Genomic DNA, 115,343 nt, shown 5'->3' on the forward strand with positions numbered 1-115,343 from the left:
TGATGTCGGCAAGGTAGGCGTTTAGCCTGCCGCTTGTAAGAAGATTGGTGTATGTAACTTTACGGTACTGTTTTAGATAATCTAAATGCCGTTGCCCCCAGATGCCTATTGCCTGTTCTTCTTCGGCGGGTACAGTTAAGCACGGTATCAAATAATCCCCTTGCCTTTCGTATTTGCCGCCCAGTTCCTCAAATAATGATTTTGCCATTGTCTGTTACCTCCACATTCTTTTTTATTTTGAATGTCCGCAAAATCCGTCCTACATCTATGGGATTACTTGGAAGATTCCAGTGCATAATCACACGACAATAATTATGAAAATCCAATCCTTCCTGTCCGATTGATGTTGTAGCGAGCACAAATGGACGCATTGGTGAGTTAAAGGCATTTCTGATATTTTCTTTACGCATGACTACCTTGGAATTATCTCCTGCATCCTTTGTAAATCCAACTGCATAACTCGACCTTATTCGACATCCATCACTCTTCCTGTCAGCTCCGTTAATACGTTTTTTGAAATCAGGATAAGTATCAGCGATATAGGTGGCTGTATGTATCTTCAATGAATCCATCATCATGTCATGCACAATCTGATACTGATTTCCATCCGACTGAAAACCTGCTGTTTCTTTCAGCATATGGATATATTCATCAATCATTGCCTGAAAACAGCCATCTTTACAGTATTTAAGTACATTCTGCCAATGGGAATTATCATCCCTGCATCTGCCATAAGCAAGATCAATGATAGCTGTTGACTCCGGCAAATTGAAATTATTGACAAATACCTTTGCAAGCGATGTTGCTCTGGCTGTGCTTCTTCCATTAGAACGATAAATGCATATTGCTGGCGAACCCAGTACCATATTTACCAATGTTTCCAGAAGATCCTCCGGCTTTCTTCCAAGATGAATCTCCTCCGGGGCATCCAAATAACTTCTTAGCTTATCAATATGAGCAATAAAGCCCTTATTTCTCTTATCCTTTGAACTGCTTCTGACCTCAGATGTTGTATCCTCTTCGTCTGTATTCATTTCCCACACAATATCCTCTATCCAATGCTTTGCATAGATGACTCCATCCATGAGCATCGGTGCAAGATAATACCACCTGGCATCTTCCTTATTGTTACCCGAATCACCATACTTTTCTTCGATTATCGCAAGCTTCTCTTTCAGTTTCAGCCGTACAGATTTCTCTATTACTTCTAATGATTCATGATTATTCAATGACTCAATCGGTAAATACATATCAGAAAGTGTCTTTGAAGGATAAAGCAGTGCAAACAGGCTCATGCCTCTTACTTTTCCATTTGAAACATTAAACCTGAGCCTTGCCACCGGGTATCGTCTCGAACCATCCGCAAAATACCCCGTATTCTTCTTATCCTGATTCTTTATCTGATGTACCAGTTTTCCAACTGTAAGTCTTTCCGCCTCATAGGAAACAAGCGCACCTATCATTCGTGGAACCATCTCCCATGCAGAAAATACAAGTATTTTTGAAAAGCCTTTGCTGTTTTTATATGCTCCCTGCATCTCATAATATGGCAGTGATGGAGGAATCCACAGATATTTTTCTGCACCGCCGGTAAATGCTTTTTCTTTCAGTGCCTCAAGCCTTGCATTGGTTTTCGGCAGTTCATCATATTTATTGATTTTATTGCGATTCAGCCACAAGAGACATTGTTCTCTTTCACTTCCAAATTCATCTGGATGTTTTATATAATATTTTTCAATCTGCTCTTTAATCTTATATTTCTTCATAAAGGACATAAGATACGGACAGCTCTTTGCATAATCTACCGGTAAAGAATGATTTGAATCCGTTTTTGACAACAATCGTGACATCTGTATATAGGAGTTTATGTCATTTTCATCTATCTGCAAATGATGCTTCACGCTGCTGTCATCCGTATAATCACCGGAATCCATGACAGATATACGCTCTGTCCTGCTGACTCCCTGATACATGGCATTTTCTGCCAGCTCCTTCATACGGATAATTGCACTGTCCCCTGCCTTCAACTCACTTAGAGCATGGGAATAATTCTTCCACACTTCCTTAAATTTAATGTCTTTGACTTCATCATCAAAAAGAAAGTTCATAACCTGAAAAAACTCTGCATAATGCTCATCAAGCTGATTTTCATCTATCTCTTCAAGGGTAGAATACAATTTATATGGTGTAGCCGACAACAGAAGTACCCTTGTATCATGTCCACTAAGGAAACTGTGTGCAAGAATACCAAGCTCACTGTCATCGGATGACAAAAGAAACTTAAATCTCTGAAACTCATCCATGATTACCAGATCCGGCTCAAGCATAGATACACTGATTCTCGCAAACATCACACGAAGCTTATTCATCACATAGTAATTGGAATATGTAAGCTGTTTATTGTATCTTCTTTCATGCAAATGATTAAGCAGCATGTCCCTTATACTTTCATACTCCTGATAATTAAGGATTTTTTCTATCACATTTTGTGGATAGACACCCTTCGTCATCTTTTCGCATTCTGCCACACGATTTTCAAAGTTCCATTTTGCCCATCCATCCCATGCTTTTACAGCATCCATTATCATAAATTTTTCAAGAGAAGTTACATGTCCTTTAAAGTCCGGCATTCTCCTTAAAATGGCATACATAAGTGCTCTTTCCTGCACACTTCCACCTCCGGTGGTCATGCGGAAAGATGTTTCCGGTGTAAGTGGGATAAGCTGTATAAAACCTTCCTTTATCTGCGGATCATTTTCCTGCTCAGTAATCTTTAAATGCTGCATAGACAGTCTGGTATCTGATACTGAGCCGATGGCATTCTTTCCTGTTACATCAAGTTTTCTGATATTCTGATTTGCTATGTTCTGATTAGAGCAGATATAAATTACCTTAAACAGATCATCTTTCTCTTCGATTCTAAGTCTTGCTGTCTTTACAATTGCTCCTCTGGCAATAAGAGTTTTTCCCATACCCACTTCATCTGCTACAAGCACACGATTCTGATTATGCCGGAACAGATAATCCACTCTCTCCACAGTCGCTCTTTGAAAATCCTTCAGACCGGAAAGGGTACGCTTTTCAATTTCATCTATATTAAATTGTGACATGACATCACCTCGTTATCTTCTGATTTTCAAAGTATTACAAAAAGTCTCATACAGTTCACGGAATTCATCCGGTATAATATCCTTATCTGTAACCATCTTAAGCACATATCCAATGTCTTTTATTCTTTCCGGCCCTTCTACAGATGTCTTTAACATCTTTTCATAGAGTGCCGGCATTGCATCACTCGAATTGGCAAAAAAGCCGGATTCTCCCATCTGCTTTCCTTCAAGCATAGATGCTACATAATCATCACCAAGTACAAACGCTATGTACTCAACAAATGATGCCCTATCTTTTACCACACTGTTTACTGCAGCACTTTCTCTGTCATCCGGGAAACCACTTGTAGGGATCATAATAATTCTGCGAATTGTATCATCACCTGATCTTGCAGTAATCTCATAGAACTCTGATAACTGCAAGATCTCAAGCTCTGAAAACTCTATATGTTCTGACAATGTCTGCTCCTGCTTTGAATTAAATGGTGATACTGTAACCTCACTATCAGATTCAATACCACTGAACTCAACCTCTATCTTGTACTTTCCAGCATTCTCATTATCTTCTGAAATTACAGCCTGCCTTTTCACTCGGCACAAGTCCTTAATTTTCTGCTCCAGCAGATTTCTATTGTCACTTTCTGTTTCCAAAACAGCATCCGCTACTGTAACCTGCTCAAATGGATTCTTTGCATCTCCTACCGGTCCACAGAATATATCCTCTAAGAATTTATCCCCATTCAGATACATATTCTTTGTACCAAGCCACAGCATCATTTCAACATTTTTATTAATTGCAGAATAGGAAGCATTCATGGAACCAAGATACAGGTCAACATCTGAATATTTCCTTCTCAGATAGATTTTTGCATGAATATCCTGTTTCTTTTTATCTGCGAGTTCATCTGAAATTTCTTCCTCACCATCTATAATCTCATCCTTTAATGCATAGATGGTAAAATTATCTACATCTGATGCTTTGAGTTTTCCAAGCTCAGAACGTCTCGTAACAAGTGTTCTCTTACAGTCCGACAATGCCCTGTCTGTCAGGTTAAAATCTGCAATCACACTTTCTGATAAAAACGGAGACATCACTACAAGCTCATTAAATGTCGAATTGGCATTTCCTCTTTCCTTGCAGAATAGGATATCCTCCTGCATCCGGTAAGCATTTTTTCCAATACCAAGTGGAAGCACTTCAAAATCCTCTCCAAATATTTTACTATCAAGTGAAAAGGATACATCCTTAATGTCTGCACATAATCCACGAATCAGGTTTCTTTTCTTTCCGGCATTATTGCTGGTATTATGCACATTCATTACAAGATAATCCAGAAAATCACAGATAGGCTGAGTCTTTTTCTTCTGTCTGACATTTTTACTGCTATCCATTGCAAAGCTGATATCCCAGCTCCTGTCAAAAGTCAGATTTCTGCTCATTACCACAAAACGATATTTTTTATCTCCATCAGCGTTTACATATGCTAATACCCATGTTTTCGGATGAAATGACGGATATCGACCAAGCTGTCTATCTTTTGGCAGTGCGACCTCTACTACCATTTTCTCTAATAAAATAGATAGTGCAGTCGGTTTTGTTGGCACTTTAATCTGTCCTGCTTCACAAAACAGCACGATTTTATCTGATACCTTCTGCAATGCATTCAGCATACCAATTGGATTTTGCATAAGCTTACTATCTGTTTCTTCAGATAATCCAAGACATATCGCCACAGCTGTGAGTGCTTCCAGGTCAAGTGAATATGTAGTGCCTACTGCTCTGTCCAATCTATATCCGTCCGGAGGCATCAAAATACCGCTGTAATCCGTTCTATCTCGGTTTGAATCCGGTCTAAACATCAGCACTCACCTCCCCGGCATAGATGTCATTCACAATTCTTCTGGCATTCGAGAATCTGTAATCGAGCATTCCACCGCCTACCCATTTTGAATGATCAAATTCCTTTGTTCTGCTTAACTTCGCTCTGGCTGCTCCTTTCAGGCTCCGTTCCCTCTTGCGAATCAGTTCATCAGCCATATCAATATCTAATGTAATAAATGCTGCTTGTATCCCGCATAGAAAGCTCTTTGCTCTTGGATTTATCAGCTGCAATTCTGCAAAGACCGCATCCAGATCGACTGTTGCATTATGCCTGATATCCGGAAGTAACCTGCTCCACTCATCATTTGCATAAGTATTCTCGCCTTCTGACAGCATGACATTGTATCTTACTCTTGCCATATACACCAGATTATTAAAATCGCAGGCAAGGTTCATCATATGTGCCAGCCTTTCACTTACTTTTTCCGATAGTTCAGCCGTCAAAGAAGCAAAATCGTCATATTCATTCAGATCAATATGATTTTTCAGCACATATTCCAAAAGAGACCCTTTCGTTGACTTCTGAATCTGCTTATCCAGATAGAATGCTTCCTCCTGCGTCAACTCTATTGTAAGGTTGTCTCGCCAGTCATCATGATAAATCGGAAGATTCCAGAATCTAATATTGCCGATATCTCCTGCATCAGAATCATCCTTATCATTTTCCTCTGCATCATCATTTCTATTTCCAAATCGGCTAACCTTCTTCTCTTCTCGAAGTTTCGTTGCCAATGAAACATATTCAGAAATAGATAAACCATGATCACAAAATATTCCATAGGTGCGAATACCATTCCAGTAAATGTCGGATGGCTTTCTAGCCACCCAGCCTTTCGGCAATACACGAGTTCCGATAACTCCCTCTGCCTTTGGATCCGCATTCAACAATCTAATACCACAATCTTTTTCAGCAGAATCAATTGCTCTAAGAATCCTATTCACGTCTTTGCCGTATCTGCCATCAACAGCCTCTCTCAAGACATATGGAACAATAAGGAAATATTTTGCCCTGGTCTGGATGGTAGATGTCCCAGGGAAAAAATAATTGGCAAAAGCATCACGAACTATACCTATTCCAAGTTCATCGACTGCTCCCTGTTCACTCAGAAGGTTAATCACATCCAAGGCCTTCTGCCTGTCTTCTTTTGAAAAATCTATCCATCCTAACTGCATGTTTTCACTTCCTTATTTCTTCGTCAAATATGTATCTTCCACATAAGTCTCCGGTGTCGCCTCTTCAATTACTCCCGACTTTGGATCAAAGATATATTTCTTCTTCAATCTCTCATACAATACAGAACCTACAGTCTCCATTACCTGCCTCATCATATCAGGATCATCAAACAGTTTTCTGAAAAACTGGTCATTCTGCTCATATCTGTCTGCTGCCATATTCGGAAAATCCTTTTCAAATAACAGCATAAATGTTGCCCTGTCATTGTTCTTTGCGTAGCTCTGGTCTTAACTGTCCCTGAAGCTTTCCAAGATCACCAGCTGATCTTCCATCTCGGCATACTCTTTCAGAATTTCTTCAGTATCAGCTAATGCTCTTTTTAACTTTTTCGCTGCATCTCCGGTCTGCGAAGAATGTGCCTCATCAATAATAATCGCAAATCTTTTTTTTGCAGAATCCACTTCTTTATAGATTACCGGGAATTTCTGTAATGTAGTAATAATAATGCCTACACCATCATTGATTGCATCTCTAAGCTGTCCCGAATTTTTATCTACTTTCTTAACCACACCTTCCACATGGTCAAACTGATATACTGTAGACTGTAACTGACTGTCCAACACTCGTCTGTCAGTAACGATGATTACTGACTGGAAAATCTTATTGTCTTCATAATCATGGAGTCCGGTAAGTCTGTGTGCCAGCCATGCAATCGAATTGGACTTTCCTGAGCCTGCACTATGCTGGATCAGATAACTCTTACCTGAACCATTCTTTTTTACATCTTCCAACAGCTTTGTAACAACATCAAGCTGATGATACCTTGGGAAAATCATAGTCTCTTTCACAAGATTTCCATTTTTATCGTACTCCTGCTGCAAGTGCATATATTTCTGTAAAATTTCCATCAGACTGTCTTTGCAGAGTACTCTTTCCCAAAGATAAGCTGTATCATATCCATTTGGATTTACCGGATTACCTTTGCCACCTACTTTTCCGGCGCCATTACTTCCCTGATTAAATGGCAGGAAATAAGTGTGTGCGCCCTCAAGTCTTGTAGTCATATAAACATTGGTAAGGTCTACAGCGAAATGTACCAATACCCTTTCCTTAAAGGCAAAAATCGCATCCTTACCGGCACGATCAAACTTATACTGATTAATCGCATTTGTTGTATCCTGTCCTGTAAACTGACATTTCAATTCCATTCCTCTGCTACAGAAAGCATACCTCCGGTTCCACAGGCAGGATCATAAATCGTCTTTGCCACATTATTGCCAGAAAGGATGTCATTATCATCATAGAAGAGAATATTAACCATAAGTTGGATAACTTCTCTTGGAGTGTAATGCTGTCCTGCATCTTCATTATGAGACTCAGAGAATCTTCTTATAATTTCTTCAAAAATATATCCCATTTCAAGGTTAGAGATTTCATTCGGATGAAGATTTCCTCTGTCTGTTGTATATTCCTTTAAAACAATATACAGAATCCCCTTATTTGCCATCGTTGTGATGTGTCCATCAAACTTAAATTTTTCCAGAATATCCCGCACATTTGCTGAAAATTTATTCAGATACTCTCTAAAATTCTCCTCAATGTGGTCAGGATCATCCATAAGTCTTTCAAATGTATATTTACTTGTATTGTAAAAATCCTTTTTTGAAGCCTTACGAAGTAAAATATCTTTCATTGGAAGATTCTTTACTTCATCGTATTTCTGTAATACCGCATCCTTCGTATCTGAGAGAATACAGTCAAAACGTCTGATTACTGTAAGTGGTAATATAACATCTCCATATTCATGTGGTTTATATACACCGGTAAGCTTATCTGCTATTGCCCATATTAGGTCTGCTTTCTGATCTATTTTTGCACTTCTCGTAGCCATTTACATTTTCCTCCATAAGGTAATTTACTTTTCTTTGTTATCTGGTACATAGTCAATCAAATCTCCAAAGTTACAATCCAACTCTTTGCAGATTTTTTCCAAAACAGATAGTTTCACCGACTCGCAGTTTGTCATCTTTGCTATTGTACTGGAGCTAAGACCAGTCTTGGCACACAAATCTCCTTTTTTCATTCCGTGGTCAATTAACTGTTTCCATAATCCATTATAACTAATTGCCATCCTCTTTTCCTCCGTTTAATGTGCAATCAATATCAAAATTATTTTATCACACAAAAAACTCCTTGTACAATTCGCATTTACAAATATCACATATCTTTTTTCAAATATTGAATATCTTTTTTAATTTATTCACAAACCTTTTGAATTTATCTGCTACAGATACTCTTTTCCTAATTGATGTGGTTAGAAGAAAAACATCTCCAATCTGCTTTCATTATAACGTTCAATCCATATTTACGCATTAAAAAAGGATGCAGGGATTGACTCCCTACATCCTTCATTAGAATTATAATATTATACTTATCTCACACCCCGATCAGCCCCTCTCTCCGGCTTATCTTTTCCCTGCTTTTCTTGAATAATCCTCTTATTAATCTCAAGCCGTTCATGAATGGATAATTTCTTATCTTTTCCAACTACCGCCTGCTTCTGTTGTACCTGTTTCCTATCTGCTTTTCCTGCATCCTTGACCACTGCATTCGCTTCGGTACTTGTTCCCCGCTCATCTGCTCTTCCTTCATTTCTTTCCGTTATCTGCTGTTCTCGTCTCTCTTTCACACCTTTTTCTTCCAGATTGCAAAAGCTCTGCAGATACGGAAGCACATGATTCTGCATGTCTGTCAGATCTTCCATATATTTTTGGAACTCTTCACTTCCTTTACCTTTCTGGTAATTGATCCAATACTCATCTGTAAGCTTCATTTCATTATCATACTTCAACTGACTCACAATACCGCCATGTCCATTTCCAATATCTATTGACTTCTTGAAATGATGCAGCATCTGTTCACCTTTTTCCGCATAATATACAGTCACATATATCTTTGTGATTTTTGTAGGTTCCTCTGTCTTCGAATCACGTTTTGCATACCATTCTTTATCCATTTCTGCTGTTTTTGCATCCAGCTCGGATAACTTCTGACATCTTGGATTCATGAGAGCACTTTCTTCACAATAGTTTACATACACCATTGGTTCCAGATTCTTTGGAAACTCCGGCTCATAGACTTTCAGTCTTTCAATCAATACACCTGCACGCACAGACTGGTCACATTCTTCGTCTACAATATCCTTCAGATAAGAAATATAAGAATGTGTATTGCCACTCTGCAAATCCAACATCACCTCTTGTACCGTATTTTCTCCCGTCTCCACATTATCTCGATACTCATACGGATCAAAAGCTTCTGCAATCTCATCCAATGCCTCTGCCAACTGTTCTGTGGTCATCTTCTCTGGATACATTGCTTCCCGAACATCCCGCATTGGTACATACTTATAGTCCGGCAATGCATCATGAATTTTCTCAATCCCTTCCCGTATCAGTGCAAGTTCTCCATAAAATCGAACATCGTCCATCAGATTTCCAAGTACTGTATTTCCTTTTACGATTGCAAATTCAGCATCATCATAGTAACTGTCTTCCGGATCACGATAGATAATCCCCATACTGCATACTCGATAGGCATTCTCAGGATTCTCCCTATATTTTTCATAAACCGCAGCAATCTGATTAACATCGGTACTTTTTTCATAAGCTCCCATATCATGGAACTCATCACATTCTGCGGCAAAGTATTCCAGATACGGTTCTTTCTTCGGTGGCATATTATTGAGGACATTATCAATCATGTTATAATTTGCCTCTTCCAGTTCTTCTACCTTTGCCAATGGCTTATATTCGCCCTGGCTTTTCTGAATCTCTGCCATTACAACCTCATCCATTTCTTCTACCTTTTCCATCAACTGATCATAATCCCCACGGATGCGTTCTCCAGTCCATCCTTCGTCTTCCAAAAGTTCCTCTGCCGCTTCTTCAATAGAAATTTCACCATTTTCATAGACGCCACCATCCATCAGGCGGAAATCTTCATCGTAAAAGGAATAATCATATCCTCCTTCTGTTCTCTGAATAGCAAAGTAACGTTCTCCTACCTCATATGCCAGTTCACTAAGAACCTGTTCTTCCAGATTCAGGAAAGAATCTAGCTGTTCAAAACTGATACTGTCTACAAAATGAGCGGTTACCTTTCCCCCCTCATTCAGAACTACGATATCACTGACAGACAGGGAATGTCCTCGAAAGTCTTCTGGTCTGTCGATGTTGAATCGTTCAAATATATCATCTAGCGACATATTTCCAAATAATTCTCCCACATAGACCAGTTCATAGTCTTCTTTTTTAATCTGCATCCCGTGACTTTCAATGAAGCTCATATTCATAAACGCATAGTTTTCACCTGGCAAACCATCTCTTATTTGATAAATACCGAATGTTCGTCTTGTCCCTAATAGCAGATTTGCCTCTTTCAAAGACTGAATCTGCGGATATTTCTGCATCTCCCATTCCAAATTGCGGAATCGTTCCAGTTCTTCTGTAGACATCTGATAATGCTCCGGACCTCGTTCAATCTCCATTCGCTCTGTAACATAGATTGGTGATGAAAAATTGGTAATCAGATAGATATCTGCTCCGGCATCATATAATTTCAGAGCTTCTTCCTGTCCAATCACATTCATCGGCTCCTGAAATGCTCCAAAATCTTCATCTGCATAATCCAGATCCTGATCCCTTATCCGTTCCCACATCTGTGATTCCATGCCAAACAGCCCTTCATGTGCCTGTATCATTTCTTTACTTGCATACTCTCCCTTGCTGCCATCACTACCCAGGCAATAGATTTTAGAACCCATTCTGTGATAATCCAGGGCTGCTGCTTTTCTAAGCGGCACCATATCCTCTGCTGTATATCCATAATCCCGAAGTTCCAGCTTGCCTATGGTTGGATCTGGTAAGTCCTGAATATCCATTTGGGCATCATCCAGAAGTTCCTCTACTCTATCTTCATCTGACCGATTGACTGCATCTGCCAGATTTCTTACCAGCGTCCTTACTTTCTCTTCTTCGCCAACCAGATTTGCATATTCAAAAATCTGTTCTTTTACGTCCGCTGGAATTGCTATTCCCATGTGTTCTGCACGGTCTATTTGTTCCTGTGTATATTCCTGCATTTTCTGCGTTTCTATTCCTGTTATCATGTTTCTCGCCATATAAGTTCCTCCTGTATTCCCAAAAGTGGCATAACCGGCAGAACATTCTTTCTACCAAATTATGCCATCTTTCCTGTTTTCTTATTCCAGACCGAAGTCCCTTTTTCTATCTTCCCTGCCATTCTCGCTTTCCCGCTGGCTTTTTTCTTTATAAATCTGCAATTTCTCATGGATAGAACCACGTGCCGGTCGTTCTTCTTTCTCTTTCGATTCTGACTGCTCTGCTTCTGTGTCTTCCCGTTCATCCATATTAAGAAGGGCATTTAGTTCTGACAGTCGCTCCAGTTTCTGGTTCAGTTCCTCTTCTTTTGTGAATGGCTTTCCAACTTCCTCTTTGGCATTTGTAAGCTGCTCCTGTACCGTTTCCAATCGTTGCTCCGCTTCTGCCAGTTTCTCCGGATAGCTTTCCAGAAGATTATTGATACGGGTGATATTTCCCAGGGCATCTGCTCCCAGATGAACTTTCGATACCGATTCATGCTTCACAGACAGGATAAACTCCTTACTCCAGCTGTCGAACTGGATTCTCATGTTGAATCCCTGATAGTTTCCGATATCCATTGCTGCATCGACTGCTTTCATGTCCTTGCAGACTGCCAGTAGTGCCGCTCCTGCTTCTTTCTTTTCTGTAAATACTTTGCCGCTGATCTCCATGGAAAACTGTTCTGGATCTGTGATTTTATGCTCCTGATAATGGGCAATATCCGCTTTGTAGCTATCAATAGTCTCGGTCAATTTTGCAATCTGCTGTGGAAAATTTCTTGCAATATCATCTTCCAGACGGTACTGGTTATTCATGTGATTGGCTTTTAAAAGTTTCAGTTTTGCCACATCCACGTCCAGTGCCATCTTTTCTTTTACTGCCGGATTTCCAGTTGCCAGTGCCTTAACCTCTGCATAGGACAGTGCCGCTTCGTCCACATCTTCGCAGCTTCTGACCGGTGCTTTGCTCGTCATAATCTGGGAGATGAACTTCTGTTTATTTTCGATCAACTGCCACATGTAGCTGTCGAAGGTGGATTCTGTCACATACCGAAAGATATGAACCTTTTTATTGTGATTTCCCTGCCGGATGATACGTCCTTCCCTCTGCTCCAGATCAGACGGTTTCCAGCCAATATCCAGATGATGCAGAGCAATCAGACGATCCTGCACGTTGGTACCGGCACCCATCTTTGCTGTTGAACCAATCAAAAAACGAACCTGCCCAGATTTTACTTTTCCAAACAGCTCCGTCTTCTTTGCTTCGGTATTTGCATCATGAATGAATGCAATTTCTTTTTCCGGTACACCTTTCGCCATCAGCTTCTGTTTCAAGTCATCGTAAACATTGAAACTGCCATCGCCTTTCGGTGTGCTCAAGTCACAAAAAATGATCTGCGCCGATTTCTGTACAACTGTATCTTTCCAGATTTCATAGCTTTTTTCTGCACAGACCGACACTTTACTGCCCGGATCGTCTGGCAATAGTTCATTGACCAATCGCTGATCCAGTGCCAGTTTTCTTCCGTCATTGGTAATTTTCAGCATATTGTCTACACTAGCATCTACGCCACCGTTTCTTACCACTTCCGCACGCTCTCCTAGGCTTGCTACGATTTCTTTCTGCTGTTCTGTTGGTTTCAATACTACAGTTTCGTATTCTGCTTCCGGTACTGGAAGATTCAACTGATCCGAAGTCTTGATATCTGCAATCTCCTTGAACATATTCATCAGTTCCGGGATATTATAGAATCTGGCGAATCTGGATTTTGCTCGGTATCCGGTTCCTTCCGGTGCAAGTTCAATGCTGGTCACAACCTCTCCAAACGTGGATGCCCAGGAATCAAATAATCCCAAGCCCATATTCTGTAATTTGCTGTTCTGCAGATATCTCTGCATGACATAAAGTTCCGTCATGCTGTTGCTGATCGGTGTGCCCGTTGCAAAGGTAATGCCTTTTCCACCGGTAATCTCATCCAGATACTGACATTTATTAAACATATCTGCTGATTTCTGTGCTTCGTTCTGGGCAATTCCGGCTACATTTCTCATTTTTGTATAAAGGAACGCATTTTTATAACTGTGTGCCTCGTCTACATACAGATGATCCACTCCCAGTTCTTCAAAGGTAACTACATTATCCTTTTTCTCTTTCTGATTCAGCTTCTCCAGTCTTGTCATCAGCGTTTTTCTGGTCTTTTCAATCTGCTTTACCGTATAGCGGCCGCCATCCTGCTCATATCTTGCACTCTGGATTGCGATTTCCAGATCGTCAATCTGCTTCCGCAGCATGGCTTCCTGCCTCTCATCAGAGATTGGGATACGCTCAAACTGGGAATGACCGATGATAATCGCATCATAGTTTCCCATAGCGATTCTGGCACAGAACTTTTTCCGGTTCGCCGGTTCAAAATCTTTCTTGGTTGCCACCAGGATATTGGCTCCCGGATATAACTGCAGGAACTCGGCTCCCCACTGCTCTGTCAGATGGTTCGGCACGACAAATAGATTCTTTTGTGATAATCCCAGACGTTTGCTCTCCATTGCAGCCGCTACCATCTCGTAGGTCTTCCCAGCTCCTACTACATGAGCCAGAAGCACATTATCCCCGTAAAGCTGATGTGCGACAGCATTTTTCTGATGTGGGCGAAGTTCAATTTCCGGGTTCATTCCTGGGAAAGTCAGATGACTGCCATCGTATTCACGGGGACGGATACTGTTAAACCGTTCATTATAAACTCTTACCAGTCTTTCACGTCTCTGTTGATCTTTGAAAATCCAATCCTTAAATGCTGCTTTCATGGCATCCTGTTTCTGTGATGCCAGCATAGTTTCTTTTTTATTGAGGACACGAATCTCATCCCCATTTTCATTGACACTCTTATCATAGATACGAACATCTTTCAGATTCAGTGTATCTTCCAGAATCCGGTAAGCATTTGCCCTCTCGGTTCCATACGTTGCATAGGCAAACGCATTTCTTGGACTGTCTGCATTTTTCCCGGTAATCCGCCACTCACCATTCACCTCAGAATATTTTACCTGTATCTCCTTCTGTGCAAGATACCACGGAGTATGAAGCAGTTCCCTCATAAAGTCCTGATAATCCGATGGTTCAATCCAGGTTGCCCCAATCCTTACTTCGATTTCAGATGCTTCCAGTTCTCTTGGCTGAACTGCTTCCAATGCACGGACATTCGGTGTGAATTCCGGGTGATTCTCTGCAAAGGTTCTTGCTGTGTTTAACTTCTCCCTGACATTTCCAGATAAATACTCATCTCCACTCTCCCACTGGTCTGTCAGTGGGTTCTTAAATATAACTCCAACCAGTTCCTCCGTGATTTTTTCTTCTGTCTTTCCTGTCAGCTGTGCCATATAGGACAGATCCACCTTTGCTCTTTCATTCAATGATAATGCTAAGGCTTCTGTCGCAGTTTCCACACTGGTTACCGCCACTGCCTTTTTGATGGTTCGTTTCGTAAACATGTCTGCTTTTCGCTTCAATGTTCCATCTTCGTTCAGGTCTTCCAGAGAACACAACAGACAATAAGAAGCGTCATCAGAAAACGCCCGCTTGTTTGCATTACTTCCGATGACTCCATACTTTGCTGTGTAAGCATCATATACTTGATTCAATTTCTCCTGCTGTTTGTGAATTTCTTCATCTGTTACGGATTCTTCCATCTGCATGGCAATCAGTTCACGCACCGTGTCTCGGATCTCCACCATACCTTTTACACGTTCTGCAGTAGCGGCAGGCATCTTTACCTGATTCATCAGAGAGTTAACACGGTAATATACCTGATCATCTACAACCGCATAACTGTAATTACGAACATTCGGATCTGCCGGGATACTCTCTGGTACATCATCCAGTTCTGCATCCACATCAACTGCAGGTGCCATATTTCCATGAATATTCCTGACAGCTTCTGCAAGCTGGACTTCAAGATCAGCACCTTCTATCGGCATACAGGTTGTTTCCATACCATACGGACCGGATACCTCTTTCATCTCACCCAGAATCATTTCCGGATGGTCTGCAAAATACTGATTGACCGTAATTCCATTGGCATCACTTCCAAGATTCACCCACTCCGGCATCTCTTTTGTCATGCTGTCACGCTTCTGGAAGAATAAAATATCTGCACTGACTTCCGTTCCTGCATTTGCTTTGAATGCTGTGTTCGGCAGGCGGATGGCTCCAAGGAGATCGGCACGTTCTGCCAGATACTTTCGGACTTCCGGTGATGCTTTATCCATGGTTCCTTTTGTTGTGATCAAAGCTGCCACACCACCCGGACGCAACTGGTCGATTGTCTTTGCCAGAAAATAATCGTGAATCATAAAATTATAGCGGTCATATTGCCTGTCATTCACTTTATAAGCTCCAAATGGCACATTTCCGATTGCCACATCGAAGAAATCATTCGGATAATCTGTCTTCTCAAAACCTTTAATCTGGATATTGGCATCTGGGTAAAGCAGTTTTGCAATTCTACCGCTGATACTGTCCAGTTCCACACCATAGAGTTTTGACTGGTTCAGCTTCTCAGGAAGCATTCCAAAGAAGTTACCAACACCCATGGATGGCTCCAGGATATTTCCTTTTGTAAATCCCAGATTTTCCAACGCCTGATACATACTTTCAATCACGATTGGCTGTGTGTAATGGGCATTTAAGGTAGAAGCTCTGGCTGCTGCATATTCTTCCGGTGTAAGGACTGTCTTTAATTCCAGATATTCCGTCTCCCATGCGGATTTTGTTTCATCGAAAGCATCAGCAAGACCTCCCCAGCCTACATATCGGGATAAAATCTCCTGTTCGTCTGGTGTGGCATTGCGGTTTTCTTCCTCGCATTTCTTTAAAAGCTGGATTGCCATGATATTAGCACGGAACTTTTCCTTTGGTGTTCCCTGTCCCAGTTCATCATCTGTGATATGGAAGTTTGTTGCTGGAATATCAGACTGTTCTGGTGTTATATCTTCCTTTTTTTCTGCATCTTCTACTGCTTCCGGTTGTGTCTCAACCTCCGACGGTTCCTGATTTTCCTCTCGTATTTCCTGCTGATCAGAGCCTTCCTGCTCCACTTCCAAAGCCTGCTGAGCTCCTTCCAGATCCGCCTGTCTCTGTGCTTCCTGCCGTTCTTCATACTTTTCCAGTTCTTCCGGTGATAAGAAATCATCGGTGCGAATCAGCTGACGGACACGTTCTGCAACCTTATTCCACTTTAATAGAACTTCTACATCTGGACTGCCAATCTTCCCTTTCGCAAGTTTTAATCCTTTCGCATCATGGGAAGCATCGGATTCATACGCTCCCGGTATCCCAGGTGCTGCTCCACCTGTACCATACTCATTTTTCAGAAACTCAGCTGCATCCTTTATATCGTGATGTTCCATGAAATACTCATAGATCCGATTCCGTCCTCCGGCAGTGATCCCGCCTCTTCTAAGGACTGCATCTATCTCATCCTGTGTGATAAAGGAAAGGGCCGGACGTTCGACCGTAAATTTCTGGTCTACCCAGGAACGCTCCCTCTGGAGATCCTGAAAACGCTGGAAATATTCCGGATTATGCTGAATCTCCCACCTGCGATAATCTTCTGGATTCTCATCCATATCTTTCTGCAGCCATTCAAAGCGATGGGCAATTGCATCTGCTTCCGCTGAATCTGTCCAAGCTTCCCGCACGACATCCTGCCAATCCGAATATGATTGCTGCTCCTCCCGGTAAGATTGGTCATTTCTTCCTGCTCCTGTTCAATGGCGTTATTGGAAATCAGATTATCCACGTAACTTCTATCCTCATACATATCCTGGCGGAATCTCCCCGTCGGATACGGATACCATCATTGTCATACCAGATACTGATTTTCTGTCCATCTATGGTAAATCCTTTTCCACCTGTTTCATATTCCTCCTTCAGGAAGTTCTGCATTTCTTCATTATCCAGACCTTCAATCAGTCTTGCCGTAATATGAAACAGTGTATTTTTCTGTCCACTTCCCGTGCGGAGAATATCATCTACTACTTCATCAGAAATAAGAAAAGCGGCTGGCTGTTCTAATGCAGCTACCGCTTTCCTTATTTCTCCTAACTGTTCCTCTTCTGTCGGGAACAGACTTAATTGTAAATAATCTCCTGAATTACCAGTTCCTCTGCCTGTGCTTTGATCTGGTTCATGTGTCTGGTCCATGCCATCCCGTCTGCCATTTTGTCCGGTGCCGGGTTTTTCTCCAGAAGTTCTGACATCAGGTTGTCTACTCTCTGCCTTGCCTGGCTGTCGATTTCCATCAGATGACTGTCCAGACGGTTCTGTAAGGTCAGAATGTTGAATCTGGCTACTTTGTGGTTTCTCAGATACTCTTTCCTCATCAATCCGTACTTCCCGATCGTTCCTCTCGTCTCCTCCAGACTGATATCCGGAATCTGGTACTCTCCATTCTGGCTGTAAGTGATCTCTCTCATGCTCTGTTTCCTCCTTATTTTCTCCTCTATCTTCTGTGTTCCTTGTTTTGCTTTCACGAATTAACGTGTTAAATTCATTATAAGCTACTTCTTTTTCTTTTGCAACCGTTTTCAGATCTTTTTCCAAGTCATTCAACACATATCGTCCAATCTGCATCAATACCGGTCTGCTGATCTCATTCACAGAACTTCCAAGGTGTCCAATAACCTTTAACTGGTTAAAATCTGTAATATGACGAAAATCCTCTGCATCAAGATATTCCTGCACATCCAGTCCGCATCGGTTCAGTAACACATACCAGACACTGTTTGTCATCAGTTCCCGGAACTCCACTTTCTGATTCTGTTCATCCAGATCTTCCAGAAAAGTGCCGGCTACATCCATTTGCAGTTCGTCGAAAGCATCCGGCAACCAGGCCTGCACACTTTCTTCTGCCGCCTGGTGAAGAACCTCTGCTAATCCTCCCTCTGTTGCTTCCAGTGCCAGCCGCTCCTGCAGATAATCTGCCACCAGTTGTTCTCCTTCTGGATTAAGATTCCATAACTGCGGATCTCTGCCCAGATTTTTTACCTTATAAGTATCCTGCACATCAAAAACATATCGGAGTTTCGTTTTTGGTCCGGATGTGTTATCTATCAGGGCAATTCCTTTAGAACCCTTTTTAATCCATCGGTACATCTTCTGGTTCCAGATTTCCATGGATGCCACGGCTGTTGCTCCCGGACGCTGTGCATAGATCAAGAGCTGTTCCGGAAAAGTGTACCGGTACAGCCTGGATGCAGTATTTAGAAACCGCATCCATTCCTGCGGATTGGCAGCAACATCCTTTGCCACTTCCTCCGTCAGAAGTTCCATTGCATATAATTTATTTGCCATCTGTTACTCCCTTTCTTCTTCCCACTTTTCTTCTACAACATCGGCAATCCGTTCCATTGCCCTTGTCATAGAAGGAAAATTACTACTGTTACTTGCTTTTCCAATCTGATCAATAAGAAATTCCGGCATATCTGCAAGTGCTCCGGCAATCATAGCCTTTACCCGGATATCCTCCAGCATAAGAAGCTCTTTTACACCAAATTCTTCACCAAATACATCCTGATATCTCCGTAAGTCATCCAAAAGATATTCCGGTTTTAAATCTCTATCCATTTCCTTTCTTTTATCATCACCATATAAACACCAGTCCATATTCTTTTCTCCTCCATCTTCATAAAATTAGGGACTGCTCACACAGTCCCCTCAAAATCATCGTTATTTCTCGTTATAATACTGAGGCAAGGTCTTTCGCCCTATTCTTTGGGATTGTATCTGTCCCTTTTGCTTTGATCTCCGCCTTGGCTTTCTCCAGTTTTTCATGGATTCCACCTTTTGCTTCTGTTCTCCCAGTTGCTTTTTCTGCTGCTTTTTCTTTCTCCAGACGTGCTTCCCTGCGTTCGGCATTTTCCATAACTGCTGTCTTTCCATCACAGAACTGAACCTTATCCGAAAGCTGTTCCTGCCTCTCTACCTGCGTCTCATTGACTTCCTGTACCATGGCATTTAATTCCGGTACTTCAAACATTCCGTTATCAGGAAGAATCAGCACCTCATGAATTGAAGAGGGAAGAACAAAATAATCACTTCCCAGGCATTCACCGATCTGCTTACGAATATCTTCCTGCAGTAACAGTGATGCACCATTCATTTTTTGTGCATTTGAAAGACAGAACATTGGATTTTCCATTGCTTCAACATTCAGTTTTTCATTCAAAAGATTTTCTGCTTCTTCACCAAAAATCATGGATTTTATCATTTCATTCATGTCCATCAAAACAACACCACGATTTCTGTCTGCCGCCACTGCATCTGCCTGGATTTGTTCTGCTGTCACACCCCATTCATTCATAAGATTGACAGTAACCGGAATACTACCAATTCCTCCCTCGTTTTCTTCCACATTCACTGCGTAATATGCTGCAAAATCTCCATGTTCGGTAACAACTTTATCAGCCAGGCGTTCTTCATTCCATTCCCGGTCACAGATTCTCACCTGTAATTTGTCCTTCATTTTTTCATAATCCAAAATATCCGGAAGACCCATATTGATAAATGCCGCTTTGTCCTGCACTTCAATACGCATATCTGCCACATCACCCACACAGGAATCCAGATTTTTTCCATTGACATATTCCATATAAAGAGAATCCAGATATACCATCGGCACAGCTCTTTGATCACCCTGTGGAATTGAAATGCCAGTCAACCTTAATCCATTATTTTTTGCAACTTCTTCAATACGGATTTCTCCATTCTGATATGAATCCGGCAAATAGTCTTTTACATTATCTTTGACATATTCATAAAATTCTTTTCTGTTCATCATACGCTTTTACCCCTTTCTGATCATGTGATGGTTCATTCTTTTCCTGCTGACCATCTGCTCGGCTTTTTTCTGATAAGCCATCATTCTTTTTAAAGTTCTCTCCTGGTTCTTTCTTGCTTCCTGTCTCTTTTCCATTGTTTTCATCATATTTTTCTGTCCCTTTCTGTGAATTTTTGTATTTTAAAGGGAGCCCTGATTCAGGGCCCCCTTTACTGAGGATTACTGTTTTCTGATTTTCTTTCTGCTGATATAAAGTCCTGCCATGCCTCCGGTAGAGATAAGCAGAAGCAGAATCGGCAGCCAGATATTTGTGTTATCTCCTGTCTTCGGTGCATCTGATACCTTCGTCTCTTCATGGGACTGCGGCACATCTGGTGTGCTTGGTGTTTCCGGAACTTCCGGTTTCTCATTTGTCAGATTGGAAGTAACTTCTACAACCGGCGTACTGTCGTCTGCGTAGGCAAATGTCACTTCATGCTTGGTCTGATCCAGTGTGTATCCATCCAGTGTTTTTGTCTCCACCAGATAATACTTGATTGCTGTATCATATTTGCCGTTCTTGAATGCGGCAATCTCATACAGCTTACTCTCGGCATGACCGGCAGCATCTGTTTTTAAGGTTTCCAGGACCTTTCCTTTGCTGTCACGGAATTCAAATTCTACTCCTTTCAGCGGTTCCCCAGATGATTTATCTGTCTTATTGAGAATGACTTTTCCCTTGGCAGTATCATCTTTCATAACCACTTTCTGGATTTCTCCAGTATCCTTCACCTCAAATGTCACATCCGATGTCAGAAGATATCCTTTTGGTGCCTGTTCCTCTCGTAAGGTGTATCTACCAATTGGCAGTTTTTCAATATAGTGTGCCTCCTCTGTGGAAGTCCAGCTCTCTACTACCTGATCGTCCTTATCAAGAATCGTTATTTTTGCACCAGGAATCTCTGTATCTCCTGTGATATCTGTCTTGCTGATCTGAACCTTGGTCACATCATCTTTCATCTCATGCTTCTGAATCTCAGCTGTATTCTCAACCGTAAAGGTAATGCTCTCTGCAGTAACATATCCGTCTGCCGGTTTTGTTTCCGTCATGGTATACTCATTACCTACAACAAGTTCTTTGATCACATGAGATTCTTCTGTAGAAGTCCATTCATCCACAACATTTCCATCTGCATCCGTCACTTTCAGGTGTGCACCTGGAAGTTCTTTGCCTGTGGTCAGGTCTGTTTTTGTCAGTTCCACTGTGGTCGGCTGATTTTCAAACGTAAAATCATAGCTTACTTCTGCCTGATCTTCTCCGGCATATTCAAAGGTAAACTCCTGCACTTCTTCCGTTGTCACAAATCCGTCCGGTGCACTGTTCTCTTTTACATAATATTTTCCATCTACTGGAAGATCTGCCGCAAAAGTGATCTGTCCTTTCTCATCGGTTGCTTTCTGCTCGATGAGGGAATCTTTCTCAAGCAACACATCTCCGTTTACATTTTTGATATCTTCACTGGTATAAAGGCCGAAGACGCCGCCTGCAAGAACACGGTCTGTATCTTTTTCTTTCTTCAGAACAGTAACCTTTACTTTCTGACGGGTATTCTGCCATTTTTCATCATAAGTGATTACCGGTGTGTCCTGATCACGGTAGGAAAGATCAACATATCTCGGTTCTCCATCCAATACATAGCCATGGGCAGTTTTAACTTCTTTCACATAGTATTTGCCTGCCGGGAGATTATCCATCTGTGCAATACCATTGGAATCTGTAGTAATAGTTCCTACTTTTTCATCTGCTTTGTAATAATCTTTGCTGACACCATCTGCCGCTTTGATATCTTCCGCAGCAAATACATCGAAAGTCACATCTGTAAGGCTTCCGGTTACATATTCGAAGAGATGCTCCACAGTGCCTTTTACATTGTCCAGAAGTGTCACTTTATCCAAAAATTCTCCATTTTTGTTGATGATTAAAAGTCCTGTCGGCACTTCATCTTTCATTTCTACCTTCTGAATCTCTGCGGTATCTTCCAGTGTGAACTTCACATCCGTTGCTTTCAGATATCCATACGGTGCGATTTCTTCACGAAGGGTATATTCCTCCCCAACGGTCAGTCGTTTAATCACATGTGGCTGGTCTTTTACAGAAGTCCACTGATCTACGACATTCCCCTCTCTATCAAGAACGGTGAGTTTTGCTCCATCCAGTTCCACACCTGTTGTCACATCTGATTTTGTAATTTCAACCGTTGTCGGCTGATTCTTCTTCACTGTTTTCAGTTTTACTGTCTTCACGTCCTGTCCCTGATAAGAAGCATCCAGATTCAGAACTTCATCGGAAGAAACGAATCCTGCCGGTGCCTTTAACTCTTTTACATAATACTGTCCGAGTGGCAGATCCAGCGTACAGGAAGCAATTCCATCTTTATCAGAAGTCATTTCCTGTAACAGGGTATCAGCGTTGACAATGACTTTGCCTTCTGCTTTGATATCATCTTTGTTATAAATGCCAAAGACTGCACCTTCTACCGTTGCTCCGTTTTCTGCATCCTGTTTTTCTACCTGGATTGCAACTTTCTGTCTGTCATCACCAACAGTCACTTCCTGTTCGATCACAGGTGTATCCTGATCTGCATAGACAAATGCTACATCCGATCTGTCATGGTTCAGAACAAATCCTTCCGGTGCTGTTTTTTCTACCACAAAGTAAGAACCAAGCGGCAGGTTATCTGCAACTGCTTTTCCGTCTTCCCCGGTCGTTACCGTTGTTACCAGAGCATCTTTTGCATAAATCAGCTGTCTGTTTCCATTTTCATCTTTCTGATAATCCGGTGTGTAGATATTTTCCGCTGCATAGACGTTAAACTCTGCACCTTTCAGATATTTTTCTTCATAAACAAAATCCTTTTTGAATCCACTCAGCATCTCACCTTTTTTATAGATCGTCAGCTTTCCTTTTACCGGATGATTCTCGTAATCAACTGTGATAATGGCATCGCCGCTTTCTGAATCCATCTGATAAGCAGTGTTTGCATCAACAGCAATCTCCATATAATTCTTGTTGATTGTGTACCCTTCCGGTGCGTTGACTTCCTCAATCCGGTAATGTCCGATTTTCAGGTTCTTTGGCATGATCAGATAACCCTGACTGTCTGTAAAATAGGACTTGTGTGTGGTTGTCACAGGATAAGTAGTTACCTGCTCCACATATTTTTTGTTATCCAGGTCATATACCTTAAATTCTGTTCCTGCAATCAGGACGGATTTCTTTGTTTCATCGTCTTTTTTCACAATTTTCAATTTTGCCTTGAACTCTTTGTCCAGAAGCACACGCCAGATCTGTGGCTCATTCGGATGGTTCTCTGTGATATTCACTTCAAAATCATCGACTGGCTTGTAATTGTGTGGTGTTGTTGTTTCACGGACAATATAGCTTCCAAATGGTAATGGAATACTGCAGGCATAACCTTTTTCATCTGTAAAAATCTCAGTAGCTCCGTTTTCTCCACTCACTACTGGTTTAGCAGAATCAAAATCATAGCTTCCATCTGCTTTCTTTGTAAGGGAAGATTTCAGATAAACTGTAAATCCGGCTCCGGATAACAGATCTGCATCGGTCTTTCCATTGTTGGCTGCTTTGATAATCTGGAACGGCTGCTTGATCACCTGTTCACTGGAAATGCATTCTCTTTTTACTTCTGCAGTCATATCACCTTCATAACTACATTCAAGATCATGTTCTTCTGTATCTGCCAGGTATCCGGTCGGTGGTGTGATCTCCTTGACGTAATATTTGCCAAGATATAAGCCATCTACAGAAGCCTGTCCTTTTTCATCCGTTGTAAGAGAAGCCACCTGTTCCCCTGCTTTATAAATCACACCGGTTGCTCCATCCGGATGCACGATATCTTCACGGGCATATAATCCGTAGACTGCACCTTTCAGTGTTGCATCGCCCTGCGGAACGGCTTTTCCTGTTTCTTTATCAACTTTGAATAAATTGATTTTTGCTGTCACACGGTCATTGCTGAAGGTATGGGCGAAAGATACGGTTGCTTCTTTATCATTGGTGTAAGAGAACTTGAACGTATACACGTCTTCTGTATTTCTTACATAGCCTTCTGGTGCCTGGTCTTCTTTTACGGAATAGGAATGATTGATAGGCAGATCTGCTGTGAATTTTGCCTTTCCATCCTCACCGGTAGTGGCTTTCTCAATCAGGGTGCCTTTCTTTACAACAACTACACCATCTGCATTTTTGATATCGTCTGCCGCATACAGGGCGAAAATACCACCTTCCAGCGGTTTCTTTGTATCTTTATCCTGTTTTACTACAGTGACTTCTGCTTTCTGACGCTCATTGTTGAAGGTGACATCCGCAAATACAACTTCTTTATTCTGTCCGGCATAAGTCAGCGTCACTGTCTTTTCTTCGCCGCCATTATAGAAGTTGTCCGGTGCTTTTGCTTCTTTTACCACATAAGTTCCTAGATGGAGATTCTTCAGGGTAACAGAGCCATTCTCACCTGTTGTCAGATTTTCTTTCACCAGATCACCTTTGCTGTACACTTTTGTACCATACGCAGTCACAATATCTGCTCCGGCATACACGTTGTAAACAGCATTTTTTTGTCTGCGGTTCTCATAATGGAATACGGTTCCACTCTCACTGACTTCTGCTCCGGTAAGCACCTGACCTTCTTTATAAACAGTAAGCTCTGCAAGCTGCTCCTTATTTTCCACGGTTACAGCTGAGGTCTTACTTGCTACCAGTTTTACATTTGTTGCCGTTGCATTTACTACATATCCCTGTGGTGCTGTGATTTCTTTCAGATAAACGGTATCCTGTGTCTTGATAATCGTAACAGAGGATTTTCCATTCTTATCTGTTGCAGGCATCTGAGTGATCAGCTTTGTACAAGCCTCATCGCTGTAAACGCCAAATACTGCACCTGCAAGATTGACATTCGCTGTATCGTCTTTCTTTACGATTTCGATCGTAGCCTGTTCAATCCATGACACCTTTAAGCTTACATATTTTTCATCAGCAACACCTTCTCCAAATACAAATGCCAGATCCTGAACACTTGCATTCGTAGTCAATTTATATGCTGAATAATCTTTTGTAATACTTCCCTTCATTTTTGCAGAAAAAGTATCACTTACATCTCTTGTCTGTGTCAGAGGAGCTGAGAGATAAAACGTGGTTCCTCCTCCAATTGTTACGCTTGCACCTGCCGCACTTACGGTTCCAGTAGATACATTATGGAGCTTTACTCCTTTTGGTAAGTCCATTGTGATTTTCTGCTGGGAAGATGCGTTGAACTTAATGTTCTCCGTTCTCTGAACATTTCTATCTACATAAGCTTTTACATCCGGCTTTGAAAATGACATCGCTACATCTGGTATTTCCGGCTTATTCACACAATAATTATAGAGTTCTTTTGCCAAAGCCTCTCCTGTAGCATTGGTTCCGTAAAATGCATCACTGCTTCCGTTGGCATATGATGCAGCCATGTGAATGATGATGAATCTTTTTCCTTCTGAAAAATCCGTGTGTTTATTCGCAAAAAAGCTTTCGCTCCCTGCGGCATCTGTGCCGTAATAACACACTTTTGCTAACGCCTGATTGTCTCCAATCTTTGTAATTATATAATTTCCAGATCCAGGTCCTGGCTTAGCTGGCTGTACACAATACGCAATTGCTCTGACGTTTCCGTAGCTGATATAGTACGGCTCTGTCAGATAGGTTCCAAGATTATAATCTGCATATCTATACAGTGGTCCTTTTTCAATTGTTACCTGCTGTGTACTTCTTGCTGAATAAGCTGAAACTGCTTCAAATGTTGCAATCTCTCCCTCTTCCATAGCATCAAGATCCACACCTTCGTCTCCTGCCTGTTCCAAAACATCATGAAGCTCTAACCCTGATTCTTCATCATAGGTATCCTGATTCTGTGCCTGCTCTACTAAATCATCAAATTCATCAGCGTCAATATCGGTAATCTCCGAGTCTGCTTCTGAATCCTCCGCTTCCTCTGTCTGCTGTTCACTGCCAGCGGTTTCTGATTCGGTCACTGCTTCACTCCCTGCAGTTTCAGTCTGAGCTTCTGTTGCTTTCTCACGCACAATCAGTTTTCGGCTGATCTGGTACTTCGGATGCTCTTGATTTACCGGTTCCACATAATAGACCGCTTTGTAAGTGTCCGCATGATCTGTCGTAAAATCCTCATCCTTGTCATTCTTTGCTTCCTCAAATGTGACTTTGACCTTGTTATCATCCTTGATTTCCAGTCCCGTGTAATCTGATTTCACATCAAATACACTGCCTGTTTCAATTTCATAATCTTTGGCAGTCACCACCTCATCTTCATCCAGAAGGTCTTTCACTTCCTCATAAAGTGGAGGTTTTTCCTCTGGCTGGATCTCCGCTGCATATGCCGTCATCGGAGACAGCACTGTACTAAGCATTGTCATGCCTGCCAGCAAGCCAGATACTACTTTTCTAAAATTACCTTTTTTCTTCATGCTAAGGTCCTCTCTTTCATATATTTGTATTAAAACAGACAGTCCTTAGACTGCCTGCAATACACTACTTATCGTTGTGGAAAAATAAGATTGAACTGTACATTTCCCTCTCCGGGATCGACCATCTCCACAGTTGCTTCATACTGTCTCCCTGTTTTTCTTGATACCAGATCCTTATAATGGATTTTTCCTTTAGACAGGAACTTCTTTGCTGCCACCTTATCCATCTTTTTTCCCTGGCTTGCAAGAAATTTATCATTTTTCCATAAGGTAAAAGCACATTTCCGGTCAGAACAGTAAAAATTTACTTTTCCTTCCCTGACATCTGCTCCACAGCGGGGACATTTGCCAATGACTTCTCCTTTTGCCTTTCCCTGAAACTGATTTTTCTTCTCTTCTGAAATCCCCTGATACCTGGCAACCAGTTCCTGCATCAGCTCTGTAATCCCATTTAGGAATTCATCTGCTGTCTCTGTATTCTGGGCAATATGATTCAATGCCATTTCCCACTCTGCGGTCATCTTCGGAGATTTAATCTCATCTGGTAGAACCGTAATCAGCACATTTCCATCATCTGTCGGCACCAGATTTTTCTTTTCCCTTTTCACAAAGCCAGACTGAATCAGTTTTTCAATGATTGCTGCCCTTGTTGCAGGAGTACCAAGTCCTTTCTTTTCTGTATCTTCGGTCAGCTCTTCATTCCCTGCACGTTCCATCGCAGAAAGCAGGGTATCTTCTGTGTACTGTTTCGGTGGCTGTGTAAAATACTCCGATACAAAAGAATCACAGGGACCATAATGCTTGCCTGCCCAGATATCCAACTCCGGCTCTTCTTTTTCTGCAATGATTCCAAAGAACTGTTTCAGTTTTTTCTCAATTGTCTTGAACCCTTCCTGTTTTGTTTTCTTTGCATTGAGATAAAACGTATGATAATTGCAGGTAATCTGACATTTATGACTCTCATAAATATAAGGATCTGCAGTTGCTGTCAGAACCCTGGCACTGATCAAATACAAAATCTTGCGGCTTCGTTCTTTCAGTTCACCAATATCTGCTTTGGCTACTTCCATGGTTGGGATAATCGCATGGTGATCGGATACTTTCTTTGAATTTAATACCTTACTCACGTCCGGTTGATATTCCAGACCTTCAGCATAAGGCATTTTCCCAAATAACATCTGAATCAGAGTTTCTGTACTTTCTCCCATCTCATCTGTCAGATACTGGCTGTCTGTTCTCGGATAAGTGACAAGCTTCTGCTCATACATCTCCTGCACAGCATCCAATGTCTGCTGTGCGGTATAGCCAAACATTCTGTTAGCTTCCCTCTGCAGGGTGGTCAGATCATAAAGCTTCGGAGGGCGGACCGTTTTCTCTTTCACATCATCCTTCTCCACTTCGCACATGCGCTCCTGACACTCTGCAGCCACTTTATCTGCATCTTCTTTTTTCTGAAAATTCTCTGTGACCGCATCCATATCGTCAAATTTGATATGAGCCATATAATATTTCTCTTTGGTAAATTCCTTGATCTTCTGATTTCGATCCACGATCATGGCAAGTGTTGGTGTCTGTACTCTTCCAACTTTCAGATTCTGGTTATACAGAACAGAAAAAAGACGGCTCGCATTGATTCCCACCAGCCAGTCAGCCTTTGCCCTGCAAAGAGCTGACTGATAGAGACTGTCATAACACGAACCGTCTTTTAATGACGCAAATCCATCTTTAATTGCCTGTTCTTCCATGGAAGAGATCCAGAGTCGCTTCATCGGCTTTTTACATCCTGCCTGCTCATACACCAGACGGAAGATCAGCTCACCTTCACGTCCTGCATCAGTGGCACAGATCACTTCATCTACTTTGGAATCTCTCATAAGTTTCTTTAAGATTCCAAACTGCTTTTTCGTACCTTCCAATACCTTATGTTTCCAACATTCTGGCACAATCGGCAGATCATCATATCTCCATTTTTTATATTTTTCATCGTATTCCGATGCATCACATAATCCAACCAGATGTCCTACGCACCAGGAAACGATATAACCGTTTCCCTCCACGTAGCCATCTTTTCTTGTTCTGGCTCCAAGCACGGAAGCCAGTGCCATCGCAACCGATGGCTTTTCTGCAATCACTAATTTCATTTACTCCTGCTCCTCTTCTTCATCTTCTAGTACCTCATCATTGAAATCTTCATCTTTCAAAACTTCTGTCCCTGCATTTTCCTGTTCTTCCTGCTCATCTGCATCGTCTACTTCCCGTTTTTCTGACTCTGAATCTTCGGATTCATTTTCATCCTCTTCCATCTCATCTTCATCATCATATTCATGTTTCGGTTTGTAGACTTTCAAGTAATAACCACCTGCCGCAGCTCCAACAGCAACCAATCCGATCAGTAGATAAGTCCCTGCCAAACTTTTGTCTTCTGGCATCTGAATTTCATCCTCTACCTTATCTTTCTCATCTGTCTCTGTCGTTTCCGGCTTTTCTTCTTCAGCCTGTTTCTCTGGTTCTGCATAAACAATATCTACTTCCGGAAGTGTCACAGAATCAGAAAGTGTGAAGTTCATCAGGTCTTTCTCACTGACTTCGGTAAGGAAATACACATTATCCTGAGATTTTGAATTGTCGATGATCAGATAAAAAATCTTACCACTCTTAGTTGAAATGGTATAAAACTCTTTTGTGCCTTCCGTAGCTGTTTTGGTAACAGAATCTGCTGTCTCGCCTTCTTTATTAAGCTGTTCCTCAATACCTGTCACTGTCCGATCATCCACAGTTCCTTTTGCATCTGTTGGCTCAGAAGCCTGTGCATCCTGCGGAAGTGGTGAAGTCGTTGTTTTCTCAGTCCCAGTTGCATCTGCACTGGTCGTGGTTGCCATCGCACCATTGCTGTCACCTGAAGTTTTCTGTTTCTCTGCCTGCTTCTTTGCCCATTCATAATAAGGATTCTGCAACACATACTTTTCAGAAGTATTTCCGGCACCATCCGTTACCGTGATTTCAATCTGTTTTGTTGTAAAATCTTTCTGTGTCAGTTGCACTCTCAGCATTCCATCCTTCAGATCTGTATAAGTGGTGCCATTAACTGTCACAGAAGTAATGCCGGAAACGGTATCATTTCCCTGAATCGTCAGTACACCATCTGTCAGAGATGCAGAAAGCGTAGGCTTTTCTGTGTCATAACACTTAATAGAGCGATTCTGCTCATAGACCTTCCCCTCACCATCTGTCACACGCACATAGACCGTCTGATTACCAGTAATGGAAATACTTCCATTCCCTGTCACATCCTGCCAGCTTCCGTCTTTCCCAGCTTTCGCTTCAATTTTTGTGATAGAAAATCCTTCTGGCATATGACTGGCATCCACAGTAATTGCGACTGCCGTTTCCCCCTGTCTCCAGCCATCTGGCTTTTCAATCGTAATTGCGGGTGCTGTATTCTCTGCCGCTAACACACTCTGTGTCTGCAACATAGGCGATGTCAAGCAAAGAATCGTTGTTGCCGCAAGCAATCCTTTTTTCACGCTATTTTTAGATTTCTTCTGTTTCATCTTCTCTAAATTCATCATCAGACCTTGTTTCCTCCTTCTGTATTTCTACCCTGCCGGGCAGTTCATTTTTCATTCTCTTTTTGAAAGCTTCCAGCTCTGGAATGCTCATATCCATTGCACGGATAATTTTTACAATTTCCAGATTTTCCGCTTCTGTTTTTGCTATCTCCGCAGCCTTGAAACGCTTTAAATCTGCTTCATATCTGGCTTTGGATGCTTCCATTTTTTCCTTGGCTTTCTCATAATCTGCCGTTGCTTTTTCAAGACTTTTCATCGCTTCTCCTTTCCGGACGGCTGTTACACCGCCCTTTTCCTTACCATCGTCCGAATCCATAGAAATGACTCTGCCAGTATGGAGAGTTGATGGACGTATACTGCACCGGATGCCCACAATGGATCATCTGACCATTGCCCACATAGATTCCGATATGCGTTACCGGAACTCCTGCATCGTAAGTACCTGTAAAGAAGATCAGATCTCCTGGCTGTGCTTCTGACTGAGATACCGGCGTACAAATGTCATACAATCCCTGTGCCGTTAATCTTCCTGTATTCCTTACACCTGAATGTGTCAGGCAGTAACTTACGAATCCAGAACAGTCAAATCCACTTGGCGAATATCCACCCCACACATACGGTGTCCCAAGATATCTCGCTGCTTCATTTAACAAACGCTGTGCTGCTTCACTGGTATATTCATTGCCGCCAAATCCTGCCCCTTCTCCTGTTTCCAGATAAAAGATCGGGTTTAACCGCTCTCCATTTTTCAGAAGTTCAATGTGAAGATGGCTTCCTGTAGAATTTCCAGTATTTCCTACAAGCCCTATCTCATCACCTTTCGTGACGGATGCTCCTGCAGATACACTCCGGCTGCTTAAATGTGCATACCGCAGTTCATAGCCTTTACTGTCCTTGATCACAACATAATTGCCATAGCTGTCGTTATAAGCAGAAGTTGTAACCGTTCCGGTCAGCCCTGCCATTACTTTTGTCCCTTCCGGTGCTCCGATATCCATACCATTATGAAGCTGATTTGCTCCTGATATTGGATGAATCCTGTATCCATAATAGCTGGTCACACTGGAATACCAGTTAAAATCAACCGGTGTTGCAAACATCTGCAAGTTGCCTTTTGTATCGTTGTAGGCACTGAACAGTTCTTTCTGGAAAAATCCCAACCTGTCCTGACAGATTGACATCAGGTTTCCACTATTTAAGGTGACATTCAGCACATCTACATCTCTTGTCCTGGTCACTTCCACTTCATTGCTTCCATTATCATCTGCCAGATAACATTCCCATGTTTGATGTCCATGTGCAGATGCTGCCGCATGACTGTCATAATAGACATCAAACTGTACACCGTATCTTGCGAAAGCTCCGGTATCTTCTACAGTATATTCGACACCATTCATAACTACCTTTGTTCCCATTGGTACAAACGGATTGGAAGCATCTACCGCTAAGGTATGATTGGCAGTTGGATATGCTCCACTGGCAGTCGGTCCTCCGCTCCAAATACCACAACAAATTGGGCAGTTACAATACCCACTGGTCACAACCTGTCCCAAAGATTCTCCAACTCTTACAGTTGCTGTCTCTGTCACAGTCTCATTGACTGCTTCTGTTTCTAACCGATACTGCAATGCAAAAAGAGCATCCAGTTCTGGCTTTACCTGTTCAAAGGTAAATTCTTCATACTTTGCTGACAGATAACTGATCAGGATAAACGGATCATGCTCAATAGGTCCGATGTTATATCGGTATTCCTCATGTCCCGGTTCTTCAGATTCCATGTTGTTGATCCGCTCCTGCAGATTAGCTTCCAGCTGTGTATAATACAATTCCGCTTCCCGGATTGCCTGATCCGATGACAGATAACTGGTCCCTGTGTAAGTGATTACATTTTGTAAAAACACTGCAGAACATGACGTGACATTCGTTATGATCAGAAACATCAATCCGATCAGAACTGCTACACTGATATACACCTTCCGGTTTTCTTTAAAGAAGTTGGTGACCTTACCGCCAATCTTCTTAATATAATCAATCGTACCTTTTGTAGCTGTTCCTACTGTCTGTTCACTTCGCTTCGCTTTGGCATAATCCCGTTTGATCTGTTGCTTCTGAATCTGTTTTTTCAGTTTCTTCTGCTCCTGACGGGTTGCCGCCTGTGTCTGTTTCTCTTCCTGTCTTTCAAGTCTGCTTCTTTTTCTGGATGCCCTCTGTTTCCTGCGTCTGGCACTTCTCTGTTCCAGCCGGTAAACACCTTCGCCGCTTTCTTCTAACTTATGGACACCTTCTACCGCCGCATTATCGTCTTCATTTTTGCTGATCTCACGGTGCAATGCTACGGAAGTTGCACTTCCTGCTTTCTTGACAACAGAAGCTTTTTCTGTTTTCACAGATTCCCCTTCACCAAACTTCAAGCGGAATTTCTTCTTTCCAGGAGCTTCCCCTTCATTTGCCCGATAGACCTGTGCCTTCTTGGAATGCTGCTTAGCTTCCTTTTTCTTTTTTGCTTCCTCATAAGAAAACTTTTTGGCTTTTTCCTTCTGTTTTTGATGGCGGAAATTGACTCCATCCGTATCCATCTGGTTCAATTTCTCCATATCTTTGTCATTTTTCACAGAAGCACCAGTTTCCTCATAAGCAAATTTCAAACGCTGTTTTTGTTTTGGCTTTTTGCTGCCGCCGGTCTGATTTTTCCGGCTGTCTCCTCTGTTTTCTGATAGATCTGCACGTTTTTCTTTCAGTCTCCCTGACTGTCCGGCTTCAGATTTTTCTGCAAGTCTGGATTCTTTTCCGACTTCAGCACGAATCCTTTTCCGGTTTTGCTGCTTTCTATTTTGTCCAAAATCCTCACTTTGCTTCTCTGTCCGTATCAGTTCCGGTGCATCTCTGGATTTTTGCACAGAGGGACGAATATTTTTCCCACTCCGTTCAGACTGGCGGGAAGACTTATCCACAAGGCTTAATTCTTTTTCCCCCTGTTTTCCTCCCATCTGCACATCACTGGCACGGTTACTGACACGAACAGAAGATTTATCTGTCAGGTTTTCTTCCACCAGACCATCCTTGGTCATCTTCTGAACTTTCTTATCCCTGACTTTCATTCTCTGTTCTGCCACTGATTACTCCTCCTTCTTCGGATATCCTTTCCCTGCCTGTAATAAACAGAGAAAAGCGATGCCAAAAACAGCACCGCCACTAAAAGTTAATACATATGAAATTGCTCGTAACATTGTTTTCTCCTTTGATTTAACCTGCTTCGGAAGTCTCCTCTAAGCGGGTTGTCATGATTTTATAGAGGGAATTCTTCGGGAATCTGTCTACAAATGGGATAATGACATTTCCATAGAACAAAAGTCCTTCCCCCTCATTACTGTTGGTTACATAGGACAGCTGGGTTGGTGAGATATTCAGCTGTTTTGCCAGAATCTGCCTGTCTCCGGATGCCTGATTGAGCATATAAATAAAATCTGAATTTTCAAATATATTCTCTATCTCCCTGGAAGACAATAAATCCTTGATATTCTGGGTGATTCCAGTTGGAATACCACCCCATTTACGAAATCTCTTCCATATCTCCACACTATAAGCTGCGGTCTGCTCTTCCTTCAAAAGAAGATGGAACTCATCCACATAATATCTGGTGGACTTATGGGCAGAACGGTTCATCGTTACCCTGTTCCAGACCTGATCCTGGATTACAAGCATCCCGATTTTTTTCAGCTGCTTACCAAGTTCCTTGATGTCAAAGCATACAATGCGGTTATTGATATCCACGTTTGTCTGATGATTAAACACATTCAAAGAACCTGTAACATAAATCTCCAATGATGTGGCCAGTCGCTGTGCTTCCGGCTCTTCCTGTTTTCTCAGAAGGTTATATAAATCCTCCAGGATTGGCATCTTCTCAGGTACTGGATCGGCAAGGTATTCCTGATATACTAACCGCACACAACGGTCAATAATGGTCTTTTCTACCGGCTCCAATCCATTCTTTCCTCCAACAATCAGTTCACACAAAGACAGAATAAAATCTGCTTTCAATGACAGCGGATTATCTTCCTCAGAATAGTTCAGGTTCAGATCCATCGGATTGATATACTGGTCAGATACCGGTGAAACTCTTACCACCTGCCCATGCAGTGCCTGCACAAGTGCCGAATATTCGGCTTCTGGATCACAGACAATGATATCGTCCTCCGTAATCAGAAAGCAGTTTGTAATCTCTCTCTTTGCTGAGAAGGACTTACCGGAACCTGGTGTACCAAGAATCAGTCCATTCGGGTTCTTCAAACGTTTCCGATCAACCATAATCATGTTGTTGGATAATGCATTCAGTCCATAATAAAGAGCTTCCCCTTCCTGAAACAGTTCCTGTGTCGTAAATGGCACGAAGATCGCTGTTGAAGATGTGGTAAGCCCTCTCTGAATTTCAATTCGATTGACTCCCAGCGGAATACAGGACATAAGTGCTGCTTCCTGCTGATAATCCAGCTGTTTTAAAGAACAGTTATATTTCTGTGCGATTCCCTGTACCTGGAAAATATTATTATCCAGCTTCTGACGCTTCTTTGCGGTATTCATTACCAGAACTGTTACAAGGAACATTCGCTCATTTCTGGACTGCAGATCTTCCAGCAGGTTCTTCGCCTCTTCTCCATAAGTCACAAGGTCCGATGGAAGCACATCCATATCATAACCGGAACGTACAGCCCGTTTTTGCTCCTCAATCTTCATCTTATCCAAATCTGAAATTTTACTCTTGATCATTTTGATCGCTGAACTCTGATCAATAGACTGGATATGAATGTTGACATTGATGCTGTCATCCACATCCAGGAAATCTGCAAGCATCCGGTCTGTAAGCTCCGGTGCAAGAATCTGCAGGTAACTCACACTTCCCATCGTTCTTCCCATCAAAAATGTCTGATTCTTGGAAAAGTTAAAGGAAGTCGGTGCAATAAAATCTTTGGTCTTTAACCCTGTTTCCGGCAGCATCTTATACTGGAACTTAAATGGTTCAATCCGATCCTGGTTGAACACATGATATAGAATCTCCAGCCGCTCCAGACCATTCAGGGAATGTGCCTGTGCACCCAGAACCTTAAAGTTGTTTAAGATATCTGTTTCAATTCTTTCAAGCCTCGGTCTTGCCACCTTCAGGCTCTCTGCTTCGATTCCAAAAGTGATATACTTTGTCTTTACCAGACCATTATTTCCTTTGGAAAGCTGATTTTTCAACATAGTTCGGTACTCTTCACGAATGGCATTGAAGTCATCGTTCTGATCTGGAATATCAATGCTTTTCTCAAATTCTGCCACATCCACCTGCTGATTGATAAAGGACAGCTGCACACTGATGGAAGAATCAAAGTAATTTAAGAAATCACAGTAATTTTCAAATATCGTGGTCTTATCCTCATTTAAAGCAAGCTGATAGTTGATGTCATAAAACTGAATCGTCTTGGAGAAAAAGGTCTTTGTCACCTGGCAGATACCATCCTGCAGCATTCGAATATACGGAATACTCTGCTGTGCAGTTGTAGGAATGTTTTTCTGTTTCCTACGATCCCGTTCCTGCTTCTTTCTACGCTTTTCCTGTTCTCTTTCTTTTCTGCTTTTTTTGTTTCTTCTTTCCTGACGGTTTCTTTTTTCCGCCAGGGACAGACGCTCCTGCTGAGCCTCCTGCTTTGTCTTTTTTGCCATCCGGCACACCCTCCTTTTTCACAAGGGTGGAAATCTCCTGATAAAAATTTTCTGTCTTATATGGTCTTACTGCCGGACAGATAAACTTCTGTCGAATGATATTTGCCACCACTTTTTCAAAGGGAAGACCGTCTTTTTCATACATTGCCATGAAGAAAAACGGAAGCATGATCGTTACCATCAGGATGGCTGCGATACTGGAACCGATTGGTTTTCTCATGACCAGATAAAACGGAATTCCCACAACTGCGGCAAGTGAAAAAAAAATCAACTGCCGCTTTGTCAGATTTAACGCTACTTTTGTTTTGACCTTGGTAAGGTCTTTTGGTACTGGTACATACGCCATGGTATGCGCTCCTTTCCTGCCCGCTAATGGGCATTGAATATTGATTTGCTAAGGCTTCCGGTCTTGAATAATGAAAATGCAAGAATCACGGTATAAGCCGCTACTGAAAACATTGCTGCATGAAGGTCACTGGATATGGTCATTGCATTTACTAAAACTGCATAAATTCCCACACAGACCATCATGAAGAATCCCTGAAATGCCAGTGCGAACAAGCCTTTTAAATAGTTGTTTCCGATATTTCCCCATTCCTTATTGGTCATGGTGGCAAACGGAATTGGTGCTATGGAAGTATAAAGGTAAATTTCTATCATTCTTCCGTACAAGATTACCGTAATGATAATTGACAGAATGTGCATGGTAACACTGATCAACATCGTTTCCATGGATAGCAGGAACAAATCCCCTAACTCCATATCCTCCAGGGCATCCACAATCCGTGAAATTGCTTCTGTTGCATCCACCGCAGTGTTTCCTGATATCACCCCGGCGGCATTGTTGACCACATGCTGGCCAACATCAAAGACCGCCATCGTGATATTGAACGTATTTGTCACCAGATAAATGGCTACATACGCTTTGAAGATCCAGAGGAAAATGTTATAAGTCTCAAATTCATGGAAATTGTTTTTCTGTGTTACCATCGTGATCAATTCATAGCACAGGACAAAGGTGATGATCAGTCCCGCAATGGGGACAATCACCGTTTGGGATATATTCTGAATCAGATTAAAAATCCCTGCATTCCATCCCTGCGGTGTCTGTCCCACCTGCCCGGCTATGGTTCCCACCTGCTCATTGACAGACGTGAACATGTTATCCAAACTTGACTTGATAAGCCCGATCAGGATATCCTTTATCGCTTCCGTAATTCTCTCAATGATGGTGTTCATCTACCACTCCTCTTAAGAGAACAATGTTGCCAGCTGTGGAATCAGGGTAGTTCCCAGCAGCATGATTCCGGCACCAGCCATCAGCTGTTTCATCCCCAATTAGGTGTAAAAACTCTGCTCGATGGCGGGCGGCGGCGTACAAAAAATCTATATGGTGTTGTTAAGAGAACCGTCCCGGCGGGACAGGTCAGGCAGTGACCTGTTCCACCTCCGGGATGGGTTTGAGATTAAAATGAATTTCGATAGAAATGTGTCTTGTTTTATCTTCGTCAATGCGCTCATGCACAACGATTTCTTTGATTAAGCGGTTGAGGGTGGCTGCGTCCAGCTCTGTGATGTTGGCGTATTCCTGAATGGCTTCCACCCATTGTTTTGCATCATTGGCAAGCTGGACTTCATCGGACAGCCGCTTTCTGCCCTCGGACACTTTTGTTTTAAGCTCCGTCTGCTCGGTCTGTGTCTTTTCCAGCATGGTGTTGAAATTCTGCTCACTGATACGCCCTGCAATCATATCCTCATAAAGCCGCATGACCATTTTGTCCAGAACCTCAATCCGTTCCTCGTCCCTTGTAAGGGAGCGTTCCATTGCTTCCCGCTGTTCCCGCTGCTCGGCTTCACAGGTATTGGTCAGGCGGTCGGCAACCGCTTCCCCGTCCATCAGGGCAGCTCTGGCACATTCCCGGATTTTCCGCAGCACATGGCTGTAAAGGGTGTCATAATCAATCCGGTGCTGGGTGCAGTGGTTCTTTCCAAAGGCATTGTAGGTCTTGCAGGAGTAAATCCGCTGGGGATGTTTAGCGTTTGTGTAGCGTACCGTCAGCGACTTCCCACACTCGCCGCATTTTAACAGTCCGGCAAACAGGCTGATTTCATTGGTCTGCCCCGGACGCTGGCGGGATTTCAGCTTGTTCTGCACAATGTCAAAGCTCATGCTGTCAATCAGCGGTTCATGCTGTCCCTCCACCACAATCCAGTCCTCCGGCTTCTTTTCCCCAATCGTGCCGATTTTGAAGCGGTAGTCCTTTTTCTGGGAAGCAATCGCCCCGGTGTAGACGGGATTCATCAAAAGGTCTTTGATAACGGAGAAGTCCCACATATACCGCCCGTTTTCTGGGTCTTTCTTTTCCCATTTGGTGCGGGTATTGCGAAGCCCCCGTTCCCGGTTCCACCATGTAGGGCAGGGGATTTTTTCTTTCTCCAGCCGTCTGCGGATATAGTTCGGACCATGACCGTTCAGGGCATATCCGAAAATCAGCCGCACAATCGGGGCGGTTTCCTCGTCAATGAGCAGATGGTTTTTGTCCTCCGGGTCTTTCCGATACCCAAACGGGGCAAGACACCCGGTAAACTGTCCTTTCTGCGCTTTCAGAAGATAAGAGGAATGGACTTTCTTGGAAATATCCTTGCTGTACATCTCGTTCAGGATATTCTTGAACGGGGCAATGTCGTTGTTATCCCGCAGGGTGTCGATGCCGTCATTCATGGCGATATAGCGGACACCGTTTCTTGGGAAAAAGTCCTCAATCAAATGCCCGGTTTGCAGATAATTACGCCCCAGTCGGCTGAGGTCTTTCGTGATGACAAGGTTGATCTGCCTGCGCTCAATGGCTCTCAACATTCTCTGTAGGTCAGGACGCTCCATGTTAAGACCTGTGAAGCCATCGTCCTGATAGACTGCCACAACCTCCCATCCCTGCTTTTCGCAGTATTTTTCCAGCATATCACGCTGGTTTGCGATACTGGCACTTTCGCCTTGCAGGTCATCGTCCTTTGACAGCCTGCAATAGACCGCCGCACGATAACCCCCGGCAAGTGCCGAACCGATTGTTCTGTATTCCATTTCGTTCATCATAGCCATTTACCCACACAATCCAGACGGTATCTGGCTCTTTTGAACCTCATCTTCATTATAGCCTATATCTTTCTTTTTAGCAAGATATTCTTTTGCATTTGTCTTTCCGTATTTCTGGGAAATCAGGCTGACGAACACATCAGTGGCGTCAAGCTCCCCGTCAAATACAGTGGTCACATGAATCTCTGTTTTGTTTTTTGCCATAGGCAGTTATCCTCCATACATGAAAATAGCCAGACAGAGGGTGTCGGCAACGAAGTCCGGCAACGGACTTCAAAAGACCTTGCAAACAATCTCAATCTGGCGATGGTTACTATTTATACTTTTCTTTTATTTTTTTGTTGTTTTGGTTGTTATAAGGGAGAAAAGCCCGGAAATAAGGGGTTTTTCCCGGCAACCGGCTCGGCAACGGGATAACAACAGGGGGTGCAACGGGCTGTCCTTTTCAGAATGGAAGCTCCATCTGTTCTGTGACCTCCACAAAACCGTCCATCGTTTTTTCAGACGGGTTGCCGGAGTCCGTTGCCGGGTTTTCACGCTCCCAGCCCTTTTGTCTGCCATATTCGGAAAACATTCTTGGGTTTGGGAAGTACCGCCAGCTGGAAATGCACTGGTTCATAATCTCGTTGATTTCCCGGATTTCCCATTGCTTCGGCTCGTCAAAAGCATGGTTCAAGGCTTCCTTATAGAGCTGCTTGGAGCAGACCATGCTCCCGGTGTATTTATCAAGATACGCCTGTATCATCCCGGCTTTGGTGTCCTCCGGCATAAAATCCCGCTGGTGTTCTTTGAGATACCGCTGCATGGCGGGGCTGAAAGCCAGCTTGAACCTGCCGCTTTTATAAATCTCCATCGCTTCCGCCCACATCTGCCCGATATAGGCTCTGGAAGCGGCTTCATCCTCCAAAATGTGAACTTCCGCCTGCTCCGGGTACACCATGACCGGGATAAAGCGGCGGTTGCCGGAACGGTCAAGGGGCAGGAAGTCAAGGGCATTGGAAGTGCCGCCAAACACGCACTGACGGGGGCGGTCTGCCGGGTGGGTTTCATAAGGTATCTTGTAGACCTCTTTCTGCCGGCTTAAAAATGACTTGATTTCCTCAATGCTCTTGGCGTTGGCGGTTGCCATCATTTCCGACATTTCAATAATCCAGTGACCTTGCAGCTTGCGGTACACATTGTCATCGTCCAGCTTCCGCAAATCATCGGAGAACCACTCGTCCCGGACTGCCAGCAGCCGGAAGAAGGTGGACTTTCCAGCCCCCTGACCGCCTACCAGACAGAGCATGATTTCAAACTTGCACCCCGGCTGAAAGGCTCGTGAGATTGCACCCAGCAGGAACAGCTTCAACGCTTCATAGGTGTAATCGTCTGCGTCAGCCCCCAGAAAGTGCCGCAGGCAGAAGCGGATTCGCTCTGTCCCGTCCCACACAAGGGTATTGAGATAGTCCCGGATGGGATGGTACTTGTTTTCATTCGCCACAATCCCGATGGCGTTATCAATCTTTTTCTCATTGGTAAGCCCGTAGGTTTCTTCCAGATAAAGAAGCAGATACTTCATGTCCGTATCGTTCAGGGCGGTGCTTTCTCTGTGAAAACCGATGGGCTTTATGATGTCCTTGCGGTCAGTCAGGATGTTGTATGCGATAGCCCCTGAAAGCAGAGGGTCACGTTGGAATACGGTCAGGCAGTTCCGTATGCTCTGACGGACACCGCCTTTCTCGGTGGTTTCCAGCCCCGCCTTGATTTCCTCAACGCTCTGGGGCGGCTGCATGGCGTTCATAGTGTTTTTTAGTTCTTGCTGCGTCTGCGGCTGCAAGTTCTGCCATTCGCTGTTCAAGCTGTATCACATCCTTTCCGTAGTCCGTAATCAAATCCGCTTTTTCCTCTGTTTCCCCGAACAGCAGCACATCCAGCAGATATTCCACTTGGGCTTGCTTCTGTAAGGCTTCCACAAACCGGGGATGAAAGGCTTCCTCCGGGGAGTGCGGGGCGTAGTCCGTTCTCCATGCCATCAGCAGATGGAGATAATCGGCAAGAATACGGAAGCAGCGATTCTTTGCTTCCTGAAACTGTTCCTCCGGGGATTTCTGCCGGGTCTTGGGCTTTTTTACCTTTCCCGGCGGTTTCCAGTCCTCATAGGAAAGCCCGAAGTCCTGTGCCAGCTGTACGGCGGCTTCTTTCTTTCCCAGCCCATACAGGGCGGCGGCAAAATCAATCACATCCCCATCCGCACCGCAGCCGAAGCAATGGTAACGCCGATCCAGCTTCATGCTTGGGGTTTTATCGTTATGGAACGGGCAGCAAGCCATCCCGTTCCGACCTACATGGATTCCATAATACTCCGCAGCCTGTCTTGTTGTGACGGACTGCTTCACAGCTTCGAATACATTCAAATCTATCCCTCCTTGAAAATAAGAAAAGCACCTGACATTCTCTAATTGAAAATGGCAAGTGCCTGTTAAAGTTCCATATCCTGTTGTCTGTGTTTCTCCTGTGCCGGGGCGGTTCTTTGTGCTTTTTTCTCGTCAGTCTTATCCTGCAAGACTTCTTTGATGGGCTGCTTCTTGGGCGGCTCTTTGCTTTCCTCTGTGCCGGGTGTGGCTTTCCGTACCCAGTAGCGGATGTCCCGCAGCTTCTTCAAATCCTCCTGTACCTCGGTCAGTGGTACTTTCAGCTCTGCGATTTCGCTGAGAAGCGTTTCCTGCTCCTGTTGCAACTCATTTTTCGTTTTATCCTTATCGTCCGGGTGCTTGGCAAGGTAGTCAGCGGCTTTCTCATACCGGGCAACCTCCGGGTGTTCCTGTTTGAATTTCCCCTTTATTTTCTTAAAAAATATCTTCTGGTACTTCTCATAGACAGCCTTACATTCCTTGCAGTCTGTCCGGCTGGCAAGAATCCCGTCAATCACTTTGCTCCGGGCTTCCTTTGGCTTCATCTGATTGCGGTAATCTGCGGCTGATTTCCCGGAAGATTCCAGAAACGCTTCTAAGTCCTCCACAGTGGAAAGCCCCTTTTGCCGGAGATAGGACAGGGCTTCGCTGACTGCCTTTAAGTCCTGTGAAGTTCCCCGGTTCTGTCCAGCCCTTGTCCAGTCCTTCCGTTCTTCCTTTCGTATCTCCATATACTTCATCAGCAGATTGGGAAGAAGTGTCGCTTCCTCCGCCGCCTTTTGTGCAAGCAGCTCCTTCCGTTTTTCTCCCAGCTCGGTAATCCAGCCTTTGAGGTTTTGGATAAGCTGCCGGATGGACTTCATCAGGCGGTTGGCGGCTCTGATTTCCCGGTTCAGGTTGCCGATATTCGTCTGGATACCTCGCTTTTCCATCTGCCGGACAGCAGTCCCCTCATGGACAGTGGGGACTATATCAAGCCCCTGTCTGGCATAGGAACGCAAGTCCACACGCTCCGGGCGGTCATTGGCGTCCAGATAGCGGTTCTGGATAACCTCCCATTCATGCCGCCAGATTTCACAATACTTCTGGTCGTTCCAGTCCACCGTATCCTCCTTGTGGCTTTTCCACCTGCCGGACGGCAGCTTTATCCGTTCCCCATTCTCGTCAAGGTCATAAACCTTGCGGCTCTTGGGAAGCCATTTTCCATGTTCATCCATTGCCCGCATGGTCAGCAGGACATGGGCGTGGGGATTGTGTCCCGGCGGATGGGGGTCATGGATGGCAAAATCAGCAATCATGCCTTTGGAAACAAACTGCTGTTCACAAAACTCCCGTACAAGGACAGCGTACTGGTCGGGCGGTATCTCTCTGGGAATGGTAAGCACCCACCGCCTTGCAAGCTGGGAGTTCCATTGCTTTTCCACCGCTTCGGCGGCATTCCATAAAGTATTGCGGTCTGCATATTCCTGTGGAGCATTTGCCGGGAGCAGGATTTCATTGTGGACGATACCACGCTTTTCCGGGTAGTGCTTTACTTGCTGGTCGTATTCACAGAACAGCTTTTCGCCGCTTTGGTAAGCAGCGGCGGCAACCGCAGACTGCCGCTGGCTGCGCTGAACAATCGTGATTTCGTTGTGTGGACAAGGCATTTCGTGTCCCTCCTTTCGCTAATTGGTGGATGGGGTGGCGTTTTACCACCTCATTTTGGGCAGAAAAAAAGCAGGAGACCTTTTTCAGATTTCCTGCTCGGTGTGCCACTGTGTGAGCGGCGGGTATTTAGTTGTAAAAGTTCGGGACAAGTTGACCCGATGTAAAGCTAACAAACTGGAATTGCACCAAAACAATCTAAGACAACAACGCTGCCCTACTTGCGATTTTTTCTTGTACTGCGGAAACAGTTTCTTGAATGGAATAAGTGGTCGTATCTATAACATTCGATTCATATATTCCCAGATTGCAAAATTGCTCCCACATGGTTTCTACCAATTCGATATTTGTCTTTCGGTCTAACTTTGAGCGTTCAACAGCTCGCTTCAAGGTTTCTTCCTTACTTGCCCTTAAAATAATATAATGCACCTCATAATGTTCCCGAACAAGACTTTGCCACGGCTTTAAAAACCACGGTCCGATAATACCGTCAACAATTACATCATATCCACCACGAGCATATCGCTTCGCAGCTTCTAAAAACGCTTCAATGACAATCAAATTTTGCTCATTTGATTCTGGCAAATGCGGTGGTATTGCCCCTTTACTCAAATAATGATAAAAGTCATCTGTGTGCATATGCACAGACTTTTCCAAATCTGATTCTTTTGCAACAGCAGATGCCGTTGTAGTTTTTCCTGTCCCCGGCGCACCTGTGATTACAATAATTCTACCTTGATTCATCTATATTTTACCTCCACAAATTACGATTTTCTTAATTCTACAAACTGGAATTTGAGTCTCTGTAAAGCTGGAATTAACCCATACAATTATTTTAATTTAGAGGTTCTTACGCAATTATCCGTATTTTGTAATTTTTCAATACTGGAATGCCAGTGTAAATCAGCATTCTCCATTTTTATTAAAGCGAAAAACGTAAAATTGCGGAAGAACCAATTTAGATATTCACAATTTTACTTGCCACAGTATCTCGAAAAACACTGTCATGTTCTACCAGGAGCATGGTCGGGGCAAACTCCGTTATGAGTTGTTCAATCTGCATACGTGAGTACACATCAATAAAGTTGAGCGGTTCATCCCATACATACAAGTGTGCCTTTTCACAAAGGCTTTTCGCAATTAGGACTTTCTTCTTTTGCCCGCCAGAAAAGTCTTTAATATCCTTTTCAAACTGTACACGCTCAAAGTCCATTTTCCTAAGAATTGCCTTGAACAAACTTTCATCAAGGTTGTTTTCTTCTGCAAACTCGGAAAGGGTTCCACATAAATACGATGTATCCTGTGGCACATAAGAAATTACAAGCCCAGAGCCAAGTGTTACTGTACCCGTATAATCTATGGACTGCCCGACTACCAACTTTAACAGGCTACTTTTGCCACTGCCGTTCTTTCCATCAAGCACAATGCGTTCTCCCTGTCTTATTTCAAACGAAACGGGTTCACAAACTGAAATGCCATCATAATAAACTACTACATTCGATAATGATGCAAGCAAATCTGTATGGTAATTAAGCGGTTGTATCTTGAGGGCTTCTGCGGTTTCCATATTTTTCAGCAATGCTGATTTTTGTTCGATTGTCTGTTGTTGTCTCGCTTCTATAGATTTTGAACGCTTCATCATTTTGGCGGCTTTATGACCGACATAACCTTTATCTGCTGCCCCAATTTTGGAAGCTTCTACACGTTCAGACCATACTGCAGCGCGTTTTGCCGACTGCTGTAATCGTCTGATGTCCTTTTGCAAACGTTCGTTCTGAGCCAGTTCAAATTCTTGCTGTCGCTCAAAATTTGACATCCATGATGAAAAGTTTCCTCTTTGCACTTCGATATTCGCTCGGTTAATCGATAGAATATAGTCAACACAATCGTCAAGAAAGCGACGATCGTGAGAAACTAAGATGAATCCCTTTTTCTTTTTCAGATATGCCGCCACACTTTTTCTCGCTTTGGCATCCAAATGGTTGGTAGGTTCATCAATCAGTAGGAAATGCCCTTCATTAAGAAAAAGAGCGGCAATCAAAACCTTTGTCTGCTCTCCGTTGGAAAGTGTTTCAAAAGGTCGCCAAAGCACATCGACATCAACATCAAGATAAGAAAGTTCTCGCATAAGTTCCCATTCTTCCGCAAGTGGGCAAATCTCCTGCAATATATCCTCTGTAATACGATTCTTATCTGAAACGGGATAAGGAAAATAATCAAACTGTACGGATGATAGGATTTTTCCACTATACTCATATTTCCCAAGCAGAAGATTCAGAAAGGTTGTTTTACCTCGTCCGTTTCTGCCCACAAAACCAAGCTTCCAATCGGTATCAACCTGGAAACTGACATTTTCAAAAACATTATCATAACTTGTCGGATATGAAAACGTAAGGTTTTCAATTTTAATCATTGACATAAATATTATCCTCCTTTGCATGTCATACGATACAAAGTCGGTTCGGTGAATGTTTACTACGTATAGATTTCACCAAAAGGAACCGACACTATACGGAGTGAATCATGTGTAACTATCTGTTCTGCACTATTCATAAAGCACCTCCAAAACAAAATAAGAGCCACAAGAAAGTTTATCCTTGCAGCTCGTCATAGCATAAAATAACACCACTAAGCAAAAGTGGCAACAGCACTATATTGAGTAAGATAGACATATAACTTTCTTGCAATAGACACAATAATGCCAAAGTATAGCACTACCGCATATTTTGATTTTATTTGCAAGAAAAGTTAATCATCTTCCCACCTCTTTCTAAATTTCAAAATATTATACCATAAATCGCAGGCAAATACAAGTGGTTATAAAAATTTAACAAATCGCTTATAATACAATCATATAACTTTACGCATTCCTTACTGACCGTAAAATTCCGATTTATTGCTGACTTTATTATACTTTATTGCCTATCGAAAAGATAGCATATTTTATGAAACTTGTCGGCTGGGAACAGCTTGCAACGCAAGGTGTCCCCAGATGACAAGTCCACAAAAGGGTAGCTGGCGGTAGCCAGCGCAGGGGAAGCGTAGCGTCCCCTGTATGATTTGGAGCAGACCATGACTGCGAAAAATCACAGCCCTCCGGCAAGGAGCCTTCGGAGAACGCAATGCACCAACCTTTGGGTGGTGTATAATTGCGCCCTTAGTAAACTAAGGGGTTTCCGGCTTCTCACGTTCCAGCAGTTTCTTCAATAGTTCCTGCGTGTCCTGCCTGTGAAAAATGAGTGTCAACAACAGCATGACATCATCATCTGTCAGGCGTTCCGGCTCTTGCAGAAAACTTTCCAGCATACCGCCACGAGTACAGAGCCGGTGTGTCCGTTCTTTTCGGGTAAGCTGCTTTAGCTGGTGCTGCAATGCCTTTTCATCATTGATGGCTTTCCGCAGTTTCTTTTCACTCTTTTCCAACTCTCGGTTGAGCTTTTCCAGCTTTGAGGTATCAGGCAAGGGCAGCGTCCTCCTTTCCCGGTATCAGCACATAAATCCTGTTTGGTTCTCCAACGCCCTGACGCACTCGCATGATCAGTCCGGCGGTTTCCAGTTCATTCAGAGAACGCTTGACCGTCATGGGGCTGCGGGACAGGACTGCGGCAATGGCTGTGACAGGGAAGCAGATAAACAGGATTCCGTTCTCGTCCTCCTGTCCGTTGGATAGCATAGCGTCCAACATCCGGCAGTACATGACCTTTGCGGTGCTGCTGACTGGAAATCCTGTCAACGCTCTGGGAAAGGGCATACAGGGCGGCAACGGTGTGCCTATCGTCATAAATTCAAAATTCATTCGGTGTGTTCCTCCTTTTTCTTTGCTCTTTTGGATAAATAACGGGGGCAGTCAACCACAACCGCCCGGAAGCTCTGCTTGCACCCATGCTTGCATTTCCGGCATAATTCGTTGTAAGTGACACGCCCCCGGTCATTGAGGTAAAAAGAAAGCTCATGCTTCCTCTTTTTGCTCATTCTCGGCATATTGCGTTTCCTCCCGTTTTAGTGTATAGTTTCGGGGCGATTTTCGGCAAAATTACGGTCATAGAGCCGTCTAAAATCTCCAGAAGTATCAGCAATAGGGTAGACTATCCCCCTATCAGATTGTCGTGTTTCGGTATCATTTCGGTATCAGTTCGCCAGTTCTCCCCGGTGTCGTTCCTCCCCTGAATCTCACAGCGGCGTATTGCTCCCTTTGGTACGCTCGTTTCGGTCAGGGTTCCTCCATATCCCTGCCAAAAGTCATGGCGCTACATCGCCGGGGAAGCATATCCCACACAGGCTGGTCATTCGATTGGAATAATCCATCGATGAACTACCTGTATCATAGAACATTTTTGTGCCCTGTGCCGTATGTCCACAAAGTAGGAATTAAGGGTAAAAATCAGAAATTTCCACGATTGCGGAAAGTATGATATAATCCAGTTAAGCGGCAGTAATGAAACCGCCGGAAAGGAGCGTGCGCCCATGAAAGGAGCGACAAGCATACAGGAACGCCTTTGGGAACTCCGCAAGGACAAAGGCTTAAATCTGGAAGAATTATCAGAGCTGACGGGCATTTCCAAATCAGCTCTTGGCAGTTATGAAAAAGAGGATTATAAGGAAATCAATCATGGCAACCTTATCACGCTGGCAGACTTCTATGGGGTTTCCGTTGATTATCTGCTGTGCCGGACAGAGAACCGGGAGCAGATCAACACGCCACTAACAGAGCTGCATTTGAATGATGAGATGGTGGCACTTCTGAAAGGCGGTCGGATTAACAACCGTCTGCTCTGTGAGCTTGCCACTCATAAGGACTTTATCAAGTTTCTTGCGGACATTGAGATTTATGTAGATGGGATTGCCACCATGCAGATTCAAAACCTCAACGCCCTTGTCGATACTGTCCGGCATGAAATCATTGAACGGTATCGCCCCGGCGAAGACGACCCGCATTTGAAAGTGCTGCAAGCCGCCCATATCAGCGATGATGAATATTTCAGCCACATGGTTCTTGATGACCTCAATCTCATTATCCGGGATATTCGGGAAGCCCACAAAAAGGACAGCGAGAGTGCGCCCCAGACCACCGTTGCCGATGAATTGAAAGAAAATTTGGAAGCGGTTGAAAATTTCAAGGGCAGTCGGGATGAAAAGCTGGTTGTCCTTTACTGCAAGCAGCTCGGCATCAACTATAAAAATCTGTCAGACGAAGAATTTCGCTGGCTCATTCGGATTCTACAAAAATCAAAGAAAACAGGAACTCCTATCAGTCAAAGGAAAAAACGGTAAAGAAAAACCGCTGTTGCATGGTTGTGTTTGCTTCCATGTAGCAGCGGTTGGTGCTATACTTATTCAGTTAAAATTTCAAAGCGATAAAGTGGAATTTATCTTAGAAATTACAGCAATGTTATTTTGATAAACTTTCAAGAATTGAAATATCATGCTTATCTTTATCTCTTAATTCATAACCTGAATGGAAAACTCTTTGGCCTTTTAAGGATATACAAGGAATTGTTTTTCCTTCAAAAAAAGCACTACCAAAGTAATCTTTTTCAAACTCATACCAGCCACCCTCTAAATCAGCTTGTTTTGAAGTTCCGTCCTCACTTAAAACGAACGGGTGAATGTCTAAGTAACCAAGTTCATCACTATATAACTCTATTCTAACCGGTTTCCAGTCTGTATCAATTTTATAGCCCAGATTCAAAAGCACATTTAACAATTTTTCCGTATGTTGAGCATCAAAATTTATATCTATATCTCTATGAATTCTTGTTTGTTTACCAGCTAAAATATCTACACCCCATCCGCCATCCAACCAGTATGTAATTCCAGTATTTTCGAATAATTCTATTACTTTCATTAAATCTTCTTTTGTTGTTATTTCTTTTCTACCCATACAAAGTCTCCTTTACAACTTCTAATTTGTAATAATCATTCTACCATACCGTTATGAATAAATCATCTCATGTAAAACAATTTCTTCTGCCCGGTTGTGAATGTTATTGCAACGCTGCACCCATTCCATTTGACGGGTACGCTTCAATTCCTCGGTCACGCCCTCGGCAGCTTTCATCTGCTCCATGATGGTGTCTAACCGTTTCTGTGCCTGTTCGTTCAGGTCTGCAAGATATGTCCACAATTCCCCGGTCAGGGTCAATGTGTGTAATCTGGCTGGGCAGACTTCTCTTAAATATTCCCGGTGCATCCGTCCGTACTTTCCGATGGGGCGGTGTTCCTCCGGCAACTTCAAGTCCGGGATGTAGTAATCTCCAACAAGGATATAATCAATTCCGTTTTCTTTTATTCTTGGTTTCAATTCGCTCATGTTCCTTACCTCCTGTGGAAGCAGGCTCGTCTGGTACTAACTCAATCACATCGGTAATCTCACAATTCAGCGTTTCGCAGATACGGGCTAATGTATCCATGCTGATGTGCTTTCCCTCTTTGCTCATGTTGGCAATCATATTTGTTGTCATACCAGCGGCAAGCCTTAAATCCTCTTTTCTCATATCACGCTCTAACAGTGTGTGCCAGAGTGGTTTATAGCTGATGTGCATATTGTTTTCCTGCCTTTCTATCCATACCACCGGAGCGGCTGCCCCGGCAGGAACTTTTCTCTTATTATAGCACCAATCTTGTGAAATCACAATTTATTCTTGTAGCCTGCCGCTGATACCGTCTGGATTGGCTTTTCCTTTCTTTTTGTTCCCTTTAATTAGCCATGAACTGTTTGATGCCCTGGCTCTTAGCGCCGGATAGCGATAGGTAATCCTTTGAAGTTATCTCCGGATTTTCCCCCGCTCCACACCGTGCATGCGACTTTCACCGCACACGGCGCTCCATCGAATTCAGCCGTCCAGGGCTTTTAAACACAACTTACACACTTCGTTACAGCATTAAATTCAAAGAATAATAGGTGGCATTTCTGCCATAGTACGAAGTTTGTTAAGCTTTTCTATTTGTTTATTGTCAAGATTTAAGGATTTCAGGTACTTCTCAATCGTAGGTTCTGAAGAAGCATGGATAAGGATATGAACCGCTTTGCTGACAAGAATAAGATTTGCGTATTCATCCGAACCGCCATTGCTAACCGGCACTTTATGGTGGCAGTGAATATCGTGGGAATCCATCGGAATTCCTGTCACTGCACATTTACCATACTGTGCCGCATACAAAGAAATACGGTTATCCGCATATTCAATGGTTCTGCCCTTTACAGGATTTCTCATCAGCCATAACATTGTCGCTGTGTCGATTGCAAGATTCTTATGAATCTGTTCCCGACCTTTGACCGTATATTTATTGATGGATTTCCTTTTATGCTGGGCATTCTTTGACTGGACATATCCCAGTGGAACCACCGGACGTCCATGAAGGAACCTCATCTGTCTGCTTGCTCCATACTTTTCTTTAATGAACCCATTTCTGAGCTGTCCCTTTTTGGATAAGTCGCCGTTCAGTCTGTTTCTGAGCTGTTTGTTGATACTGAAGGCAAGTCTGCTGAAGTCATGAGATACTTCTGTAGAAATACAATAGTATTCATGAAGTCCGGCAACTACAGAGTTGTATTTCTGAAGCTGCATGAACTGAGCATTATCATCTGACGAATGAGCCAGTTTCTTTACTTCTTCCGAGACTTTTTCATGAGCCTTTTTGTATGCTTTATCGCTCATATGAGACCGAACTACATATTTCTTACCCTTTTTACGGACTTTCAGTTTGAACCCGAGAAAATCAGAATACTGTCTTTTGAGATTAACTACTTTGGATTTGTCAGGGCTGATTTCCAGCCCCAGCCTGTCCTTTAGCCATAACTCTGTTGCCTTGTATGCTCTGACAGCATCCTCATGTGTTGCGCAGAAAATTTTAAAATCATCTGCGTACCGAACTGCATGCATCTCTTTTAATCTGCTCCGACGCAGAGCCCTGTAGGCGTGGCTCTTAATCTCTGTTCCCTGCGCATTGCTCCTTGTTTTGAATTTTGTCTTTGTTGGCATCTGCTCCCACTGGGAAGCAATCCACCAATCCAGTTCATTCAATACGATGTTTGCAAGCAATGGCGACAAAATACCGCCTTGCGGGGTACCCCGTGTGGGATATGTTTTCTCCCCATTTGGCAGAACAACAGGTGCTTTCAGCATCTCTTTTATAATGCATAACAGCTTTTTTTCCCGGATTCCCAATGCCCATATCTGACGAATCAGCTTTGTATGGCTGATATTATCAAAGAAGCCTTTAATATCGAGGTCAACCACATGGTACAGATGCTGTACCTGTATCAGCCTCATGCATTGCGCAATAGCAGTCTCAGCGGAACGGTTCGGGCGGAACCCGTTGGAGTTCTCACTGAATTTTGCTTCACATATCGGCTCCATGACCTGCAAAATACATTGCTGTACGATCCGATCTACGATAGTTGGAATTCCCAGAGGTCTGGTCTTTCCATTGGGCTTTGGTATCTCCACTCGCCTTACGGGTCGTGGATGATAATTACTGAATTGTTTCCGTATGAGACGGACGTATTCTTCCTCACTTAGCTTTGCAAGGTCGGCTATCGTCCTTTTATCCACTCCCGAAGTATCACTTCCTGTATTCTTCTTTATCGTTCTGTATGCAAGCTTGATATTTTCTTCACTCTCGATGATTTCCATCAGATGGTTGAATGTTTCATCTTTCTTACTTTCTGCATACAGCCTGTCAAAAGTACCTTCCATGTCGTAATACTCTGAGTTGCGGATTTTTCTCTGTTTACTTTTCCTTTCTTGCTGCCCCGAAGTCAACACAGGCATCCTCTCCCTTCGGTTTGGATTTTCTTTGTCATACTCGAAGCTGTGTTTGTTGTGTTTTCATTTTCTTTGCTGAATTCGACTTGTGGCTATCCCTCCACCACTTACTTATTCACGGCTTCACAGGTACTGTGCCACTACTCTCACTGGAATAAAGAATGGTTATTGCCCTCTCGCGAAGGTATTCCCATCCACCACATCACTGGCTTGCAACCGCCTCCGTGTTCCCAGCTTTCCACGTTCCGATATTCCTATCATTGGATATCTTTAGGTTCTTCCTCTAAGCCTGTATCTGGTCATGCATAACCGCACCGCCTGTAACGATGCATGGACTTTCATAACAACCAATTTTACTCGCCCACAGATACCACCATGAAAGGTGTACTGCCTTTCGACAGCATCAACGTTTAGACTCGTACATTCAGAATTTCGTCAGTATTTTCATACATTCTCACCATGGATATCCGACCCCCGGCATATAGGCAACACCATCCACCTCTGGACAGCTTTCGTGTCTGGTCTGAAAACCAGTCTTACGGTTGCTCTCTGCCGACTTCACCGAGCTCTATAAACTTTTGGAGAGAGCCGTTGCATGCTCCCCGCCATTCGGAGTATTAGGGTGGCGCTTCGGGACGTTACCCCCTCATTTCACCCATCGGAATATCAGTTCTCCAAAGTTTCGGGCTACAATTGCCCTTCGACTTTGTGCGTAAGCTTTTCACTTACGAACGTGTCGCACGATTGTCATTTCCATATCCTTCCAGAAGGTTTACGACACCCCACACGCCAAGACCTGCGCCGATTGCGACTACAAGAGTTTTTAAAGTTGTAATTGCACTGCTAAAAAATGCCATATACATTCACCAAAACTGACTTCTTTCAGGTGTTTACGGGAATGAAAAAACACCGACTAAAAAGCCGGCGCACCTAATGTCAGTTATTCCTTTCCTCATTATTTTTCGTTCATTCCCAAGGTTACTCCGACAGCTCCACCTGAATTACCTCCACCTCTTCTTCGGGTTTCGGTGTGTACTGCGGATTTAACTCTTTTTCTACTTTGTATCGGTTTTTCTCATTTTCATCTGCAAGAAACCGATAATTTTTGTGTTTCGTGATATCATATTTGTCTGAGAAAAATGGTCTGGCACCACGAATCTGCAGGATACATTTTCCTCCATCCATGACTGCAATCTCATCTTCTGTCATCAGCTGTTTGCCTGTTTTCTGGTAATTCAATCCAAAGGACTTCTGATTGCTCCTCGTTTCCGAAGTGTTATACAGATCAATGGTTTCCTTACCCAGAAGTTCACTCATTTCCTTTAAGGTAGTTTTCTCTTTTCCACCAAGAAATAGTGTAGTATCACAGTTACCCAGAATGGTATCTGCACTATCCTTGTACATTGCCTTTAGCTGACTCTGTGACTGCAAAATAATAGAAGCAGAGATTTCCCTGCTTCGGATAGTTGCAATCAGCTTGTCAAACTGAGGAATTTGCCCGATGTTGGCAAACTCATCAGCGATGACACGCACATGCACCGGAAGTCTTCCACCATATACATCGTCTGCCTTATCACAAAGCAGATTGAAAAGCTGTGACTGCAGCATCGCAATCACAAAGTTGAAGGTTGTATCTGTATCGGACATAATCAGAAACAAGGCTGTTTTCCTATCCCCGATCTTATCCAATTCCATTTCATCATAAGACATGATTTCTCGAAGCTCTGCGATGTCAAATGGGGCAAGTCTGGCCCCACACGATATCAAAATACTTTTCGCTGTCTTTCCAGCCGCCATTTTGTATTTTTTATACTGTCTGACCGCAAAGTGCTGCGGATCTCTTTCTTCCAGTTCCTGGAACATCATATCCACTGGATTCTGGTAAGTTTCATCCTCTTCACGGGTTTCGCTTTCATTCAAAAGATCCAGAAGAGTATTCAAATTCTTTTCCTCTTCATCCCCTTCATACCAGATAAAAGCAATCAGTGCGGTGTACAGCAATCTCTCTGCTTTCACCCAAAAATCTTCGGAAGCTTTTTCCCCTTCGCCTTTGGTATTAACAATGATTGTTGTAACCAGCTTCAGGATATCTTTTTCAGACCGTATATAAGCAAATGGATTGTAATGAAGGGACTTGGAAAAATTGATGGTATTCAGAACCTTAATCACATATGGCTCATGTACCACTTTTCCAGATTTATCTTTCATGATATTTCCATTCTTATCTTTCTTAGGTGGTCCCTTTGCTAACATCTTCCCGCACTCTTCAATCAAAGTACCTTTCGGATCTGTAATGACCATGGAACAGTTCATCTGCATGACTGACGGCTTAACGAAAAATCGAGTTTTTCCGGAACCACTGCCGCCAATGACCACTATATTTTTATTTCTTGCATACTTTGGCTGTTTAGGTCTACTTTCCATAGTCAATGCTTCTGTTGCTGTTAATGGAATATTCATCCAGGGATCTTCCGACATATAAGGTTTAATATCCTCAGCGTTTCCCCATCTGGCTGAACCATACTCGATTCCTTTCCGGAGTTTCTTTGCATCTGACTGTTTCTGCCATACCAGTAATTTCAGAATGACAGCTGCTACAATTCCTGTCAGCATATCACGCCAGTTAAAACTTGGCTGCAATCCAGTAAGAATCCTGTCTGCATGTTCCATCGCATATAATAGCTTGTTCCCAATATCTTCTCCCAGACTGTTTCTGTAAAGAAATGATGCCCGATTTGTATAAAAAGCAGTTAAGATATATGGGATATTGGTAAGAACCAGTTTCTTTTTATCCAGGGCGGACAGCCTGACCCTGATCTTATTCTTCCATTTTTGCATCAGATTTTTACCGATTTGCTTTTTCATCGGCTCTGCTCCTGATGCCGGTTCTTTACTTTGTCCTTCGATTTCTTTGGCATCATTGCTCTGTAAGTTGCAAGACGCTTGTGAATAGAAGGCTTATTCGCTTTTTGAATCTGTTTCTGGGAAAACTCACGGAAAGCAGCATTGAGGGCATCCTGATCACGTCCTTTAAAAAACACCAGATACATCGGTGGATCTTTACTCTTATCTTTTTTCAAAGCATAATTGATCCCGTATTTTCTGGCATAACGTTCAAAGGACTTGATATTCTTATTTGTGATCTCGATATTGACCATCCCGGCATTTTGTTTTGCCAGCTCTTTTACCGTGACCTTTCCCTGTTTCGGCTGATTCTTCTTCGCTTTCTTCTCTACCGATTTCTGCTTCTGATGACGCAGATAAGCAGCAAGAACCTTTTTCAATAAATCTGCTGTTACTTTGGTAGTCCGAATGCAGAACGTGACCGTTTTCTGAGTTACCTCTTCCTGCATGATTTTCCCTCCTTTCAGCGATTTAACTGCTGTCCAGATCTGTAATCATGGCAACCACCTCCATCATTCTTTACTCTTCCTCCGCACACAACGCTTTAAAAAATTCTTTTCCTTTTGGTGTAACCAATGTCTGTGAACCAAGATGTCCATTGTTAAAATAGTCTTTTACAATAAACAGATCATTGTTCTTCTCCACCGCATAGGGTAACAGCGTGCCGGATGGACTCCTATATAGAAATCCTCTATTTAAAAGAAGTTTCACAAATTTTCTTTCTGGAAATTCAATCTCTTTTGCCGTCGTTCGAATATTGGTGCATTCTCCTGTAATCATGAAATGATCATAATAATCTGCTTTTGGCTGCATATCCTTTACACGATTTTGCAATTCTCGATTTCGATTGTTTTCTGCCAAAAGTCTCTCGGCAAATTCCAAAAGAAGTTCCGGGTTATCTTTTACCCTGTCTAAAAGATCGGTCTCTAAATATCCGCCTGTTTTCCTAATAGCCGGAAGTACCTCATCAAATACCCACTTCTCAAAATTCTGTGCTGACTTTAAACGACTTTTTGTAATCAGCCGATATACATCTCCCTCTGGAATAAAAATCATTGGCTGTACCCCACCTGATGTAAGGACGCCCCGTTTCAGGGCCCCCTTGCAATGAACATTTATCGCATTTCTTGGTTTTGCATATCCCAAAGCAAATGCTACATCAATTCCAGAAAATAAAAGTCTGCCTCCATCTTCAATCATACGGATGGAACCAAACTCCGAATTGTGAAACTCTGTGATTTTATAATCCGTCTTCTCCATCCTCTTCTCCATCCTCTTCTCCTCCTGAACCGGCAAGTAACATCAAACCATTTTCAATGATTGTGCTCCTAATAAACTCTGCTACATTCACGGTTAAATAACCAAGATATTCTGCAAGGAAACTACTATATTCCTCTTCTGTCAACAATTCCTCCAGTGCTTCCAAATGAGCTGTCACTTTAGAAGTCTGCTTTCCGCCAAGCAGCTTGCCTAATATTTCTGTAAATTCCTCTGTGTCACATGACTCAAACATACATAAGATCATCTCCATTGTTGTTTCCAAAACCAAACGATCCATTTTCATTTGCGTCAGCTCTTCCATTGTTTTCATGGCAGTCATAAGCGCATCACTTGTCATATGTTCTGTATTGATTCTTCCTTCTGAATCAACCAATCCTATTGCAAATAATTCTAAAAAGTATTTTCTCATAAATCTTGTCCTCCTATCGAAATGGCATTTCTTGTTCAAGTTCTTCTGGTATATCGAATGGAATCTTCCTCTTCTCTGCTGGTTGAAATCCGTCAGATTCTTCTTTTTTTGTTTTGGCTTCTGCAAACTCTACATTATCCATAATGACTTCGGTATAATAGGATGCAGTTCCAGTCTGTTCATCTTTGATCTGAGAGATTACCAACTCTCCGGAAAGAGCAATCTTAATTCCTTTTTCAAGATATTTCTCCACAAATTCTGCATTATTTCCATAAGCTGTGATCATCACTACAAATGCTTTGCTTGTGCGATTTCTTTTTACTACCAGTGGAAACCTAGATACTTTGGTTTGTCCCTTTTGCGTAGATGTCAGCTTAGTTTCTGGATCTCTGGCAAGTCTACCCATTAAAACAATCGTATTCATTCTTTTTGTCCTCCCTTTCTTCCTGCAACACCCTTCCCTGGTATTTCAAACAGGATAATAATCTGTGCATTTTCTGCACGAAAAAATGAGGAATGGATTCGAACCATTCCCCACTTGCTACAGGATTTCTCCTGTAATATAAATAAGAAAATCTAAGTATTCACATTTGGGCTTTGTCTGTACATATACATCTGATCGTTATCATTCCAGATAACCCGGCTGTAAAAATACAGTCACAGTCTCTGTTTCAGCAGAGGTCCTGTACCCTTCGGTGGTATCATTATTGCTTCGCTCTTCCCGTAGGAGTCTTCGCCTGCACGAGCCGGATTATCTCCGGTAAGCATGTTCCTCAAGATGTATCAGCTCCTTCAATTGTCAAGGTGCAATCGGAAGAACTGTCTGAACCTCTTTTACGTTTGTGATTTTTGGAAATCAGAGGATTTTCAATTTGCCTTCCATATACTCTGTATTGGGAGCGACAAAATCGGACATGATTTTAGAAATTTTTTGAAATTATTTTTTGAAGTGTAAAAAGATATAAAAAAAAGATGCCAGGATTTCTCCTGACACCATAGTGACTATGCCAACTTCGTGCCCACTGGGCACAAGGTTGATTGTATTATTCTTCATTTCCTAATGATATTGGTTCTTTCTTTGTTTTCTTGTTTTTAGATATCATCTTATGACCTGTGTAAATAGCCATAATCATACAAAGCAAAGAACTTGCCGCAAAATATTTATGGCTTGATTTTGAACCTTTATATCCGCTATAAAAAGTTCCTAGCATCGTTATCAATGCTCCGACAGACCAATATTCATGAGCTTTCATTCTAACATCTCCCTTTGTGTTAATTTTAATATGTACCGTTTGATGAAATATGCAAACAGGAATTTGGAACGTGCTTTATAAATTTTTTCCGATCCCCTCAAGTTCGTTCATGGAATCCTTGTTTTTTTCAAGTTCATCTCTGGCTGTTGCATAATATGATTTTTTGAAAAGCATATCCCATGAAAGATATTTTGCCATACAGTCAAACTGCTTATCAATCAGCTCATACTGGATACTGTCTACGGGAGAACCGCCTACAACAATCGTGCCAACTTTTTTATTTTTTAACTGCAATCCACGGCAGTAGCACTTATCAATGATAAGTTTCAATTGTGCTGACATTCCCCACCAATAAACTGGTGTAGCAAAAAGAATCATATCTGCGGCAGCAATTTTATCAATTGTAGGATTTGTATCATCCTTATCGACGCATCCCTTAGAGCATTGACAGACACCACATCCCTTGCATGGTGCAATGTTGAGTTTGTCAGGTTCAATGATTTCAATTTCATTCTTTTCTGATGCTCCTTTTATAAATGCATTGATTGCTGTCAGCGTGTTTCCTTTTCTGGCACTTCCATTAATGATTACAATTTTCATGCGTGTATCCTCCAACTTCCGATTTCATGATATCATTTCTAATACAGATTTTACCGTATTTTTCAGATTCAGTCCATCTTTTAATCCCAGTCGATAGAAAAATTCTTCTGTTTCTGCTCCACTGCTAAAAATTGCATTACAGTATTCCGTAATCACTTCTTCCTGTTCTTGGGATAACGTTTCCAGTAATTTCTGGTATTTCTTATCAATCTCACTTACTGGCTCTTTATCCTGCTTTAACTTCCATTCTGAATATGCTTTCCCCATATGCTCTGTAATTGTCAGATTCACAAATTCCTGCACTTCCTCGGATATGGTGCTCGCAGATTCCTGTTTATCTTTCTTTTTATCATTTGATTTTTCAAGTGTCGTGTCATCAATATAACGAATGATTTCTCGAATATTTGACTTCATCGACTGCAGATATCCTTTCATCAGCACAGCTACTTTTCTAGCATCCGATTTTTCGGTTTCTTTTTCCAGCATATAAAACTCTTCCAGTTCTTTCAGAATATCCATCCCTGCTTTCATCTGAAATTCCACCTCAAGCAAATCATCCATCACTTTATATAATTCTTCCATTGTTTATTTCTGCCTTTCCATATAGCGCCACTATATTTTCCACAATCATCCAAAAATAAATTCCTGTAATCCACATTTCACAACTTCAATTACTGCAACTATCCCCATACCGATATGTGGGAGTAGAACAAACACTACTGTCGTAATAATCGCTGATTTCATTGTCCAGTCCGTACTGATTCCAAACCCAATACTCAAAACTTCTGTCACAACAGAGATTCCGGCTATCAGATAGCAGAATCCAGCAGATAACCCAACCAGGAACACCAGCACAATATTCACCGCTGCAAGTACCAGCCAAACAGGAGCTGCAATAATTCGAAATGGCAGTTTTATCATAAATCTCAACATAATTCTTCCTCCTACTTTGTGCCCAGTGGACACAAGGTTATTTTAGCATATCTGCCAGATATGACTATCTCTTTTTAAACTTCGTGCCCAGTGGGCACAAAGTTCTTACCTGTCTGGAATATCCTTCCCCCAGTACATGTCATGTCGAACTTCAGCATCATAAAACTGATTGATTGTTGCAGGAGCGTTATACAATACCGTCAGCATATACTGCCGGATATTCTTCACTTTGCTTGTACTCCTGTCAAGACTGAAAAACACATACTGGATGTGTTCATACCCGACTTTGAGCAAACGGCTCTTGACCACTTGTGTAGGCACAGCTTCCCCATTGATCTGTTGATATGTCTTTGTCGAACATATTGCATCCAGCATCAGCTCTACCAGCTCTTCTACTCGTCCAGTTCCATAGCTCTGACAAAGGATCTCATATTCGATATTATCATGAATTAACTGTCGATACTCATTTCTCTCCTGTATCCTATCTCTCCCTTTCTCTTGTTCAGATAGATATTGATAAGATTCATTCTCACTAAATTCAGTATAATTATATTCAGTATTATTACAGTTTGTTTTTGAAACTTCTTGAAGTTTGTTTTCTAAACTTCTTGAAGTTTGTTTTTCAAACTCCTTGAAGTTTGTTTTTGAAACTTCTTGAAGTTTATTTTTCAAACTTCCTGAAGTTTGTTTTTCAAACTTCTGTGTATTTACGGGCTTTTCCGGCTCTTTTTTCGCATATTCTTCTATTTCTGTCTCTGTATTTTCTTTTCTCTCTGCTACATTTTCCGGTGTTTCTTCCGAATCAAAGATTGCTGGCTCATCTGGATATTCTGTCAGGCTGAAATTTTTCACGTAAATAACATTTGTTTTTCCAAGTCCGATTCGCCTCTTCTCAATCAATCCAATCCCTTTTTCCTGATCCAGCTCTTTTAGACAATTCACAGCCTTATTCCTGCCACAGTTAAGCATTTCCATAATCTCTTCCACCGAAAAGAAAATATATGCCCTGTCCTCTTCATCAAACCACCGGTTCTTGATGGACAGTGACATCCGGTCTAACATCAGTCCGTACAGCACCTTTGCTTCGCAGGAGAGATTTTTAAAATATTCACTTGTAAACAGCAGTTTGGGAATACGATAAAAACTGTACATATCGCATTCCATTCCTTGAAAATAATGGAATGTTGCTCTTATACTCATGACACATCCCTCCCTTCGTACTTATCAATGATTCTGATTGCTCCATTCCTCCAAAAGCTGACATATAACAGTCCGTATCTTCTGTTCATCATACTCTGGAGGAAAATACTTCTTAATTTCATCCTGTTTTAATGTTACCGTTGTTTTCTTTTTACGCTCTCCTATAACCAGGAGCCGCACAATCTCTTTTGTCAGCGTTTTTTCTTCTCGATGTTGCCTTATTTTTTTTGCCTGTTCCAGACTTGGATATTTTCCGGTACTCTCATGCACTTCCTCCACCATCTCCTGTTCTGGAACCGTAAGGTAGGAAAGCTCTACACCTACCTGCAATCCGATCACATCACGATCTACTGCGTTTAATAGGTCATTCATCAGATAAGTAAGCCGGATATAGCGATACACCTGCCTTGCACTGTCATTTGCGTTCTTTCCAATGTCTTTCGCACTGATACCGCCTGATGTTCCCTGATGATTCATTGCTTCCATCTTCATACGGTAAGCAAATGCCTTTTCACTTGGGAGTATATTAGGTCTCTGCAGATTGCTGTCTACCATCGCACGGACAGCTGTATCTTGATCCATATTTCTGATAATAACCGGAACCTCTTTAAGACCAGCAAGTTGTGCCGCATGTCTCCTTCTGTGACCGGCGATGATTTCATATTCACCATCACCCAGCGGTCGTACCAGTAATGCTGTAAGAATTCCCTCTTCTTTCACACTTTCCACCAGTTCCGCCATTGCCTCATCATCATTTACTTGAAATGGATGGTTCTCGAAAGAATGTAAATGCTCAAGTGAAACCTGCTGGATATCGTTCGTTTCTTCTCCTCCTCCAAGTAATTCATCATAAGATGTCAGTTTTATCTTCGATGCACTTCTACCTTTCATCCAAAAGCACCTCCTGTGTCATCTGCCAATATGCAGCCGCTACTTTTCCTTTTGGATCATGCTCAAATATGCTGATTCCTTCCGCACTGATTTCAGCTGCTCGTACTGAAAATGGAATACTCTGTGGAAAAATCTTAATCTGGTTTCCATATGTATCAAAAATCAGATCAGATATATCTCTTGCATAGTTCGTTCGGTTATCCACCATTGTGATCAATATACCTCCAATTTTCAGTTGTTTGTTAAGCTGTCTTCGCACCTTTCCTATCGTCCGTATCAGCTGTTCTAGACCCTTTACAGGAAGATAAGCCGCCTGGACAGGTATAATAACTGCATCGACACTGGCAAGTGCATTGATCGTCAGCATTCCAAGTGATGGCATACAGTCAATCAATATATAGTCGTATTCTTCTCTCATTCTTTCTATATATTGTTTTAAGACAAGTTCCCTGCTCATAATATTTACAAGTGAAACTTCCATTCCAGAGAGTTCGATGTTTGCCGGAATCAAATCAATTCCTTCCTGGTGATGTAAAATTCCCAGTGTATTTTCAAATAGTTCATCTTCTACAATCTTTGTCAGAATAGTAGCCAGTGTGATTGGTAATTCATCTGGGTTATGATACCCAAGACTTGCTGTCATACTTCCCTGCGGATCATTGTCAATCACAAGCACTTTCTTCCCTGCTTTTGCAAGTCCGACTGCCAGATTCACGCAACTTGTTGTCTTGCCAACCCCGCCTTTTTGTGAACACAATGCCAGCACTTTACAATCCTTCATTACTTTCTCTTCCATCCTTTTTATCCTCCCATAAATAACTTGAACCTTTCAGCATCCATAATGCTGCTTCCAAAAATGCAAGATACCGTTCTGTCATACTATCAAGAACCGGTTCTGAAATAACTGGTTTTTCAGACTTCAAATCTTTTGCCACATCCTCCAAAACCAAACTCATTTCCTTCATTTCTGACCGGATAATCTCAATTGTTTCTTTCTTTCCAACAACACATACATGATTGTAAATGCATGATCGGACGATATAATCCTGTTTTTTCATTCCGCTCACTTTCACTCGTTCTTCAATTGTTGCTTTTTCATAAGAATTCACCCGAAAAGAAATGGTCGTTGTGTTGTGTTTTCCATGTCTGTCACCAGCCATCGCTTATTCCTCCTCTTCCTCATGTTTCTTATCTAGCAAACCTGCTAATTTACTCTGTGTAGACGGATACAGATGTGAATAAGTGTTCAACGTGGTTTCCACCTTTTCATGTCCAAGGCGTTCTGCAATCTCCAATGGAGCCACCCCCATATCAACCAGCATACTGGCATGGGAATGGCGGAGATCATGAAGTCGTATCCGCTTTACACCAGACCGCTCGATTCCGGTAGCCATACAATGTTCCATATGCGATTTGGTAAACCGAAAAAGTCTTTCCTTTTTCATAATTCCATACAAATGACTGCAATACTCCCTAAATTCCTCTGCAAGAAAATCCGGCATCGTAATCACACGGATACTCTTTGGAGTTTTCGGCTGCGTGATCATATCCTTTCCTTTCAGTCTCTGATAAGATTTATTGATTGATATGGTTTTCTCTTCAAGATTGATGTCATTATAAGTAAGTGCAAGCAATTCACCGATACGCATTCCGGTCCAGTACAACAAAAGAAACGCCATTCTTGTCTCCGGCTTATCACTTACTGTTTCCAGAAAAGCATTGAACTCTTCCTGCATCCAGAAGTCCTTCGGTTCTCCTTTACTCTTGCCAATCGCTCCTGCCTTCCTGCAGGGATTATCCTGCAGGTTATAATACCGCATTGCATAATTGAAGATTGCAGTCAGCTGGCAGTTCACTGTTTTCAGATAAGTAGGAGAATATCCTTTTCCATTCTTATCCTTATACGTCAGCAACTCATTCTGCCATGCACGGACGTCTGCCACCGTAATTTCACTGAGAATCTTCTTTTCAAAATAAGGCTTGATTTTCAGGTCAATAATATATCGCTTCGTGTACATAGTGTTTTCTCTGAGACGGACATCCATATCTTTGTAATAAATCTCCAGAAAATTTCCAAATTCAATATCCACACCCTGGCTCTGCTGTTGCAGGAAATCTCTTTCCCATTCCTTAGCTTCACCCTTGGTCCTGAATCCTCTTTTCTGTTTTCTTTTCCGATTTCCCTGCCAGTCTTTGTAATAGACCTGTACTTTCCAGTTTTTTCCTTCTTTGTAAACCCCCATTGCTAATCCTCGACTTTCATGCCATAAATCTTTTCTGCCAGGAATTTCGTAGAGATTTTTCCAGCTACTACAATATAGCCTTTTGCCTTCAATTCTTTGTTGTATTCTCGCATCAGACTATATGCATAAGTTTTTGAAACTCCAAGAATTGCACACACATCATCCACATCCATATACATTTTTTCCTGCATCATACTCATACCGCTTTATCCTCCTTCAAATACTGCTCAACATGTTCCAGACCATAGATCTTGTCCTCTACATAGCGGGTTGGCACCCGACCGAGAATCACATAATAGTTCTTGCTTGCCAGATCGGCATTCATTCTTTCCACTACCCGGTAAGCAAACGAAACTGATAATCCAAAGAGTTCTGCAATGTCTTCCACTGATAAATACATTTTTCTCTTACGCATGAAACCATTCCTTTCCCTCTTCCTGTGGAATCTCACAAGTATCTTCTACTCCGTAGAAACGCTTCACAAAATACTTTGTCGGAACTTTTCCTCTAAGCGTCAGGTAGCCCTGTTCTTCCAGTTCCTTGTTCAGATTTCCGATGATTTCATAAGCCGATGTCTGTTTTACTTCCAGAAGTTCACATATATCGGCTGCCTTTAAAAATAATTTATTCTGCATAATCAGTACCTCCTGTGTTTTGAATATTTATCTCTTCATATACTCTGTACTGGCAGATGCAAAATCGGACATCATTTTCCGAAATTTATCAAATTTTCTTGTTTTTTAATTCTCCATCAGTGTGATTACTGTGTCATGGAGTTTAAGCTCATCGAAAGTAAAGAACCTTTCTGTGGTATCTGTTTTCTAAATGCAGGCAACAAAAAAACAGTCTGCCTTGACGAAAATCACTTCAATCAAAACAAACTGTTCTTCATATTTACTCTAATTTTATTTTATGAGAATAACCGATTTCACGAAATTTGCAGGTGAATCTGGAATATAAACAAGAGAAAAAAATAATTTTTAAACTCCATTTGCACTCCATTTGGTCTTTTCGACACCCCGCAAAGCCTTTATTTATGGGCTTTTCCGCGATTTTTCAAGCTACTCAAACTCTATTGTGCCCGGCGGTTTACTGGTCAAATCATACATTACCCTGTTCACGCCTTTTACTTCATTGATAATCCTGCTCATGACTTTCTGCAGTACTGCATAAGGCACTTCAGCTGCTTCAGCTGTCATAAAGTCAATCGTATTCACAGCTCTTAATGCCACTGCATAGTCATAAGTTCTTTCATCTCCCATAACCCCGACGCTTCGCATATTGGTAAGTGCTGCGAAGTACTGGCCTACGGTCTTGTTCATGCCTGCAGCGTCCATCTCTTCACGATAAATGGCATCTGCATCCTGCACGATTTTTACTTTCTCAGCGGTTACTTCACCGATGATACGGATTCCAAGACCTGGACCTGGGAACGGCTGGCGATATACCAGTTTTTCCGGAATACCAAGTTCCAGTCCTGCTTTTCTTACTTCATCTTTGAAAAGATCGCGCAGCGGCTCGATAATTTCTTTAAAATCAACATAATCCGGCAATCCACCCACATTGTGGTGAGACTTGATGACTGCGGACTCTCCGCCGAGACCACTTTCTACCACATCTGGGTAGATAGTTCCCTGTACAAGGAAGTCTACTGCACCAATCTTCTTTGCTTCTTCTTCAAAGACACGGATAAATTCTTCTCCGATGATCTTACGTTTTCTCTCCGGCTCTTCTACTCCAGCCAGCTTGTCATAGAATCTCTGCTGTGCATTGACACGGATAAAGTTCAGATCATAATTTCCATCTGGTCCGAAGACTGCTTCCACTTCATCTCCTTCATTTTTACGAAGAAGTCCATGATCCACAAATACACATGTCAGCTGATCACCGACTGCTTTAGACAACAATACTGCTGCCACAGAAGAATCCACGCCACCGGATAATGCACAAAGCACTTTTCCATTTCCAACTTTTTCACGAATCTGCTTGATAGATTCTTCTACAAAAGAATCCATTCTCCAGTCTCCGGCACAACCACAGACACCAAGCACAAAATTTGATAACATCTTGGTTCCTTCTACTGTATGCAGAACCTCTGGATGGAACTGAATCGCATACAAGCCAGCTTCTGCATTTTCCAGAGCTGCTGTCGGGCAGTCTGCTGTGTGTGCAGTAATCTCGAATCCCGGAGCCGCTTTGGAGATGTAGTCAAAATGACTCATCCAGCAGACAGTCTTTGGTGATACTCCCTGGAATACCGCAGAATCTGTTTTATCAATAAGCACCTCTGTTTTTCCATACTCTCTGACATCGGCTCTTTCCACCTTGCCACCGAGCACATGCATCATAAGCTGAGCTCCATAACACAATCCCAGAACCGGAATGCCAAGTTCGAACAACTCTTTCTGGTAAGTCGGAGAATCTGCCTCATAGCAGCTGTTTGGTCCTCCTGTGAGAATGATTCCCTTCGGATTCATCTCTTTAATCTTCTCAAGGTCTGTCTTATAAGAGTAGATTTCACAGTATACGTTACATTCTCTGACACGTCTCGCTACCAGCTGATTGTACTGGCCGCCAAAATCAATGACAATTACTAACTCTCTTTTCACCTGTGTTCCTCCCTGATATTTTCTCTCCTATCAAAACGGCATTTTCATTTGCCGGTAAATTATATTATAAAATAGCGGCGAAATATTTACAATAGGGGGACACCGATTTTTCAAAATGGGACACGGCAAATCGAATCTGGGACGGAGGAAAATGAAAAAACCCCCGTCCCCAATTATACGATTGCATCTTTTTTCCAATTCCCTCTGAAGTAGCGGATGATGAAGCAGATGGTGCGGAATACCCAGTCGATGACCATGGCTACCCACACACCGAACACGCCCATGTCGAGATATTTTCCAAGGATGTAGCTGAATGCGATCCGGAAGATCCACATGGATGTGATAGAGATGATCATGCAGGTCTTGGCATCGCCGGAAGCCCGGAAGGTTCCTGGAAGTGTGAATGCGAGCGGCCATATGAGGACGGCGCTGATTCCGTGGAAATATATGATCTGTCTGGTTGTTTCTGCTGTCAGATCTGACAGATTGTATGCTCTTAGGATGAATGGCAGGATCAGGAAGATAAAGCCTACTGTTGCCGCCATGCTTACATAAGTAATGATCAGTAACTTTTTGTTGTAATATTTTACCTGTTCGTAATCACCGGCACCGACACATCTTGAGATGACGGTAGTGACTGCAAATGAGATTGCCATACCGGGCAGAATCTGGAACAGGGCGATAGCGTTACTTACTGCGTTAGCCGCAATCGCATAAGTTCCAAAAGTCGAGATCAGGCTTAACACCAGTATTTTCCCCAATTGGAACATACTGTTTTCCAGTCCATTCGGTACTCCGATACTCAGGATTTTCTTGACAAGATTCCAGTCAACACGATATCGGAAGGTCTTCTCTATATGCAGGGTCAGTTCTTGATTGCAAAGCAGCGTAATGATAATGACAGCTGCTGTCATCCGGGATATCAGCGTCGGTATTGCCACACCTTCTGTTCCTCTGTGAAATCCATAGATCAAAATTGCATTTCCACCGATGTTGATGATATTCATAATGATGGATACCTGCATAGGCATTCTGGAATTTCCCATAGCACGGAAGATGGCTGCTCCTCCGTTATACAAAGCCATAAATGGGATGGATGCCGTTACAATCAGCAGATAGATGTTGGCATGTCGCATGACATCTGGTTCTATTTCGCCAAATATCCCATGCAGGATCATATATTTTCCTGCGTATACCAGCAGGGTGATAACGATTGCGCAAATGGTGATGAACCACACCAGCTGTGTAGCGGAACGGCATGCATTCTCTTGCTTTTTCTGTCCGAGATACTGGCCCGCCACGACCACACCTCCGGTCGCCAGTGCCGCGAACATATTAATGAGCAGGACCATAATCTGATCCACCAAAGAGACTCCGGACACGGCCGCCTCTCCTACGCTTGCAATCATAATAGAATCCGCCATGCCGACAAGCACAGACAACAACTGCTCGATGACGAGTGGAATAATTAATGTGAGCAGCATCTTATTACTAAACAAATAATTACTTCGATCTATTTTTTTTATTTCTCCCATAATACAAAAACTCCTTACCGCACCTATTATACGCCAAGGAGTTTTTCTGCACAAGTTTTCTAACTTACGCTGCAACAAATTCTTCTATATCTTTCCAAAAATCTTGACAATCGTCCATGTAGACTTTCAATTCAATCTCTTTGTTAAAACCCATATTTACAATTCCTAATAGAGATTTTGCGTCTACAATAAATTTACCGCGTTTCATATCCATATCAAATGGATATTTTTCTGTCTTATGGACAAATCTGACGATTTCATCCAAGTTCTGAAATACTACAGTTTTCTTGCTCATTACAATCTCTCCTTTTTTTTGTTAAAAAAATACTAGCACAATTTCTTTTTAAAAAAAATGTACAGGTTGAACAAGAAAATTCTTCCATTTTTTTCATTTATCGAGCTATCTGCTCATTTATTCGATCATTTTTTTCATTTCTATTCTGATAAGAATGTGATGTAAGTAACTGACGCCCACTCCCCACATATAATATAGAACAAAGAATTTTTTACTATTATTAAAATAATCGTTAATGAGGTGTCAATATGAACGACTGTGTAGATCTCTATTTCCTTTCCACAATCGCCTGCAAATTATCTGAATGTCTCTCTGATGATGAACTTTCCATCATGGCCGCCAGCCTTACGGCACTTGGTGATATGCTTGCAGTGATTACTGCTCGCCGGGATTCCTGTAAAGACAAGTAAATACGAAAAGCAGCAATCTGATCATCAGTAAGCAATCAATATCAATAAATTAATTTTTCCAGGAATCCAGGAGCTTTTTTAACAATCGCTTTAATTCCGCCTGTTCTTCAGCATTCAGCACTTCGAATAAAGCGGACTCGTCCATCCTTGGATTGCCTTTCTCTAACACAGATCTGCCTTCATCCGTCAACTGCACAATGCTTTTCCTTCTGTCATCTTCGTCTTTCTGACGAATAATAAGACCTTTCATCTCCAGTTTTGACAATATTTCACTTATAGAGCCCGGCTGAATTCTAAGAATGTCCTGTAGTTCTTTTTGACTCATCTGTCCCTTCTCAGCAAGTATTGCAAGAATCCCTTCCTGTCCGCCGCCCTGACGCCCTCTACGATGAAGGAAATGTCCAGTCGCATGCATCAGTCCTGCCAGACTGTCTTCTTCGTGCATTCCTCTATGTTCTCCATGATGGTCTGACTGCTCATCATGGCTGCCGTGTTCTCCATGTCCGTGATGTCTGCCATGTCCTCTGTGTTCTCTTCCTTCTCCGTGTTCTCTTCCTTCTCCGCGTCTTCTTCCTTCTCCACGTTCGTGCATCTCTCCATGCTCCTGCCCTTCACCAAGCATAGCTCTTCTTCCTCTTCCACATTTCAAATCCGATATCGGGCAGTGATTCGGGCACTGTGTGCATACTTCTTTATTTTCTGATGTCATAATGATTCCTCCTTTTTATCTCGGTACCTAAATAATATAATATTTCTTTCCATTTGTCAAGGTACCTAATTATATTTTTTTAATAACAAAAGCTCATTCTCTTAGGAGCTTTCGTCATTGTGAATTCTTCTGTTCATCACACCAGTAATTCCTGCTCAATTTCCTGACCAAATTCCAGTATACATTTCTTTAATTCTTCGAGTTCGCCGGCATCCATGGCCGCAAGCCGCTCTTTCTTCCCGGCGTCTATCTCTACGCCGGCCCCAAGTTCCATTGCCTGGATATAATCTTCCTTACTCATCTTGTACGGTCGCAATTCTGGAAATACGTTTTCTTTGTTGAACTGATAGATCCGGATTCCTCCATAATCCAAGTCTCCCCAGTGCCAATATTCAGTTCCTGCGTCAGCTACATCCTTCAGTGTCTTTAAAAATCGTACTTCTTTTGGTGAGAAAAATCCATGGCAGAAAATATACAATACATCCTTTTGATACTGCATCTTTTCATAATTAGCCTTATTCTCTATAACGATGATCTTCTTTACACCTGCAAGGGACTTTGGCATAGCGTGCTCCAGAGTCTGAGTCCCAAGGATTGTTCCATATCGATTCAAAGAAGCATCAATAACCACCGTTCCATCCAGAAGGTATATCAGAGGTCCTTTCCACTCTAATGTCTGCGTATAAGATAAGATACCATGAGCTTTCAAGAGTTCATCATCACTCATTCCATCGGCATATTCCGGCGAATGCCTCAAAATAGTGATTACTTTACTTTCATACTTCTGTTCAAATATCTTCGATGGCGTCAGGCGTTCTTCTGGTATCTTCACATTACGGAATACTCGGGCGCTGAATATCCGTTTTTCTACCGGCTCTTGTAAATGAATCATTTCATCCAGACATTGATATAGCTTCTCATCTTCCATATCTTTTTGAAATGCCAGAGAACAGAGTCCTCTTTCCAATTTACAGATCTCTTCTGCATAATAACCGGCAAGCCAAGTACCTTCTGCCTTCTCTTTCCATTTCTTCATCTGGGAAATATACCGCAACTGTCTGCATCTCGGGTCTTCCATTCCTTCTCTTCTGCAGAGTTCCGGCATAATATCTATGGAATAATGAATCTTTTTTATATCCATATTCATATCGCGCCATTCGAATCGGATCTTCCCAGATTGTCCAAGCACGATATCACGTTCCAGCTCTCTAGCCTGTGACAAGAGATTCTTCTGGCCTCCAAGGAGGCGGATCAGCTTCTGGTCCACCATGGGATGCCTCTCTCCAGAGAGCGTTCCTCTCCGATAGGCTTCCCCATCAATTTGACTGATCAGCCAACGCATCAGTGTTATTGTTTCTTTTGTTCCATCCTTCTTCTCTTTCTTTGCCACTTCTTCTCTCCTTAGGCATCAAGATTCTGAAGCTCCTCTGTCTGTCCCTCGATCAGCTCCAGATAATTTCCTTTATCAATATGCATCATCGAGATCTGATTCTGATGTCTGCGGAATCCGTAGACACTGTCCACGTTCCGAATCAACGACTGAAGACGCTCGTCCGGCACACAGACAATCAGCTGCAATTCCAGCTCTCTCGCATAACGCAGGCACACTTCACTTCGCTCTTTGTCCATCTTAGAAAATGCCTCGTCCAGAAGCACCAGCCGGATCTTGGACTCACGGTTACTCTGCTGCATATATAACATAGCAAATCCAGCCAGAAGTGCCACATATTTTGGATTCTGTCCCTCTCCGCCGGAATCTCGCCCGGCCATCTCATCTACCGCATTTTTCTTCACATTCCCCTGCTCATCTTCTACACGCTCATACATGCTGAAGGTCAGATAGTTGCGGTAATCTGCATACTTCTCCATCTCCTGTTTGTGGAGAGTCCGATTCTGTCCGTCTTCCTCTCGCGGCGGCATGAACTTCTCCGTCAGTCTCTGAATCTGAGACTCGTATTTCTGATAAAAGTCGTCTTCTCCCAGACTCAGCTGTCCATCGAATCCATCGTTATCCAGCACTTTACTGTCAAGCTCCGGCGCCATCAGCATCTCATAGAACTGCCCGTTCTCATTCTGGGCCGGAAGAATATCAATCTGATAAGTACTGTCTGAGAACCGGATTCTGGATAACATCCGGTTGATCTCTCGCTTATGCCGATAAGCTGCCTTTATCTCACCGTGAATCGTGGCAATGACATTTTCACGCAGGGAATGGTAGACCAGACGATACTGCTTCTCGAAGTCTTCTTTATATTTGGGCTCAAAGTCCTTGCGCAGCTGCTCCAATACCTTATCATACACTTCATTGCCGTGCTCAATTCCGGTAAATCCATACGCCGGATATTCCCGGTTAAACCGGCCTCGTGCAAGAGCTCTGGCTTCTTCTGCCCTTTCTTCCTGCTCCGTTAATTCTGCCAGACGGTCGTTTTGTTTCCTGCGATAGGACACCTCAGACTGTGTTTCCAACGTCTTCTGCACCTCTTCCAGCAATTCTTCATTGATGACAAAGCCCTCCTGAAGGAATGTCAGTTTTTCCTGGAATCCGGCCAGATCTCGTTCTGCAAATCCCTGATCCTTCTTCCGTCCAATACGTTCTTCGCCAATCTGCTCAAGTCTGTCATCCAGTTCCTCAATCGCCTGTTCAAGTTCTTCTTTTTGCGCCTTTAGCTGCGCCGTCAAGGTACCATCTTCCAACTCTTTCAGTTCTTTTCTAAGCTGATCCTGCTTCTTCAGATACTTCTCCAGCTCATCTGCGGCTCCTGCCAATTGTAATAACTGCTCCGGATTCTGGTTCAATTGTTCAAAAGTCTGTGCCTGCTTTAATGTATCTCGCATCTGCATGTCCGCAAGCTGATTCTTCTCTAATTCATAGACTTCATCCTCCAGCTCCTTTAACTTCTTCTTAGATACCTTCGTACCAATGCAGGCATAGCGGTCATAGTCCGCTTCTCTCAGATGCCGGAAGATATAATTGCTGTAAGAATAACAATCCGGCGTTACGCCATCACGCACCTCATGAAGTTCTTCCACCGTCTCACATTTATAAATACGCCCCAAGTATCGCCTCAGACACAGATCCACATAAGGCTCCTCTGCTGCAACAGCTTCATATAATGTCCCTGTCTCTGCCTGTGGCTGGTCTCTTTTGATAGCAGCTGTATTGATCAGTTCAACATCCTCGTATTCTTTTTTCTTCATCTTACGGAATATCTTTGCCGCTTCCAGGGCATACTGTGGCTCCGTCACAAGGCTGTGCTTGATCCGTCCCAGTCTGCCTTCAATGGCATTCTTCCACTTTTCCTCGGTAATATCAAACAGATCCGCAAGGATTTCCACATGAATGGTATGTCCGTATCGGCTGCTTAATTCATTCTGCAGTTCTGCCCTGGCACTCTTTAGTTCTTTTCTATATGGCTTCCGGTCATTTTTCAGGTCCTCCACCATCTCTCTCTTCTCATTCAGTTCCTTTGTAGCTGCTCGGATCGTGTCATTTAAGTCATCCAGTTCCTCTCCGATCATCTCCAGCGTATTCTGAATTCCTTTTTTCAACTTTTCAATAGCTTGAATGGACACTTCTCCATTGACCACATCATCCAGAGCCTGCAAGGTTGGATTACTTACATAGCTGCTGATCTCCTCATCCTCGTCCCAGGCTTTCAGCCCATTGAGAATCTCGCGCCACTGTCTGGCATTTCCAGAAAGCAGCTGAAGAGCCGTCTCCATATCATCCAGTTCTTTCTTCTTCAGACCGTAATCACTGGCATGAAGCTCTGCCTTTACTTCGATAAGTTTCTCCGTCTTCTCCTTCTTCACCACTTCCAGATCCGTCTTCTTCTCTTCCAGCTCCGTGATTCTTGCAAGAATTCCTCTTAAGTCTTCCTCTTTTGCCTCCAGACGAGTCTTACAATTCTCTATCTCCACGATTTGAAGAACGCTCTCCGTGCGTACCTTATCTGCTTTCGTCTGCACCAGTTCCAAATCATACTTATGTATCTCATCCAGGATCTCAATCCGGTGTTCCAGATCCTCTACCCGTTCCTTGATCTCCCGATATGCACCCAACTGCTCACTGATGGTCGAAACCGTATCTTCCTTACTTCTCGGAAACATATAATCCTTGATGAACTGTCCTGTCCCGTTGGTCATCCGAAGAGCAATGGCACTTTTTTCCATCGTCATCAGACGTCCCGGGTCAATTCCGCCAAAGATGGAATCATACACTGTGTTCAGATAAGCCTCTTTGGATGGGTAAATACGGTTCACATCTACTCGTCCCCGATTTTCCTCGGACTTGCTCCGCTGATTCAGCAGTCGTTTCAACTGTTCTATTGTATAGGGGGTCCCCCTCTCCGTCAGATATTCATCTTCCGGCATCTTCCCAGAATGGCTGAAGAAGCAATACTTCTTCAGATCCAGATCATTTCTTCCTACTTCAAAAGCCACCCCAATACAAGTCGTCAGCTTACTTCCGGTATCTGCAATCTCCAGTACAATCTGAGAACAGAAGTCTACATTCTCTCGATTAGAAGTTCCGTCCTTCTGAGCTCCACGAAGATAGCTTAAGACACTTCGCTTATTCTTGGCATCGTCTGCAGCTTTATTCAAAAATGTCGAAGCCACGCTTCCATACAGTACCACCTGAATCGCATCCATTACCGTAGACTTTCCAGAGCCGCTTTTGCCGCTGAACAGATTCACATATTCATGGAATTCCATCACCTTATGACTGATGCCACCCCAGTTGTTAATCAGCATCCGGGAAAATATCTTCTTCGATTGTCTCATTTTCTGCGGCCTCCTCTCTGTACTCTTCTACCAGTGCATTAATATCCGCCGCACTGACGTATAGATTAATCGTACTGTATAAATAAATCGGCGTATGATCTTCCACATCCCGGACCGCTCCAGGCAACTCGATCATCTGATGCTTGCTCATCAGATACAGTGCTTCTCTCCACTCCGCCAGCGTAAGCTTCCGGTTCAGAAGATTGGTATTCTTTCCATACTCTCTGATCTCCTCCAGTGTGGTCACTGTAGCATTTAGCCCTGCCCCGAGAATCTTGTCCCTATAGATCATTTTCACCAGCAAAACAATAATGGTAGTCGTCAGACTCATTTTCTCTGTCTCTACACCATCCCCTACCAGCCGGAAAATATGCTCCTGTGGGTCATGGATCAGCTCACAGCCCAGGACTGCCAGATATTCTTCTATAAAGCCTCTATGTCTGACACAGATCTCATAATCCAGATTATCTCTGGGAGTCAGTGTCGCCGGGTCATACCGCATCTGTAAGATACAGGTCTGACGAAATAATTTTGATATCGTTTTCTTTAGATTCTCCGCCTCTGTCACGGATAATTCTTCTATATATGAAGCCATCTCGTTATCCCTTCCTGTTTTTTCTTCTATGTATCCCTCATCAAATATTCCTTACGAACTACTTTTCAATCCTATTACAGTTACTCTTTGATCGTAAGTTCTGAGAAGCGGAACCCTTCTTCATTCTCCAATTCTTCTCCGATAGAAATCTCCTGGTCATTCTCCGCAATCTCCGTTGCATCCTGCCATACAAAGAACAGTTTCTCCAGATCCTCAATAGACTGTACGGTATCTCTGGTAGCCGTAAATCTGCCGTCCTTTATATTCTTTCTTCGGAATTCCGCAATCTCCTTTCCTGTATAAAGCGGCTTTAATACAAAATAATCCAGATCTTCTCTCTGGTCTTCTTCCCGAACAACCGCCTGCGGCTCGAAAGAGCCCCTCTCAGAATCGCGTTTTCTGTACAAGCTTCGTTCCGTTATCACATGGAAACGCTCCGTCAGGTGCATCCGATCCGCCAGTTTTGTAAGAATCTCTTCCTGACAGTTGCTCCGGTTCAGAAGATTCACAAGTGTCACTGTCTGATCCTCTTCGGCCGCTCCTTCCATCAGAATATAGCGGATTCTCGCTGCTGCCCGGCTTGCAAATACCGTCTTCTGCTCAATTAATTTATTATATCTGCGCTCGATGGCATCAAATTCCCGTTCAATACGGTATATGATATCCATCGCTTCCTCGCACAGACTAACTGCACGCTCAAGCCTCCGATACTTTGGCGTATACTCTACAGGAACACTTTCCTCCGATTCCATCTGCGTCTTAAGCTGCACCTGCTGATCCAGAAACTGCTGCCTTCGCGCCTCATTTTCACTCAGGTTCTGGTCAATCAATTCCTTTACCGCTTCCTTATATCGATAGAAACTGTCCGTAGTGGTAAGAATCGCATACTTCTTACTGTCACTGTTATTGATCTCATTGACCAGTACTTCCTGAATCCCCAGAAAGCTTCTCTGTCTGGACAACTCATCAAAATATCCTCGCATACCCTCCTGCATATTCGAAAGCATCCGAAGCAGCGACTGGGAGGTCTGCAGGGCACTCTTCAGAATCTCGTTATTCTTCTCCTTATCCGCACTGTAAGTATACAGATAACTGTATACTGCCAGCACGCTCTCCCGTTCCTTGGTACTGTCTTCACTATACAGACGCTGGAACAGCTCCACAAAGAGCTGACTGTATTCTGGAAATGATACCACATAACTATTCAGCGACTCGTCATAATCCTTCCGAAGCCATCCCCATTCCTCCAGATGCCTCAGACAGACAAACGCCATATTCGACCTGGTCAGCAGTTCTCCTTCCTCGTCAAACTGCTCTTCACTCCAGTCCAAAGTCTCCGCCGCGATCCACTCATTCATAATCGCACAGCATTCCCGTTCCGTAAGCCCCAGAAGCGAATAAGACCTGCCGGATTCCTCATAGATCGATATCAGGAACCGTTGATAATACTCCCTGTATTTGCTCGCAAAAAGTTTATAAAACTCCTTTGGAATCTTATTGATCAAACTCATAGATTTCTCTCCATTTCAAAGTATGAAATAATTATACTACATGGGAAGATAAATAAAAAGCAGCAAGCTGTTTCACTTGCCGCTTTTACAATGGAAACTGAAAATGGTTGGGAAGATCTGATATTCCCAACCACTTTTTTATCGATGTTCCATATGTAAATATTTCTCTCTGGTAGCTAGTCCGCCGCGAATATGGCGCTCGGATTTGTTGATGTCGAGAACCTTCCTTGCTTCCGCCGCAAGCGCAGGATTAATCTGGAGCAATCTTTCTGTTACATCTTTATGTATGGTACTTTTGCTTACTCCGAATTTTTTTGCAGTCTGCCTCACTGTCGCCTTATGTTCAATGATATAATATGCGATCTCTACTGCCCGTTCCTCAATATAATCTTTCATACAAAACCCCTGCATTTATTGTTTTTACAATGTATGCAGGGGCGGGTAGCAATATGCGGTAGTAATAATAGTAACATCGATTCTTTTATTAATAGTATATAGCAGAATGAATGATTGTAAACATAGAGGATGTAGAAGATTATCAAAGTTAAATTCAATAATTTCCTACAAATCAATTGATTGTTCAACTGATATATCAACTATTTATCAACACATCAACTCAACATTAAAAATCCAGTTGATATGTTAGTTCATCGCATAAAAAACATGTCTTCCCTGTCGAACTTTTTTCAATAATCCCTTTTCTATAAGTCTATTTATCGCAACCGATGCCCCTTGAGTCGTAGAAATAGTATCAATCATATCCACAACCTGCTGTGTAGTTATCATACCATTCGCTTGAACAAATTGGTATATCAATTGATCTGTTTTGTTTAAATCAACTTTTGAAATTGATATATCGGCCAAATTCATCTGTTCTGGCTGAATCTCATACTCAGCATTTATGCGATAGGTCGTCCAACGCCCTCGTTTTTCTGCTATAAGCATATTTTTATCTACCAAATCAACTAACAGACGTCCTATTTCGATAGATTGCAGCCCTAAGACAGATTGCAGCCGGGTATTCGACACTTTATCTTCCAAATACGCTGTAGCAAGAATAATTTGCTCTTCGGCTTTCAAATACTGATATATCTTTCCAAATGTAGTACACAAATAATCTGTACACTCCATCGGCATTAATGATACCATCCACAACCTCAATTCAACTTGATGTAATTCCTGATCATCATATAAATCCGGCTGTCTCCATTTTTCCTCTCCCCAAGCTTGTAAAATTGTTGGAAATCCCGAACCAATATTATCGCCAAGACCAATCATTCTAAACATATTTTGAATTTTGGGATTGCGAGCCACAGAATGCCCGCCTTCATATATCGCCTGCACCGGTAATTTTAAATTTCCAGGATTTGAAAACAAAAATCCATCATCATATTTAACGACTTTCAATACTCCTGTGCTATGATAGTCTGCATGAATAATCATATTCACAGCAGCCTCACGAACAGCTTTGTGAACAGCTGTATCATCCACTCGTATCATTCCTTCCAATTTGAATGGTCTTTTTAAATCACTTACTAATTTAGGAAGAATTCTTTTAATAAAATTATACAGGTTATTTTCCCATGAGCCATCATAAGTTAGCCTGTCACTCCATCTTCTGCCTGCTGAAAGATTTGTTTGATCCAAATAATCCATTCGAATATTGTCAAATCGCTCTCTAATTGCCAATCCTTTTCCAAACATTAACAATCCGGCCGTTGTTAATCCTTCTCTTCGAGTTGTTCTATCAACTGTATATGCCCCAAGATTTCTTAAAAACTCTTTGTCTTCCACACCGTTCCAAACATGGTCTGGATTATGATGTTCATACTCGATTCGATATGACTTAAGTGTATTTAAATCAATATCATCCATTGTAAACCCGTCTAAAAGTCCACCATCTATGCCAGAATCCGAAGAATCTCTTATCATCGCCTTTACCTCCTCTTCCGTACAATGATAATCTCCTTCGTGATTACGCTTGAAACTTCCTTTCATAGGATTTTCATTGATATATACAGGTTTATATTTATAATCAGCCTGCGGAACATCAATCCACAATACAGTATGACCATTAACATCGCAGTAGCCAACATTGTCATCCAATAAAATATTAGCACTAACTTTATTACTATTTATAGTATCCCAAAATTCCTTCAATCTGATTTCCGGGTTTTTCACATCTGTAAATGTAAATCGTTTCTCAATATTCATCTCAGACATATGCTCTTCTATTCCCAGTAAAATAACACCACCACAAGTATTTGCAAATGCTGAATACGTCTCCCACACTGATTTTGAGATTTCATTCCGGGAGTCTTTGCATTCTAAAGAAATCCGTTCTCCATATTTTAATAGTTCTAGAATATCTGCACTACTTATCATGTCATTCCTCCCTTCTACTACAATCTCTTGTCGCTATTTTATTATAATATTTTCATCAAACAAAATCCATTCTTTTCCTTCCTCAAAATCCCGCTTTTTTCAACTCATCCATCATTGCAGGTCTTCTACGATAAATTACTTTCCACTCTTTGGCAATCTGATCTGCTTTTTCCCTTCCGTCCGGATATTTTGTAATCTTTTTCAAATAAGTCATCAGCCCTTTATATGCTTTTCTATCACATACGCTTTCCGCATGTTTCCGTACATAATTTACATATGTATCTCTGATGATATCCGGAAACTTCTTTTTCAATACCTTTTCATATTGATCCAATGTATAAATCGAACCACTTTCCACAATCGTTTTCAGCAACCTGTCATATAGTTCTTCAAATTCCAGAAAACGAAACTTTATACCTAAACATGAATTTGTATTTAAAATCTGTTCCCGATATGTACACCATTCTTCCTCATCACACTCCGCCTTTAACAATTTTACATTTTCAAGATTATCTTGTCTGCAAGAGAAAACTTGATAGATCAATTCTTTTTTATATTCCTCTTGTTGTCCAGTTTTGTGATATACCTGAATTAATTGTTCACTGTATTTTGAGACAAGACCCGCATATTCCTTATCCAGTTTTTTGCTTTCTTCCAGAACTTCAATTGCCTTATCATATTCTTTCCTATCAAGATATTCCTTGACCTCCAACTCCCTTATTGCAGAAAAATGTCTGAATTTTGTCCTGTATTCATTGATTTCATTCGCCGAATAATTTAACTCTCGCATAATCTGCAAGCGTTTAAGAATAATATTTTCAAAGCCATAATATGATGAATACAAGCTTCCACAGTCAGTCTTATCACCTGCGCGTTCAATCAACTCATCCAGCATTCGTAACTTTTCCAGCAACATGCTTGTATCATGAAACTCCTCCATTAAGAAGTCGCTGATATAGTCTTCCATATAATCTATAACATAGTTTTTTGGACGTCCTTTAAACCACTGAAACATCTGATCGCGCTGTTCATCTGTTGCTTGATCCAGTATCTGTTTCCAATATTCATAACAACTATTCACAATCCATGTAGTACCACCATCCGAATCATCAATATCCTGATTTCCAACCGTATGAAACACTTCATTTGTAAGCTCAAACGCCTGCATTATAAGATTTTTATCAATCAAATTCTGCACATTCTCGTCCAGGAACTCCTCCAGATCATGTACATAATCCATCGCATGATAATAGTCAACATATCCTCTTCTATCTGAATACTTCCATGCAATCATTTCAACTTCTTGCTTCAATCGGTTCATCTGACCCGGACTGATTTTGTCCACATATTTTGTTAAAATCTGATTCTGTAAAGAATCATCCTTCAGAGCAAGTTCCAATAATAGCTTTCTCACTTCTGATTCATCTATGTTCTTTATTACATTCTCTAACTCAGTTTTGATATCAGCCGGATTCTCTCTTACTTCACTTGTCATCTGAGCAGACTTTTCTTCGATCTCATATAAGACTGCCGCCATATGTTTGCAATAATTTCCATCTTCTGCATACGGACAATCACAGAACATATCTACAACTTCATTATCGTAAATTTCCACTTCTACTTCATAATCATAACTGCCTTCAACTGTGGCCTTATAACCGGTTTCTGTTTTTTTCAAGGAACTGACCGCTCCGTTTTCGTAATAATCCCATCCTCGAGATAAAATATGTGTTTTAAATAAATATTCCCATGGTTTTAGCATTTGTAATATTCCTCCGACTTTGATAAAAATCCGTGCTCACTGTTCACAATACATACTTTATTTCTCTACTCCCAGAAATTGGAGAGGCTCAACTATTTTTTAAACCGTATTCTGTTATTATCCTATCCACCACTTTTTCCGGCGGATCATTATCAACCAACAATCGATATCGTATCCCAATCCTGTCATTAATCATTCCATACCAATCCAGATCTGCCTGAATTTCTTTTATGTAATGATCTTTGTGTTCATTTTTATAATTATCATCTGAATAAATATTGTCATTTTCGTCACTGAATACAAGCCTGGAAAAAATATTCTCTGGAGTATCATACAGTTCAATTAACAGGATATCATCAGCAATAATGCGTGTTTTGAAGTTTTCGGCATAAGATATCGGAGTGACCGCTAAAACTATATTTTCTTCCAGTTTAACAATCTTCTTGATAATACTCCCCCGTTTTTGATCTCTCCACCGTAAGTTTGCAGTATTAACAAACTCTTCAAGAGATATCTCCATGCGTTTTTTTATTTCTTCATCCAGATCGACAAAGTCAAATCCAAGCCGTTCGGCAAGCAATTTTCCAACGGTTGATTTTCCAACATTTGAAACACCGAATAAAAGTATCTTCATTCTTCAATACCTTCCTTTCATCCCGGCTTTTTTAGGCATTGACCGTTCCCCAATCTATGATTCTTCTAAGGTATGGATCAGCGCCATATTTTCCCTCCAGATACTGTTTGTCAAACTTTGCATCTTTACGAACAGATTCTCCTTTACTGTTCTTAAATTCAACCAGAGAATAAAGCTTGGAGTTCTGGCTGTTTCCTTTCGCCACAAACCAGATTTCGTCTCTGCGGAACACTTCGCTATTCATTGTTGACAGATCATGAGATGTAAAGATCAGCTGAGCTCCTTTGCGGTTCACTTCCATATCGTTATACAACATGATAATATGCCGCAGTAACGCAGGATGAATTTTTGCATCCAATTCATCAATCACTAAAGTTGATCCATAAATCAGACTTTCCGCAATAAACGGAAGCAATCCGAACAATTTTTTTGTACCACTAGACTCATCTGACAGATTCAACTCTGCTTCATAACCATCTACTTCATGTTTTGTAAAAACTTCTATCCGATCATGTTCTTTTTCTTCCACACGAAAGTCCAGAATATCCAGATCCATTTCCTGAATCATTTTAAGGACGAGATCCTTAACATCATCAGAATTAGCAATCGCCATACGCAGCTCCTGCATCGGAGTTCCGTAATTCATAAAATCAATTCCAAATTCAAACCAATCCAGCACATCATTTACGACTTCATTTTTCCGATAAGTAATCCCAAGATAGGAGAGTAACGGAAGAGTATCCGATAACTCGTCACTTATTTTCAATCTGGCAAAAGTGCCTTTCAGAATAATTCCCTCATCGCCTCTCTCAAAAAGTGCTGATCTTCTACCGGTATCTAACTTTACACGATCCAGACGTTCATATAAAACCATATCACGTTTTATATTCAAAATATAGCGGTGCTCGGCCAGCTCTGTTCTGAAAAACACCTCAAATTCCGTAGGTTCTTCTTTTTTCTTTTCTGAAAAAGCGAATGGCTCAATAACCAATTTTTTACGAGGTATTACACGATCTTCATTATCACTGGTTGCATATAATGGTCGAAGTACCTTTAACGATAAACTATGCAAAGCTTCAAGGACATTTGATTTGCCACCACCATTCGGTCCGTAAATAGCTGACACCGGCAAATACAACTCGCCATCTCTATCCTTGATAATCCGATCTTCATGTTCAGAAATGGCGGCAGCTTGCATATCAAACGTTGCCTCATCTCGTATACTTTTAAAATTCTTAACTGTAAATTGGCACAACATAATAGTTACCTCCAAATTCCACACTGCTTTCACTATCTATCATATTCCATTTTCATATTTTGTAAACGATATTTGCGATAAAATCTCATATTTTGTTTCTAATTTACGAGAAAGGAGATTCCACGCACCATTTACGCAGAATCCCCCTCATCACACTCTGTCTCCCGGTCAACCTGATCCGCCGCAGCCTGAATCGCTCTTTCAACCTTTTCTGAATTGGCATCAATTAAAATTTTTAATATGTAATCGGCGGTTGCTGCCGCTGAGTTCGGATTATGAAATCTATAATTTAGTTTTCTTTTCTGCATAGCGGAGCTTCCACCTCCTCCCTGCGGTTTTCTCTTTGTCCATAACTATGAGAAAATATATGAAAATAGTCCTTTAAAATATTGTGCTTCGCTAATGTAACTAATTCCAAAATCCTCCGCCAGTTTTACAGCTGCTTCTCTGGCACCGAGTCCAAATAGCTGTGCGGTAAAATCAACTGCATCTCCAGTACATCCACAACCAAAGCAATAATATCTGCGATCAACCTTCATGCTGGGAGTGTTGTCCTTATGAAAAATACATCTGATCAACCCACTCCGGTTAGGTTTGAGCCCATACAATTCCGCTGACTGTCTAACTGTGACATTCTTCTTTACTTCTTCAAATAATCCCATCTTAGCTCCTTCCCATCTGCTGAAATATTGCATTCTGACTTTTATTCAAAAATGAATAAATCGAATTGCTGAAGAAGGATAAAAAGATCCCTCTATATATCCAAATTTTGAGAAGGTCTTATACAACATTTTTTCAAAAACATAATCTCTAACTTCATCACCAAATGAAATACATACAATTTTGAAATTTCCCTGCGAAGCTAAAATGCCATTTCTATTTTTTGAAAAAATGGCAGGAAATCGAGGGTATGGGGCGCTGCAGGTCCAGTGGACCTGCGTTTAGCGCAGGCCGGAGTGAAACGAAGACTGGAATCCCCATCAAGATTACTACTCGCAAATATTACTAAAATCATAAAATGATGATATTGTAATACGCGGGTGGATCTTGCTCTTAAAAATCTGCAAAATAAAAACCTCTGTATCCATTAATTTCTAACAGACACAAAGGTTTGAACAATACATCACTATTAAATTTTTCTTATCCTGCAAGAACAAAATCCCCCCAGTAATACACTATCGCAAGTATTGCTTTATTATATTACTACGGAATTAAGTCTTGATGGGAATTTCTATTCCCCATACCCTAAATTTAACATTATAAGCTCACTAAGCATCCATCTAACAAATTTATTTACGTAATGTAATTTTATTGCCAGAAATAATGCAAATCAAAAAGTACTACCTTCTTCTATCGAAAGAAGTGCCACCATTTTTTACTCGTTTCTTTTATTAAATGGGGATACTCTTTCTCAAATTCAAACGGATTTAGATAACATCTTTTTAACATCTCATCTCCGTATTTTCTTTCATTTTTATTTAAATAATCTTCGACAGAATATCTTTTTAAAGGAAAATACTCCGGTAATGGGTCTGTTTCGCAAGATAGTCTATAAAGTGCTACATCAATCCACGAAAAACATTCTGAATAATTATCATCCTGATCAAAAGGGACAACATAAGTCGGTCTCGATAGTTGTTCTACTCTTTTCACATAATCGACGATTTCATATATTGTAGCCTTTTTTATTGGATATGCAGATTCGTTCGCATAATAAGCATCAACATGATATCGCAATATAAACGGATTCCAATATTCCAATTTAGATACCCATTTATCTTTTATTTCATATTTCCCAATTGATACGTATGCTCCTGCAGGAAAATTACCATAATTATTTTTACTACGATTAAATATTAGAGAAAAATAGACTTCGTTGTTATGCCTATACAAATTTATATAAGAATCATTATTTTCACATTCCCATAATCCCCAGTTTTTGTTTTTATTAAAATTGTATATTCCTTTCTTTTTAGGCACTTTCTCTCGCCCCCACTTTTTACTTATAACCTGATATTACTCACATATCTTTTTGTTGCTAATTTACTTTTATTAAATATTCTCTACTTTTCTACATAGCATAGCTTTATCTCATTCAATACCTTTTTATATATTATAAGATACTGCAAAGCCTTTTAATTCTGAATTAATTTTATGCAATTCACACACATAGAAAAATCTGTTAATCTTATAATCTTATCAGTTATGCATTAATAATTTGATACTATTTCATCAATGTTATATTGTATAGTCGGAACTGAAGAAAAGCCTTTTCCCCATGCCCACAAATTATTATCTTCATCAATTGCATATATTTTGTTATTTAATGGTGTAAAAAGATGTTCAATTTTAGGAATATCCACTTCCCACCATTGGCTTTTATAAGGCTCCTGCGTTCCGTTTCCCAATTCACCATCATCATTTTCGCCACATGCAAGTATTTGTCCACATCCAAAAAGCATAGAAAAATCATAGTCCTCTGTAGAGTAGTAATCAATTATATTGTTTCCACCATGAGACTTAATGCACCCTTCGCTGGCTGCATAATAAAGCCTTTCGCCTTCTTCACTTAAAAGTTCTATGTAATGGTTACCTCCATAATTATACACTTTTTCTATTGTTTGCTCTGTTTCAAGTGGTACAGATATTTGATCTCTACTATCTATATAATATGCCTTCCCGTCAACTAAATATATGTAATAAATATAACTATTTCCAACAATTTCCTCTAAAGAAAAATCATCTAATGCTATACCTTCCAGCTCTTCCACAACATTTACTTTGTCATTCGCTAAGTTTACTATTGTATTATCGTTCATATGTGCATACACATAATTAAATACTCGAGATCCATCGCCATATCCTTTGTACATTAGTTCTTTCACATTATCAAGACCATCTATTTTTTTTGGAGATATTTGTTCGGATCCCCACCACCAAACAGTACCATCTTCTTTCAAGGCATAAATAGTACACATCTGTTCATTTCCGTCATAAGCTATTTGTATAACATTATCAATTCCTGGAACTTCTATCCAACTATCCGAATCAGTCAACGTTCCGTTTCCAAGTTCCCCGTTATTGTTTCTTCCCTTAGCTATAATGGTACCATCTGATTTTAATATCATTTCAAAGCCAAAACCAACCAAAATATTTTTGTTAAAATCATAATATCCGGCTTCTTCTTTTTCAAAATTACTTTTAGTAGTATTATGACTTAATTGATTACTATCAGCTAAAATATCTTCAATATTATACTCATCTACAATTGTGCCATCACTTGCTTTTTCAACGATATCACCTGTATACAGATCAATGTATACGATACAAGCTAATTCTTCAAAATCCGAATCATAATAATAATCAAAAGTTTTTCCAACTACGGTTCCATCATCTAAAACATCATCCATACTTCCATTGGGTCCATTTGGATAATATTCACCATAATAATTATTTATTGTATCCGTCACATCTTCTTCTGAATACTTAATCTTTTGTTTTTCTTCTTGAGTATTCTTAATACTCGAAGTACAACCTGTCATAGTAAAAATTATTAAAAGAATAAACATTACTAAATTTATTTTTTTTACCACAATTTTCCACCTCTTTTTTATCCTATTAAATATTTTCTACTTCTCAACATAGTATAATTTTATCTCATTCATTGTTTTTTCCGATATGTTATAAGATATTGCAAATGCCTTTAATTCTAAATTAATTTTAGCCAATGTATTGAGAACGAATTCTAATGAAGTACTCACACCTATATTCAAAATATTTAATAATGGAAATACTTCTTTATTATCATTTATTTCTTTACTAGCATTTTGAGCCTTCCTAAAATAATATTTTATTTCATCTATTTTGTCGGTAATATTGAATCCGAGTTGCATCGATTCATACCCCATCTTTTTTGAAAAAATTAAAACTTTTTCTATTTTTTTCATTTCCAATGAATTTATACGATATTTTTCTTGTAATTTTTCTAATAATTGCATATATTTTTCATCAGCTGCCAAAAAGGGGCTCTTTTTTTTCTTATAATCGAATATTTTCAATTTAAAATACATTTTTAGTTGTTGAATTTTTTGGTTCTCATATATCTTTCCCCCTATAACGCATAACGGTTCTTCTCTTGTTCCAAGCAACTTTTTCAAATATAAATTTATTTCCATTAATTCTTCTGCTGTAACTTTTGTTTTTATACACTTAGAAAATATATGACTGATATCATTTTTTAAAATTTCGTAATCATTGATTTTTTGCACCTTATAATTTATACGGTACATATTTTCATTAATTTTTTGTGCATCTAATTTTCTCAGACTACTACATTGTTCAAATACCTCTACATACGGAAATTCCATTTTATTTTCTTCTACATAAAATCTATAGCATTTGTATTCTTGACATCCTTTATTTGATATATTAATACCTATACATTCTAATGTTTTATCACCATTTTTTCCATATTGCTCTACATCACAACGAATGTACTCAAGCATTTTTTCACCTTCCTACATTCACCAAAATCTGAACAGAAAATGGAACACCTCCCTGTTATGAAGTGACTTTTGTCAAGAGTAAATTTCAAAAAATTTTTCTTCACTCCAGTCACATTTGTTTTTCTGACAGCATTGGAAAAGAGCCCTAGTTTAACAGTCCCCGGCAGTTGGCCACTCTGTTATTCGTGGATTGGTTACCTACAGGCTAATGGTCCGCCGTTGAGTTCTACGATCTAAAAGCGTGGATCACAGTGTTTCATGTGCGCACATAGGGAGGCCGCAGATAACTCAGACCTTACAGTGACCACAGCTCTTTTCTAATACTGTCAGATTGTTTACTTGTTACCTTTGGCAGAAACAGCTGCAGTATGCTGCTTTTTCTGCTTGACTACCCATTTATCATAGTCTGCTGACTGTCAAGGGTTTGCCGCCTTAGCGGTGCTTGTACCCTTGATTGGCAGTTGACTTTGATATACATCTACACTACTTTTGTTTCAATATTATCTGTCATCATTCCCCATACAAAGCATGCTAGTTCTCTTGCTATTGCGGCTACTGCCACATTCCTTTTCTTGCCATGTCTTATAAATTTATAGTATCGACTCCGCAATCTCGTATTCGCCTTGTCGGCATACGCTATCACATCTGCCGTATTACCATTTTGTCTTGCCCTCAAATCTTTTGATTTATGTCCAACTGCTCCCTTGCATATTCCACCGGATGCTTCTATCAGCAGTTGTCTCAGATGACTGTTCCCTGCTTTCGTTATTCCCAGGCGGTGTATACTGTCAGAGCTTGAGTTTTCTCCCGGTGCAAGTCCCAGATATGCTGCATATTGGTTCCCTTTTGCAAATCTCTCAAAATCACCGGTTTCAACAATCAAAGATAATGCTGTATGTGTTTTGATTCCAAGGAAACATTCTAACCGCTTTACTTTTTCATGATATTTTATTTGAGCTGCGATTTCTCCGATTCGTTTATCAAATCGCTCAATCTTCGCCTCCTGCTCCTCGTATGAAGCCATATATTCATCCAGTGTTTCCCGATACAGTCTGTTGGTGATTTCCAGTTTTTTTATCCATTTTAAATGTGCCTGTGTCCACTTTCTCCCATCATAGCAGAATCCGTGTCTTATACAGAAAGCATTGATCTGTTGTTTGATTTTCTTCAGTGCCAGTTTATGATCATTTCTCATCCGAAGATATTCCTTCACAGAATCATCTTCTTCTGTCGGAATGTAAACAGCATGATATCCACCATACGATAAACACTGTGCTATCATATGTGCATCTCGCATATCTGTTTTTATTCTTACGCCCTGTTGAGTAAGCATTGTTGTTGGCGCAAGTATTACACATTTTATTCCAGCGTCTGTGAGCTGATTGTAAAGTGAATATCCAAGGCACCCTGCCTCATATCCACACTGGATATCATAATCATGGTTCAATCCAAGCTTTTGCTTTAGATTTTCGATAAACATCAAAATATTTTTATAATCCTGTGTCACTTTAATCGTAGCCAATATGCGGTCTTCCTCGCCAATCACCGGCTCCATTGCGCATAATGTGTAATTTGTGGTATGGACATCCATTCCAATTTTTAGTATTCTTTTCATATGAGTGATCTCCTTTTGTATGCGGTAATTCCTGTTACCTTTGTTCTTATCAAACTCTAGTATACAGGTAAATCCACGTTGCTACAAATGTGAGGTCACTTCATATTATCTAACCAGTATTCCATTCTCTGTTCTAATGATTTTTTCATTGCATTTACTTAGTCTCCATAGCAACAATCACCTGTCCAATCCATACTAGATCCATATTGTCCACTTGACCTTTCAGTTTTTTCAAAAACATTTGTAGTCTCAAGCGCCTCCGTTATCTCTGGGAATTCAAACATATCCTATACCTCCTTTTTACTTTTTATATAAAACATAAAGTTCTATATCATTTTTCAAACGTCCTATATCTTAATTTTGCTAAGTCACAAATGTATCGTGGTGGATTTATCACACTTCCTGTATCTAATTCAAATTGTGCTGGGCAATAATCACAATATGAGAGAAATTTACATTTCTGACATTCGCAAACATCATCACTTTTTTTCTGCACTAGGTTTTGATAAATTAGATCAAACGCTTCATCAACACTGTATTTATTCAAATCATACCCATGTAAACGTTCCTTCACGCATCCAAACATTTTTCCTTCATAAGTTATAAAAAAATTATACATTCCCATTTCGCAAAAATATAAAAATCCGTCCTTTTTCCTTTGTTTTCTTTGCTGGGTTCTTACACTGTCATCTTGTTTCTTAAGTTTCCATCTTCCTTCTGCCTCTTCAATTTTAACTATTTCTTCATTGCTGATTCTATGTTCTTGTGATTTCTTATTTCCATTATTTAGCGGTCTAATATCAGTATATATTTTTAATTGCTTACCAAATTCATTTGCTATGATTTTCATATCATTCAATTCGGAAATATTTTCTTTCAATGCTATCGTTTTAAGTGAAAATTCTATGTTAGAATTTTTTAATAATTTTAAATTCTGATACACTCTGTCAAATCCATCATCTTGACCTGTCACTTTCTTATATGTTAGATTTGTTGCGCCATAAAGCGAAATATCCAATACATATGGTGTATATCGTTTAAATAATTCTATAAACTGTTCATCAATCAAAGAAGCATTTGTTAATACACTGACCATAATTCCTTTTTTTCTGATATATTTATATATTTTCTTAAAGTCAGGATGTAGCAACACCTCTCCACCTGTAAGATATATATGCATGGTTCCCATTGCTTCTAACTCATCGATTATTCTAAAAGCCATTTTCATATTCATAATTTGACGGGGCTCCTGCGAATTATAACAATGTACACACTTGAAATTACACGCACTTAACAATTCTATACCACCATTTATAGGTAATCTTTCTTTTTCCACTATCTTTTCTGTTATATTACGTAATTCATTTTTTTGCATTTTATCTAACTTCCTCAAGTAGGTGTTCTTCTATTAATATATTTACATATTCTTTGATTTTCATTTTTTCTTCTTCTGTAAATATAATTGAATAATATTTCTCTAATTGTTTTACTAAACTTTCGAAACTAATTTTACACATGCATATCTTCCAAATTTCTGCTCCCATTGTATTTAATTCATATATCCACTTCCTATTATCACACTTGCCACAAGATGCAAGAATATGAAATCCATTAATTTCTCGCAAAATATAATTAGAACTAACGATAAACAATTGTATTCCTTTCTATGTTGTAATTTCCATTGATTTAAAGCTTAATAAAAGCTAACCCCTATACATAAGCGGACATGAAAACTTACAGTTACTAAACTCCATCAGATTTCTTTAAAATATATCTTTTCAAATTACCCAGACATGTTTACGGATGAATTACTCCAGATATTATTTTCGTTTTCCATAACCCTTTACATTTTCGTTACAATTCATTTCACTCAATGTTGTAATAATCCCAAATGTTTTCTTCATTCTATCACCTATTGTTCATTTGAGCAATATTTTTATTACATTTGAATTCTATTTTCTTATTCTTCTGAGCAATATAATAATTACAAAATGGAGGTTTGACATGGATGTTATAAAACGTATTGATGAGTTAATGAAAGAACGACAATGGTCAGATTATAAATTAGCAATAGAATCTGGTTTATCTTCATCTACTATTGCAAATATTCACCGTAGAAATACTGTGCCTTCAATCTCCACTCTAGAAGCTATATGTTCTGCCTTTGGAATAACATTAGCGCAATTCTTTTCAGAGAATACTTTAAATGTTCAACTGAACACCGAACAGATAGAATTATTTAATCTCTGGATTTGTTTAACTGAAAATCAGAAACTAATTATTTATGATTTAATCAAAGAAATGAAATAGATACAAAACCCCATATGCAAAAAGAGGAGGCATATCTGTAATGCTTCCTCCTTAATTGTTCATCTTCATTTTAACATACCACCCACACGAAACATTCTATTACGTTACATCCATATGTATGGTACTTTTGCTTACTCCAAATTTTTTGCAGTCTGCCTCACTGTCGCCTTATGTTCAATAATATAATATGCGATCTCTACTGCCCGTTCCTCAATATAATCTTTCATACCAAACCCCTACATTTATTGTTTTTACAATGTATGCAGGGAGTGGATATCATTATGCGGTAATTTCTTCATAACCGTTAGTATTTAACTGATTTCTTTCAATTCCTTTTAGCACAAAAATTGTTTGCAGCAAATCATATGGCAACACATAGTATTTACACTCATCCCCACGATATAATTTCTGCACATGCCATGCTGTCACACTATTTCCTCCATTTTCTTCAGTCTCCATCCCAAATACAATCTGGACGCATTTTTGCCAATGCAATCAGTTTATGTAATGGTCTAATCGCATTCGCTGCGGTTGGTGTCCAATAATTTTCTGTGTCGCCTTCGTCCACCTCGTACTCAACAATTTCTTCTCCATATGATTTTTGCTTTCCTGTTATTATTGCCAGATAATCTATCTCATTACCGTATTCATCTAAATATATTTTCTTACTGCGTTTTGATTTCATCCATACTCCGTCATTCTGATAATTATTCATGAGAACTGAAATCATCTCTTCAAGCACTGGAATGCTTTCAATACCTGACATACCATATATTTTTTCAATACCTTCTTCATAGCATTCATAGTAATAACAACTATAATTATAGGTTATATTCAACCATGCTTCCGTATTCATTGCTGGTGTAAAAGTGCCTGTTTCAGGATGATAATCAGCCTTATATGTACCGCCAATCATCAAGTGACCAGGTACTTTCGCTACTTTTTTGGTTACTGGATCCTTCAAATAAATGTCGTGACTCACCGTAAATTCCTCCTCGTGCAATTTATATTGACTATTCCATTTTGTTCCTATAAAATCAACTCAACAAACGAAGTTTACTACCGTGTAACAATTTATTGTTCAGGCGGGTTGCTCGTTTCTTTTTTACCTTTTTTATTTTCAAAAATTATATCTTGCAATTCGTGCTTCAACGTATTATAATTTGTTTCAGAAGAAGCGGGTTTCTGACCATCTGACCTTGTAGTCCAAGATGGGTATCTCGTTTCTTTTTTTATGTTCTGAATATCATATAAATATAGTTTTTCATCCGAAGAATATCGAACAATCAATACTGCCTGAAAAGTATTATATTCAATAATCTCTCCACTTTCAGTTGTTACTGGCAATGCAAAACGCGTGTTATATCGAAACCATCCTTTTCCAGCACGTTTCTTATGCTTATGATCAAAATCTTCTTTCCATCTTTTGCTTGTTGCAATTTCTATCATCTGAGGTATTCCTTGTGACATATTTGCCTTTACTTTTGGAAGCGCACCTACCAATTTTTTTGTATAGATAGAGTTGGCATATTCATCAGTAAATGTTCTATCTACATAAATCAAATCTTCCGTTTCTGCCACTTCAAATATTTTCCCCACATATCGTAGTAAATACTGTTCAACCTCATCCCATGGGATTGTTCTTTTCCCTTTAAAAATAACTTGTGGAATCACAACAACCTTATTACCATTTACATCTTTGGCTACAAGCACATTATTAAATTCATTCATTTGTTATCTATCCTTTCCCATTCCATCTTGAAGTCAATTTTTTGACATTAATTTTTTATCCCCTGTTTTCCATATAACTCACAAAATCTCGCATTTCCAGCGCCCGTTTATTCCATTGGTATATTCCATCGGTATAATTATTTTATATTATTCCAATGGTATATTCAAGGGAAATATGTTATACTTAATAAAAATCTATGATTGTTAAAGAGGAATGGACTATGAATACAACGACTTTAAACCGTGAACGATTAATTGAATGCAGAAAGAAATTAGGAATCACGAAACAACAGGCTGCTATCAGAATGCAGTTATCGCAGCCGGCATATTTACGCTATGAATCCGGCGAACGAACACCATCTATTCATGTGATTTATTATATGGCTCATGTTCTCGGAACATCTGCAGATTATCTTACCGGAAAAACAGATGACCCAAATCCTAGTAGTTATTTAATCAATGCAGACAATGAACCAGAACTGTTTTCTTTGATTGAAATATATCGTACCAGTGATTCCAATACAAAGGAACGAATATCATCGTATTTTCACAAACTCTCTGAGCCTAATCAAAATTAATACCATATGCAGTATTACACTTTATTCTCAGCAGTATCGAGGGCAAAAACCAGAAAAAGTAGAGATTACCACGTTGTTTTTGATAATCTCTACTAATTCATTATTGCCATTCAATTTTCACATCATACTCACCAGTTGGGCTTGCTAACATACCAGAAATGATAGTTTCAGCATTAATTCTAGCGATATCTAAAACCCCTTTTTCTACTGCTTGATCACTCATTTTTTCTTTCAAATCTTTTTGAGCATCATTTAAATCTTCTATGGTAATTGGGTTAAAGATATTATTTGATTCATCTAATTTTCGGAACGAATCGTTATCAATCTCTGCACCTGTAATTTCTACTTCAGGCAATTTTATAATAATTGTTCTTCCATCTTGTGCTTTTGTAAGATCTTTTATGCCAGCTTTCACAATACCGTCATATTATTGCAAATGCAATAACAACCAATATAACCATAATAATTGCTTTCTTTTTGTCTTTCATCTGACTTGCCTCTCTTTCTTAATATGTTTTCGTTTTTACAACCTGGCGATCATTTGATTTGCTTTCTCAATCAGCTCGTTTATTTCTGTCTTCTCTTTTCGCAATTTCTGCACTTGTTGTTCGAGAGCTGATTTTAGTACAACGTTTGGTGCATCAATGATGACTGTGATTTCCTTAATAGTAAAGCCCAACTGTTGACAAAACTTAATCTGTGCAATTCTCAATTTAGCAGTGTCATCATAAAGTAAATGGCCATACTTATTTCGCCCCGTCGCAGCCACTAATCCAGCTTTCTCATACCCTTGAATGGTTCTTCTAGACACCTCAAGTGTTTCACAAATTTCCCGCAACGTCATACAATTCATACCTTCCCTTTCCAGCCTATAACTGCACGTAGCGTGCAGTCAAAGACTTTTATTCGGAAGATCTGACTATATTTTTCAGTCTTCCATGAAAGGAAATGTTTTTCTCGCGAAAGATTTCTTACAAAAAAAATAGGTATTCACACTTCATAAAAATGAATGTAAATACCTATAACATCAAAATAAAAACAAATAATATTACTCACTTTCTATTTCCATGTCTTTTGGCAGCACCCAACTCAAAACAAGTGCAATTATGAAAACACCGGCAACCATATTGGAGCCAAAAATATCCCCGAAAATTGATGGCAATCCTGAGAAGAAGCCTTCCACCTGTGTTACGCCTACCCCTACACACAAAGAGGTGGCAACGATGATCATATTTCTATGATTAAATCCTACTTTTGCAATCATCTCGAATCCGGCAACAACGATAGAGCCAAACATAATGACGGTACATCCGCCGAGAACACAATCCGGCAGGGTCGATAAAAATGCGCCAATCGGAGGGAACAAGCCTCCAAGGATCAACAGCAATGCCCCAAACATGATCGTAAAACGATTGACCACTTTTGTCATTTTCAAAAGACCGACATTCTGGCTAAATGACGTAATTGGGGATACTCCAAAAACACCTCCGGCAATCGCTGACATAAATCCGTCCACAGCCAGAGATCCACTGATTTCCTCATCGGTGATATCTCTTCCAAGAGCACCTGTACATGCGGCCGTAGTATCTCCGATTGTTTCCACTGCAGACACTAAAAAGACGATAACGAACGAGATAATGATACCGATGTTAAATTTAGGTGCATAGGCAAACAACGAAGGAAAGGCAAACACTCCAAGTTGTGAAATCGTGGTACCCATTGCGGAAAAGTCTACCATTCCGAAACAAATGGCAACCATATATCCAACGATCAGACCGAATAATACATTCAGCTGCTTCAGTACGCCTTTGGCAAACACATGAAATGTCAGACAGGCAACCAATGTAATGGTACCGACCAGAAGATTTTGCCATGCCCCGATTTCATATTTTGCAGAACTGGCATAAGACGAAACGCCTACATTCAAAATACTAAGACCAATTGACGTAACTACACAGCCGGCAACGATAGGCTGTATCAATTTTCTCCAGTATTTTGCAGTAAGACCCAGGACACCTTCCAGACATCCGCCAACAATAATGCCACCGATCATATATCCGTAATCCTGGGAAGCCGATGCAAGACATGCAGCCAGAAAGGTAAAGCTTAACCCCATAACAATTGGCAGCCCGGATCCTATTTTCCAGATAGGATATAGCTGAATCAATGTACCGATCCCTGCCACAAGCATACAATTTTGAATCAATTGTGCCGTCTCTATCTGCGTAAATGCCTGTCCATTATATACCGCAACACCTGCAATAATAATTAACGGAGTCACATTTGCTACAAACATTGCTAATACATGCTGAAAGCCAAATGGAATTGCTTTTGCAACAGGAACTCGTCCCTCCAATCGGTAAATGTTATTGACATTTGCTGCATTTTTTTCTTTTGCCATTTTTGTTCTCCTCTTTTATTATGATTACAAGCAATTGCCTGTTTAAGCAAAGTATAACATCTACCTTTATACAATTCAATCTAAGCATAATACTTTCAGATTTATTCAATGTTTGCCGCTTTCCAGATAAGTACACAATCCTTTTCTGATCCCAGATATACTCGTTTCACGTTTTCCATCAATTTTTCTTCGTTATATCCATGAGCTCCATAATAGAACGAATTGCTATTGATATTATAGACAAAGTATGCGTTATCGTATTGATCTGTGTCAGGAAAAACGGCTCTCAACGTGGTAATATAAACCGTACTCTCGTCATTAGCATCATAGGTAATGTCAGCTGCCTGAAAAGAGCTGTTTCCAGTCATTTCAAGATGGAATCCTATGGATACATCTGATAGTGTTGAAACCTGGGTGATGTTCATCTTCTCTAATAATCACATATACCATTACCATACTTCCATGTATTCACAACCCTGGGCACTTTTGGGCTTTGGTCTGACGCTTACATATAATGGCGAACGTGGCAGACAGAATAAAATGCTTAGTTATTGGTTTTATCCTGTTCATTTACTCATCCTTGGAATACTGCGCCTTTACCTTGGTATCTAGCACAATTCATCCTTTTTCTTTTGATATTCTTCTCCCCACACCCACATGGCATCCAGAACCGGTTTCAGACTATAACCAAGTTCTGTCAGTGTATATTCTACGCGAGGCGGCACTTCTGCATATACTTTCCGAGTCAGCAGACCACTTGCTTCCATTTGTCTTAACTGCGCTGTCAAAACTTTTTGTGTTACATGACCAATTGATTTTTTTAATTCTCCAAAACGTTTTGTCCCTGGCATCAGATCTCGAAGAATCAATACCTTCCATTTATCTCCGATAAGTGATAACGTTGTCTCGACAGGACAAGCTGGTAACTCTTTCGCCGGAACAGCGGCTATCGTCTTAATATCCTCCATTGTATCTCCTCCTTGTATATTCCATTAGTATCTTTTTAGTAACTATAGTACAATATTGTGCTTACTTTACGATTAGATATTACGGTCTTATTATATACATAGCAAAAGAATAAAACAACTTTTCTAACACAAAACTTAATGGAGGTATTCAAGATGAAAAAAGTAACTGAATTTTTAAACGCAAACCCTGTACAGTATCTGGCAACGATCGGACGTGACGGAAAAGCAAAATGTCGCCCGTTCATGTTCTGTCTGGAGCAGGATGGAAAGCTCTGGTTCTGCACTAACAGCACTAAGGAAGTCTACAAGGATATGCAGGAACATCCTTTTGTAGAAGTTTCTGTCTCCAGCCCAGAATATGCCTGGATCCGTCTTCACGGCAAAGCCGTATTTGAGAACAATATGGCAATAAAAGAAGCCTGCCTGAATAACCCTATTGTAAAAAGCCAGTATCAGACTGCTGACAACCCAATTTTTGAGGTATTTTATCTGGAAGATGCACACGGTGTAATTGCTGATTTCTCCGGTAATCCTCCGTATGAATTTTAAAATTCTCACTCATTTTATTAAGAGAAACCAACTAAAGACATTGATCAGGCAGTGGATTTTGGATTAGAATGAATAAAAAAGCGAGGTTAAGACGATGATCGAACAATTAAAACAGAAACTGGAACGCGCAGATGCTATATTGATCGGTGCAGGCGCAGGGCTTTCCACTGCCGCTGGTCTGACCTACAGTGGAGCGCGCTTTGAACAGTATTTTTCAGATTTTCAACAGAAATACGGGATTACAGATATATATTCCGGTGGGTTTTATCCCTTTGACACTCTGGAAGAATACTGGGCATGGTGGAGCCGTCACATCTATTATAATCGTTATGTGAATGCACCTGTTCCAGTCTACCAAAAACTACTTAACCTCATAAAAGATAAGAATTATTTTATATTGACCACCAATGTAGACCATCAGTTTCAGCGTGCAGGCTTTGACAAAGCCCGTCTTTTTTACACACAGGGAGATTATGGTCTCTGGCAATGCTCCAAAGCCTGTCACGCGAAAACTTATGATAACGAAGATACGGTCAGACAGATGCTTATCAGACAGCATGATATGATGATCCCTTCGGAACTGATTCCTTACTGTCCTGTATGCGGCGCACCCATGACCATGAACCTGCGCTGTGATGATTCTTTTGTACAGGATAAAGGATGGTATAAAGCCGCCAGACACTATGAAGATTTTCTTCAAAAATACAGGCACGGGAACATCCTGTATCTGGAACTTGGAGTCGGGAACAACACTCCAGGCATCATCAAATATCCCTTCTGGCGTATGACAGCCCAGAATCCAAAAGCTACCTATATCAGTATTAATCATGGAGAGGCCATATGTCCGAAACAGATTGAAACTCAAAGTATATGTATCAATGAAGATATTGGATTCGCGCTTTCGTCTTGATTTTCTTTACCAATGAACTTTTCCTCCGAAAATATGGTATAGTGGTTTAAGTGATTAATCGAAGGAGGTATGTCCCTTGTCCGCATATAATGACGATATCGTACATCTGGCAGAGGAATTCGAAAGCTGCCGAAAGATTTTACTTGCTCTTGGAGATGAAAACCGCCAGCATATTATGCTGGAAATGATGAAGATGGGGCAATGCAATTCTGAAGACGCATCGCGAAGGAACTAAGAATTATTATTATATTGATGCGGATATGGATGCAATGAATCGACTGATTCATATGTTAGAACATGCCAAAGAAGTCATGAATCACGCAGAACGCAGAACGGAGGACTGAGATATGAATTTAACAGAAGCCATGAACGAACGTCACAGTGTTCGTCAATACTACAATAAACCGATAGAAGCAGATATTCTCTCTGAACTGCAGACAGAGATTACTGCCTGCAATAAGGAAAGCGGAATGCATATTCAGCTTATAGCCAATGAACCAAAAGCTTTTGACGGCTTTATGGCACATTACGGGAAATTTAGCGGAGTCACCAACTATATTGCCATCATTGGAAAGAAATCAGCCGACCTTGATGAAAAGGCCGGCTATTATGGAGAGCGTCTTGTTCTGAAAGCACAGCAGTTAGGGTTGAATACCTGTTGGGTCGCAATGACTTACAGTAAAATCAAGACTGCTTATTCCATTGCTCCTGGCGAAAAGCTGTGTATTGTGATTTCCCTTGGTTACGGCAAGAACCAGGGTGTGCCACACAAATCCAAATCCTTTGATGCTGTAACACAGGTCGACGGACCAGTTCCAGACTGGTTCCGAAAAGGCATAGAAGCCGCTCTTCTTGCACCTACTGCTATGAACCAGCAGAAATTCAAGTTCTATTTGGATGGCGACACGGTAAGTGCCAAGGCAGGAATGGGATTCTACAGTAAAATAGATCTCGGCATCGTAAAATACCATTTTGAAATCGGGGCAGGTAAAGAAAACTTTCACTGGAATTAAAAAATAACATCAGGTTTACCCTGATGTTATTTTTATGGAGGGATATTCTTATGATTAGATTCCTAATTGCTCTTTCATGTATTCTACATCAGTGGATTTCCCGGTGTAGAGCTCAATGGCAATCAATGCCTGAAAGAGCATCATACTCATTCCGTTATATACTCTTGTACAACCAGCTTCTTTTGCCTGCTTCATCATGACTGTCTCGCGTGGAGCATATACCGTATCGGTTACGATCAGATCCGGGCGGAAGAAGGATGTATCTGGAATATTTGAGAGGTCTTCCAACGGATGCATTCCTACTCCTGTCGCATCGCAGAAAATATCTGCTTCCTGCATTTTTTCTTTCAGAAGATCCAGATCTGCAAGATCATTCATGGTTGCTTTACATTCTGTGTTATGATTGATCTTTTCAACAATCTCTTCTCCACGAGCGTAGAATTTATCTTTAATATTGAAGATGTGAAGTTCTGCAATTCCATCCAATGCTCCCCGAACAGCAATGGCTGTAGCAGCTCCTCCCGTTCCAATCAGAACCATCTTCATTCCCTTAAAGTCAATTCCTTCTTCTTTGATTCCCCGCCAGTATCCCATACCGTCAGTGTTATATCCTTTTAATCTTCCCGTAACCTGCCCATTTTCATCACGCATATTTACAACGGTATTGATGGCTCCACAGAGCTGTGCTGCTTCGTCAACTTCTTCCAGGTATTTGTGAACGACTGTTTTATTTGGCATGGAGATGTTAGATCCAAGCATCTTTAACGCACGGATACTGTTTACTGCTGCCTCCAGAGAATCGTTATCTACTTCAAAAGCAAGCTGAATCACATCGTCGCCATTCTTGTCATATGCAAGATTGTGTGTCGTAGGTGACTGTGTATGACGAATCGGATAAGCCATCAATCCAACTAGTTCTGTATGTCCTGTTATATTTGGCATGATTATTACCTCTTTTCTCTCTGTTTACCTTTATTGAATTTACTTTTTTATCTATTTTTTATTTCTATTTCAAAGATTCTACTTTATCTCATCCAGGTCTAATAATCCTTTGAACTCGAGTACATTCAAGATCGCACGGCCGTCCATGGTTCCTTCCATAATGCGGCGAGCACGAACAGAATCTCCGATTTGGTATATATAAGTATCTGTATCGGCAAATGCTTCTTCTAATTCTGCAAGGAGTGGATTATTTGCTCTCATTCCCAGACAGTTAAATCCAAGGTCAAATTCCAGTTCTTTAATCTCGCCTTCTGGAGTCTTTACAACAAAGGCATTTTCTTTTACTTCCTGGAGTGCTGTATTCACGTACTCTTTCACACCGTATTTGTCATGGGTCTCACGCATCGAACACTTTGTAATCGGATCCGCAATCATACCAATCTGCGGAAGCATGTCAACGATAGCACATTCTGCTCCCCGTGGTGCAAAGTATTCAATCACATCAAGTCCTACAGATCCTCCGCCCATAACAACAACTTTCTTCCCTTTGCAGAAGTCATCTGGGTACTTCCCTGCATTCAGGTTATTGATCATATCAAAGATGGTCGCTACATTGCCGGCTGCAATATTCTCTCTTAGGCCTGGGATTGGTGGAACCAATGGTACAGAACCTGTCGCGTTTACAACGATATCCGGCTTAAAGTTCTTAATCTTATCAATGGTAGCTTCTGTATTTAAGAACATGTATAAGTTCGGCAGTTTCTCAGCACGTTTTTCCAGATATCTTGGGAAGTCTTTCATACGCGTCTTGCTTGGAAGGTCGGAAATAAATGTAGATAATCCTCCAACATGATCTTTCTTCTCCAGTACGAATACATTACATCCGACTTCTGCTGCTGTACATGCAGCTTCAAGACCTGCAGTACCTGCGCCGACTACAACTACATTACAGTTTTTCTTAACTCTTAATTTCTTATAGATATCTCCTTCCGGAACTGCAGGATTGACTGTACAGCGAATCGGACGATTCACACCGATACGGTTTCCGGCACATCCGACGTTACAGGAGATGCATTTTCGTATCATATCATCTTCACCTTTCTGGACTTTTACTACCCAGTCCGGATCCGCGATCAATCCACGTCCCATACCGACGAGATCTACATCTCCGCTTTCGAGGACTTTCTCTACAACCTCTGGGTCACGGTAGTTTCCGGCATTGATGACAGGTTTGCCAAACTTTTCTTTGACAGCTCTTGCCTGATAAGAACGCCATCCATCCGGCAGATAGTTCGAATCAATCTGATACTGAAGAGATGGATTCAGGCCGCAGGATACATCATACATATCCACAAATTCATCCAGATACTGAAGATATTCCAGAGTATCCTCTAACGTATTTCCTTCAGGTACACGCTCTTCTGCTGAGATACGTACAATAATTGGGAACCAGGGTCCGACCTGCTTACGTACTTCTTCTAAGACCATGCGTGGAAAACGCAGGCGGTTCTCTACAGATCCTCCGAATTCATCGGTTCTCTTATTATAATATGGGGAAATAAACTGGCTCATCAGATATGAGTGTCCGCAGTGAATCTCTACAGCATCAAACCCGATTGCCTGCACTCTCTTTGCAGCTTCCCCATATTTCTTTACAGTTGTAAGAATCTCTTCTTTTGTCATTGGACGAGGAATCTCTCCACCAACTTTTGTTGGAATATTGGAAGAGGATACCGTCTCCATTCCGGTTCTTGCAGAAGAAGCAGATGCACCTGCATGGTTAATCTGAATCGCAACTGTCGCACCATTCTTATGAAGGTTCTCAACCAGCTGGTAGTAACGTGGCATAAAACTGTCATGATCAATACGAATCTGACTTGTTCCATTGGAACCAACAGGATATTCTACATTGGCATTCTCTAAGATGATCAGGCCAACTCCGCCTTTTGCACGCAAGGAATAATAATTCATATGACGGTTACTCATCTCACCGCTTGTCTCCCCATAATTAGTTCCCATCGGAGTCATGGCGATACGATTACGGATCGTCATTCTTTTTACTGTTAAAGGTTCAAATATCTTAGGATAATTTGTTTTCATGAATCCCTCTCCTTATCATTATTTGTGAAAGGCATCTCTTCTGTTTGTGACGACTTCATTATAATCCCGCAAACCAATAACGTAAAATACATTTTATGTCAATTATCAATACATTAAAGCTATCATTCCAATGATAGCGCCTTCTGCTTCATATATTCGATAAATCTTTCTACGGCCGGCAGCTGATAACGATCCCGCATCCAGAACATGAAAGTGTGATGCATTAATTCAATATCATCAAATCTATGAATATTAACACGATTCTCATTGATCTCCTCAATTGCCGGAACAAGTGCAATTCCAAAATCTTCACTCACCAAAGCCACAATGGAATGTTCATCCGGGCACTCCACCACAATATTGGGCGCAAATGCCAGCCTTCGATATAGCTGCTTCGTGTAATTTCCAAGCCAGGATTCCCGGTCATATCCGATCACCGGATAATTTCGGAGTTCCTGGATAGAGACTTTTTTATGAGATTCTAATTCATGCCCTTTTGGTGTAATCAGTACCATTTCTTCTGATAATACAGGAAAGAACTCAAATTCCTCTTTATCTATATATCCGCCGAAGCCGACATCCAGCTCACCAGATCTGACCTTTTTTGCAATCGCACTCGTATGATTCTGAAAAAAGTTAAATGTAACATTCTTATTTTCTTTTTTATTAAGAAAATCTCTGACGTTATGAGGAATATAGTGACTTGCAAGCGGAAATACATAACCAATATCAATCTTTCCTCCGTCGCTTGCCATTTCCTTCATCTTATTCTTCGCAATCTCACATTCATCAATAATCCGGTCCGCATATTCCAAAAATAGTTTTCCACCTTTTGTCAGATTGACCCCTCTTCCATTTTTTTCAAAAAGCAAGACCCCAAGCTCGCTTTCTAAAGACGCAATGGAACGGCTCAAGGATGGCTGAGAGATATAAAGTTCCTCTGCTGCCTTTCGATAATTTTCATATCTGGCAACCGTCTGAAAATAATAGATCTGATTAAGTGTCATACGCACCTCCTACTATAGATTTTTTCTATCGCGCCAATGTATTTATAATTTTTTCTTCTATAATTATAACATTTCAATAGCCTGAATGCATCAATTTCTGCACATATTAGTATTGGAAATTCTGTACATACATTGATAAAATATAAACAACAAATCGTTAGTTTTTTAACGATAGAGTGCTGCATTTCTTATGTTTGTGACAGAATACTAAGAAAACAAAACACAAAAAGGAGAACATTACCAATGAACAAAAAGTATTTACCAAGTGCACTGATTCTGTACCTGAACTATTTTATCCATGGTGTCGGCTGTTCGATTCTGGGACAGGCTGTCATTAAAGATGCTCTGGCAGCAAGCTGGGGCGTAGAAGCAATGGCAATCACAGCAATCTCTGCCGCATTAGGTCTTGGGCGACTGATTGCTCTTCCATTCGCCGGTCCTCTTTCTGACAAGTTAGGACGCCGCATTTCCTGTGTAATCGGAGGTGCCTCTTACGCAATCTACTTAATCGGTCTTGCACTTGCTTTTAATGCAGGAGCAAATGGCGGTTACCAGATTGCTTACATCTGCGCAATCCTCGGCGGTATTGCCAATTCATTCCTTGATACTGGTATCTACCCGGCTGTTGCTGAAGTATTCTACTCTGCACCTGGTGTTGCAACGATGGGAATCAAGTTTTTTATCGCTATCTCTCAGATGCTGCTTCCATTCGTGCTCGGTATTGCCGTAACAACATCTGCTTCCGGTCTTGTATCTTATAATCCATTATTCATTGGTTGTGGTATCTGCTACATTGTATTAGTGATTCTGATTCTCTTTGCACCTCTTCCGGATGCAGATGCAAAGAAGGAGAAAAAGGAAGGCTTACTGGAAAGCCTGAAGAAAACACATTTCTCCATCGAATCCGTTGCCATGATCCTGATTGGATTCACCTGCACTGGTACCTTCCAGTTATGGCTGAACTGTGCACAGAATTTTGCCAAAGAAGTGGTAGGCTGGGCTGATCCTTCTATCATGCAGACCTACTACTCCATGGGAACGATGCTCGCACTGATCGTAACTGCACTTTTGACACGTAAGATTAAAGATGTCCGCTTCATTATGGTCTATCCGGCAATCTGTCTTGCAACCATGATCTTGGTACTCATGGGCAAGTCACAGACACTTTGCATCGCTGGTGCATTCGTAATCGGATGGGCAGGAGCAGGCGGACTTCTTCAGATTGCAACTTCTGTATGTAATATGCTCTTCCCGAAGATCAAAGGTACGGTAACTGCATTAGTTATGATCGCATCTTCACTCTGTAACTATACAATCTTAACAGCAGCTTCAAAGATGAGTCCGTCTGGCGTTATGACGATGAACATCATTCTTACCGCAATCGGCGTACTTCTTGGAGTATTTGTAAACCTGCGCTATGCAAAAATGGTGGAACTTGCATCAGCCGAATAATTTCATTATAATAATGTACAACTTATACATGTAAAAAGAAAGGACAATCCTATGAATACAGTTCGTGTTAGAGATATTGAAATCGGTGCCGGCGTCCCGAAAATATGTGTACCAATCGTCGGAGTAACCAAAGAAGACATCATCGCGGAAGCAAAGACATTTGACTCTATTCCTGTTGATGTTGTAGAGTGGCGTGTTGACTGGTTCGAAGGTGTATTTGACTTTGATCAGGTACTCGATGTATTGAAAGACTTAAGAGATGCTCTGGGAAATACACCGATCCTGATGACATTCCGTACTTCCAAGGAAGGTGGCGAAAAGGCAATTGAGGATGCAGCTTATGCACAGTTAAATATTAAAGCTGCCCAGTCAGGATATGTTGACCTGATCGATGTTGAAGTATTCACCGGTGATGAGATCGTAAAAGAGATTATTGAAGGTGCTCATGCTGCAGGTGTGAAGGTTGTGGCATCCAACCATGATTTCTTCAAAACTCCTGATAAGGACGATATCATAGGCCGCCTTAGAAAAATGCAGGATCTGGGCGCTGATATTCCAAAAATCGCTGTAATGCCTCAGAATAAAAAGGATGTACTTACACTTCTTGCCGCAACAGAGGAAATGGCATCCGAATATGCTGACAGACCGATCATTACCATGTCCATGGCAGGTACCGGTGTAATCAGTCGTCTCTGCGGTGAAGTATTCGGTTCTGCACTGACTTTTGGTGCTGCAAAGAAAGCTTCCGCTCCAGGACAGATGGGCGTGAATGATTTAAGCACTGTTCTTGAATTACTTCATAACGCATTATAAAAATCAGAAAAAATCCTGACTATTGCCTGGAGTCCATAACGGGCTTCAGGCAATAGTCAGGTTATCAGATATCTTGCAAGGAGGTAAAAATGAAAAAAGCAATTCACTGGCTGGATGAAAATCTTGAAGAATTTCTTCTGATCATTCTCCTGATCGGAATGACACTCATCATGGGCATACAGGTCTTCTGCCGTTATGCACTGGGAATGTCTCTGTCCTGGTCAGAAGAATTAACACGCTATCTGTTTATATGGTGCGGCTTTCTCAGTGTTAGTTACTGCAGCAAAAAATGCTTATCTATTAAGATTGAACAGTTTGTCGCAATATTTCCACGGCGCGGGAAAGCAGTCATCAAGGTTATCAACCATACCTTCGAGCTGATATTCTTTATCTACATGATTCCTTTTGCATATTCTTATATGATGTCTGCCGTAGAAAGCGGTCAGGTATCCCCTGCCTGCTCTATTCCAATGTATTACGTTCAGGCAGCACCTTTTGTTTCTTTTATTCTGGTTGCATTCCGAATCCTGCAGAGATGGATCATTGAATTCCGTATTGCCAGAGGTGAGAATGTCTTTGACCCGGCACACCCGGAACGAAACACTCCGGAATCATTTATTCAGGCAAATGTTGACAGTAAATCCGAAATGGACAACTACATCCATAATACAAAAGACTCAGAAAAGGAGGTTCCATAAATGCCAGTCGTATTACTTTTTATCATATTTGTAATCGGACTTGTCATTGCGATTCCTGTATCTATTACGCTTGGAATCACATCCGTACTTCCGTCCGTCTTTGATCCATCCTTTACTGTCGGAGCAAAATATCTGATTCGTGCGATGTTTGGCGGTCTGGATTCCTTCCCTTTACTGGCGGTTCCCATGTTCGTTCTGTCTGGCATTATTATGGCCAAAGGTGGTATCTCCAGAAAGCTGTTCGATATATTTGCCTACTTCCTTGGAAACCTGACAGCCGGTATGCCCTGTGCAGTAATCGTGACCTGCCTCTTTTATGGTGCGATCTCCGGGTCTGCTCCTGCAACGGTTGCAGCTGTCGGAAGTATGACGATTCCCATTCTGACAAGCCTTGGTTATGATCTTACTTTTTCCACTGCAATCGTCGCTGTTGCCGGGGGCTTAGGTGTCATTATTCCACCAAGTATTCCATTCATCATGTACGGAATGGCTTCCGGTGCATCTGTAAGCGACCTCTTTCTGGCAGGTATCATCCCCGGACTTATGATCGGCGGACTTCTTATGTTCTATGCTATCTTCTACTGTAAACGTAATGGTGAAGATAAAGCGAAGATTCATGCAGAAGTAAAAAGATTACATGATAAAGGCTTATTTAAGGTGGTAAAAGAGAGCTTCTTTGCAATCCTGAGTCCTGTGATTATTCTGGGATGTATCTACAGTGGGATTGCTTCTCCGACCGAAGCTGCAGTTATCTCCGTATTTTATGCACTGTTTATCAGTCTGTTCGTTTATAAGAGCATCTGCATCAAAGATATCTGGAGCATTCTTCAGGAAGCAGTAAAGACATTTTCACCGATTCTTTTCATCCTGGCAGCCTCCACTGCGTTTTCAAGAGTCCTTACACTGATGCAGGTTCCTCAGACGGTCAGTGAATTCATCAGCAGTAATTTCCAAAGTCCTGTCCTGATCCTTTTTGTCATTAATCTGTTCCTTTTGATCGTGGGCATGGTCATGGATACAACACCTGCCATTCTGATCCTGACACCAATACTACTTCCGGTCGTTACGAATCTTGGTATGGATCCAGTTCAGTTCGGTGTAATCATGGTAGTGAACCTTGCTATTGGATTTGTAACTCCTCCAATCGGAGTAAATCTTTTTGTTGCCAGCTCATTAACAGATGTTCCGGTCATGACAATTGCGAAGAAAGCTATGCCAATGATTGTATACTTTTTAGCTGCATTACTTTTGATTACATTCATCCCGACACTTTCTCTGGCATTATTATAGGAGGCATGAAATGAAATTTCGTAATATAAAATCGCGTTTAATATCTACCGGCCTTGTCCTTATAATAGCTTCTTCTTTGTTCCTTACCGGCTGTGGTAATTCCAGTGAAGAAGAGGATGTACAGCGTTACGCATGGCCGCTTGCCACTGCAAGTCCAGAAGACACCGTTACTCAGATCTTTTCCGAAAAATTTGCGGAAGAAGTCTCACGTCTCAGTGACGGAAAGATGAAGATTCAGGTCTATCCCAACTCTACACTCGGAGGTGACCGTGATCTTCTGGAGACCTGCGCAGACGGCGATATCCCATTCATTGTACAAAACACTGCTCCTCAGGTAACCTTCATGCCTGATCTCGCAGTTTTTGACCTGCCATGTGTATTCGATTCACTGGACGATTGCAGAGAGACCTTAGATGACCCAGAATTTTTCGACTTGATCAGTGATGTGTACACGGAAGGCGGTTACCATCTTCTGGGAATGGCTGATCAGGGGTTCCGTGTCATGAGTACCAACATGCCAGTATATGAATTTGCAGACTTTAAGGGCCAGAAGATTCGAACCATGGAAAACAGCTACCACCTGGCATTCTGGAAAAGCTTACATGCCAACCCGACGCCAATGAGCTTCAGCGAAGTCTACATCGGACTTCAGCAGCACACGATTGATGCACAGGAAAATCCGTATGAAGTCATCGTATCTAATAAGCTATATGAACAGCAGAATTATGTGGTGGAGACCAACCACCTGCCACATCTGATCTCTCTGATCGTAAATGACGAATTTTTCCAGAATCTTTCTATGGAAGAACAGGACATCATGACTCAGGCAGCAAAGATTGCAACAGAATATGCCCGAAAACAGTCAGATGAGAGAATTGCTGAGCGAATTGCTACAATTGAAAATAGCGGCACAGAGATCATCACACTATCTGATGAAGTAAGAGATGAAATCCGAGAAAAATCCCAGAATGTGTATGAAGATATCAAAGCAAATATCTCGAAAGATATCTATAACACATATCTGGGAATGGAATAAAACATTATACTTTCATATATCTTTGATTTCTGCTGTTAGGTTTATCAGGAATCGTCATTCGAATAAGATTCATATCTACTGCCGGACTCAGATAATTTCTGCGGAAGCCCTCTCTTGATCTCAATCCTAGTTTTTCCATAAGGGTCTTACTTGTATACGAAATATCATATTCCATTACTCCGAGCAGCTTTTTGATATATTCAGAAAGCTGCTTATTATCCGCACTGATTTGGGCAGAAAAATTCATAATGAAATACGCTGCTTAAAATCCGTGGATGAACATAGCCGTGCACTTCTTTCATCCAATTAAAAAGTTCATTCATTAACTGCGGAACAAACCGTGCAGGTGGTGCCATAAAAATACACTGTTCTCCCAATACATTCTTACCATTGATAACATCCCTGACTTGTCCCAAAGAGAGAGAGTTTGCTTCAATTTTCAGTGAAGAATGAATGGACTTGATACGATTGTTCTTTCTCGAATGTGGTTTTGCGTCCAGATTACTGATTGCCGTAATGAGTCCAATCTTTTCTGAAATGGATGATACATACAACTTTTATTCTATTCACACCAATTTATTGCCGATGAAGCATCCGCATCTATTTTTTACAGATCGTATTACTTACGATAATAATCACCAGACAATCAATCAGTATAATTCCCACCGAGATATATACAAAGCTAACCGGCAATACATCTTCGAACAATTCCATGATAAGAATCAGGATGGAGATCACTGCCATTCCAATCCCCATCGTCCTACATAACTTCTTCTCATCATATTTTTTCTTTTCTTCTTTTGAAGCTGTATTGTAACCGGCAATAAACCAGCTCCCATGTCCGGAGAGCAGAACGATGGAGATGACTACAAAGATTACAAACACTACCCATACAATCCAATCTGATCCGTTTGATACATCCGCCAGTTTCATTCGAACTCCTCCTTTTTCGCATCTTTTGCAAAAATCCACTCCTATTGATATAGTATATACTAGAAATATGATAAAATAAACTAGTAACCTGTTGATATCATCTAATTAATCTTCAAACAAATCACACGATATAATATACAAAAAGTTGAGGGAAAGGATTCTGAAGAAAGAAGGGACTTACATTATGAAAGCATTATTTATTGGGGGAACAGGTACAATCAGTACCGCTATCGTAAAAAGGCTTATACAAGAATTGAACTGGGAAGTATGGATTCTCAATCGCGGCAGCCGGACACAGGCTGTACCAGAAGGCGTTCATCAGATTATTGCTGATATTCATGATGAAGCAGCTGTTGCAGAAGCAATCAAGGATATGACTTTTGACGCTGTCTGTGAATTCATCGGGTATCATGTAGAAGATGTAGAACGCGATTACCGCCTGTTCCAAGGAAAAACTAAGCAGTATATCTTTACCAGTACTGCTTCTGCCTACCACAAACCCGCTGCCAATTATCTGATCACAGAGGGCACTACTCTTGCGAATCCACACTGGCAATATTCCCGGGATAAAATTGCCTGTGAGGAATTCCTGATGGATAAGTATCGAAAAGAAGGCTTTCCGGTAACCATTGTCCGTCCAAGCCATACCTATGACGAGCGTCGTATTCCATTGGGTGTCCATGGAAAGAATGGTTCCTGGCAGGTCGTTCAGCGAATGTTCGAAGAAAAACCGGTCATTATTCACGGAGACGGTTCTTCTCTATGGACGATGACATTTAATACAGATTTTGCAATCGGTTATACCGGACTTATGGGCAATCGTCATGCAATCGGAGAAGCATTCCAGATTACCGGAGATGAAACTCTTACATGGAATCAGATCTATCAGACAAGCGCAGATGCTTTGGGCGTGACACTTCACCCTTACCATGTAGCTTCAGACTATCTCTCTGCAGTTGGTGATAAATATGGATATGATTTCGAAGGAAAACTGACTGGTGACAAATCTGTCTCTGTCGTATTTGACAACACGAAACTAAAAAGAGTTGTGCCTGATATGAGAACTACGGTCCGCCTCGACCAGGGTGTACGAATTGCCCTTGATTATGTATTATCCCACCCTGAAGAATGCCAGATACCTGATCCAGAATTTGATGCCTGGTGTGATCGCGTGATCAATGCTCTGGAATCCTCCAAAGCTGGTATATAAAATACATTATCGAGCAGAGCCCGCCAGCCGAAGGCATGTATTGCGGGATGCTCGAATGAATATATATTTTTATAACTTATTACCCTTTTACAGAGCCTCTCATCATACCAGAAATCAGATATTTCCGGAAGAACAGTGCCGTCACCGCCGGTGGAATCAATGCAATCATTCCTGCAGCTGCAATCAGACCATACTGTATGGAATCTTTGGTCATAAATTCTGATACAACTATTGCCATTGGCTTTGTTTCCATAGAAGATGCCAGAATCAGTGGAATCTGGAACTGGCTCCAGGTATTTAAAAACATAATCAGCGTGACTGATAATATAATTGGATAGGAAAGCGGCAATATGATTCGGAAAAACGAAGCCGCTTTTCCGCATCCATCAATCATAGCTGCCTCTTCCAACTCCTTTGGAATCGTCGCAAAATAATTGGAAATCAGCCAGGTTGCCATTGGAAGGTAGGAACTCACATACACCATACTGAGCCAGACAATATTATTCAACAATTTTGCCATTGCAAACATACGATACAGCGGAATAATCGTTGCCATTACAGGAATAACCATTGTTACCAAAAGAAGATTCTTAATAACCTTCCTTCCTTTAAATTCCATTCTACTTAATGCATAGGCACTCATCATCGCAATCGGAATCCCGATGCAAAGCGTAATACAGACTGCCCTTAAAGAATTAAACATTCCAGTAAAAAAAGTATTTCCTCTCCGGCTTCCGGAAAACATCTCCACATAATTGGAAAATATCATATCATCTGGCAGCAGCTTGCTCGTCGGCGCAAAAATTGCGTAATCAGGTGTAATGGATATAATAAAGGTCCAGACAAAAGGCCCTACCGTGAAAATCAGGAACAAAATCGTAGCCAGAACATATCCGACTTTTTTCGCATATTTCATCAATATTCCACCTCCTTATTTAGGCTTCGCAAGTAGAATATTCCAAGAATCAATGCGAAGAACATTACAATGTATGTCATGGCACTTCCTTTTCCAAAATTCAGGAATGTAAATGTGGTCAGATAACTTTCCATTAAGATATTCTTTCCTAGATCACTGTATCCCGAAAGAGCCACAATTTCATCAAACACATTGATTGCTGTTACCGATGTTGAAGTAATTCCTACTGCAAGGAAAGGTTTCATAAGCGGCATCGTAATATGACAGAAAATAGTCCTTGATGTACCTCCGTCTATTTTTGCTGCTTCAAACAGACTGTCAGGAATCGATTGACGTCCGGCCAGACAAACGAGCGCCATAAAAGGGATGCTTCTCCAGACAACCACAATGGAAATCACTAGCAGAAGTGTCCATCTTGAGCTTAAGAACTCAATTGGTTTACTGATAATTCCAATGCCAATCAAAAGTTTATTCAAAAATCCATATCCAGAGAAAAATACAAACTTCCATAAGATACCATTTACAAAAGGCGGCAATGCCCACGGAAGAATCGCTAATGCCAATAACAAACCAGACCATTTCACATCAACATTTAGAAAAGCTGCCACCAGATATCCAAATATCGTTGTAAAGACAACAACAAACACAAGGATAAAGATTGTATTCTGGAGACTGTACCAAAAAGAATCTGACTGAATAATATCAATGTAATTCTTAATTCCTATATAGTGAATATCTCCCGGAGCTGTCAGTTTCCATTTCTTTAAACTGTATGAAAATGTAGCAATGATCGGATAAAATACTAATACACCCATGATAAGAATCATGGGTGTTAGTAAAAGATAAGGTAATATCTTTTTTTTCATCATTTATTCCTTAAATTATTCGTTGATTAATTTCTCTAAAGCTGTTTCCATCTCATCAAATGCTTCTTCTGCTGTGCATTCGCCAAGTGCCATCTTATTGATCGCATTATACATTGCACTGCTCATCTCTGCATAATAAGAAGGTACTCCGTTCGGGAATGGGGAAGAGATTAAGTTTGCTTCTTCTAACATTGCTCCTGCATTCTCGATCGTTCCGTCATTGATCAGCTCTTCCAGAACAGAATTACGTGTAGGAATTGCACTGTTTGTTTCATTTAACTGTTTCTGCATATCAGCAGATGTATACCATTCTACGAATTTCTTAGCAGCTTCTTTGTTCTCGGAAGCTTTTGTAACACCAATAGCTTCTGGAAGTGCCATTGTCTGAGTTGCTTTTCCATCTTTACCCGGAACAAGGATGGATTCGATTTCTCCAACAACGCTGCAGATTTCTTCGTTCTGGCTTCTGGATATGAAAGAGGTAGGACCTGTGAGGAAGCTTGCTGTACCACCACAGATACGCATATAAGCATCCATACCGGAAGATGTCTTATCTTCTGGAGCTACTAACTCTTCATTTACCAATGTTTCTATATACTTCAATGCTTCTAATACAGAATCTTTATTGAAAGTTCCGTCATCGTTCCATACCACGCCATTCATGGTATATGCCAGCCACATTAAACATGTAGATGTCTTTTCTTCTGCATTTAATGCAATTGCGAATGGATAGTCTACAGTCCCTGTAGATTTCAGTGTTCTGCAATCTTCCAGAACATCATCCCAAGTCTGTGGTTCCTCTGTAATACCAGCCGCTTCAAACTGCTTTGTGTTATAATATGACAAACGGTAGTCGTTCGCATATGGAATTGCCAGAACCTTTCCATCCTTTGTAAATGTTTCGAGTGTAGGCATATCTTCCTTATCTTCATCTGATACTTCCAATGGCTCTAACCAATCTGCCGCATCAAATTCTCCGACCCATGACCAGTCAACTTCCACAACATCTGCTGCACATTCTCCGGCAGAAGCAGCTGTTGCTAATTTCTCACGGATATCATCCCATCCAACTTCAGCAATCTCAACTTCAATTCCTGTTTCCTCTGTAAATGCAGCAAGCTGATCATCTGTTGGTACACCCCAGTCAGGTACCATAAATGTAATTTTTTCTCCTGATGATTCCTCCGCTGCATCCTCACTGCTTTCACTGCTCTCTTTGCTTCCGCCACAGCCCGCAAGCATGGTAAGCGTCATAGCGGCAATCAACAATACACTGATTAGTTTCTTCTTCATAGTTTTTATATGATATGTCCAGAAGCTTCCTATCATATTTCCTCCCTTTTCGTCTATTCATATCTTCCATTACTCTTCTACTGGCTTCTGCAAATATATCCTCTAAATGAATTGATATATTTCAATACTATTAAGTAATGTTCCGATCCCCGGATATCTGTATTCTACCATTCACGGATTTTCCAGTATTTCATATATGTTAGTTTTATTTTATATTTGTTTTATTTCTCCCGGATATATCTATTGATTTTTGTAATATATTTTTGTATTTATTTGCATATTCTATATATGAATTATTTTATTACTTTTACTTTCTTTCGATATTCCAACGGGGTCTCGCCTGTGATTCTTTTAAACACCGTCTGAAAATGACTCTGAGAGGAAAAATTTAGCAGACTTGCTACTTCGCTTAAATTGTAATTGCTGAAACGAAGTAAGCGTTTTGCCTCTTCTATCTTCTCCTGTTGAATGTACTGGGTAATAGAAAGTCCCATCTCCTGTTTGAATCGGCTACATAAGTAGGATCTGCTATAGCCTAATTCTTTTGCCATACTTTCTGTTCGAATCGGTGCCAAAACATTCCGTGAAATATATTGAATACACATTCTGCAAAAGTGCCTTTTATCATCTGCAGGACATCGTAATTTTTCTACCTGCTCTGCAAAATCAATCACCATTTCCTGAAAAAGCCGTTCTACCGTAGGACAATCCTGCATCAGTTCTAACTTCTGAATATATAGTTCCATCGTAAGGAACGCCTGCTGAACATCCAGTCCTCCCCGAATCGCAGCCTTCGATACGCTGTCTGCCATGGCTATCCCTCTGTTTTTTATTTGCCGCAATTCATCATATACAATACTTCCTGTATATACCTTCGGAGGAGCACTGAATAGTTCTTTCAGCTGGTCTGTCTGTCCATTCTCAACATAAGAGCATACCAGCTGTTCCCAACTAAGACTTTGCTCAACTGCCTGAGATAATCCCATATCTTCTATATTATTCATTCGATTCCCGATATACTCAATTTGTACAGAATTCTGGATGCTTTCCGGCGAACTTTCCATCCACACTTCCTCAATCGCAAATGGCCGCTTTTGCAACATTATTACCAGAGATACTAACAACCATGCAAGCCGCTGAATGTTAATGACAGGCGCACTGCATAACCATCGAACGTAAGCATTCTTTTTCTCTTCTTCAATCCTCAGGATTGCCAGCAATTCTTCCATCTCTTGTCCACTGTCTTTTAAAGCACGCGTTGGTCCAAGAATCAGTCGAAGACCTGGCTTTAATGTAAGAAAAGCATAAAACTGATATAAAGATGTCGTAATTATGCCTACATCATGTCCAGAATCTATGATTTGAGATAAAAAGGGGCCTAACGGATCTGGCTCAATGCAGTAAGGTGAAAAATAATATAAAGGAGTGCCGTCTTGATACAAACGTACTCCTGTAGTGTATGCTTTCGCCAGGCTATAACACATGGATTCATAGACTTTCATGTTCATTATATCGGATTCTTTTCTCATAATTTTTCTCCCAAACATGTTTTCTTGAGAACCAGCATATCACTACGTACAAACCAATTTCAACTCTTTTCAAATGTGTTTGCAATAAATGTCTGAATATAACTGTTTCCTTGCTACATCAAGACACTCTTCGCTTCCTTCTGATGTCCTTTCAGAAAGACAGTTACCTGATTGGACGAATCGCAGGTGGCAAGCAGCACATCTTCTACCCGTTCAGCGCCCTGCCCTTTGATCTGATTCTTTAACCATTTTTCATCGTTTCCGGTATGGCGCAGATTCTGTTCTATGATCTTTCCGTCCATGATTACATTTGCCACCATATAATCCTGTTGGGCAGAAAGATTCATATCAGCCGGCGTTACCGGACGGTCGGATGCTTTGGGAAGAAAACTGATTTTCCCATCTCCTTCCAGGATTGCTGTTTCCAGCTTTGATACATCAAAATATCCACTGACTCTGCATTGAACCAGGAATTCATTCACATCAATCTTGGCCTTTTTCAAATTCTCCCAATAGAGTTCTCCGTGATTCATCAGTACCAGCGGTGCACCTTCAATCACACGGCGTGCCTTAATGGATTTTGAACTGATCCAAGACAATAGGATTGCTGCAAACGAATAGACAATCA

The 115,343-nt window shown here is 41.2% G+C and carries 107 protein-coding genes and 4 pseudogenes (1 of these 111 running past the window's edge); 15 read left to right on the plus strand and 96 right to left on the minus strand.

What is annotated here, in order from left to right; genetic code table 11:
• The 34 genes and pseudogenes from ACQRBH_RS02490 to ACQRBH_RS02655 all read right to left on the minus strand — a co-directional run.
• A partial coding sequence (locus ACQRBH_RS02490) for a TnpV protein (protein WP_211840254.1) occupies nt 1-208 on the minus strand: 208 nt, incomplete at its 3' end.
• Nucleotides 189-3,110 (minus strand): hypothetical protein, encoded by a 2,922-nt coding sequence (locus tag ACQRBH_RS02495; protein WP_427760818.1) that lies wholly within the window; start codon nt 3,108-3,110, stop codon nt 189-191. The genes ACQRBH_RS02495 and ACQRBH_RS02490, both read right to left, overlap by 20 nt.
• A 12-nt stretch (nt 3,111-3,122) precedes the next feature.
• Nucleotides 3,123-4,970, minus strand: coding sequence for a phospholipase D family protein (locus ACQRBH_RS02500; protein ID WP_073106981.1), 1,848 nt, complete (start codon nt 4,968-4,970; stop codon nt 3,123-3,125).
• Nucleotides 4,963-6,165, minus strand: a complete 1,203-nt coding sequence (locus ACQRBH_RS02505) for a DUF6361 family protein (RefSeq protein WP_427760819.1) — start codon at nt 6,163-6,165, stop codon at nt 4,963-4,965. The genes ACQRBH_RS02500 and ACQRBH_RS02505 overlap by 8 nt, the downstream gene beginning before the upstream one ends.
• Nucleotides 6,166-6,177: 12 nt before the next feature.
• Nucleotides 6,178-6,414: a hypothetical protein gene (locus tag ACQRBH_RS02510; protein WP_028086453.1), complete on the minus strand. Its 237-nt coding sequence runs from the start codon at nt 6,412-6,414 to the stop codon at nt 6,178-6,180.
• Between the two features lie 39 nt (nt 6,415-6,453).
• Nucleotides 6,454-7,374 (minus strand): DEAD/DEAH box helicase family protein, encoded by a 921-nt coding sequence (locus ACQRBH_RS02515; protein ID WP_028086452.1) that lies wholly within the window; start codon nt 7,372-7,374, stop codon nt 6,454-6,456.
• Nucleotides 7,365-8,057: a type I restriction-modification system subunit M gene (locus ACQRBH_RS02520; RefSeq protein ID WP_044924460.1), complete on the minus strand. Its 693-nt coding sequence runs from the start codon at nt 8,055-8,057 to the stop codon at nt 7,365-7,367. Before ACQRBH_RS02520 ends, ACQRBH_RS02515 begins: the two co-directional genes overlap by 10 nt.
• A 24-nt stretch (nt 8,058-8,081) precedes the next feature.
• Entirely contained in the window at nt 8,082-8,297 is a 216-nt protein-coding gene (locus tag ACQRBH_RS02525; protein WP_028086451.1) for a helix-turn-helix domain-containing protein, read from the minus strand.
• 300 nt (nt 8,298-8,597) lie between these two features.
• Complete coding sequence (locus ACQRBH_RS02530; RefSeq protein WP_028086450.1) at nt 8,598-11,348, minus strand: YodL domain-containing protein; 2,751 nt, start codon at nt 11,346-11,348, stop codon at nt 8,598-8,600.
• An 81-nt stretch (nt 11,349-11,429) separates the two neighbouring features.
• Nucleotides 11,430-16,517 (minus strand): annotated as a pseudogene (locus ACQRBH_RS02535) (DEAD/DEAH box helicase family protein); the annotation flags it as partial.
• 595 nt (nt 16,518-17,112) lie between these two features.
• Entirely contained in the window at nt 17,113-18,678 is a 1,566-nt protein-coding gene (locus ACQRBH_RS02540) for a hypothetical protein (RefSeq protein WP_427760820.1), read from the minus strand.
• Between the two features lie 3 nt (nt 18,679-18,681).
• Nucleotides 18,682-18,990: a hypothetical protein gene (locus tag ACQRBH_RS02545; RefSeq protein ID WP_026648905.1), complete on the minus strand. Its 309-nt coding sequence runs from the start codon at nt 18,988-18,990 to the stop codon at nt 18,682-18,684.
• A gap of 73 nt (nt 18,991-19,063) precedes the next feature.
• Nucleotides 19,064-20,164 (minus strand): DUF5688 family protein, encoded by a 1,101-nt coding sequence (locus ACQRBH_RS02550; RefSeq protein ID WP_427760821.1) that lies wholly within the window; start codon nt 20,162-20,164, stop codon nt 19,064-19,066.
• Between the two features lie 6 nt (nt 20,165-20,170).
• On the minus strand, nt 20,171-20,311 hold the full coding sequence (locus ACQRBH_RS02555) for a hypothetical protein (RefSeq protein WP_164651566.1): 141 nt from the start codon (nt 20,309-20,311) through the stop codon (nt 20,171-20,173).
• A 72-nt stretch (nt 20,312-20,383) separates the two neighbouring features.
• The gene (locus tag ACQRBH_RS02560; protein WP_238066013.1) at nt 20,384-26,680 is read right to left on the minus strand and encodes a SpaA isopeptide-forming pilin-related protein; all 6,297 of its coding nucleotides are present in this window, start codon (nt 26,678-26,680) and stop codon (nt 20,384-20,386) included.
• A 68-nt stretch (nt 26,681-26,748) separates the two neighbouring features.
• Nucleotides 26,749-28,821, minus strand: coding sequence for a DNA topoisomerase 3 (locus ACQRBH_RS02565; RefSeq protein WP_028086447.1), 2,073 nt, complete (start codon nt 28,819-28,821; stop codon nt 26,749-26,751).
• On the minus strand, nt 28,822-30,249 hold the full coding sequence (locus ACQRBH_RS02570) for a CD1107 family mobile element protein (RefSeq protein WP_028086446.1): 1,428 nt from the start codon (nt 30,247-30,249) through the stop codon (nt 28,822-28,824).
• Nucleotides 30,212-30,565 carry a DUF4315 family protein gene (locus tag ACQRBH_RS02575; RefSeq protein ID WP_227163109.1) on the minus strand — a complete coding sequence of 118 codons (354 nt, stop codon included), beginning with the start codon at nt 30,563-30,565 and terminating at the stop codon, nt 30,212-30,214. Before ACQRBH_RS02575 ends, ACQRBH_RS02570 begins: the two co-directional genes overlap by 38 nt.
• Nucleotides 30,546-33,347: a CD1108 family mobile element protein gene (locus ACQRBH_RS02580; RefSeq protein ID WP_427760885.1), complete on the minus strand. Its 2,802-nt coding sequence runs from the start codon at nt 33,345-33,347 to the stop codon at nt 30,546-30,548. Before ACQRBH_RS02580 ends, ACQRBH_RS02575 begins: the two co-directional genes overlap by 20 nt.
• 18 nt (nt 33,348-33,365) lie before the next feature.
• Nucleotides 33,366-33,476 carry a hypothetical protein gene (locus tag ACQRBH_RS02585; protein WP_008688066.1) on the minus strand — a complete coding sequence of 37 codons (111 nt, stop codon included), beginning with the start codon at nt 33,474-33,476 and terminating at the stop codon, nt 33,366-33,368.
• Between the two features lie 16 nt (nt 33,477-33,492).
• Nucleotides 33,493-35,949: a VirB4-like conjugal transfer ATPase, CD1110 family gene (locus tag ACQRBH_RS02590; protein WP_182437823.1), complete on the minus strand. Its 2,457-nt coding sequence runs from the start codon at nt 35,947-35,949 to the stop codon at nt 33,493-33,495.
• Complete coding sequence (locus tag ACQRBH_RS02595) at nt 35,831-36,295, minus strand: PrgI family protein (RefSeq protein ID WP_005344185.1); 465 nt, start codon at nt 36,293-36,295, stop codon at nt 35,831-35,833. Before ACQRBH_RS02595 ends, ACQRBH_RS02590 begins: the two co-directional genes overlap by 119 nt.
• 23 nt (nt 36,296-36,318) lie before the next feature.
• Nucleotides 36,319-37,188, minus strand: a complete 870-nt coding sequence (locus ACQRBH_RS02600; RefSeq protein ID WP_015524554.1) for a VirB6/TrbL-like conjugal transfer protein, CD1112 family — start codon at nt 37,186-37,188, stop codon at nt 36,319-36,321.
• Between the two features lie 12 nt (nt 37,189-37,200).
• Nucleotides 37,201-37,281, minus strand: coding sequence for a Maff2 family mobile element protein (locus ACQRBH_RS02605; protein WP_368203042.1), 81 nt, complete (start codon nt 37,279-37,281; stop codon nt 37,201-37,203).
• 94 nt (nt 37,282-37,375) lie between these two features.
• Nucleotides 37,376-39,046: a recombinase family protein gene (locus ACQRBH_RS02610; RefSeq protein WP_002584321.1), complete on the minus strand. Its 1,671-nt coding sequence runs from the start codon at nt 39,044-39,046 to the stop codon at nt 37,376-37,378.
• Nucleotides 39,047-39,244: a hypothetical protein gene (locus tag ACQRBH_RS02615; RefSeq protein ID WP_002592708.1), complete on the minus strand. Its 198-nt coding sequence runs from the start codon at nt 39,242-39,244 to the stop codon at nt 39,047-39,049.
• Nucleotides 39,245-39,485: 241 nt separating this feature from the next.
• Nucleotides 39,486-40,823 (minus strand): virulence-associated E family protein, encoded by a 1,338-nt coding sequence (locus ACQRBH_RS02620; RefSeq protein WP_002584323.1) that lies wholly within the window; start codon nt 40,821-40,823, stop codon nt 39,486-39,488.
• Nucleotides 40,792-41,436, minus strand: a complete 645-nt coding sequence (locus ACQRBH_RS02625) for a CHC2 zinc finger domain-containing protein (protein WP_002584324.1) — start codon at nt 41,434-41,436, stop codon at nt 40,792-40,794. The genes ACQRBH_RS02620 and ACQRBH_RS02625 overlap by 32 nt, the downstream gene beginning before the upstream one ends.
• A 65-nt stretch (nt 41,437-41,501) precedes the next feature.
• Nucleotides 41,502-43,082: a MobQ family relaxase gene (gene mobQ, locus ACQRBH_RS02630; protein ID WP_002584325.1), complete on the minus strand. Its 1,581-nt coding sequence runs from the start codon at nt 43,080-43,082 to the stop codon at nt 41,502-41,504.
• A 196-nt stretch (nt 43,083-43,278) separates the two neighbouring features.
• Nucleotides 43,279-43,824: an AAA family ATPase gene (locus tag ACQRBH_RS02635; RefSeq protein WP_002584326.1), complete on the minus strand. Its 546-nt coding sequence runs from the start codon at nt 43,822-43,824 to the stop codon at nt 43,279-43,281.
• Nucleotides 43,825-44,038: 214 nt separating this feature from the next.
• Nucleotides 44,039-45,499: an Lsa family ABC-F type ribosomal protection protein gene (locus ACQRBH_RS02640; protein ID WP_002584327.1), complete on the minus strand. Its 1,461-nt coding sequence runs from the start codon at nt 45,497-45,499 to the stop codon at nt 44,039-44,041.
• Nucleotides 45,500-46,245: 746 nt separating this feature from the next.
• On the minus strand, nt 46,246-46,542 hold the full coding sequence (locus ACQRBH_RS02645) for a DUF3847 domain-containing protein (RefSeq protein WP_002584328.1): 297 nt from the start codon (nt 46,540-46,542) through the stop codon (nt 46,246-46,248).
• Complete coding sequence (locus tag ACQRBH_RS02650; RefSeq protein WP_002584329.1) at nt 46,535-46,876, minus strand: DeoR family transcriptional regulator; 342 nt, start codon at nt 46,874-46,876, stop codon at nt 46,535-46,537. The genes ACQRBH_RS02645 and ACQRBH_RS02650 overlap by 8 nt, the downstream gene beginning before the upstream one ends.
• Nucleotides 46,873-47,061, minus strand: a complete 189-nt coding sequence (locus tag ACQRBH_RS02655; protein ID WP_002584330.1) for a hypothetical protein — start codon at nt 47,059-47,061, stop codon at nt 46,873-46,875. The genes ACQRBH_RS02650 and ACQRBH_RS02655 overlap by 4 nt, the downstream gene beginning before the upstream one ends.
• A 483-nt stretch (nt 47,062-47,544) precedes the next feature.
• Between ACQRBH_RS02655 and ACQRBH_RS02660 the strand changes: the two genes are divergently transcribed.
• Entirely contained in the window at nt 47,545-48,351 is an 807-nt protein-coding gene (locus tag ACQRBH_RS02660) for a helix-turn-helix domain-containing protein (protein ID WP_002584331.1), read from the plus strand.
• A 118-nt stretch (nt 48,352-48,469) separates the two neighbouring features.
• Here ACQRBH_RS02660 and ACQRBH_RS02665 read toward each other — a convergent pair whose 3' ends face one another.
• The 25 genes from ACQRBH_RS02665 to ACQRBH_RS02785 all read right to left on the minus strand — a co-directional run bounded on the left by ACQRBH_RS02665 (nt 48,470) and on the right by ACQRBH_RS02785 (nt 68,001).
• Nucleotides 48,470-48,961, minus strand: coding sequence for a nucleotidyltransferase domain-containing protein (locus ACQRBH_RS02665; protein WP_002584332.1), 492 nt, complete (start codon nt 48,959-48,961; stop codon nt 48,470-48,472).
• A gap of 51 nt (nt 48,962-49,012) precedes the next feature.
• Nucleotides 49,013-49,390 (minus strand): TnpV protein, encoded by a 378-nt coding sequence (locus ACQRBH_RS02670; RefSeq protein ID WP_002584333.1) that lies wholly within the window; start codon nt 49,388-49,390, stop codon nt 49,013-49,015.
• Nucleotides 49,350-49,622 carry a helix-turn-helix domain-containing protein gene (locus tag ACQRBH_RS02675; protein WP_002584334.1) on the minus strand — a complete coding sequence of 91 codons (273 nt, stop codon included), beginning with the start codon at nt 49,620-49,622 and terminating at the stop codon, nt 49,350-49,352. Before ACQRBH_RS02675 ends, ACQRBH_RS02670 begins: the two co-directional genes overlap by 41 nt.
• Before the next feature lie 345 nt (nt 49,623-49,967).
• Nucleotides 49,968-51,854 carry a group II intron reverse transcriptase/maturase gene (gene ltrA / locus ACQRBH_RS02680; protein ID WP_269016951.1) on the minus strand — a complete coding sequence of 629 codons (1,887 nt, stop codon included), beginning with the start codon at nt 51,852-51,854 and terminating at the stop codon, nt 49,968-49,970.
• A gap of 719 nt (nt 51,855-52,573) precedes the next feature.
• Nucleotides 52,574-52,705, minus strand: a complete 132-nt coding sequence (locus tag ACQRBH_RS02685; protein WP_026650183.1) for a Maff2 family mobile element protein — start codon at nt 52,703-52,705, stop codon at nt 52,574-52,576.
• Nucleotides 52,706-52,826: 121 nt separating this feature from the next.
• Complete coding sequence (locus ACQRBH_RS02690; protein WP_427760886.1) at nt 52,827-54,686, minus strand: VirD4-like conjugal transfer protein, CD1115 family; 1,860 nt, start codon at nt 54,684-54,686, stop codon at nt 52,827-52,829.
• Between the two features lie 23 nt (nt 54,687-54,709).
• Nucleotides 54,710-55,201, minus strand: a complete 492-nt coding sequence (locus tag ACQRBH_RS02695) for a PcfB family protein (protein WP_026650181.1) — start codon at nt 55,199-55,201, stop codon at nt 54,710-54,712.
• A gap of 70 nt (nt 55,202-55,271) precedes the next feature.
• Complete coding sequence (locus ACQRBH_RS02700) at nt 55,272-56,024, minus strand: phage antirepressor KilAC domain-containing protein (RefSeq protein ID WP_226852932.1); 753 nt, start codon at nt 56,022-56,024, stop codon at nt 55,272-55,274.
• The gene (locus ACQRBH_RS02705) at nt 55,993-56,442 is read right to left on the minus strand and encodes a hypothetical protein (RefSeq protein WP_026650179.1); all 450 of its coding nucleotides are present in this window, start codon (nt 56,440-56,442) and stop codon (nt 55,993-55,995) included. The genes ACQRBH_RS02700 and ACQRBH_RS02705 overlap by 32 nt, the downstream gene beginning before the upstream one ends.
• Before the next feature lie 13 nt (nt 56,443-56,455).
• The gene (locus ACQRBH_RS02710) at nt 56,456-56,866 is read right to left on the minus strand and encodes a single-stranded DNA-binding protein (protein WP_049946959.1); all 411 of its coding nucleotides are present in this window, start codon (nt 56,864-56,866) and stop codon (nt 56,456-56,458) included.
• A 619-nt stretch (nt 56,867-57,485) separates the two neighbouring features.
• Nucleotides 57,486-57,695, minus strand: a complete 210-nt coding sequence (locus tag ACQRBH_RS02715; protein WP_009300563.1) for a DUF6219 family protein — start codon at nt 57,693-57,695, stop codon at nt 57,486-57,488.
• 75 nt (nt 57,696-57,770) lie between these two features.
• Complete coding sequence (locus tag ACQRBH_RS02720; RefSeq protein WP_008119059.1) at nt 57,771-58,295, minus strand: flavodoxin family protein; 525 nt, start codon at nt 58,293-58,295, stop codon at nt 57,771-57,773.
• Nucleotides 58,296-58,319: 24 nt separating this feature from the next.
• Nucleotides 58,320-58,877 carry a hypothetical protein gene (locus ACQRBH_RS02725; protein WP_044925306.1) on the minus strand — a complete coding sequence of 186 codons (558 nt, stop codon included), beginning with the start codon at nt 58,875-58,877 and terminating at the stop codon, nt 58,320-58,322.
• 45 nt (nt 58,878-58,922) lie between these two features.
• Complete coding sequence (locus ACQRBH_RS02730) at nt 58,923-59,228, minus strand: hypothetical protein (RefSeq protein ID WP_028087788.1); 306 nt, start codon at nt 59,226-59,228, stop codon at nt 58,923-58,925.
• 105 nt (nt 59,229-59,333) lie between these two features.
• The gene (locus ACQRBH_RS02735; protein WP_028087787.1) at nt 59,334-60,428 is read right to left on the minus strand and encodes a DUF6017 domain-containing protein; all 1,095 of its coding nucleotides are present in this window, start codon (nt 60,426-60,428) and stop codon (nt 59,334-59,336) included.
• 24 nt (nt 60,429-60,452) lie between these two features.
• Nucleotides 60,453-61,319: a ParB/RepB/Spo0J family partition protein gene (locus ACQRBH_RS02740; RefSeq protein ID WP_026650282.1), complete on the minus strand. Its 867-nt coding sequence runs from the start codon at nt 61,317-61,319 to the stop codon at nt 60,453-60,455.
• Nucleotides 61,309-62,115 carry a ParA family protein gene (locus tag ACQRBH_RS02745; RefSeq protein ID WP_026650281.1) on the minus strand — a complete coding sequence of 269 codons (807 nt, stop codon included), beginning with the start codon at nt 62,113-62,115 and terminating at the stop codon, nt 61,309-61,311. The genes ACQRBH_RS02740 and ACQRBH_RS02745 overlap by 11 nt, the downstream gene beginning before the upstream one ends.
• Complete coding sequence (locus ACQRBH_RS02750) at nt 62,087-62,479, minus strand: plasmid mobilization protein (protein WP_044925303.1); 393 nt, start codon at nt 62,477-62,479, stop codon at nt 62,087-62,089. Before ACQRBH_RS02750 ends, ACQRBH_RS02745 begins: the two co-directional genes overlap by 29 nt.
• A gap of 3 nt (nt 62,480-62,482) precedes the next feature.
• Nucleotides 62,483-63,562: a site-specific integrase gene (locus tag ACQRBH_RS02755; protein WP_024854000.1), complete on the minus strand. Its 1,080-nt coding sequence runs from the start codon at nt 63,560-63,562 to the stop codon at nt 62,483-62,485.
• 2 nt (nt 63,563-63,564) lie between these two features.
• Complete coding sequence (locus ACQRBH_RS02760; protein ID WP_024853999.1) at nt 63,565-63,762, minus strand: hypothetical protein; 198 nt, start codon at nt 63,760-63,762, stop codon at nt 63,565-63,567.
• Nucleotides 63,759-63,977: a hypothetical protein gene (locus ACQRBH_RS02765; RefSeq protein ID WP_008393122.1), complete on the minus strand. Its 219-nt coding sequence runs from the start codon at nt 63,975-63,977 to the stop codon at nt 63,759-63,761. Before ACQRBH_RS02765 ends, ACQRBH_RS02760 begins: the two co-directional genes overlap by 4 nt.
• Nucleotides 63,970-64,197, minus strand: coding sequence for a hypothetical protein (locus ACQRBH_RS02770; RefSeq protein WP_008705329.1), 228 nt, complete (start codon nt 64,195-64,197; stop codon nt 63,970-63,972). The genes ACQRBH_RS02765 and ACQRBH_RS02770 overlap by 8 nt, the downstream gene beginning before the upstream one ends.
• Before the next feature lie 426 nt (nt 64,198-64,623).
• On the minus strand, nt 64,624-66,171 hold the full coding sequence (gene guaA / locus ACQRBH_RS02775) for a glutamine-hydrolyzing GMP synthase (RefSeq protein WP_235232344.1): 1,548 nt from the start codon (nt 66,169-66,171) through the stop codon (nt 64,624-64,626).
• A 173-nt stretch (nt 66,172-66,344) separates the two neighbouring features.
• A complete protein-coding gene (locus ACQRBH_RS02780) occupies nt 66,345-67,706 on the minus strand; it encodes an MATE family efflux transporter (RefSeq protein ID WP_427760822.1) in 1,362 nt (453 codons plus the stop codon).
• 64 nt (nt 67,707-67,770) lie between these two features.
• Nucleotides 67,771-68,001, minus strand: a complete 231-nt coding sequence (locus tag ACQRBH_RS02785) for an HPr family phosphocarrier protein (protein ID WP_235232346.1) — start codon at nt 67,999-68,001, stop codon at nt 67,771-67,773.
• Between the two features lie 248 nt (nt 68,002-68,249).
• Here ACQRBH_RS02785 and ACQRBH_RS02790 point away from each other — a divergent pair, with 248 nt between their 5' ends.
• Entirely contained in the window at nt 68,250-68,411 is a 162-nt protein-coding gene (locus tag ACQRBH_RS02790) for a DUF6774 domain-containing protein (protein WP_427744125.1), read from the plus strand.
• 49 nt (nt 68,412-68,460) lie between these two features.
• On the opposite strand, the gene ACQRBH_RS02795 is transcribed toward ACQRBH_RS02790, so the two are convergent.
• The 18 genes and pseudogenes from ACQRBH_RS02795 to ACQRBH_RS02880 all read right to left on the minus strand — a co-directional run bounded on the left by ACQRBH_RS02795 (nt 68,461) and on the right by ACQRBH_RS02880 (nt 89,545).
• Nucleotides 68,461-69,120 carry a MarR family winged helix-turn-helix transcriptional regulator gene (locus ACQRBH_RS02795; protein ID WP_427760823.1) on the minus strand — a complete coding sequence of 220 codons (660 nt, stop codon included), beginning with the start codon at nt 69,118-69,120 and terminating at the stop codon, nt 68,461-68,463.
• A 136-nt stretch (nt 69,121-69,256) separates the two neighbouring features.
• Complete coding sequence (locus ACQRBH_RS02800; protein WP_427760824.1) at nt 69,257-70,510, minus strand: Wadjet anti-phage system protein JetD domain-containing protein; 1,254 nt, start codon at nt 70,508-70,510, stop codon at nt 69,257-69,259.
• A gap of 11 nt (nt 70,511-70,521) precedes the next feature.
• On the minus strand, nt 70,522-73,905 hold the full coding sequence (locus ACQRBH_RS02805) for an SbcC/MukB-like Walker B domain-containing protein (RefSeq protein WP_427760825.1): 3,384 nt from the start codon (nt 73,903-73,905) through the stop codon (nt 70,522-70,524).
• Entirely contained in the window at nt 73,865-74,500 is a 636-nt protein-coding gene (locus ACQRBH_RS02810) for a DUF4194 domain-containing protein (RefSeq protein WP_427760826.1), read from the minus strand. Before ACQRBH_RS02810 ends, ACQRBH_RS02805 begins: the two co-directional genes overlap by 41 nt.
• Nucleotides 74,501-74,580: 80 nt before the next feature.
• Nucleotides 74,581-76,011 (minus strand): Wadjet anti-phage system protein JetA family protein, encoded by a 1,431-nt coding sequence (locus ACQRBH_RS02815; protein ID WP_427760827.1) that lies wholly within the window; start codon nt 76,009-76,011, stop codon nt 74,581-74,583.
• 138 nt (nt 76,012-76,149) lie between these two features.
• The gene (spoIIID, locus tag ACQRBH_RS02820; RefSeq protein WP_235232352.1) at nt 76,150-76,407 is read right to left on the minus strand and encodes a sporulation transcriptional regulator SpoIIID; all 258 of its coding nucleotides are present in this window, start codon (nt 76,405-76,407) and stop codon (nt 76,150-76,152) included.
• A 246-nt stretch (nt 76,408-76,653) separates the two neighbouring features.
• Nucleotides 76,654-78,396, minus strand: a complete 1,743-nt coding sequence (locus tag ACQRBH_RS02825) for an RNA-binding domain-containing protein (RefSeq protein WP_427760828.1) — start codon at nt 78,394-78,396, stop codon at nt 76,654-76,656.
• A gap of 82 nt (nt 78,397-78,478) precedes the next feature.
• On the minus strand, nt 78,479-80,158 hold the full coding sequence (locus ACQRBH_RS02830) for an SWIM zinc finger family protein (protein WP_427760829.1): 1,680 nt from the start codon (nt 80,156-80,158) through the stop codon (nt 78,479-78,481).
• An 88-nt stretch (nt 80,159-80,246) separates the two neighbouring features.
• A complete protein-coding gene (locus ACQRBH_RS02835; protein WP_427760830.1) occupies nt 80,247-80,792 on the minus strand; it encodes a shikimate kinase in 546 nt (181 codons plus the stop codon).
• A 31-nt stretch (nt 80,793-80,823) separates the two neighbouring features.
• The gene (locus tag ACQRBH_RS02840) at nt 80,824-82,050 is read right to left on the minus strand and encodes an AAA family ATPase (RefSeq protein ID WP_427760831.1); all 1,227 of its coding nucleotides are present in this window, start codon (nt 82,048-82,050) and stop codon (nt 80,824-80,826) included.
• Nucleotides 82,051-82,181: 131 nt separating this feature from the next.
• A complete protein-coding gene (locus ACQRBH_RS02845) occupies nt 82,182-82,358 on the minus strand; it encodes a hypothetical protein (RefSeq protein WP_427760832.1) in 177 nt (58 codons plus the stop codon).
• 96 nt (nt 82,359-82,454) lie between these two features.
• A pseudogene (locus ACQRBH_RS02850) lies at nt 82,455-82,712 on the minus strand (CHC2 zinc finger domain-containing protein); the annotation flags it as partial.
• Between the two features lie 688 nt (nt 82,713-83,400).
• Nucleotides 83,401-84,030 carry a hypothetical protein gene (locus ACQRBH_RS02855; RefSeq protein WP_427760833.1) on the minus strand — a complete coding sequence of 210 codons (630 nt, stop codon included), beginning with the start codon at nt 84,028-84,030 and terminating at the stop codon, nt 83,401-83,403.
• A gap of 230 nt (nt 84,031-84,260) precedes the next feature.
• A complete protein-coding gene (locus tag ACQRBH_RS02860) occupies nt 84,261-85,643 on the minus strand; it encodes a hypothetical protein (RefSeq protein ID WP_427760834.1) in 1,383 nt (460 codons plus the stop codon).
• Nucleotides 85,644-85,679: 36 nt separating this feature from the next.
• Entirely contained in the window at nt 85,680-86,555 is an 876-nt protein-coding gene (locus ACQRBH_RS02865; protein ID WP_427760835.1) for a hypothetical protein, read from the minus strand.
• Between the two features lie 478 nt (nt 86,556-87,033).
• Nucleotides 87,034-88,170 (minus strand): IS110 family transposase, encoded by a 1,137-nt coding sequence (locus ACQRBH_RS02870; protein WP_427760836.1) that lies wholly within the window; start codon nt 88,168-88,170, stop codon nt 87,034-87,036.
• 158 nt (nt 88,171-88,328) lie between these two features.
• Nucleotides 88,329-88,454: a hypothetical protein gene (locus ACQRBH_RS02875; protein WP_427760837.1), complete on the minus strand. Its 126-nt coding sequence runs from the start codon at nt 88,452-88,454 to the stop codon at nt 88,329-88,331.
• Between the two features lie 47 nt (nt 88,455-88,501).
• A complete protein-coding gene (locus ACQRBH_RS02880) occupies nt 88,502-89,545 on the minus strand; it encodes a radical SAM protein (RefSeq protein ID WP_427760838.1) in 1,044 nt (347 codons plus the stop codon).
• A gap of 629 nt (nt 89,546-90,174) precedes the next feature.
• Here ACQRBH_RS02880 and ACQRBH_RS02885 point away from each other — a divergent pair.
• On the plus strand, nt 90,175-90,480 hold the full coding sequence (locus ACQRBH_RS02885; RefSeq protein ID WP_427760839.1) for a helix-turn-helix domain-containing protein: 306 nt from the start codon (nt 90,175-90,177) through the stop codon (nt 90,478-90,480).
• Nucleotides 90,481-90,582: 102 nt separating this feature from the next.
• Here the strand turns inward: ACQRBH_RS02885 and ACQRBH_RS02890 are convergent.
• The 4 genes and pseudogenes from ACQRBH_RS02890 to ACQRBH_RS02905 all read right to left on the minus strand — a co-directional run.
• Nucleotides 90,583-90,707: pseudogene (locus ACQRBH_RS02890) on the minus strand (sporulation transcriptional regulator SpoIIID); the annotation flags it as partial.
• A gap of 52 nt (nt 90,708-90,759) precedes the next feature.
• Nucleotides 90,760-90,909, minus strand: a complete 150-nt coding sequence (locus ACQRBH_RS02895) for a hypothetical protein (protein ID WP_427760840.1) — start codon at nt 90,907-90,909, stop codon at nt 90,760-90,762.
• A 19-nt stretch (nt 90,910-90,928) separates the two neighbouring features.
• On the minus strand, nt 90,929-91,462 hold the full coding sequence (locus ACQRBH_RS02900; protein ID WP_427760841.1) for a hypothetical protein: 534 nt from the start codon (nt 91,460-91,462) through the stop codon (nt 90,929-90,931).
• 92 nt (nt 91,463-91,554) lie between these two features.
• Nucleotides 91,555-92,211 carry a hypothetical protein gene (locus ACQRBH_RS02905; RefSeq protein ID WP_427744929.1) on the minus strand — a complete coding sequence of 219 codons (657 nt, stop codon included), beginning with the start codon at nt 92,209-92,211 and terminating at the stop codon, nt 91,555-91,557.
• A gap of 221 nt (nt 92,212-92,432) precedes the next feature.
• Between ACQRBH_RS02905 and ACQRBH_RS02910 the strand changes: the two genes are divergently transcribed.
• Nucleotides 92,433-92,789, plus strand: coding sequence for a helix-turn-helix domain-containing protein (locus ACQRBH_RS02910; protein ID WP_427744931.1), 357 nt, complete (start codon nt 92,433-92,435; stop codon nt 92,787-92,789).
• Nucleotides 92,790-92,889: 100 nt separating this feature from the next.
• Here the strand turns inward: ACQRBH_RS02910 and ACQRBH_RS02915 are convergent, their stop codons facing one another.
• The 4 genes from ACQRBH_RS02915 to ACQRBH_RS02930 form a co-directional block, all read right to left on the minus strand.
• Nucleotides 92,890-93,204, minus strand: coding sequence for a DUF4230 domain-containing protein (locus ACQRBH_RS02915; RefSeq protein WP_427744932.1), 315 nt, complete (start codon nt 93,202-93,204; stop codon nt 92,890-92,892).
• Between the two features lie 108 nt (nt 93,205-93,312).
• On the minus strand, nt 93,313-93,633 hold the full coding sequence (locus tag ACQRBH_RS02920; RefSeq protein WP_427744933.1) for a MerR family transcriptional regulator: 321 nt from the start codon (nt 93,631-93,633) through the stop codon (nt 93,313-93,315).
• 204 nt (nt 93,634-93,837) lie between these two features.
• A complete protein-coding gene (locus tag ACQRBH_RS02925; protein WP_427760842.1) occupies nt 93,838-95,190 on the minus strand; it encodes a uracil-xanthine permease family protein in 1,353 nt (450 codons plus the stop codon).
• 101 nt (nt 95,191-95,291) lie between these two features.
• Nucleotides 95,292-95,615: a hypothetical protein gene (locus tag ACQRBH_RS02930; RefSeq protein ID WP_427760889.1), complete on the minus strand. Its 324-nt coding sequence runs from the start codon at nt 95,613-95,615 to the stop codon at nt 95,292-95,294.
• Nucleotides 95,616-95,658: 43 nt separating this feature from the next.
• Between ACQRBH_RS02930 and ACQRBH_RS02935 the strand changes: the two are divergent.
• Nucleotides 95,659-95,802 (plus strand): annotated as a pseudogene (locus tag ACQRBH_RS02935) (TraX family protein); the annotation flags it as partial.
• Here ACQRBH_RS02935 and ACQRBH_RS02940 read toward each other — a convergent pair.
• Nucleotides 95,799-96,158, minus strand: coding sequence for a winged helix-turn-helix transcriptional regulator (locus ACQRBH_RS02940; RefSeq protein WP_427760843.1), 360 nt, complete (start codon nt 96,156-96,158; stop codon nt 95,799-95,801). The pseudogene ACQRBH_RS02935 and the gene ACQRBH_RS02940 overlap by 4 nt on opposite strands.
• 153 nt (nt 96,159-96,311) lie before the next feature.
• On the opposite strand from ACQRBH_RS02940, the gene ACQRBH_RS02945 reads away from it, so the two are divergent.
• From ACQRBH_RS02945 to ACQRBH_RS02960, 4 genes are all read left to right on the plus strand, one after another.
• The gene (locus ACQRBH_RS02945; protein ID WP_427760844.1) at nt 96,312-96,707 is read left to right on the plus strand and encodes a pyridoxamine 5'-phosphate oxidase family protein; all 396 of its coding nucleotides are present in this window, start codon (nt 96,312-96,314) and stop codon (nt 96,705-96,707) included.
• A 94-nt stretch (nt 96,708-96,801) separates the two neighbouring features.
• Nucleotides 96,802-97,617: an SIR2 family NAD-dependent protein deacylase gene (locus tag ACQRBH_RS02950; protein WP_427743470.1), complete on the plus strand. Its 816-nt coding sequence runs from the start codon at nt 96,802-96,804 to the stop codon at nt 97,615-97,617.
• A gap of 76 nt (nt 97,618-97,693) precedes the next feature.
• Complete coding sequence (locus tag ACQRBH_RS02955; protein ID WP_427760845.1) at nt 97,694-97,852, plus strand: hypothetical protein; 159 nt, start codon at nt 97,694-97,696, stop codon at nt 97,850-97,852.
• 112 nt (nt 97,853-97,964) lie between these two features.
• Nucleotides 97,965-98,630: a nitroreductase family protein gene (locus ACQRBH_RS02960; protein WP_427743467.1), complete on the plus strand. Its 666-nt coding sequence runs from the start codon at nt 97,965-97,967 to the stop codon at nt 98,628-98,630.
• Nucleotides 98,631-98,684: 54 nt separating this feature from the next.
• Here the strand turns inward: ACQRBH_RS02960 and ACQRBH_RS02965 are convergent, their stop codons facing one another.
• The 3 genes from ACQRBH_RS02965 to ACQRBH_RS02975 form a co-directional block, all read right to left on the minus strand.
• Nucleotides 98,685-99,575 (minus strand): quinate/shikimate dehydrogenase, encoded by an 891-nt coding sequence (locus tag ACQRBH_RS02965; RefSeq protein ID WP_427743477.1) that lies wholly within the window; start codon nt 99,573-99,575, stop codon nt 98,685-98,687.
• A 75-nt stretch (nt 99,576-99,650) separates the two neighbouring features.
• Nucleotides 99,651-101,672: an FAD-dependent oxidoreductase gene (locus ACQRBH_RS02970; RefSeq protein WP_427760846.1), complete on the minus strand. Its 2,022-nt coding sequence runs from the start codon at nt 101,670-101,672 to the stop codon at nt 99,651-99,653.
• A gap of 122 nt (nt 101,673-101,794) precedes the next feature.
• Entirely contained in the window at nt 101,795-102,679 is an 885-nt protein-coding gene (locus tag ACQRBH_RS02975; protein WP_427743465.1) for a LysR family transcriptional regulator, read from the minus strand.
• 243 nt (nt 102,680-102,922) lie between these two features.
• On the opposite strand from ACQRBH_RS02975, the gene ACQRBH_RS02980 reads away from it, so the two are divergent.
• From ACQRBH_RS02980 to ACQRBH_RS03000, 5 genes are all read left to right on the plus strand, one after another.
• A complete protein-coding gene (locus tag ACQRBH_RS02980; RefSeq protein ID WP_427743463.1) occupies nt 102,923-104,131 on the plus strand; it encodes an MFS transporter in 1,209 nt (402 codons plus the stop codon).
• A gap of 51 nt (nt 104,132-104,182) precedes the next feature.
• Nucleotides 104,183-104,944 carry a type I 3-dehydroquinate dehydratase gene (gene aroD, locus ACQRBH_RS02985; protein ID WP_427743462.1) on the plus strand — a complete coding sequence of 254 codons (762 nt, stop codon included), beginning with the start codon at nt 104,183-104,185 and terminating at the stop codon, nt 104,942-104,944.
• 89 nt (nt 104,945-105,033) lie between these two features.
• Nucleotides 105,034-105,642: a TRAP transporter small permease gene (locus ACQRBH_RS02990; RefSeq protein WP_427743461.1), complete on the plus strand. Its 609-nt coding sequence runs from the start codon at nt 105,034-105,036 to the stop codon at nt 105,640-105,642.
• Complete coding sequence (locus ACQRBH_RS02995; RefSeq protein ID WP_427760847.1) at nt 105,643-106,932, plus strand: TRAP transporter large permease; 1,290 nt, start codon at nt 105,643-105,645, stop codon at nt 106,930-106,932.
• 10 nt (nt 106,933-106,942) lie between these two features.
• Complete coding sequence (locus ACQRBH_RS03000; protein ID WP_427743458.1) at nt 106,943-107,968, plus strand: TRAP transporter substrate-binding protein; 1,026 nt, start codon at nt 106,943-106,945, stop codon at nt 107,966-107,968.
• A gap of 4 nt (nt 107,969-107,972) precedes the next feature.
• Here the strand turns inward: ACQRBH_RS03000 and ACQRBH_RS03005 are convergent, their stop codons facing one another.
• On the minus strand, nt 107,973-108,215 hold the full coding sequence (locus ACQRBH_RS03005) for a Fic family protein (RefSeq protein ID WP_427743457.1): 243 nt from the start codon (nt 108,213-108,215) through the stop codon (nt 107,973-107,975).
• Between the two features lie 353 nt (nt 108,216-108,568).
• Complete coding sequence (locus ACQRBH_RS03010) at nt 108,569-108,901, minus strand: DUF3784 domain-containing protein (protein WP_427743456.1); 333 nt, start codon at nt 108,899-108,901, stop codon at nt 108,569-108,571.
• A gap of 184 nt (nt 108,902-109,085) precedes the next feature.
• On the opposite strand from ACQRBH_RS03010, the gene ACQRBH_RS03015 reads away from it, so the two are divergent.
• Nucleotides 109,086-110,111 carry an NAD-dependent epimerase/dehydratase family protein gene (locus ACQRBH_RS03015; RefSeq protein ID WP_427760848.1) on the plus strand — a complete coding sequence of 342 codons (1,026 nt, stop codon included), beginning with the start codon at nt 109,086-109,088 and terminating at the stop codon, nt 110,109-110,111.
• A gap of 79 nt (nt 110,112-110,190) precedes the next feature.
• On the opposite strand, the gene ACQRBH_RS03020 is transcribed toward ACQRBH_RS03015, so the two are convergent.
• The 5 genes from ACQRBH_RS03020 to ACQRBH_RS03040 all read right to left on the minus strand — a co-directional run.
• A complete protein-coding gene (locus tag ACQRBH_RS03020; protein WP_427743454.1) occupies nt 110,191-111,027 on the minus strand; it encodes a carbohydrate ABC transporter permease in 837 nt (278 codons plus the stop codon).
• Nucleotides 111,027-111,842, minus strand: a complete 816-nt coding sequence (locus ACQRBH_RS03025; protein ID WP_427743453.1) for a carbohydrate ABC transporter permease — start codon at nt 111,840-111,842, stop codon at nt 111,027-111,029. The genes ACQRBH_RS03020 and ACQRBH_RS03025 overlap by 1 nt, the downstream gene beginning before the upstream one ends.
• Nucleotides 111,843-111,908: 66 nt before the next feature.
• Nucleotides 111,909-113,222 (minus strand): sugar ABC transporter substrate-binding protein, encoded by a 1,314-nt coding sequence (locus ACQRBH_RS03030; RefSeq protein ID WP_235232366.1) that lies wholly within the window; start codon nt 113,220-113,222, stop codon nt 111,909-111,911.
• 257 nt (nt 113,223-113,479) lie between these two features.
• Entirely contained in the window at nt 113,480-114,715 is a 1,236-nt protein-coding gene (locus ACQRBH_RS03035; RefSeq protein ID WP_427760849.1) for a helix-turn-helix domain-containing protein, read from the minus strand.
• 113 nt (nt 114,716-114,828) lie between these two features.
• On the minus strand, nt 114,829-115,343 hold the 3' portion of the coding sequence (locus ACQRBH_RS03040; protein ID WP_427760850.1) for a DUF421 domain-containing protein. Its footprint extends 196 nt past the window's final position; only the last 515 of its 711 coding nucleotides appear in the window; its start codon lies beyond the right edge, outside the window; the stop codon is at nt 114,829-114,831.

This window comes from Bariatricus sp. SGI.161 (assembly GCF_050313695.1).
In the GTDB taxonomy this organism is placed as follows: Bacteria; Bacillota; Clostridia; order Lachnospirales; family Lachnospiraceae; genus JAFBIX01.

What these genes read in the sequence shown, in the direction of transcription:
- ACQRBH_RS02495 (WP_427760818.1), bottom strand. Translation starts at nt 3,110, where the DNA reads ATGTCACAATTTAATATAGATGAAATTGAAAAGCGTACCCTTTCCGGT.
- ACQRBH_RS02500 (WP_073106981.1), bottom strand. Translation starts at nt 4,970, where the DNA reads ATGTTTAGACCGGATTCAAACCGAGATAGAACGGATTACAGCGGTATT.
- ACQRBH_RS02505 (WP_427760819.1), bottom strand. Translation starts at nt 6,165, where the DNA reads ATGCAGTTAGGATGGATAGATTTTTCAAAAGAAGACAGGCAGAAGGCC.
- ACQRBH_RS02510 (WP_028086453.1), bottom strand. Translation starts at nt 6,414, where the DNA reads ATGCTGTTATTTGAAAAGGATTTTCCGAATATGGCAGCAGACAGATAT.
- ACQRBH_RS02515 (WP_028086452.1), bottom strand. Translation starts at nt 7,374, where the DNA reads ATGGAATTGAAATGTCAGTTTACAGGACAGGATACAACAAATGCGATT.
- ACQRBH_RS02520 (WP_044924460.1), bottom strand. Translation starts at nt 8,057, where the DNA reads ATGGCTACGAGAAGTGCAAAAATAGATCAGAAAGCAGACCTAATATGG.
- ACQRBH_RS02525 (WP_028086451.1), bottom strand. Translation starts at nt 8,297, where the DNA reads ATGGCAATTAGTTATAATGGATTATGGAAACAGTTAATTGACCACGGA.
- ACQRBH_RS02530 (WP_028086450.1), bottom strand. Translation starts at nt 11,348, where the DNA reads ATGGCGAGAAACATGATAACAGGAATAGAAACGCAGAAAATGCAGGAA.
- ACQRBH_RS02540 (WP_427760820.1), bottom strand. Translation starts at nt 18,678, where the DNA reads ATGGCAAATAAATTATATGCAATGGAACTTCTGACGGAGGAAGTGGCA.
- ACQRBH_RS02545 (WP_026648905.1), bottom strand. Translation starts at nt 18,990, where the DNA reads ATGGACTGGTGTTTATATGGTGATGATAAAAGAAAGGAAATGGATAGA.
- ACQRBH_RS02550 (WP_427760821.1), bottom strand. Translation starts at nt 20,164, where the DNA reads ATGATGAACAGAAAAGAATTTTATGAATATGTCAAAGATAATGTAAAA.
- ACQRBH_RS02555 (WP_164651566.1), bottom strand. Translation starts at nt 20,311, where the DNA reads ATGATGAAAACAATGGAAAAGAGACAGGAAGCAAGAAAGAACCAGGAG.
- ACQRBH_RS02560 (WP_238066013.1), bottom strand. Translation starts at nt 26,680, where the DNA reads ATGAAGAAAAAAGGTAATTTTAGAAAAGTAGTATCTGGCTTGCTGGCA.
- ACQRBH_RS02565 (WP_028086447.1), bottom strand. Translation starts at nt 28,821, where the DNA reads ATGAAATTAGTGATTGCAGAAAAGCCATCGGTTGCGATGGCACTGGCT.
- ACQRBH_RS02570 (WP_028086446.1), bottom strand. Translation starts at nt 30,249, where the DNA reads ATGATGAATTTAGAGAAGATGAAACAGAAGAAATCTAAAAATAGCGTG.
- ACQRBH_RS02575 (WP_227163109.1), bottom strand. Translation starts at nt 30,565, where the DNA reads ATGGATTCGGACGATGGTAAGGAAAAGGGCGGTGTAACAGCCGTCCGG.
- ACQRBH_RS02580 (WP_427760885.1), bottom strand. Translation starts at nt 33,347, where the DNA reads ATGAAAGTCAGGGATAAGAAAGTTCAGAAGATGACCAAGGATGGTCTG.
- ACQRBH_RS02585 (WP_008688066.1), bottom strand. Translation starts at nt 33,476, where the DNA reads ATGTTACGAGCAATTTCATATGTATTAACTTTTAGTGGCGGTGCTGTT.
- ACQRBH_RS02590 (WP_182437823.1), bottom strand. Translation starts at nt 35,949, where the DNA reads ATGGCAAAAAAGACAAAGCAGGAGGCTCAGCAGGAGCGTCTGTCCCTG.
- ACQRBH_RS02595 (WP_005344185.1), bottom strand. Translation starts at nt 36,295, where the DNA reads ATGGCGTATGTACCAGTACCAAAAGACCTTACCAAGGTCAAAACAAAA.
- ACQRBH_RS02600 (WP_015524554.1), bottom strand. Translation starts at nt 37,188, where the DNA reads ATGAACACCATCATTGAGAGAATTACGGAAGCGATAAAGGATATCCTG.
- ACQRBH_RS02605 (WP_368203042.1), bottom strand. Translation starts at nt 37,281, where the DNA reads ATGAAACAGCTGATGGCTGGTGCCGGAATCATGCTGCTGGGAACTACC.
- ACQRBH_RS02610 (WP_002584321.1), bottom strand. Translation starts at nt 39,046, where the DNA reads ATGGCTATGATGAACGAAATGGAATACAGAACAATCGGTTCGGCACTT.
- ACQRBH_RS02615 (WP_002592708.1), bottom strand. Translation starts at nt 39,244, where the DNA reads ATGGCAAAAAACAAAACAGAGATTCATGTGACCACTGTATTTGACGGG.
- ACQRBH_RS02620 (WP_002584323.1), bottom strand. Translation starts at nt 40,823, where the DNA reads ATGAACGCCATGCAGCCGCCCCAGAGCGTTGAGGAAATCAAGGCGGGG.
- mobQ (WP_002584325.1), bottom strand. Translation starts at nt 43,082, where the DNA reads ATGCCTTGTCCACACAACGAAATCACGATTGTTCAGCGCAGCCAGCGG.
- ACQRBH_RS02635 (WP_002584326.1), bottom strand. Translation starts at nt 43,824, where the DNA reads ATGAATCAAGGTAGAATTATTGTAATCACAGGTGCGCCGGGGACAGGA.
- ACQRBH_RS02640 (WP_002584327.1), bottom strand. Translation starts at nt 45,499, where the DNA reads ATGTCAATGATTAAAATTGAAAACCTTACGTTTTCATATCCGACAAGT.
- ACQRBH_RS02650 (WP_002584329.1), bottom strand. Translation starts at nt 46,876, where the DNA reads ATGAATTTTGAATTTATGACGATAGGCACACCGTTGCCGCCCTGTATG.
- ACQRBH_RS02655 (WP_002584330.1), bottom strand. Translation starts at nt 47,061, where the DNA reads ATGCCGAGAATGAGCAAAAAGAGGAAGCATGAGCTTTCTTTTTACCTC.
- ACQRBH_RS02660 (WP_002584331.1), top strand. Translation starts at nt 47,545, where the DNA reads ATGAAAGGAGCGACAAGCATACAGGAACGCCTTTGGGAACTCCGCAAG.
- ACQRBH_RS02665 (WP_002584332.1), bottom strand. Translation starts at nt 48,961, where the DNA reads ATGGGTAGAAAAGAAATAACAACAAAAGAAGATTTAATGAAAGTAATA.
- ACQRBH_RS02670 (WP_002584333.1), bottom strand. Translation starts at nt 49,390, where the DNA reads ATGAGCGAATTGAAACCAAGAATAAAAGAAAACGGAATTGATTATATC.
- ACQRBH_RS02675 (WP_002584334.1), bottom strand. Translation starts at nt 49,622, where the DNA reads ATGCACATCAGCTATAAACCACTCTGGCACACACTGTTAGAGCGTGAT.
- ltrA (WP_269016951.1), bottom strand. Translation starts at nt 51,854, where the DNA reads ATGCCTGTGTTGACTTCGGGGCAGCAAGAAAGGAAAAGTAAACAGAGA.
- ACQRBH_RS02685 (WP_026650183.1), bottom strand. Translation starts at nt 52,705, where the DNA reads ATGGCATTTTTTAGCAGTGCAATTACAACTTTAAAAACTCTTGTAGTC.
- ACQRBH_RS02690 (WP_427760886.1), bottom strand. Translation starts at nt 54,686, where the DNA reads ATGCAAAAATGGAAGAATAAGATCAGGGTCAGGCTGTCCGCCCTGGAT.
- ACQRBH_RS02695 (WP_026650181.1), bottom strand. Translation starts at nt 55,201, where the DNA reads ATGCAGGAAGAGGTAACTCAGAAAACGGTCACGTTCTGCATTCGGACT.
- ACQRBH_RS02700 (WP_226852932.1), bottom strand. Translation starts at nt 56,024, where the DNA reads ATGGAGAAGAGGATGGAGAAGACGGATTATAAAATCACAGAGTTTCAC.
- ACQRBH_RS02705 (WP_026650179.1), bottom strand. Translation starts at nt 56,442, where the DNA reads ATGAGAAAATACTTTTTAGAATTATTTGCAATAGGATTGGTTGATTCA.
- ACQRBH_RS02710 (WP_049946959.1), bottom strand. Translation starts at nt 56,866, where the DNA reads ATGAATACGATTGTTTTAATGGGTAGACTTGCCAGAGATCCAGAAACT.
- ACQRBH_RS02715 (WP_009300563.1), bottom strand. Translation starts at nt 57,695, where the DNA reads ATGAAAGCTCATGAATATTGGTCTGTCGGAGCATTGATAACGATGCTA.
- ACQRBH_RS02720 (WP_008119059.1), bottom strand. Translation starts at nt 58,295, where the DNA reads ATGAAAATTGTAATCATTAATGGAAGTGCCAGAAAAGGAAACACGCTG.
- ACQRBH_RS02725 (WP_044925306.1), bottom strand. Translation starts at nt 58,877, where the DNA reads ATGGAAGAATTATATAAAGTGATGGATGATTTGCTTGAGGTGGAATTT.
- ACQRBH_RS02730 (WP_028087788.1), bottom strand. Translation starts at nt 59,228, where the DNA reads ATGTTGAGATTTATGATAAAACTGCCATTTCGAATTATTGCAGCTCCT.
- ACQRBH_RS02735 (WP_028087787.1), bottom strand. Translation starts at nt 60,428, where the DNA reads ATGAGTATAAGAGCAACATTCCATTATTTTCAAGGAATGGAATGCGAT.
- ACQRBH_RS02740 (WP_026650282.1), bottom strand. Translation starts at nt 61,319, where the DNA reads ATGAAAGGTAGAAGTGCATCGAAGATAAAACTGACATCTTATGATGAA.
- ACQRBH_RS02745 (WP_026650281.1), bottom strand. Translation starts at nt 62,115, where the DNA reads ATGGAAGAGAAAGTAATGAAGGATTGTAAAGTGCTGGCATTGTGTTCA.
- ACQRBH_RS02750 (WP_044925303.1), bottom strand. Translation starts at nt 62,479, where the DNA reads ATGGCTGGTGACAGACATGGAAAACACAACACAACGACCATTTCTTTT.
- ACQRBH_RS02755 (WP_024854000.1), bottom strand. Translation starts at nt 63,562, where the DNA reads ATGGGGGTTTACAAAGAAGGAAAAAACTGGAAAGTACAGGTCTATTAC.
- ACQRBH_RS02760 (WP_024853999.1), bottom strand. Translation starts at nt 63,762, where the DNA reads ATGAGTATGATGCAGGAAAAAATGTATATGGATGTGGATGATGTGTGT.
- ACQRBH_RS02765 (WP_008393122.1), bottom strand. Translation starts at nt 63,977, where the DNA reads ATGCGTAAGAGAAAAATGTATTTATCAGTGGAAGACATTGCAGAACTC.
- ACQRBH_RS02770 (WP_008705329.1), bottom strand. Translation starts at nt 64,197, where the DNA reads ATGCAGAATAAATTATTTTTAAAGGCAGCCGATATATGTGAACTTCTG.
- ACQRBH_RS02780 (WP_427760822.1), bottom strand. Translation starts at nt 67,706, where the DNA reads ATGGGAGAAATAAAAAAAATAGATCGAAGTAATTATTTGTTTAGTAAT.
- ACQRBH_RS02785 (WP_235232346.1), bottom strand. Translation starts at nt 68,001, where the DNA reads ATGAGCAAGAAAACTGTAGTATTTCAGAACTTGGATGAAATCGTCAGA.
- ACQRBH_RS02790 (WP_427744125.1), top strand. Translation starts at nt 68,250, where the DNA reads ATGAACGACTGTGTAGATCTCTATTTCCTTTCCACAATCGCCTGCAAA.
- ACQRBH_RS02795 (WP_427760823.1), bottom strand. Translation starts at nt 69,120, where the DNA reads ATGACATCAGAAAATAAAGAAGTATGCACACAGTGCCCGAATCACTGC.
- ACQRBH_RS02805 (WP_427760825.1), bottom strand. Translation starts at nt 73,905, where the DNA reads ATGAGACAATCGAAGAAGATATTTTCCCGGATGCTGATTAACAACTGG.
- ACQRBH_RS02810 (WP_427760826.1), bottom strand. Translation starts at nt 74,500, where the DNA reads ATGGCTTCATATATAGAAGAATTATCCGTGACAGAGGCGGAGAATCTA.
- ACQRBH_RS02815 (WP_427760827.1), bottom strand. Translation starts at nt 76,011, where the DNA reads ATGAGTTTGATCAATAAGATTCCAAAGGAGTTTTATAAACTTTTTGCG.
- spoIIID (WP_235232352.1), bottom strand. Translation starts at nt 76,407, where the DNA reads ATGAAAGATTATATTGAGGAACGGGCAGTAGAGATCGCATATTATATC.
- ACQRBH_RS02825 (WP_427760828.1), bottom strand. Translation starts at nt 78,396, where the DNA reads ATGATAAGTAGTGCAGATATTCTAGAACTATTAAAATATGGAGAACGG.
- ACQRBH_RS02830 (WP_427760829.1), bottom strand. Translation starts at nt 80,158, where the DNA reads ATGCTAAAACCATGGGAATATTTATTTAAAACACATATTTTATCTCGA.
- ACQRBH_RS02835 (WP_427760830.1), bottom strand. Translation starts at nt 80,792, where the DNA reads ATGAAGATACTTTTATTCGGTGTTTCAAATGTTGGAAAATCAACCGTT.
- ACQRBH_RS02840 (WP_427760831.1), bottom strand. Translation starts at nt 82,050, where the DNA reads ATGTTGTGCCAATTTACAGTTAAGAATTTTAAAAGTATACGAGATGAG.
- ACQRBH_RS02845 (WP_427760832.1), bottom strand. Translation starts at nt 82,358, where the DNA reads ATGCAGAAAAGAAAACTAAATTATAGATTTCATAATCCGAACTCAGCG.
- ACQRBH_RS02865 (WP_427760835.1), bottom strand. Translation starts at nt 86,555, where the DNA reads ATGCTTGAGTACATTCGTTGTGATGTAGAGCAATATGGAAAAAATGGT.
- ACQRBH_RS02870 (WP_427760836.1), bottom strand. Translation starts at nt 88,170, where the DNA reads ATGAAAAGAATACTAAAAATTGGAATGGATGTCCATACCACAAATTAC.
- ACQRBH_RS02875 (WP_427760837.1), bottom strand. Translation starts at nt 88,454, where the DNA reads ATGTTTGAATTCCCAGAGATAACGGAGGCGCTTGAGACTACAAATGTT.
- ACQRBH_RS02880 (WP_427760838.1), bottom strand. Translation starts at nt 89,545, where the DNA reads ATGCAAAAAAATGAATTACGTAATATAACAGAAAAGATAGTGGAAAAA.
- ACQRBH_RS02885 (WP_427760839.1), top strand. Translation starts at nt 90,175, where the DNA reads ATGGATGTTATAAAACGTATTGATGAGTTAATGAAAGAACGACAATGG.
- ACQRBH_RS02905 (WP_427744929.1), bottom strand. Translation starts at nt 92,211, where the DNA reads ATGAATGAATTTAATAATGTGCTTGTAGCCAAAGATGTAAATGGTAAT.
- ACQRBH_RS02910 (WP_427744931.1), top strand. Translation starts at nt 92,433, where the DNA reads ATGAATACAACGACTTTAAACCGTGAACGATTAATTGAATGCAGAAAG.
- ACQRBH_RS02920 (WP_427744933.1), bottom strand. Translation starts at nt 93,633, where the DNA reads ATGACGTTGCGGGAAATTTGTGAAACACTTGAGGTGTCTAGAAGAACC.
- ACQRBH_RS02925 (WP_427760842.1), bottom strand. Translation starts at nt 95,190, where the DNA reads ATGGCAAAAGAAAAAAATGCAGCAAATGTCAATAACATTTACCGATTG.
- ACQRBH_RS02930 (WP_427760889.1), bottom strand. Translation starts at nt 95,615, where the DNA reads ATGAACATCACCCAGGTTTCAACACTATCAGATGTATCCATAGGATTC.
- ACQRBH_RS02940 (WP_427760843.1), bottom strand. Translation starts at nt 96,158, where the DNA reads ATGGAGGATATTAAGACGATAGCCGCTGTTCCGGCGAAAGAGTTACCA.
- ACQRBH_RS02945 (WP_427760844.1), top strand. Translation starts at nt 96,312, where the DNA reads ATGAAAAAAGTAACTGAATTTTTAAACGCAAACCCTGTACAGTATCTG.
- ACQRBH_RS02950 (WP_427743470.1), top strand. Translation starts at nt 96,802, where the DNA reads ATGATCGAACAATTAAAACAGAAACTGGAACGCGCAGATGCTATATTG.
- ACQRBH_RS02960 (WP_427743467.1), top strand. Translation starts at nt 97,965, where the DNA reads ATGAATTTAACAGAAGCCATGAACGAACGTCACAGTGTTCGTCAATAC.
- ACQRBH_RS02970 (WP_427760846.1), bottom strand. Translation starts at nt 101,672, where the DNA reads ATGAAAACAAATTATCCTAAGATATTTGAACCTTTAACAGTAAAAAGA.
- ACQRBH_RS02975 (WP_427743465.1), bottom strand. Translation starts at nt 102,679, where the DNA reads ATGACACTTAATCAGATCTATTATTTTCAGACGGTTGCCAGATATGAA.
- ACQRBH_RS02980 (WP_427743463.1), top strand. Translation starts at nt 102,923, where the DNA reads ATGAACAAAAAGTATTTACCAAGTGCACTGATTCTGTACCTGAACTAT.
- aroD (WP_427743462.1), top strand. Translation starts at nt 104,183, where the DNA reads ATGAATACAGTTCGTGTTAGAGATATTGAAATCGGTGCCGGCGTCCCG.
- ACQRBH_RS02990 (WP_427743461.1), top strand. Translation starts at nt 105,034, where the DNA reads ATGAAAAAAGCAATTCACTGGCTGGATGAAAATCTTGAAGAATTTCTT.
- ACQRBH_RS02995 (WP_427760847.1), top strand. Translation starts at nt 105,643, where the DNA reads ATGCCAGTCGTATTACTTTTTATCATATTTGTAATCGGACTTGTCATT.
- ACQRBH_RS03000 (WP_427743458.1), top strand. Translation starts at nt 106,943, where the DNA reads ATGAAATTTCGTAATATAAAATCGCGTTTAATATCTACCGGCCTTGTC.
- ACQRBH_RS03005 (WP_427743457.1), bottom strand. Translation starts at nt 108,215, where the DNA reads ATGAATTTTTCTGCCCAAATCAGTGCGGATAATAAGCAGCTTTCTGAA.
- ACQRBH_RS03010 (WP_427743456.1), bottom strand. Translation starts at nt 108,901, where the DNA reads ATGAAACTGGCGGATGTATCAAACGGATCAGATTGGATTGTATGGGTA.
- ACQRBH_RS03015 (WP_427760848.1), top strand. Translation starts at nt 109,086, where the DNA reads ATGAAAGCATTATTTATTGGGGGAACAGGTACAATCAGTACCGCTATC.
- ACQRBH_RS03020 (WP_427743454.1), bottom strand. Translation starts at nt 111,027, where the DNA reads ATGAAATATGCGAAAAAAGTCGGATATGTTCTGGCTACGATTTTGTTC.
- ACQRBH_RS03025 (WP_427743453.1), bottom strand. Translation starts at nt 111,842, where the DNA reads ATGGGTGTATTAGTATTTTATCCGATCATTGCTACATTTTCATACAGT.
- ACQRBH_RS03030 (WP_235232366.1), bottom strand. Translation starts at nt 113,222, where the DNA reads ATGATAGGAAGCTTCTGGACATATCATATAAAAACTATGAAGAAGAAA.
- ACQRBH_RS03035 (WP_427760849.1), bottom strand. Translation starts at nt 114,715, where the DNA reads ATGAGAAAAGAATCCGATATAATGAACATGAAAGTCTATGAATCCATG.